General features: G+C 41.0%; 128 protein-coding genes, 1 tRNA gene and 2 pseudogenes (1 of these 131 cut by a window edge). 34 read left to right on the forward strand and 97 right to left on the reverse strand.

Annotated features, from left to right (window positions below):
- Together yddG and ACIH2S_RS10855 are read right to left on the reverse strand one after the other, a co-directional pair.
- Positions 1-325: the 5' portion of an aromatic amino acid DMT transporter YddG gene (gene yddG / locus ACIH2S_RS10850; RefSeq protein ID WP_036953158.1), read on the reverse strand. 560 nt of this gene lie to the left of the window's left edge; only the first 325 of its 885 coding nucleotides appear in the window; the start codon lies at positions 323-325; its stop codon lies off the left edge, out of view.
- 210 nt (positions 326-535) lie between these two features.
- Positions 536-1993: an alanine/glycine:cation symporter family protein gene (locus ACIH2S_RS10855; protein ID WP_108478021.1), complete on the reverse strand. Its 1458-nt coding sequence runs from the start codon at positions 1991-1993 to the stop codon at positions 536-538.
- A gap of 653 nt (positions 1994-2646) precedes the next feature.
- Between ACIH2S_RS10855 and ACIH2S_RS10860 the strand changes: the two genes are divergently transcribed.
- Positions 2647-2895: a DinI-like family protein gene (locus ACIH2S_RS10860; protein ID WP_108478020.1), complete on the forward strand. Its 249-nt coding sequence runs from the start codon at positions 2647-2649 to the stop codon at positions 2893-2895.
- 298 nt (positions 2896-3193) lie between these two features.
- On the opposite strand, the gene ACIH2S_RS10865 is transcribed toward ACIH2S_RS10860, so the two are convergent.
- The gene (locus ACIH2S_RS10865; protein WP_108478019.1) at positions 3194-3565 is read right to left on the reverse strand and encodes a hypothetical protein; all 372 of its coding nucleotides are present in this window, start codon (positions 3563-3565) and stop codon (positions 3194-3196) included.
- Positions 3566-3903: 338 nt separating this feature from the next.
- Here ACIH2S_RS10865 and ACIH2S_RS10870 point away from each other — a divergent pair, with 338 nt between their 5' ends.
- Positions 3904-4251 (forward strand): hypothetical protein, encoded by a 348-nt coding sequence (locus ACIH2S_RS10870; RefSeq protein WP_108478018.1) that lies wholly within the window; start codon positions 3904-3906, stop codon positions 4249-4251.
- Positions 4252-4319: 68 nt separating this feature from the next.
- On the opposite strand, the gene ACIH2S_RS10875 is transcribed toward ACIH2S_RS10870, so the two are convergent.
- Positions 4320-4829 (reverse strand): DUF1543 domain-containing protein, encoded by a 510-nt coding sequence (locus ACIH2S_RS10875; RefSeq protein WP_108478017.1) that lies wholly within the window; start codon positions 4827-4829, stop codon positions 4320-4322.
- A gap of 277 nt (positions 4830-5106) precedes the next feature.
- Between ACIH2S_RS10875 and ACIH2S_RS10880 the strand changes: the two genes are divergently transcribed.
- Positions 5107-6258 carry a pyridoxal phosphate-dependent aminotransferase gene (locus tag ACIH2S_RS10880; RefSeq protein WP_108478016.1) on the forward strand — a complete coding sequence of 384 codons (1152 nt, stop codon included), beginning with the start codon at positions 5107-5109 and terminating at the stop codon, positions 6256-6258.
- A gap of 61 nt (positions 6259-6319) precedes the next feature.
- Here ACIH2S_RS10880 and ACIH2S_RS10885 read toward each other — a convergent pair whose 3' ends face one another.
- Positions 6320-6664, reverse strand: coding sequence for a DMT family protein (locus ACIH2S_RS10885; protein ID WP_036953148.1), 345 nt, complete (start codon positions 6662-6664; stop codon positions 6320-6322).
- A 227-nt stretch (positions 6665-6891) separates the two neighbouring features.
- Between ACIH2S_RS10885 and ACIH2S_RS10890 the strand changes: the two genes are divergently transcribed.
- On the forward strand, positions 6892-7671 hold the full coding sequence (locus ACIH2S_RS10890) for a class I SAM-dependent methyltransferase (protein ID WP_036953147.1): 780 nt from the start codon (positions 6892-6894) through the stop codon (positions 7669-7671).
- Positions 7672-7730: 59 nt separating this feature from the next.
- On the opposite strand, the gene ACIH2S_RS10895 is transcribed toward ACIH2S_RS10890, so the two are convergent.
- Positions 7731-8129: a hypothetical protein gene (locus ACIH2S_RS10895; RefSeq protein WP_036953146.1), complete on the reverse strand. Its 399-nt coding sequence runs from the start codon at positions 8127-8129 to the stop codon at positions 7731-7733.
- Positions 8130-8294: 165 nt separating this feature from the next.
- Entirely contained in the window at positions 8295-8633 is a 339-nt protein-coding gene (locus tag ACIH2S_RS10900) for a GlpM family protein (RefSeq protein ID WP_036953145.1), read from the reverse strand.
- Positions 8634-8841: 208 nt separating this feature from the next.
- On the opposite strand from ACIH2S_RS10900, the gene ACIH2S_RS10905 reads away from it, so the two are divergent.
- The gene (locus tag ACIH2S_RS10905; RefSeq protein WP_036953144.1) at positions 8842-9684 is read left to right on the forward strand and encodes an MBL fold metallo-hydrolase; all 843 of its coding nucleotides are present in this window, start codon (positions 8842-8844) and stop codon (positions 9682-9684) included.
- A gap of 82 nt (positions 9685-9766) precedes the next feature.
- Here ACIH2S_RS10905 and ACIH2S_RS10910 read toward each other — a convergent pair whose 3' ends face one another.
- Positions 9767-10156: a nuclear transport factor 2 family protein gene (locus tag ACIH2S_RS10910; protein WP_036953143.1), complete on the reverse strand. Its 390-nt coding sequence runs from the start codon at positions 10154-10156 to the stop codon at positions 9767-9769.
- A 223-nt stretch (positions 10157-10379) separates the two neighbouring features.
- Between ACIH2S_RS10910 and ACIH2S_RS10915 the strand changes: the two genes are divergently transcribed.
- Positions 10380-10949: a cytochrome b/b6 domain-containing protein gene (locus ACIH2S_RS10915; RefSeq protein WP_108478015.1), complete on the forward strand. Its 570-nt coding sequence runs from the start codon at positions 10380-10382 to the stop codon at positions 10947-10949.
- Positions 10950-10956: 7 nt separating this feature from the next.
- Here the strand turns inward: ACIH2S_RS10915 and ACIH2S_RS10920 are convergent, their stop codons facing one another.
- Complete coding sequence (locus tag ACIH2S_RS10920) at positions 10957-11715, reverse strand: YnfC family lipoprotein (protein WP_430247416.1); 759 nt, start codon at positions 11713-11715, stop codon at positions 10957-10959.
- Between the two features lie 499 nt (positions 11716-12214).
- On the opposite strand from ACIH2S_RS10920, the gene ACIH2S_RS10925 reads away from it, so the two are divergent.
- Positions 12215-12595 (forward strand): DUF805 domain-containing protein, encoded by a 381-nt coding sequence (locus ACIH2S_RS10925; protein WP_430247417.1) that lies wholly within the window; start codon positions 12215-12217, stop codon positions 12593-12595.
- 95 nt (positions 12596-12690) lie between these two features.
- Here the strand turns inward: ACIH2S_RS10925 and ACIH2S_RS10930 are convergent, their stop codons facing one another.
- The 10 genes and pseudogenes from ACIH2S_RS10930 to ACIH2S_RS10975 all read right to left on the reverse strand — a co-directional run bounded on the left by ACIH2S_RS10930 (position 12691) and on the right by ACIH2S_RS10975 (position 17711).
- Positions 12691-13449: a YnfC family lipoprotein gene (locus ACIH2S_RS10930; RefSeq protein WP_349487868.1), complete on the reverse strand. Its 759-nt coding sequence runs from the start codon at positions 13447-13449 to the stop codon at positions 12691-12693.
- A 447-nt stretch (positions 13450-13896) separates the two neighbouring features.
- Positions 13897-14064: pseudogene (locus ACIH2S_RS10935) on the reverse strand (NADP-dependent isocitrate dehydrogenase); the annotation flags it as partial.
- A gap of 341 nt (positions 14065-14405) precedes the next feature.
- The gene (locus ACIH2S_RS10940) at positions 14406-14885 is read right to left on the reverse strand and encodes a GNAT family N-acetyltransferase (protein ID WP_430247418.1); all 480 of its coding nucleotides are present in this window, start codon (positions 14883-14885) and stop codon (positions 14406-14408) included.
- A 491-nt stretch (positions 14886-15376) separates the two neighbouring features.
- Positions 15377-15583, reverse strand: coding sequence for a DUF2767 family protein (locus ACIH2S_RS10945; protein ID WP_154599179.1), 207 nt, complete (start codon positions 15581-15583; stop codon positions 15377-15379).
- A gap of 230 nt (positions 15584-15813) precedes the next feature.
- Complete coding sequence (gene psiE, locus ACIH2S_RS10950) at positions 15814-16224, reverse strand: phosphate-starvation-inducible protein PsiE (protein ID WP_154599178.1); 411 nt, start codon at positions 16222-16224, stop codon at positions 15814-15816.
- Between the two features lie 60 nt (positions 16225-16284).
- A tRNA-Asn gene (locus ACIH2S_RS10955) sits at positions 16285-16362 on the reverse strand.
- Between the two features lie 144 nt (positions 16363-16506).
- Positions 16507-16662 (reverse strand): hypothetical protein, encoded by a 156-nt coding sequence (locus ACIH2S_RS10960; protein WP_154599177.1) that lies wholly within the window; start codon positions 16660-16662, stop codon positions 16507-16509.
- 209 nt (positions 16663-16871) lie between these two features.
- A pseudogene (locus ACIH2S_RS10965) lies at positions 16872-17045 on the reverse strand (hypothetical protein); the annotation flags it as partial.
- Positions 17002-17214 carry a transcription antiterminator/RNA stability regulator CspE gene (gene cspE, locus ACIH2S_RS10970; protein WP_036975560.1) on the reverse strand — a complete coding sequence of 71 codons (213 nt, stop codon included), beginning with the start codon at positions 17212-17214 and terminating at the stop codon, positions 17002-17004. The pseudogene ACIH2S_RS10965 and the gene cspE, both read right to left, overlap by 44 nt.
- Before the next feature lie 263 nt (positions 17215-17477).
- Entirely contained in the window at positions 17478-17711 is a 234-nt protein-coding gene (locus ACIH2S_RS10975; RefSeq protein WP_154599176.1) for a hypothetical protein, read from the reverse strand.
- A 795-nt stretch (positions 17712-18506) separates the two neighbouring features.
- Here ACIH2S_RS10975 and ACIH2S_RS10980 point away from each other — a divergent pair.
- Positions 18507-18788 (forward strand): DinI-like family protein, encoded by a 282-nt coding sequence (locus ACIH2S_RS10980; RefSeq protein WP_154604274.1) that lies wholly within the window; start codon positions 18507-18509, stop codon positions 18786-18788.
- Positions 18789-18831: 43 nt separating this feature from the next.
- On the opposite strand, the gene ACIH2S_RS10985 is transcribed toward ACIH2S_RS10980, so the two are convergent.
- From ACIH2S_RS10985 to ACIH2S_RS11105, 25 genes are all read right to left on the reverse strand, one after another.
- On the reverse strand, positions 18832-20262 hold the full coding sequence (locus tag ACIH2S_RS10985; protein ID WP_430247420.1) for a hypothetical protein: 1431 nt from the start codon (positions 20260-20262) through the stop codon (positions 18832-18834).
- Positions 20263-20408: 146 nt separating this feature from the next.
- A complete protein-coding gene (locus tag ACIH2S_RS10990) occupies positions 20409-21422 on the reverse strand; it encodes a DUF6453 family protein (protein ID WP_430247421.1) in 1014 nt (337 codons plus the stop codon).
- On the reverse strand, positions 21419-24328 hold the full coding sequence (locus ACIH2S_RS10995; RefSeq protein WP_430247423.1) for a phage tail tip protein J-related protein: 2910 nt from the start codon (positions 24326-24328) through the stop codon (positions 21419-21421). The genes ACIH2S_RS10990 and ACIH2S_RS10995 overlap by 4 nt, the downstream gene beginning before the upstream one ends.
- Positions 24329-24727 carry a DUF6950 family protein gene (locus tag ACIH2S_RS11000; RefSeq protein WP_154636884.1) on the reverse strand — a complete coding sequence of 133 codons (399 nt, stop codon included), beginning with the start codon at positions 24725-24727 and terminating at the stop codon, positions 24329-24331.
- A gap of 58 nt (positions 24728-24785) precedes the next feature.
- Positions 24786-25166 carry a hypothetical protein gene (locus tag ACIH2S_RS11005; RefSeq protein ID WP_154599488.1) on the reverse strand — a complete coding sequence of 127 codons (381 nt, stop codon included), beginning with the start codon at positions 25164-25166 and terminating at the stop codon, positions 24786-24788.
- Positions 25167-25212: 46 nt separating this feature from the next.
- A complete protein-coding gene (locus ACIH2S_RS11010) occupies positions 25213-25794 on the reverse strand; it encodes a hypothetical protein (RefSeq protein WP_154599487.1) in 582 nt (193 codons plus the stop codon).
- Entirely contained in the window at positions 25794-26387 is a 594-nt protein-coding gene (locus tag ACIH2S_RS11015) for a hypothetical protein (protein WP_154599486.1), read from the reverse strand. The genes ACIH2S_RS11010 and ACIH2S_RS11015 overlap by 1 nt, the downstream gene beginning before the upstream one ends.
- A gap of 2 nt (positions 26388-26389) precedes the next feature.
- On the reverse strand, positions 26390-29341 hold the full coding sequence (locus ACIH2S_RS11020; protein WP_430247425.1) for a phage tail tape measure protein: 2952 nt from the start codon (positions 29339-29341) through the stop codon (positions 26390-26392).
- Positions 29342-29566: 225 nt separating this feature from the next.
- Complete coding sequence (locus ACIH2S_RS11025; protein ID WP_036975543.1) at positions 29567-29911, reverse strand: hypothetical protein; 345 nt, start codon at positions 29909-29911, stop codon at positions 29567-29569.
- Positions 29911-30375, reverse strand: coding sequence for a phage tail protein (locus tag ACIH2S_RS11030; protein ID WP_265498827.1), 465 nt, complete (start codon positions 30373-30375; stop codon positions 29911-29913). Before ACIH2S_RS11030 ends, ACIH2S_RS11025 begins: the two co-directional genes overlap by 1 nt.
- Positions 30376-30397: 22 nt before the next feature.
- Entirely contained in the window at positions 30398-30811 is a 414-nt protein-coding gene (locus ACIH2S_RS11035) for an HK97-gp10 family putative phage morphogenesis protein (RefSeq protein WP_036975540.1), read from the reverse strand.
- A complete protein-coding gene (locus tag ACIH2S_RS11040) occupies positions 30808-31197 on the reverse strand; it encodes a hypothetical protein (RefSeq protein WP_430247427.1) in 390 nt (129 codons plus the stop codon). The genes ACIH2S_RS11035 and ACIH2S_RS11040 overlap by 4 nt, the downstream gene beginning before the upstream one ends.
- Positions 31184-31510 carry a phage head closure protein gene (locus ACIH2S_RS11045; RefSeq protein WP_430247429.1) on the reverse strand — a complete coding sequence of 109 codons (327 nt, stop codon included), beginning with the start codon at positions 31508-31510 and terminating at the stop codon, positions 31184-31186. Before ACIH2S_RS11045 ends, ACIH2S_RS11040 begins: the two co-directional genes overlap by 14 nt.
- Positions 31511-31518: 8 nt before the next feature.
- The gene (locus tag ACIH2S_RS11050) at positions 31519-31821 is read right to left on the reverse strand and encodes a head-tail connector protein (RefSeq protein ID WP_154636879.1); all 303 of its coding nucleotides are present in this window, start codon (positions 31819-31821) and stop codon (positions 31519-31521) included.
- 88 nt (positions 31822-31909) lie between these two features.
- The gene (locus ACIH2S_RS11055; RefSeq protein ID WP_323084569.1) at positions 31910-33130 is read right to left on the reverse strand and encodes a phage major capsid protein; all 1221 of its coding nucleotides are present in this window, start codon (positions 33128-33130) and stop codon (positions 31910-31912) included.
- Between the two features lie 15 nt (positions 33131-33145).
- A complete protein-coding gene (locus tag ACIH2S_RS11060; RefSeq protein ID WP_132495195.1) occupies positions 33146-33751 on the reverse strand; it encodes an HK97 family phage prohead protease in 606 nt (201 codons plus the stop codon).
- Positions 33741-34973: a phage portal protein gene (locus ACIH2S_RS11065; protein ID WP_430247431.1), complete on the reverse strand. Its 1233-nt coding sequence runs from the start codon at positions 34971-34973 to the stop codon at positions 33741-33743. The genes ACIH2S_RS11060 and ACIH2S_RS11065 overlap by 11 nt, the downstream gene beginning before the upstream one ends.
- Positions 34963-35124 carry a hypothetical protein gene (locus ACIH2S_RS11070; RefSeq protein ID WP_006658957.1) on the reverse strand — a complete coding sequence of 54 codons (162 nt, stop codon included), beginning with the start codon at positions 35122-35124 and terminating at the stop codon, positions 34963-34965. The genes ACIH2S_RS11065 and ACIH2S_RS11070 overlap by 11 nt, the downstream gene beginning before the upstream one ends.
- Positions 35121-36851: a terminase large subunit gene (locus tag ACIH2S_RS11075; RefSeq protein ID WP_430247432.1), complete on the reverse strand. Its 1731-nt coding sequence runs from the start codon at positions 36849-36851 to the stop codon at positions 35121-35123. Before ACIH2S_RS11075 ends, ACIH2S_RS11070 begins: the two co-directional genes overlap by 4 nt.
- A 3-nt stretch (positions 36852-36854) precedes the next feature.
- Positions 36855-37328, reverse strand: coding sequence for a phage terminase small subunit P27 family (locus ACIH2S_RS11080; RefSeq protein WP_006658959.1), 474 nt, complete (start codon positions 37326-37328; stop codon positions 36855-36857).
- A 155-nt stretch (positions 37329-37483) separates the two neighbouring features.
- Positions 37484-37837, reverse strand: a complete 354-nt coding sequence (locus ACIH2S_RS11085; protein WP_430247434.1) for an HNH endonuclease — start codon at positions 37835-37837, stop codon at positions 37484-37486.
- 1078 nt (positions 37838-38915) lie between these two features.
- Positions 38916-39293, reverse strand: coding sequence for a hypothetical protein (locus ACIH2S_RS11090; protein ID WP_430247435.1), 378 nt, complete (start codon positions 39291-39293; stop codon positions 38916-38918).
- A 58-nt stretch (positions 39294-39351) separates the two neighbouring features.
- Positions 39352-39924 (reverse strand): lysozyme, encoded by a 573-nt coding sequence (locus tag ACIH2S_RS11095; RefSeq protein WP_430247437.1) that lies wholly within the window; start codon positions 39922-39924, stop codon positions 39352-39354.
- A complete protein-coding gene (locus ACIH2S_RS11100) occupies positions 39905-40105 on the reverse strand; it encodes a phage holin family protein (RefSeq protein ID WP_006658152.1) in 201 nt (66 codons plus the stop codon). Before ACIH2S_RS11100 ends, ACIH2S_RS11095 begins: the two co-directional genes overlap by 20 nt.
- Positions 40106-40183: 78 nt before the next feature.
- The gene (locus ACIH2S_RS11105) at positions 40184-40378 is read right to left on the reverse strand and encodes a hypothetical protein (protein ID WP_430247438.1); all 195 of its coding nucleotides are present in this window, start codon (positions 40376-40378) and stop codon (positions 40184-40186) included.
- Positions 40379-40431: 53 nt separating this feature from the next.
- On the opposite strand from ACIH2S_RS11105, the gene ACIH2S_RS11110 reads away from it, so the two are divergent.
- On the forward strand, positions 40432-40779 hold the full coding sequence (locus ACIH2S_RS11110; protein ID WP_430247440.1) for a hypothetical protein: 348 nt from the start codon (positions 40432-40434) through the stop codon (positions 40777-40779).
- Positions 40780-40887: 108 nt separating this feature from the next.
- Here ACIH2S_RS11110 and ACIH2S_RS11115 read toward each other — a convergent pair whose 3' ends face one another.
- Entirely contained in the window at positions 40888-42033 is a 1146-nt protein-coding gene (locus tag ACIH2S_RS11115; protein ID WP_430247442.1) for a hypothetical protein, read from the reverse strand.
- Between the two features lie 190 nt (positions 42034-42223).
- Positions 42224-42328, reverse strand: coding sequence for a phage holin (locus ACIH2S_RS11120; RefSeq protein WP_430247443.1), 105 nt, complete (start codon positions 42326-42328; stop codon positions 42224-42226).
- A gap of 166 nt (positions 42329-42494) precedes the next feature.
- Here ACIH2S_RS11120 and ACIH2S_RS11125 point away from each other — a divergent pair, with 166 nt between their 5' ends.
- Complete coding sequence (locus tag ACIH2S_RS11125) at positions 42495-42941, forward strand: ECs1072 family phage-associated protein (protein ID WP_265511491.1); 447 nt, start codon at positions 42495-42497, stop codon at positions 42939-42941.
- Positions 42942-43283: 342 nt separating this feature from the next.
- Here ACIH2S_RS11125 and ACIH2S_RS11130 read toward each other — a convergent pair whose 3' ends face one another.
- From ACIH2S_RS11130 to ACIH2S_RS11185, 12 genes are all read right to left on the reverse strand, one after another.
- Positions 43284-43880 (reverse strand): hypothetical protein, encoded by a 597-nt coding sequence (locus tag ACIH2S_RS11130; RefSeq protein WP_430247445.1) that lies wholly within the window; start codon positions 43878-43880, stop codon positions 43284-43286.
- Positions 43870-44214, reverse strand: a complete 345-nt coding sequence (locus tag ACIH2S_RS11135; protein ID WP_430247447.1) for a hypothetical protein — start codon at positions 44212-44214, stop codon at positions 43870-43872. The genes ACIH2S_RS11130 and ACIH2S_RS11135 overlap by 11 nt, the downstream gene beginning before the upstream one ends.
- Positions 44215-44336: 122 nt before the next feature.
- Complete coding sequence (locus tag ACIH2S_RS11140) at positions 44337-44888, reverse strand: DUF1133 family protein (protein WP_336432884.1); 552 nt, start codon at positions 44886-44888, stop codon at positions 44337-44339.
- Positions 44889-44919: 31 nt separating this feature from the next.
- The gene (locus ACIH2S_RS11145; protein ID WP_430247449.1) at positions 44920-45459 is read right to left on the reverse strand and encodes a DUF968 domain-containing protein; all 540 of its coding nucleotides are present in this window, start codon (positions 45457-45459) and stop codon (positions 44920-44922) included.
- On the reverse strand, positions 45456-45842 hold the full coding sequence (locus ACIH2S_RS11150; RefSeq protein WP_430247451.1) for a RusA family crossover junction endodeoxyribonuclease: 387 nt from the start codon (positions 45840-45842) through the stop codon (positions 45456-45458). Before ACIH2S_RS11150 ends, ACIH2S_RS11145 begins: the two co-directional genes overlap by 4 nt.
- Positions 45835-46020 (reverse strand): Lar family restriction alleviation protein, encoded by a 186-nt coding sequence (locus ACIH2S_RS11155; protein ID WP_006661527.1) that lies wholly within the window; start codon positions 46018-46020, stop codon positions 45835-45837. Before ACIH2S_RS11155 ends, ACIH2S_RS11150 begins: the two co-directional genes overlap by 8 nt.
- Positions 46017-46487 carry a hypothetical protein gene (locus tag ACIH2S_RS11160; RefSeq protein WP_154599471.1) on the reverse strand — a complete coding sequence of 157 codons (471 nt, stop codon included), beginning with the start codon at positions 46485-46487 and terminating at the stop codon, positions 46017-46019. The genes ACIH2S_RS11155 and ACIH2S_RS11160 overlap by 4 nt, the downstream gene beginning before the upstream one ends.
- A complete protein-coding gene (locus ACIH2S_RS11165) occupies positions 46484-47971 on the reverse strand; it encodes a phage N-6-adenine-methyltransferase (RefSeq protein ID WP_430247453.1) in 1488 nt (495 codons plus the stop codon). Before ACIH2S_RS11165 ends, ACIH2S_RS11160 begins: the two co-directional genes overlap by 4 nt.
- Positions 47964-49019 carry a helix-turn-helix domain-containing protein gene (locus ACIH2S_RS11170; RefSeq protein WP_430247455.1) on the reverse strand — a complete coding sequence of 352 codons (1056 nt, stop codon included), beginning with the start codon at positions 49017-49019 and terminating at the stop codon, positions 47964-47966. The genes ACIH2S_RS11165 and ACIH2S_RS11170 overlap by 8 nt, the downstream gene beginning before the upstream one ends.
- Positions 49020-49028: 9 nt before the next feature.
- A complete protein-coding gene (locus ACIH2S_RS11175; RefSeq protein WP_112860221.1) occupies positions 49029-49208 on the reverse strand; it encodes a DUF4222 domain-containing protein in 180 nt (59 codons plus the stop codon).
- A gap of 284 nt (positions 49209-49492) precedes the next feature.
- Positions 49493-49951, reverse strand: coding sequence for a YmfL family putative regulatory protein (locus tag ACIH2S_RS11180; protein WP_430247457.1), 459 nt, complete (start codon positions 49949-49951; stop codon positions 49493-49495).
- Positions 49952-50018: 67 nt separating this feature from the next.
- Positions 50019-50255: a transcriptional regulator gene (locus ACIH2S_RS11185; protein ID WP_112860224.1), complete on the reverse strand. Its 237-nt coding sequence runs from the start codon at positions 50253-50255 to the stop codon at positions 50019-50021.
- Positions 50256-50379: 124 nt separating this feature from the next.
- Here ACIH2S_RS11185 and ACIH2S_RS11190 point away from each other — a divergent pair, with 124 nt between their 5' ends.
- The gene (locus ACIH2S_RS11190) at positions 50380-51066 is read left to right on the forward strand and encodes an XRE family transcriptional regulator (protein WP_224050318.1); all 687 of its coding nucleotides are present in this window, start codon (positions 50380-50382) and stop codon (positions 51064-51066) included.
- Here the strand turns inward: ACIH2S_RS11190 and ACIH2S_RS11195 are convergent.
- Entirely contained in the window at positions 51052-51936 is an 885-nt protein-coding gene (locus tag ACIH2S_RS11195) for a BRCT domain-containing protein (RefSeq protein WP_430247459.1), read from the reverse strand. The genes ACIH2S_RS11190 and ACIH2S_RS11195 overlap by 15 nt on opposite strands.
- A 153-nt stretch (positions 51937-52089) precedes the next feature.
- Between ACIH2S_RS11195 and ACIH2S_RS11200 the strand changes: the two genes are divergently transcribed.
- Positions 52090-52320, forward strand: coding sequence for a hypothetical protein (locus ACIH2S_RS11200; RefSeq protein WP_430247460.1), 231 nt, complete (start codon positions 52090-52092; stop codon positions 52318-52320).
- 193 nt (positions 52321-52513) lie between these two features.
- On the opposite strand, the gene ACIH2S_RS11205 is transcribed toward ACIH2S_RS11200, so the two are convergent.
- Positions 52514-53008, reverse strand: a complete 495-nt coding sequence (locus ACIH2S_RS11205) for a hypothetical protein (RefSeq protein WP_154636870.1) — start codon at positions 53006-53008, stop codon at positions 52514-52516.
- A gap of 268 nt (positions 53009-53276) precedes the next feature.
- Between ACIH2S_RS11205 and ACIH2S_RS11210 the strand changes: the two genes are divergently transcribed.
- Positions 53277-53519 carry an excisionase gene (locus ACIH2S_RS11210; RefSeq protein ID WP_154609795.1) on the forward strand — a complete coding sequence of 81 codons (243 nt, stop codon included), beginning with the start codon at positions 53277-53279 and terminating at the stop codon, positions 53517-53519.
- On the forward strand, positions 53500-54636 hold the full coding sequence (locus ACIH2S_RS11215; RefSeq protein WP_430247462.1) for a phage integrase Arm DNA-binding domain-containing protein: 1137 nt from the start codon (positions 53500-53502) through the stop codon (positions 54634-54636). The genes ACIH2S_RS11210 and ACIH2S_RS11215 overlap by 20 nt, the downstream gene beginning before the upstream one ends.
- Here ACIH2S_RS11215 and ACIH2S_RS11220 read toward each other — a convergent pair.
- Both ACIH2S_RS11220 and icd read right to left on the reverse strand, forming a co-directional pair.
- A complete protein-coding gene (locus ACIH2S_RS11220) occupies positions 54623-55324 on the reverse strand; it encodes a hypothetical protein (RefSeq protein WP_430247463.1) in 702 nt (233 codons plus the stop codon). The two genes, ACIH2S_RS11215 and ACIH2S_RS11220, sit on opposite strands and share 14 nt — an antisense overlap.
- 88 nt (positions 55325-55412) lie before the next feature.
- Positions 55413-56666, reverse strand: a complete 1254-nt coding sequence (gene icd / locus ACIH2S_RS11225) for an NADP-dependent isocitrate dehydrogenase (RefSeq protein ID WP_108477970.1) — start codon at positions 56664-56666, stop codon at positions 55413-55415.
- 545 nt (positions 56667-57211) lie between these two features.
- Here icd and ACIH2S_RS11230 point away from each other — a divergent pair.
- The 9 genes from ACIH2S_RS11230 (at position 57212) to ACIH2S_RS11270 (ending at position 65952) form a co-directional block, all read left to right on the forward strand.
- A complete protein-coding gene (locus ACIH2S_RS11230) occupies positions 57212-57865 on the forward strand; it encodes a hypothetical protein (RefSeq protein ID WP_154634324.1) in 654 nt (217 codons plus the stop codon).
- Between the two features lie 150 nt (positions 57866-58015).
- Positions 58016-58666: a 23S rRNA pseudouridine(2457) synthase RluE gene (gene rluE / locus ACIH2S_RS11235; RefSeq protein ID WP_430247465.1), complete on the forward strand. Its 651-nt coding sequence runs from the start codon at positions 58016-58018 to the stop codon at positions 58664-58666.
- On the forward strand, positions 58659-59108 hold the full coding sequence (locus ACIH2S_RS11240; RefSeq protein ID WP_036953134.1) for an NUDIX domain-containing protein: 450 nt from the start codon (positions 58659-58661) through the stop codon (positions 59106-59108). The genes rluE and ACIH2S_RS11240 overlap by 8 nt, the downstream gene beginning before the upstream one ends.
- Before the next feature lie 83 nt (positions 59109-59191).
- On the forward strand, positions 59192-60313 hold the full coding sequence (mnmA, locus tag ACIH2S_RS11245; RefSeq protein ID WP_036953133.1) for a tRNA 2-thiouridine(34) synthase MnmA: 1122 nt from the start codon (positions 59192-59194) through the stop codon (positions 60311-60313).
- A gap of 2 nt (positions 60314-60315) precedes the next feature.
- On the forward strand, positions 60316-60942 hold the full coding sequence (hflD, locus tag ACIH2S_RS11250; protein WP_108477968.1) for a high frequency lysogenization protein HflD: 627 nt from the start codon (positions 60316-60318) through the stop codon (positions 60940-60942).
- A 17-nt stretch (positions 60943-60959) separates the two neighbouring features.
- Positions 60960-62330 (forward strand): adenylosuccinate lyase, encoded by a 1371-nt coding sequence (gene purB, locus ACIH2S_RS11255; RefSeq protein WP_036953131.1) that lies wholly within the window; start codon positions 60960-60962, stop codon positions 62328-62330.
- A 207-nt stretch (positions 62331-62537) separates the two neighbouring features.
- Positions 62538-63212: a two-component system response regulator PhoP gene (phoP, locus tag ACIH2S_RS11260; RefSeq protein WP_036953130.1), complete on the forward strand. Its 675-nt coding sequence runs from the start codon at positions 62538-62540 to the stop codon at positions 63210-63212.
- A 1-nt stretch (position 63213) separates the two neighbouring features.
- Positions 63214-64671, forward strand: coding sequence for a two-component system sensor histidine kinase PhoQ (gene phoQ / locus ACIH2S_RS11265; RefSeq protein WP_108477967.1), 1458 nt, complete (start codon positions 63214-63216; stop codon positions 64669-64671).
- Between the two features lie 156 nt (positions 64672-64827).
- Complete coding sequence (locus ACIH2S_RS11270) at positions 64828-65952, forward strand: cupin domain-containing protein (RefSeq protein WP_036953128.1); 1125 nt, start codon at positions 64828-64830, stop codon at positions 65950-65952.
- 94 nt (positions 65953-66046) lie between these two features.
- Here the strand turns inward: ACIH2S_RS11270 and pepT are convergent, their stop codons facing one another.
- On the reverse strand, positions 66047-67291 hold the full coding sequence (pepT, locus tag ACIH2S_RS11275; protein ID WP_036953126.1) for a peptidase T: 1245 nt from the start codon (positions 67289-67291) through the stop codon (positions 66047-66049).
- A 230-nt stretch (positions 67292-67521) separates the two neighbouring features.
- On the opposite strand from pepT, the gene ACIH2S_RS11280 reads away from it, so the two are divergent.
- Positions 67522-68232, forward strand: a complete 711-nt coding sequence (locus tag ACIH2S_RS11280) for an SDR family oxidoreductase (RefSeq protein WP_321146948.1) — start codon at positions 67522-67524, stop codon at positions 68230-68232.
- Positions 68233-68285: 53 nt separating this feature from the next.
- Here ACIH2S_RS11280 and cobB read toward each other — a convergent pair whose 3' ends face one another.
- Positions 68286-69110, reverse strand: a complete 825-nt coding sequence (cobB, locus tag ACIH2S_RS11285) for a Sir2 family NAD+-dependent deacetylase (RefSeq protein ID WP_036953415.1) — start codon at positions 69108-69110, stop codon at positions 68286-68288.
- Positions 69111-69399: 289 nt separating this feature from the next.
- Here cobB and ACIH2S_RS11290 point away from each other — a divergent pair, with 289 nt between their 5' ends.
- Positions 69400-69897, forward strand: a complete 498-nt coding sequence (locus ACIH2S_RS11290; protein ID WP_036953122.1) for a TIGR00645 family protein — start codon at positions 69400-69402, stop codon at positions 69895-69897.
- A gap of 72 nt (positions 69898-69969) precedes the next feature.
- Here the strand turns inward: ACIH2S_RS11290 and ACIH2S_RS11295 are convergent, their stop codons facing one another.
- A complete protein-coding gene (locus tag ACIH2S_RS11295; RefSeq protein WP_272533623.1) occupies positions 69970-70947 on the reverse strand; it encodes an alpha/beta fold hydrolase in 978 nt (325 codons plus the stop codon).
- Positions 70948-71156: 209 nt separating this feature from the next.
- Here ACIH2S_RS11295 and ACIH2S_RS11300 point away from each other — a divergent pair, with 209 nt between their 5' ends.
- From ACIH2S_RS11300 to ACIH2S_RS11310, 3 genes are all read left to right on the forward strand, one after another.
- Positions 71157-71765 carry a TetR/AcrR family transcriptional regulator gene (locus ACIH2S_RS11300; RefSeq protein ID WP_108477964.1) on the forward strand — a complete coding sequence of 203 codons (609 nt, stop codon included), beginning with the start codon at positions 71157-71159 and terminating at the stop codon, positions 71763-71765.
- 31 nt (positions 71766-71796) lie between these two features.
- Entirely contained in the window at positions 71797-72978 is a 1182-nt protein-coding gene (locus ACIH2S_RS11305; RefSeq protein ID WP_321146481.1) for an SGNH/GDSL hydrolase family protein, read from the forward strand.
- Positions 72979-73141: 163 nt separating this feature from the next.
- Positions 73142-73693, forward strand: a complete 552-nt coding sequence (locus ACIH2S_RS11310; protein ID WP_108477962.1) for a class IV adenylate cyclase — start codon at positions 73142-73144, stop codon at positions 73691-73693.
- A gap of 54 nt (positions 73694-73747) precedes the next feature.
- Here ACIH2S_RS11310 and lolE read toward each other — a convergent pair whose 3' ends face one another.
- Genes lolE through lolC form a run of 3 tightly spaced genes read right to left on the reverse strand, consistent with a single transcriptional unit; the run spans position 73748 to position 76891 of the window.
- On the reverse strand, positions 73748-74995 hold the full coding sequence (gene lolE / locus ACIH2S_RS11315; RefSeq protein WP_036953114.1) for a lipoprotein-releasing ABC transporter permease subunit LolE: 1248 nt from the start codon (positions 74993-74995) through the stop codon (positions 73748-73750).
- On the reverse strand, positions 74995-75696 hold the full coding sequence (lolD, locus tag ACIH2S_RS11320; RefSeq protein WP_036953112.1) for a lipoprotein-releasing ABC transporter ATP-binding protein LolD: 702 nt from the start codon (positions 75694-75696) through the stop codon (positions 74995-74997). The genes lolE and lolD overlap by 1 nt, the downstream gene beginning before the upstream one ends.
- On the reverse strand, positions 75689-76891 hold the full coding sequence (lolC, locus tag ACIH2S_RS11325) for a lipoprotein-releasing ABC transporter permease subunit LolC (RefSeq protein WP_430247468.1): 1203 nt from the start codon (positions 76889-76891) through the stop codon (positions 75689-75691). Before lolC ends, lolD begins: the two co-directional genes overlap by 8 nt.
- Before the next feature lie 227 nt (positions 76892-77118).
- Here lolC and mfd point away from each other — a divergent pair, with 227 nt between their 5' ends.
- Positions 77119-80565 (forward strand): transcription-repair coupling factor, encoded by a 3447-nt coding sequence (gene mfd, locus ACIH2S_RS11330; protein ID WP_108477961.1) that lies wholly within the window; start codon positions 77119-77121, stop codon positions 80563-80565.
- 81 nt (positions 80566-80646) lie between these two features.
- Here the strand turns inward: mfd and ACIH2S_RS11335 are convergent, their stop codons facing one another.
- The 23 genes from ACIH2S_RS11335 to yceD all read right to left on the reverse strand — a co-directional run bounded on the left by ACIH2S_RS11335 (position 80647) and on the right by yceD (position 101659).
- Complete coding sequence (locus ACIH2S_RS11335; RefSeq protein WP_108477960.1) at positions 80647-81009, reverse strand: tetratricopeptide repeat protein; 363 nt, start codon at positions 81007-81009, stop codon at positions 80647-80649.
- An 11-nt stretch (positions 81010-81020) separates the two neighbouring features.
- Positions 81021-81623: a UmoD family flagellar biogenesis regulator gene (gene umoD, locus ACIH2S_RS11340; protein ID WP_036953106.1), complete on the reverse strand. Its 603-nt coding sequence runs from the start codon at positions 81621-81623 to the stop codon at positions 81021-81023.
- 510 nt (positions 81624-82133) lie between these two features.
- Positions 82134-83438, reverse strand: a complete 1305-nt coding sequence (locus ACIH2S_RS11345; protein WP_108477959.1) for an NAD(P)/FAD-dependent oxidoreductase — start codon at positions 83436-83438, stop codon at positions 82134-82136.
- Positions 83439-83735: 297 nt separating this feature from the next.
- The gene (locus ACIH2S_RS11350) at positions 83736-85355 is read right to left on the reverse strand and encodes a bifunctional metallophosphatase/5'-nucleotidase (RefSeq protein ID WP_108477958.1); all 1620 of its coding nucleotides are present in this window, start codon (positions 85353-85355) and stop codon (positions 83736-83738) included.
- Positions 85356-85372: 17 nt separating this feature from the next.
- Positions 85373-86722, reverse strand: coding sequence for an OprD family outer membrane porin (locus ACIH2S_RS11355; RefSeq protein ID WP_036953100.1), 1350 nt, complete (start codon positions 86720-86722; stop codon positions 85373-85375).
- A gap of 932 nt (positions 86723-87654) precedes the next feature.
- Entirely contained in the window at positions 87655-88680 is a 1026-nt protein-coding gene (nagZ, locus tag ACIH2S_RS11360; RefSeq protein ID WP_036953098.1) for a beta-N-acetylhexosaminidase, read from the reverse strand.
- Between the two features lie 65 nt (positions 88681-88745).
- Positions 88746-89630, reverse strand: a complete 885-nt coding sequence (locus tag ACIH2S_RS11365) for a phosphotransferase (protein WP_430247469.1) — start codon at positions 89628-89630, stop codon at positions 88746-88748.
- Complete coding sequence (lpoB, locus tag ACIH2S_RS11370; RefSeq protein WP_108477955.1) at positions 89623-90216, reverse strand: penicillin-binding protein activator LpoB; 594 nt, start codon at positions 90214-90216, stop codon at positions 89623-89625. Before lpoB ends, ACIH2S_RS11365 begins: the two co-directional genes overlap by 8 nt.
- The gene (locus ACIH2S_RS11375; protein ID WP_036953092.1) at positions 90213-90632 is read right to left on the reverse strand and encodes a YcfL family protein; all 420 of its coding nucleotides are present in this window, start codon (positions 90630-90632) and stop codon (positions 90213-90215) included. The genes lpoB and ACIH2S_RS11375 overlap by 4 nt, the downstream gene beginning before the upstream one ends.
- Positions 90633-90638: 6 nt before the next feature.
- Complete coding sequence (hinT, locus tag ACIH2S_RS11380; RefSeq protein ID WP_036953089.1) at positions 90639-90989, reverse strand: purine nucleoside phosphoramidase; 351 nt, start codon at positions 90987-90989, stop codon at positions 90639-90641.
- Positions 90990-91022: 33 nt separating this feature from the next.
- Positions 91023-91805 carry a metal-dependent hydrolase gene (locus tag ACIH2S_RS11385; RefSeq protein WP_036953086.1) on the reverse strand — a complete coding sequence of 261 codons (783 nt, stop codon included), beginning with the start codon at positions 91803-91805 and terminating at the stop codon, positions 91023-91025.
- Between the two features lie 12 nt (positions 91806-91817).
- Positions 91818-92810, reverse strand: a complete 993-nt coding sequence (gene holB / locus ACIH2S_RS11390; RefSeq protein ID WP_430247471.1) for a DNA polymerase III subunit delta' — start codon at positions 92808-92810, stop codon at positions 91818-91820.
- A 10-nt stretch (positions 92811-92820) separates the two neighbouring features.
- A complete protein-coding gene (tmk, locus tag ACIH2S_RS11395; protein ID WP_036953082.1) occupies positions 92821-93447 on the reverse strand; it encodes a dTMP kinase in 627 nt (208 codons plus the stop codon).
- Positions 93448-93455: 8 nt separating this feature from the next.
- Positions 93456-94478 carry an endolytic transglycosylase MltG gene (gene mltG / locus ACIH2S_RS11400; RefSeq protein ID WP_036953081.1) on the reverse strand — a complete coding sequence of 341 codons (1023 nt, stop codon included), beginning with the start codon at positions 94476-94478 and terminating at the stop codon, positions 93456-93458.
- 78 nt (positions 94479-94556) lie between these two features.
- Positions 94557-95384, reverse strand: a complete 828-nt coding sequence (pabC, locus tag ACIH2S_RS11405; protein ID WP_036953079.1) for an aminodeoxychorismate lyase — start codon at positions 95382-95384, stop codon at positions 94557-94559.
- A 148-nt stretch (positions 95385-95532) separates the two neighbouring features.
- Positions 95533-96783: a beta-ketoacyl-ACP synthase II gene (gene fabF, locus ACIH2S_RS11410; protein ID WP_036953077.1), complete on the reverse strand. Its 1251-nt coding sequence runs from the start codon at positions 96781-96783 to the stop codon at positions 95533-95535.
- Positions 96784-96861: 78 nt separating this feature from the next.
- A complete protein-coding gene (gene acpP, locus ACIH2S_RS11415; RefSeq protein ID WP_006660807.1) occupies positions 96862-97095 on the reverse strand; it encodes an acyl carrier protein in 234 nt (77 codons plus the stop codon).
- A gap of 156 nt (positions 97096-97251) precedes the next feature.
- Positions 97252-97986: a 3-oxoacyl-ACP reductase FabG gene (gene fabG / locus ACIH2S_RS11420; RefSeq protein WP_036953075.1), complete on the reverse strand. Its 735-nt coding sequence runs from the start codon at positions 97984-97986 to the stop codon at positions 97252-97254.
- Between the two features lie 8 nt (positions 97987-97994).
- Positions 97995-98927 carry an ACP S-malonyltransferase gene (fabD, locus tag ACIH2S_RS11425; protein WP_108477953.1) on the reverse strand — a complete coding sequence of 311 codons (933 nt, stop codon included), beginning with the start codon at positions 98925-98927 and terminating at the stop codon, positions 97995-97997.
- Positions 98928-98945: 18 nt separating this feature from the next.
- Entirely contained in the window at positions 98946-99896 is a 951-nt protein-coding gene (locus tag ACIH2S_RS11430; protein ID WP_036953071.1) for a beta-ketoacyl-ACP synthase III, read from the reverse strand.
- Positions 99897-99899: 3 nt separating this feature from the next.
- Positions 99900-100940, reverse strand: a complete 1041-nt coding sequence (gene plsX, locus ACIH2S_RS11435; protein WP_071992158.1) for a phosphate acyltransferase PlsX — start codon at positions 100938-100940, stop codon at positions 99900-99902.
- An 11-nt stretch (positions 100941-100951) separates the two neighbouring features.
- A complete protein-coding gene (gene rpmF, locus ACIH2S_RS11440) occupies positions 100952-101122 on the reverse strand; it encodes a 50S ribosomal protein L32 (RefSeq protein WP_006660802.1) in 171 nt (56 codons plus the stop codon).
- Positions 101123-101134: 12 nt separating this feature from the next.
- Positions 101135-101659, reverse strand: coding sequence for a 23S rRNA accumulation protein YceD (gene yceD, locus ACIH2S_RS11445; RefSeq protein ID WP_036953067.1), 525 nt, complete (start codon positions 101657-101659; stop codon positions 101135-101137).
- A gap of 142 nt (positions 101660-101801) precedes the next feature.
- Between yceD and ACIH2S_RS11450 the strand changes: the two genes are divergently transcribed.
- A complete protein-coding gene (locus ACIH2S_RS11450) occupies positions 101802-102386 on the forward strand; it encodes a Maf family protein (protein WP_108477952.1) in 585 nt (194 codons plus the stop codon).
- Positions 102387-102435: 49 nt separating this feature from the next.
- Here the strand turns inward: ACIH2S_RS11450 and rluC are convergent, their stop codons facing one another.
- Positions 102436-103392 carry a 23S rRNA pseudouridine(955/2504/2580) synthase RluC gene (gene rluC / locus ACIH2S_RS11455; protein ID WP_036953062.1) on the reverse strand — a complete coding sequence of 319 codons (957 nt, stop codon included), beginning with the start codon at positions 103390-103392 and terminating at the stop codon, positions 102436-102438.
- Between the two features lie 618 nt (positions 103393-104010).
- Between rluC and rne the strand changes: the two genes are divergently transcribed.
- Together rne and ACIH2S_RS11465 are read left to right on the forward strand one after the other, a co-directional pair.
- Positions 104011-107190 (forward strand): ribonuclease E, encoded by a 3180-nt coding sequence (rne, locus tag ACIH2S_RS11460; protein WP_270103494.1) that lies wholly within the window; start codon positions 104011-104013, stop codon positions 107188-107190.
- A gap of 206 nt (positions 107191-107396) precedes the next feature.
- Positions 107397-108272, forward strand: coding sequence for a colicin-like pore-forming protein (locus tag ACIH2S_RS11465; protein ID WP_154599454.1), 876 nt, complete (start codon positions 107397-107399; stop codon positions 108270-108272).
- 27 nt (positions 108273-108299) lie between these two features.
- Here ACIH2S_RS11465 and ACIH2S_RS11470 read toward each other — a convergent pair whose 3' ends face one another.
- The 3 genes from ACIH2S_RS11470 to ACIH2S_RS11480 all read right to left on the reverse strand — a co-directional run bounded on the left by ACIH2S_RS11470 (position 108300) and on the right by ACIH2S_RS11480 (position 109784).
- The gene (locus ACIH2S_RS11470) at positions 108300-108629 is read right to left on the reverse strand and encodes a colicin E1 family microcin immunity protein (protein WP_036953056.1); all 330 of its coding nucleotides are present in this window, start codon (positions 108627-108629) and stop codon (positions 108300-108302) included.
- 195 nt (positions 108630-108824) lie between these two features.
- Positions 108825-109157, reverse strand: a complete 333-nt coding sequence (tmaR, locus tag ACIH2S_RS11475; protein ID WP_036953053.1) for a PTS system regulator TmaR — start codon at positions 109155-109157, stop codon at positions 108825-108827.
- A gap of 345 nt (positions 109158-109502) precedes the next feature.
- Positions 109503-109784: a type II toxin-antitoxin system ParD family antitoxin gene (locus tag ACIH2S_RS11480; RefSeq protein ID WP_036953050.1), complete on the reverse strand. Its 282-nt coding sequence runs from the start codon at positions 109782-109784 to the stop codon at positions 109503-109505.
- Between the two features lie 108 nt (positions 109785-109892).
- Here ACIH2S_RS11480 and ACIH2S_RS11485 point away from each other — a divergent pair, with 108 nt between their 5' ends.
- Positions 109893-110024, forward strand: a complete 132-nt coding sequence (locus ACIH2S_RS11485; RefSeq protein WP_255427171.1) for a hypothetical protein — start codon at positions 109893-109895, stop codon at positions 110022-110024.
- A gap of 113 nt (positions 110025-110137) precedes the next feature.
- The gene (gene sbcB, locus ACIH2S_RS11490; RefSeq protein WP_036953047.1) at positions 110138-111577 is read left to right on the forward strand and encodes an exodeoxyribonuclease I; all 1440 of its coding nucleotides are present in this window, start codon (positions 110138-110140) and stop codon (positions 111575-111577) included.
- Between the two features lie 178 nt (positions 111578-111755).
- Here the strand turns inward: sbcB and dld are convergent, their stop codons facing one another.
- Positions 111756-113483 carry a D-lactate dehydrogenase gene (dld, locus tag ACIH2S_RS11495; protein WP_036953044.1) on the reverse strand — a complete coding sequence of 576 codons (1728 nt, stop codon included), beginning with the start codon at positions 113481-113483 and terminating at the stop codon, positions 111756-111758.
- A gap of 332 nt (positions 113484-113815) precedes the next feature.
- On the reverse strand, positions 113816-115198 hold the full coding sequence (locus ACIH2S_RS11500; RefSeq protein ID WP_036953041.1) for an APC family permease: 1383 nt from the start codon (positions 115196-115198) through the stop codon (positions 113816-113818).
- Positions 115199-115343 lie beyond the last annotated feature (145 nt).

Here is a 115343-nt window from a genome sequence, read left to right on the forward strand (position 1 = left end):
TTGTGAAGCTCGGCCATAAATAATTCACCATACCCAACTCAATGGCTTGCTGACGAGTATTGGCAAGCCCTAGAGCTAAAATAAAGCAAATTTCATAGCTAACAAATAAAAATGCCCCCCAGAACAAATAACGTCTAGGGAAAAGATGAATTTTCGGCAATCCCATTACAACAACCAAAACTAGGCTCCCTATCGAATAGATAAGTGCCGCACCACCAATAGGGCCAAAGTTTTCGCTCGTACTGCGAACAAGCCCTACCATCGTGCTCCACAATAATATGGACACGACCCCGTAAAATGTTGCTGCGTATCGTCCGAGTTTCATCTTCCTGATCAACACCTTATTTCATATTTATCTTGGTTATTATTTTCCTCCAAAACCTTACGCTCTAAAGACAATAAAGCAAGTTTTTTATATTTATTAACCAGAGAATGAATAATAAAAAAGGCGCTTAGAAATAAATCCAAGCGCCTTACATTTCTATTAATTTTCAACTGAGGTCAATGCAGTCAACAGCGATCAGCAGCTGCAAAATTAATGGGCTTCGTTGTTAACCCACTGCTCAACCGACTCCTTTTCCCAAATTCCTTCATTGAGCTGCTTTTTCAGCTCTGGATGATCATTAATATCAAATGTTGGAATTTTGCCCGCACCTAACTGTTGGTTGTAATCTTTCGCCAGTTTAAATGCCACACCGGACAACAAGAGGATGGCAATCAAGTTTGTAACTGCCATTAAGCCCATCGAAATATCCGCAAGTTTCCAAATCAGTGGCATTTCACCGAGCGCCCCGAACATCACCATTCCCAATGTCGCTAAGCGGAAAATAAATAGCCCTGCGGTATGATTATTTTCCAAGAATATCATATTGCTTTCTGCATAAGCATAGTTGGCAATGATGGATGTAAAGGCAAAAAAGAAAATTGCAATCGCAACGAAGATACTTCCCCAGCTGCCCACCGCAGAAGATAAAGCTAGCTGAGTCAGCTCAATACCATTGATTTTACCCACCGGACCATCTAACACGCCAGAAGCCAAAATAATAATGGCTGTAGCGCTACAGATCACTATGGTATCCATGAATACTCCCAACATTTGGACATAGCCTTGGGAGGCTGGGTGTGGTGGATAAGGTGACGCAGATGCCGCTGCATTTGGCGCAGACCCCATTCCGGCTTCATTCGAGAATAATCCCCGCTGAATGCCTTGCGTCATCGCTTGAGCGATACCATAACCAATTGCACCGCCTGCGGCTTCCTGTAAACCAAAGGCGCTACGGAAAATCAGCATAAAGACATCAGGTAAGCGCTCAATATTTTGACCGACGACCCAGAAAGCCAGTACTAAATAAGCAATAGCCATGATTGGCACAACAAATTCGGCAACTTTAGCAATTGATCTTAATCCACCAAAAATAATGATGCCACTGAGGATCACTAAGGTAATTCCAACATAGAGTGGGTTAAAATCAAATGCCACAGCAGTTGCTTGTGCAATGGAGTTCGCTTGAACTGCATTAAAAACCAAACCAAATGCAATAATTAAGAAGATGGAGAACAATACACCCATCCAGCGCTGTTTTAAGCCTTTCTCCATGTAATAAGAAGGTCCGCCGCGATAGTTACCTTGGTCATCTTTGGTTTTATAAAGCTGCGCTAATGTGCATTCAACAAATGATGTCGCCATTCCTAATAATGCAACGACCCACATCCAGAATATAGCGCCAGGGCCGCCTGCCGTAATCGCGATAGCAACACCCGTTAGATTTCCAGTACCGACTCGTGCCGCTAGGCTGGTACATAGTGCTTGGAATGAAGAAATACCTGAGCTGTCCGATTGAGTGCTATTTTTCAGTACTCCGAACATGTGACCAAAATGCCTAAACTGAATAAATTTAGATCGTATTGTAAAATATAAGCCGGCTCCCAGTAATAAATAAATTAATAACGAGCCCCAAATAAGATTGCTGATTGAGTTTATAAATTCTATCAAATTATGCTCCTTTTATTATATCCACTAATAGATGTATTAGTTGGTGAGTTATTTAGCTCCATATTATTTAAGTAATTAAACAAATAAAAATATAAACCATGATGGTTTATCATGAATAATCAATGTTATTAAACAAGACCCATGAATTATATTTTTTTTACTTTCTCTGTAAATTTTTTTCTGAACATCAGCCTATTTAATACTTAAGACAGCGAATAATCATGCAAGCCAGAGTAAAAAAGTGAAATAAAATAATTATTAAAACAAAGTGATACAACCAGATTGATTAATTTAAGAACGATCTCAATCAATTGATTAAAAACATGATAATTTTTAACCAGAATTTACTATTATAAGTAAAAAATCATTAAATTTAATTAAGTGAACGCGTATTTGGTTAAATGGTATTTAATTATTTTTTAAATTGAATAACTAATTGCTAAATTTTAATGATTACTCCTTTGAATAATCATTGATGATAAATATTAAATATAGTTTGATACGTCTTCATTGAATTATATTTTAAATCTACCACTCAAACCTATTTCAGAGTAGAATAATCGTTTTGCAATCATCATAATAAGATTATTGCTAATGTTTTATGATACCAATACACTTATCGCTAATTTGCTTTCTACATCAAAGGGTAATATATGGAAATCCACATCAAAGTTTCTGACGATTTAGTCTCAACGCTCTCTGAAAAATCCTACGACGCGTTCACAGCTGAATTGCATGCCAGAGTTTTAGAAGTATACCCAGGTAGCAACCTTTTTATTACACATGACAGTGGTGCAACCACCTTCACTACCAAAGGCTTCCATGATGATAAAGAAGCCCATATCGTTCTCCATGAACTGGTTGAAGATGTTTTCCATCATGGTCACTGGTTAAAAGCATAATACTCTAGCTCTATTTTCCAGCCTCCAGCGATAACCGCTAGGCTGGAACTCATCCCTCTCGCCCTTTCCCCTATTTCAAACCCTGATCAAGATCATAGTTAATAATGATGTTAGTCGACTTTGTATAAAAGTCCTTTTCTTTTAAGCGCTATATGGTAATGTATATAACGAATTTTCATTTACATTGCTTTTGCTAATTTATAGCAGCCAGTATTTATTACTGGCTTTTTTTATGGGAAAAATGTAGGCGAACGCCTGAATTGGATACGCAGCTATACCGTAAATACTCTAAATAGAATTACTGTGATTTTTCACACAATGACACAATAGCAGTGCGTAGTTCTGGTGTATCACTGGTGATCAATTGATGATGTTCAGAGAATTTTCCATCTTGAACACTGACGCTAGCAACAAACGGTAACTTATCACCTTGCTCACTAGTTTGATAAAAACCACAGACTCGGTAGCTTTCACCTTCTTTAAATTCGCTTTTCAGGACAATTTTGACATCCTCAAAAGTCAGAGGACTACCTGAACTTAGCTTATTCTCGATAAGCTTTTCAGCTTGCTTGGTGACATCGCTATCACCGATCGTTGTATAAAACTGATAAGCAAATGCACCTAACGCCAACAATATAACTATCAGTAGCTTGCTTTTTATACGTTTCAATCTCAAATCCTTCTCATACTACACTTATGGGCTTATCGATTATGTTAACACCTTTACCCCATCAATAATAAGTATCTCGATATTCATGCCGCACAAAAAGTTCCATTTAATTGACAAAACAAAAATAAATTTATTTTACACTTAATATTTTATAGCTTATATAATATTGAATTATTGCCATTCGAACACTACCAATATTTATTTAACAATTTTTTATCAGTATGAAGAAATAATGAATAACTGTGTTTTAAATATGAAACTTCCCTATATTTAAGTAAATAAGATTGAAATAAAAAAACACAGTGGCAAGCTGATAATAAATAAAGAGGAGAATCAAAATGAAAAATTTAAAATCACTTATTTTAGTCGGCAGCTTATTAGCGGTGAGTTTCTCTACATTTGCTTATCACGGTAATGGTTATCACCGAAATGGCAATGGAAGTTGGTGTAACGGATCCAATCAATCTCAGTATGACAGACCCTGTGATGGTACTTACCGTGGGCAATATATGGGACGCCATCAAGGAATGATGCAATACTCAACGGCTGTACAAACCACTCAGCCAGAAGAAGCGTTAAAGAAAATTACAGCGGAAGTACCAAAGGGTGAGAATAACAAGAAATATATGGTAAAAGTGGCAGTGATTGAAATTTCACCTAGCTTAGCGACACAAGACGCTCAATAAATTTCACTCTGAATCATAATAGCCAGTAATATCTTTAATAATGCTGGCTATTACGTATTAACTAAAAGTTAGCTATTTATACCTATTGGTAAATACCCTTGCCATAATGGTTGATATTTATCTCCATTCTTATTTTTATTTAGGTGAATATAATATTCACCAATTTTTTGTAGCAATAAACAATCATCAACATCTTTTAAATTATCTTTATGCTGTTGCTGACTGTTCACTAAGAGCTGGCTAATTGCTTTTTGTTTAGCTTCTTGGGCATTTTTTGCCACAAAGAGATCAAACTCATGCAGCTCCGCAAGTGTTGATGAAATATATCCACCTACATTAATAAAATAGAGTTTGTATTCACTTTCTGATGGTTCTTTGCTCAAACTGATGTCGAACCCATCTGCCCAATTGATATCTGCATACCCATCCACATGAATTTTATCTTTATCCCCAAACCAAGCATCGCGCAATAGTGGCCAAGCTTCTTCTGGTGTGTTGACTGCCGCAAACTGAATATCGTGCACCTCAATATTGGATTTTCCGGCATTACCACCAACATAAAACATAAATAGTTTCATTATTCTCTCTCTGTGATTAGTTATCGTTATGTATGATAATATACAACCATATCAATTCAATGTGCAATAATTAACACCACTCCCAAAAATTAAAACTAATCAAAATTACTATTTATAATCAAGCCATTAGAGCAGTTTAAAAATTATCTCCGTTTCAAACCAGCCTTTTGAAATATAACAAAATGAATAAAAAATCACTTTAACTATATATTTATTTACAACTGAATTATTTCTAGTAATCTAATCACACAAGATAAATATATTTCAGGGACTCATTATGGATCGTCGTTCTTTTCTAAAATCAAGCTCACTTATTGCTGGTGGCTTAGCACTAAATTCAGTTTTAAATCAAGCAAGTGCAAATACTAGCGCACTTGTTAAACCAAATGCCCAACATCCTTTATTACTCAATTTCAATGAGAACTCATTGGGAATGTCACCCAGTGCACAAAAAGCGGTTATTGAAGCTTTACCCGGTTCATTCCGTTACCCTGATGACGCACGCTCTGAGCTTATTGGTAATATTGGCACACTGCATAGCCTAGACAGCAAGAATGTGACCCTCGGAAATGGTTCGTCAGAAACCATTCAGGCGGCTGTCGCCATGCTCGCAAATAAAGCAAGAAAAGATGGCATAAAAATTCAACTTGTCACTCCAGATCCAACATTTAACTATGCTGAACTTTATGCTCTCCCACTCGGTGTAGAAATAACTAAAGTTCCCTTAAAATCGGACTTGAGTTTTGACCTGAAAAAAATGGAGCAAATCGCCAATGATTACGATGGTTTATCCATTATCTATATCTGTAATCCAAACAACCCAACGGCGATGATAACTCCGCATAGCCCACTCGATAACTGGATGAAAAAAGTTTCAGATAAACAGTTTTTTATTGTTGATGAAGCTTACGCGGAATTTGTTGAAGATCCACAGTTTGTAAGCGCAATTGAATTAGTCAAAGCAGGACAAAAAAACCTAATAGTGACACGGACTTTCTCGAAAATTTACGCATTAGCAGGCCTGCGAGTGGGGTACGGCATTGCAACCCCTGAAATCATTGAAGCGGTCGATGAGTTTATCTCGATTGATAACACCAATACTGCGGGTGCTGTCGCTGCCATTGCATCATTGAAAGATAAGAAATTCCTGGAATATAGCCTTAAATCTAACAATCTTTCACGTAAAATCGTTGAAACTGCGCTTAATGAATTAGGCTTAGAGTATGCGCCATCACAAGCTAACTTTATTTTCCACAAAGTAAAAGGTGATGTGAAAACTTATAAACAGCGTATGAAAGAGGCCAATATTATGGTTGGCAGAGAATTTCCACCTGTTATGGGTTGGAACCGCTTAACCTTAGGTACCCCGCAAGAAATGGAGCAGTTCGTTGCGGTACTTAAAGAGTTTCGTCAAAAAGGTTGGGTGTAAGTAAAAATCCCATTATTTATTAAGCATCTTCTACTTTCTATAAAGTAGAAGATGCTGTTCACTAAAAAGGACCTTTAAAAATAAAAAATGCGCCTGCAAAAATAAGAATAAAGCCAATGATATGGTTTATTGTAAAACTCTCACCTAGATAAAGCACAGAAAACCCAGCGAATACGCATAACGTAATCACTTCTTGCATCGTCTTCAATTCAGCGGCGCTGTAATATTGGTGTCCTAAGCGATTTGCAGGTACCGCAAAACAGTATTCTACAAATGCAATCAACCAACTAAAGAATATGACTATATATAATGGCTTATTCGTAAATTTTAAATGTCCATACCAAGCGAACATCATAAATACATTGGAAATAACCAATAAGATAACAGGATAGAATTTTGCTAGCATGATAAGCCAATGGCGAGTTCAAATATGCATATATTATGCGAATAACACCCCTTAATTTCAATCATCTTCCCATACTTGTTCATGATTGCTTTCACATATAACCAGCCAAATAGCTTGCATTATTTCCCAACATGGAAATTAAATGTACTTATTGGTACACTTTTTTATTTACTTTAATCTTACAGCGACTACAATGACCTCAATTAATGTATGTATAGGTACACTTTATGACGGATTTTATTACTGCAAACCAAAAGGCATGGGATAAACAAGCGGCATCTCAACAACCTTGGTCTACTCCGGTTGATAGCCAAACAATTGAAGAAGCAAAAAAAGGAAATTGGGAAATTCATCTAACGCCAACCCCATTAAATAAAGCTTGGCTTGGTGACGTAAAAGGGAAAAAAATTCTCTGTTTAGCTTCTGCTGGTGGGCAGCAAGCGCCAATATTGGCTGCTGTGGGCGCTATCGTGACAGTATTTGATTTGTCAGAAAAACAGTTAGCGCAAGATAGTATGGTGGCTAAGCGGGATAATTTAGCACTGACAACAGTTCAAGGTGATATGCGTTATCTCCCTATGTTTGAAGACAATTCATTTGATATTATTTTTCACCCAATTTCAAACTTATACATTCCCGATGTTAATCCTGTATGGCAAGAATGCTTTCGGGTACTTAAACCGCAAGGTCGATTGCTCTCAAGCTTTTTTAACCCTGTCGTATTTGTTGATGATAGAGATAAAAGTCCTACTGAAAATACAATTATTCGACCACGATATACCATGCCGTTTTCAGAATTAGATAACTTATCGCAGGAACAGGTGGCGTCAAAACAAGCAAAGCAAGAAGCGTTTGTCTTTGGTCATTCACTGACGGACTTAATTGGTGGGCAAATACAGGCGGGCTTTAACATTGCAGGTTTTCAAGAAGATTGGCAGCCAAATCCTCGTTTTGTTATCGATAATTTCTTGCCAACATTCCTAGCGACATTGGCAATAAAACCATGAAATCATAAGGCAGAGTTGATAATACAAAGATCAATCTGCCTTTTAATTATTATGATTTATTACTCTCGATTGCAATAACGTTCCCAGATAGGGTCAAATTGTTCAACAGGAACAATATCATCAACTTTTTCCACTAGTGGAATAGAAACCACTGTTTTACCTTCTTTGTTTTTATGTAAACGAACAATAAATCGTTTATATCCGTAAGGTAAACCATCTTCAAACCCAAAAACTTCACCACAATAGTAGCCAGTCTCATCGCCCTCTTCATTCTGATTCAGAACATGATATTTCACATTTTTGTATGTTGCGGCTGATGGATATACCAGAAAATCTTCAACGGCGCTTTTGACTTTACTCTCTGCGTCCATCTCTGTATCTGAAGAAACTTCTGTCATCACACCTGCTATGTAGGAACAGCCCGCGACTAATAATACTACAAGGACTCTTAGTAACATTTTTCTCTATAGAATGGCGAATTAGAACACACTAAGTATTATTATAAATCGTCTAAAAAATAATTCGAGTACAAATCTAACACAGAAATGTTGTATAAAAATTTAAGTGCTGAAAAACGCATATTTCATTCAATTTACACAATAAAGGAGTTAGAACAATAAATTTCACTGAGTAAGCTGCCAGAAATACACTAAAACAGCTGCAGCAACTATCCAAATCAACGTCGCTAAACTTAAACAAATCCACGGTGTTAATTTGGTTGCAAAGACATAAACAGTGATTAAATACATTGCATAAGGGATTAGTGACCATAAACCAAATAATGCTGTTTTTCTTAATGCCTCCGCACCTTGCTCCTGAACCACGATCACATGGGCAATTAATGCAAAAGTAGGAAACAAAGGAACCAATCCCGCAATATAATAAATTTTGCTACGCGAGAGAATCGCAATAACTAAAACAGCGAGTGCACCAAACAGGCATTTTACCAATAACGAAATCATAGCAAACTCAATAGGGTTAAGAGTATTTGTACTGATTATCACTCTAAAGCACCCACATTGACTAGTTCACTTTCATAAACAACCCTTTCCCGATCACATATTTAAACATGTGATTTTTTACACCCTATATGTTTATCGATGGTTGAATATTTTTTGCCATTATTCTGATATAACCTCTTTGTATAATGAAACAACTAAAGAGATAAAAATGACAATAAAAATTTCTGTACTCGTTGATAACAACACCCTGATTGACAGTTATTTTTGTGGCGAACCCGCAGTTTGCTACCACATTGAAGCTGACGGTAAAAAAATCCTATTTGATACTGGCTATTCCGATGTTTTCATTAACAATGCCAATATCCTCAATATCGACCTTGCTCAAATTACTGACCTCGTTTTATCCCATGGTCATAATGACCACACATGGGGAATTAATCACCTTATTCAATATTTAGATCGCCGAAATGTTGAATCCCAGCAATCCAAAAAATTGATTTATCATCCGGATGCTTTGCAACCTAAAAGTTATCACTCAAAAGTTATTGGCGCGAATACCCCTAAGAATGTTTTAACCGCCTACTTTGATACAGTTGAAACTAAAGGTTCTTACTCTGTTTCTGAGAATGTCATTTTCTTAGGTGAGATCCCACGAAATAACACGTTTGAAGGAAAAGAGCCGGTAGGTAAAACTATCGATGAACATAATAACAGTGTTGATGATTATGTACTGGATGACAGCGCCCTTGCGATTAAAACCTCCGAGGGGCTGATTGTTATTACGGGATGCTCACACTCTGGGATCTGTAACATTGTCGAGCATGCTAAGCGAGTCACTAAAATAGACAAAATTGTGACTGTCATCGGCGGATTTCATTTACAAAAAGCGTCCGATGAGCTGTTACACCAAACCAGTGAGTATTTTAAAAAACAGAATTTATTGCAGATCCACCCATGCCATTGCACGGACTTAGCTGCTAAAATTCATTTGGCAAAACACGCCCCTGTACAAGAAGTTGGAACCGGTATGCAACTCACTTACCCTGCATAAAATAACACTTAATCATGTAGCTAATTACAATAACCCCTATATTAGCTACATGGCTTCATGTTGATTGCCTTTATAAATATATTTATGTTCTAGAACCCAAATCATTATCGTGTTTTGAGCCTGATAACATTCTCGTCAGCTCTTCACATCGAATAATTTTTCCATCCATCAAATGAAAGCAAGCAAATACTTCAAATTCACTCACCGTGCCCTCTTTTTTTATTGCTTTCGCAATATGTTGCGTATGAACACAATTTTCACCTTCTGCAATTGACTTAATTTCTATCGTAATGCTCTCGGTGGCTTCTTTTAAAACCTGCATATGCGAGTAGAACTCAGAAAAATTAATCATTTTTCCGTCAACTACTTGCACATAATCCGATGAGAAGAATTGCTTAATTATAGCTAACTCTCCAATTTGTTTACCAAGAACCGCTTTTAATGCCTGCTCCACAAATACCATCTTATTCATGACTATTTCCCAATATAATATTAATTTTACATTTCTTAATGCTATATTCGGTCAAATCACATGACTTTCAATCACTCTGTCTTTTATTGGATAAAAATAATTCTTATTTACATTACGTAAATCTATTCATCTAATTCTTATCATCAAAATAAACTTATTGAATTTCATAAGTAAAAAGACTACAACATAGAGTAATAGAAAAAGAATTCTTTTAAGGAATAACATGAAACTGTTTAAATCTATTTGGCAGTTTTTTGGTGTTTATCAAACGCCCGCGATTCGCTTAACTCATTGCATGATATTTTTATTGGTCATTGGGCAAATTATCATCAGCAATTGGATGTCTGTCAGTAAAAGTGGCGTAATCCCAACAAGTGGTCTTGCGTATTATTTTACTTGGCTACACATTATCATTGGGTTTTGTTTATTATTTTTAGCGGCCATTCTCATTTTTGTCTGTCTCTCAAATCGAGGATTTAGATATTTCTATCCTTATTTATGGGGGGATCTCACTCAGATAAAAAACGATATCACAAGCTTATTTAATTTAAAGCTTCCTGACAGCTCACCTAAAGGGTTAGCAACAAGTGTCCAAGGGCTTGGACTGGGTGCATTGGCGCTAGTTATCCTTTCTGGTGTAACTTGGTTTATTTTATGGTGGCAAAACTCATCATTAGCCCCTGAGGCAAGAAATATTCATAAAACACTCACAGGACTAATCGAAGCTTATATTGTGGGACATGGTCTTATGGGCTTATTGCATTTTATCCTATGGAGAAAAACACCCCATTGACCTACAACTAATAGAATGAAGCATCCGTCGTACTATGTTTCTTCAATGTAATTTGCTTTCCATCCGAAATAAGTGTCAATACAAATTGGCACTTATGCGACACGCCCTGCTGGTTATACTCACATTGAGTATCAACAGTTAGCACAGACTGATCGAGCACTTTAACTTCTAGAATAAGATCATACGGCTTAGTTTCATCACTCGTATACCTTACGGAAATCTCTGAAAACAATTTATTATCATTGTAATAGGAAACATTGTATGAGCGATTGTTTTCATCATAGTGGAACGCACTGAGCTTAGTTTTAGGTTCCGCGACCCATGAGCTATTAATGAAACCATCGGCATTATACTGGTAGGTTAATTTACCATCGGAGTCTTTTTTAGATAAAATTAAACAATTATTTCCAATTTCCATTTCTACTGGTCCATTAGAATCTTGACCAATCAATTTATTTTTCTCACGTTTAACAGAAAGCTCATTATGTACACTATTAATATACTCATTTTTTGTACGAGTCATGCTAAAGCTTTCAATACAGCCATCCTTTGCTATTTTCAAATCTGACTCATAGTTTATAGAACCATCTTCATTATAAACGACAGATTTAACATGCTTAACATTGCCTTTTACTGGATTAAAATCATACAGTTGAGCCATATTAAAAACAACCGGGTTATATTTATCCATAGGGACTGCACCGGCCTGAAATGGTAAAAAAAATGTTGTTATGCTGGAAGCCAGTGATAAGAACTTAATATTCATGCTGTCCTCTAATTTTTATATTTATTCTGATAGTTAAATTACTATTTATTTTAATGAACTTGAAATTTTATACGTAAAAACACTACCAGAAGGATGCGCCTAATTTTACTGTGCTTACGTTTAAAGTTAAAGGTTAAAGGTTAAAGGTTAAAGGTTAGATTACCTCACTGAGCTCAAGAAATTTAGAGCTTAGATGCACTACCATACAAAGACTCTCGGTCATACTATCTTTATCTCTAACATAAAACTATTTTCATTTAAGTCATACATTTTTAAAATAAGAAAAAACCAGCACAATCTTTTAGCAAAGTGAAATAAGCTGCTAGAATTAATGTAAAGTTGCGCAAGCATGCCTGTTTTTAACAGATTATCTCATGGGAGATGGATTAATTTATTGAGAGTTATCTTACTGTTATCTTGAAATATACAGATAATGCTGATTTACACAAATTTAAGTTCTACCTATACTCACCACTCAATTTTTCGTCAAGGAATAAACATGAATTGGTATTTAGAAGTCATCAAAAATAACTATGCTAATTTCGAAGGTCGTGCTAGACGTAAAGAGTATTGGATGTTTACTCTTATTAACATGATCATCATTATGGTTCTATATGCACTGATCATTTCATCTGTTAATTACACAACAGGTGAAATGGGTGGATTAGGAATTATCGCTGGAATTTTATTAGGGATCTATGCGTTAGCCACTATCGTCCCTTCCATTGCTGTATCTGTACGTCGCTTACATGATACTGAAAAATCAGGCTGGTGGTATTTAATCTCATTTATCCCATTTGGTGCGATCGTTTTGCTCGTCTTCATGTGCTTAGAGGGTACTAAAGGCGACAACCGTTTTGGCGCAGATCCAAAAGCATAAAAATAGTGCCCCTTATTATGTAAGGGGCTTATTTAACTACCCTTTTAAATTCTCTTCAAAATATCTTTAATCTATTTGCTTCAATACATTGTCCGCTAGTAAAACACGGTTTCCGTAATACTTCTTTTCGGTAACTTTATTGTTTTTCCATTTGATACGATTGTGAGTATAAAGTTGCATTTGTGTGCAATATTTTGCTCGTCATAATCACATTTAGAGTCGACAACTAAGATTGGCAAACCAAGTGCCTTAATTTCCATTTGAAGATCAAATGGCTTAGTTATGTCTTTGCCGTAACTAATGATACTTTCAGAGAAAACAACATTATCTTTATAATATTTTATCGTCTCAGGAAGGTTATTCTCGTTATATGTGTTTTCACTGTATTGAACTTTAGGTTCTGCACTCATTGAGCCGATAATTATTCCATCATTATTGTACTGATATATTAACTTTCCATTACTATCAGTTCTTGAAATAATCAAACAATTCTCTGCCACTTCCATTTCAACAGGTCCATTTGCATCTGAACCCACTAATTTATTTTTGTCTCGTTTGATTGAAAGCCAGTTATCAATGCTATTTAAATACTCATCTTTTTTTTGTTTCATCGTGAAGCTATCAACACAACCATCACGACCAACCCTTAATGCAGACTGATAATTAATGGTTTCATCCTCATTATAAACAAAGGTATTCAGTTCTTTGATATTGCCTTTAACTGGATTAAAATCATAGAGTTGAGCAAAATTAAAAACGATCGGGTTATACTCATTTTTTTGAAATGCTGCAGATTGAAAAGAGACGGTAAATAATGCCAATTGAACAATTGAAGCTAAGTATTTGTTATTCATATAATTCTATACCTCAGAATTGCTAATTTGCTGTGTTCTAAACTTTATAACGATTCTTTTCTAATTTTTATTTACATCATTAATTTCACTACAAATAATTCCTATCATATTAACATTTATCAAACTAACTTCCAGCGCCATTTCTTTATGCAAAAATACGTACAAACACTTATTCATTAAATGTCTTCACATTGCATTAAGATAATCTTTAGATAATAGGATTCATACCTATTTGATTGTTTAGAATTCATAAAAGACTGCACTAGGCAGCTGTAAATACAAGGCTAAATACTATTAATTAATATATATTTTAACCCTTTTAAGTTTTCCAAATTTTGGTTATGCGACCTATAGTCTAATGAAATTAATTTATGCATTTTTGAGAGAAAAACCCGAAAAAAAACGGGAGTTTTTAGGCTCCCGTTATTATTCACACTACGTAATAAATTACATGTGTTTAATGATTTCGTCGCCGAATTCGCTACATTTCAGCAACTTAGCGCCATCCATTAATCGTTCAAAATCGTAGGTAACGGTCTTAGCCGCGATTGCGCCTTCCATTCCTTTAACGATTAAGTCAGCAGCTTCAATCCATCCCATGTGGCGCAGCAGTATATAGATACATTAATCATAACCATCTGATATTTATCATATTACTATAAATATTTTATCTTTTTCATGATAAAAACAGAGAGTTTTAAGTCATTGATAACATAAATGATTAATTTAGTTTTGATAACTGCTATTTCTCAAACATTGAGTGGAAATTAATCGATTTTAACACAATTAACCCATCACAATAATCGTCTTTTCTAATCGCTTAAATTATCTTTGCTTTAATTAGACAGCTAAACTCGAGTGTCTGGTTTGAACAATAAGCGGACGTTCATAATTATCCCTGTTCAGGAATGCATGGTTAGCGCGACCGCTAATGCATTTTTAGGTAACAACCTACTTTATATAGGCTCTTGCGTTGCTAATAAGCGGAACCGACGAAAACATATGCTATCAAACATCACTTCACCATCAGGTTGAAAACCCAACCGTAAAATAGTTTTAATTTTTACCCTACTCAAGGGCAGTAAAATAGTGATGCTTTCTAGTTTCATCTCACAGAAAGCACGTCTGATAATTTCGTCATAGATTATTTTACCAGCCCCCCAATAATCTGGGTGAAGCACCAGGGCAAGGTCTACATCACCGTCTTCATATTGTAATCCCCCCCACCCAGCAAAATGCTCATTAATCATAATTGCCCACGGGCCATAACCATGTTCTTTCCATTGAGCATCTTTTTGTGCCACCCATTCTATACACTTTTGGTAGTTAAAATCGGGGCTTCCCAATGGCATGTGCCGTAATACATCAGGATGGTTATTGAGCGTAATAATATTGCTAACATTGACCTCTGTTAGTCTTTTAAATTCTAAAATCAAATACAGATCCCTTATGAAAAAATGCATGAATAAAATAATTCTACTGACATTATCATAACGTTATGGTTCTAATGATACTTTCATGACCTATTCAGCAAAGAATTGGGATAGTAGAACTTATCACATCTATCAAGATAAGCTATTAGAACACTTCTGATGATATTTCTTCTAAGAAATAAATCATATTCACTGCTGCGCTCCATTACATCGGACTTTTTTAATTATTTACAGCGTCCGTTTGAATTTCCGCTCATGGCACAAAGCTGATGGAGACCAAAACTTAAAGGTTTACTCTGAATAAGTACCTTATTATAACTTTTTTAGAACAACATTATCTTGTGTTAAGGGGATCAGATATCGCTTCGCATCATTTTCCATGACGCAGCAGTATATAGCTATATTAATCATCTGATATTTATGACATTATCATTAATATTCTATCTTTTACATAGCAAAAATAGAGGTTTTTAAGTTATTGATAATATTATAAATTAATTCGTTCGTCTAGAATCCATTAAATCAATTGCAATGGCATATATGGTAATCATTTGTTTCTCTTGCTCACTTTCTTTTTGCTCTTTTAAGATCGCAGATATGCGCTCTCCAGTAATGTTATGCTTTGACTCATTTAGCAACATAACAGCCCGACCAACTACTTGGCATATTCGCATATAAATTACATCTTTATCCGTATCCATAATCACCTCTGAGTATTCTCTCAACAGTATCACTTAGTTAACGTAATTCCCAGATAAGATTTGTATAGTTTTACTATAATTAATTTTTCTGTAAAAAATTTAATGAATTCATTTAATATTTTTCATATTCAAACATTTTCTGATTTTTAGTTCATTAATTATTTTACTTGTTTAGATCAACTTTCCTACCATAGCTTATCATTAAGCTAATTATTTATTTTATAATAAAATCATTCTTTGGGCTTTAACCTATCAGCATTGGAAACATATAGAGCAAAAATAAGTACTAATATTGATACGGAGTAAATAATAAAGAGTTGTGGATCTTTATGCTCAACCACTATTAACCTAATTACTGCAGTAATTGCAATATAGATAAAATACTGTAATGGAAAATGATAGTTAGATTGAAAATATTTAATAATCAATGCAATGAACTCAAAGTATAAAAAATAAACAATAAGGCCATCTACTAATAAATAAATTGATATGGAATCATTAGCTGTAAATAATAACCCTGCTAATACAACAGTTTCTTTTATTAAAAAGGCTATTAATATAACAGCAAGTAAAAGTAATGCGGCACTACTAATCCACTGCAATATTCTACAAATCAATTTGGATTGACTTAGTCCTGACATGATACACCCACAGGATATTAATCCTTTGATATTAAATAGTAATATCATTAATTAAGGAAATGGACCACCATCGAGGCATCGAACCTCGACTCTTAGACTTAATAAGGCTAAATACTCTTCCAGTTGAGTTAATGGTGGGAAAAAATCATTTAAATAAATTAACTACATATGAAGTAATCAAAATTAATATCCCTACTAATATAATTACTACAAATATATTTCCTGAATATATAACAATACGTCGATAAAGAGGAAACCAGTTCACAGAATACACCTTATGAGTTAATTGTTAGAAAACACATACCCATTACCAAGCTTATTTAATGATGGCGTATCAAAGAAATAAATTGCACCAAGGATCGCTATAGTTAACACAGCCAAAATGAGTATGTTCTTATAAATAGTTACAACTAAACACTGAACTGTTTGCTTTTTCATTAGTATACCTTGGGTAAATATCCCTTGGATACCACATTTATTTTTAGATAAAAGCTTGCGGATGCAAGATTTGCTATTCATAGCAATGAGGTATAATTACTCCTTAACCTTAACACATCCATTTAAATAAATACGATTTAAATAAAAAAAACCTCGTTGTAACGAGGTTTTAAGTGCTATTGAAATTTTAATCAGCAAACTTTTGCTTTCATTGAGCTTTTGCAAAAAATGCATTTAGCCCCATGTGGATTATTTACTGAAATATCAAACTGTGAGGTTCTATATTGAGATCCACTACAGCAAGGACATTTAAAGTACAGATAGACTTTTATAGTGTCTTTAAAGCGCCACCACTTGTCCTGCAGCAGGACCTTTTGCACCATTTTCAATGATGAATGAAACTTGCTGACCTTCAATTAAAGATTTGAAGTTATCGCTCTGAATTGCAGAGAAATGAACAAATACATCTTTAGAGCCATCAGCTGGAGTAATGAAACCAAAACCTTTATCGTCGTTAAACCATTTTACTGAACCAGTCATTGTATTAGACATAGAATTTCCTTTAATTTTTTAAGTTTGCCATAAGGCATATTAGGTTTGTTTTTTATTTTTACTTATGGGAATTAATTAGAAGGAATTCGCAATGAAGGGTATCTTAGATAACGCTAAATGGTGAACGACTTTAAACTGACTAGCATAAATAGGCCTGTACTTCCAAACCAGTTAAACCATTAGGCCACACAAACACAATAATAGCAAATTTTATATTTCACTCCTTTTTCAGAAAAGCTTACTATTGATAGTATAAATGCAAATTAAAAAGCCATATTTAGCGATTTATTTGAATTCGTTATACCACTATTTATACAGCTAGAGCATATTTTTACAACTTCATAACCTGATTTTTTAGCCATTTTAATTGCTTGCATAGCATTTAAAAAGTTACCCAGATAAAATCTATTTACAGCTATAGGCATATTCTTACATCCAATCTTATGCATTTTATAACTACCCTGTGGTTCCATCATTGTCTGAATGTAATAGTTCATTTTTTCTCCATTAAGCTATACGAGAGGAAGCACACTAACAATCCCCATAATCGATGGTTTTAAACCTCTACACTTAGTTTTCAGAGGCTAAATACCTTTTATTTCCGTGATCTGCAGAATAGTCTTACATCCAGTATACAAGTGAAAATGCAGCTAACAGTAATACAACTATTATTAAAGCATTTCCTGTAAGTGATAAAATGTTTCGGTACAATGTAGATAAATTCATAGGTAGTCCCTTAGGAATTACTTCCCTTGGATACCGCATCTATTTGTTAGATAAAAGCTTGCGAAGGCAAGATTTGCTTTTATAGCAATGAGGCATGATTATTTAATGTACTATAACATACTATCTATACATTAACTTAATTAATAATTTTATAAATGAAAACATTTAGTTAGGAAGCATTTCATGCAAAATACTCTAATAATTAAAATGCTTACTCACTATACATACAATTGATAACAATTTTTTATTAACTTTTTACTTTTAGCTAATTTTATTTTTAGAAAGTAAATTCTATATTTATATTTTATTCATGCGCTTAATAATAACTTAACTTATTGATTCATAATTATTTAAATGGCATTAACCCTTGGTTTTATGCCATTTTCAACTATCATTTAACCTCTTGATTTAACGATATTATTTAAACGGTTTTGGGGAAGTCATTTTCTTAGCCATAAGATAAATTTTACCTTATTTCTTGATCTCCATTAATATTTTACTGTATATAATCACAGTTATTATTTAACTGTTTTTATATACAGCGCTTTATACAAGGAGAATGTACGATGGTTACTATTAAAGTTCGCTTCGCTGCAAGCATGAAAGGTAAATTACCTGTGGGGACTTTCGACGCATTGAGAAATGAGATCACAAAAAGATTGAACCCCAAATACCCTGATTTAAATATCGATATTAGTTGGGGATCTCAAGCTAATGTTTCTATTGATGGCCTTGGTAAGAACGAAAAGAAAACCTACATTGAAGAAACGCTGGAAGAAATTTGGAATGATGGAGATTGGATGCCTGAAATGAAAGAAACTGAGGAAGTAGAGTATTTCGATAAATGATTAGAGTGCGCCAACTACTCAAGCTGGCGCATTTATATTTTAATTATAGCAATGTGTCATTATCACCAAGGTCATATTGTTTACGTTCCGTAGCTTCCTGTTCTGCTCTTTCCGCTTCTTCTGCTGCTCGTTTAGCTTCTTCTTCAGCTAATCGCTCTGCTTCTAGTTTAGCAAGCCTCTCAGCTTCAGCTAGCTTCTGATTGTAGATAGAATCACTCGGCATATTCACACGAACATCAATCCAGTGGCCATTGGGAATATCGCAATAGTCATAGTCTTCACGCTCAATGTTATTCTCATCTAGAAACTCTGGATAAGTCATCAAGCGCTGGGCTTCGAGTCGCTGCGGTAGTACATGCTTTCTATAGCGGGTTTCAATGATGATGTCGCCATCCGGTAACACGTCAAAATCAGCCCATACCAATGGTAAATTGTTAATCCCATTCGGTACGACTAAACCACCGTGAATACCGCCCCAGCTAGCATCCGAGTTCATGCCGAGAGTGCCTTTGAGTTTATAGCGCCCGATGCCAAGTTTTTCGAGCTCAATTCCCTCTGATTCGTCATTGAGTTCGATATGGTCTGCGAAGACTTTGATTACTGGAGAGGCAGGTCTTAGATTTCCGTTCGCATCTTTTGTCGTGTTTGCCGTTCCGTATAAATAGGATGTTTTCCAGTTTGCTGGTACCGCACCAGATATACCTGATGTTATCTGGACTGTGCCTGATGCATGACTAACGCACATATTAAAAAATGTATCTGCTGCTTTAACCAGTAAATTTGGAGCATACTGATAAGAATACTTCATTGTCGAACCGTTTGATGTTTGGTTTCTCCAAACCGAGGTAGGTTCATCTTTGAATAATATTTCTTGTTGAGCATCAGTTAAATTTCTTGATGAGACAACACCACCAAAACCAAAATCACCGACCAGCATCATAATTTTATCTGTATTTTTTGGCAGCCTAGGAATGTTGATTTTTCCAAACCAGTCTTGACCATCACGGTATTGTAAAAATGCATCAGAGTCTTTTCCCGCAGGTGGATAAATATTAATACTATTATCATTAGTTGATACAATTCCAAGGCTAGTAGTATCTAACTTACCAGTCATTTTCCCACCGGATGTGCTCAACTTCCCATCGATCAGCTTTTTCAATGCAATGATGCTTTCAAGTCTTACCGTTTCACCCGTTGGGGTTTTTATTTCAACAATGCCGTCCTGCGTCATCCATGTATCCATGTTGCGGAGGAAATACTGGATATACTGTTGATTCGCTAGCATCTTGCGAACACCATCGCTCATGCTGTCTAGAACGAATGTGGCAATCTGATATTTCGCTGCTGCGGCTGCTACTGGCACAGGATAGGTAAGATTAATCTCAGTGTCTGAATTCACAGATAACACATTGTTAAAGTACACAACGTTATTGATAAAAATAGAGATTGGACAACCTTCGGAGATACCAGCCAAGTTATCTTTCCAGCGCGTTCCAGTACCTTTTATTTTTGTTTGTCCTGCTGTAGTTGCGATTGTGCCTGTTTGATAAATCATATTTTAACTCCAAAATTTGGACGCAAAAAAACCGCAGTTAAGCGGCTTATCGTTGAATTGAGTATTTAGAAGTAGTCGTTTAGGTCTATGGCGTAGCTGCCGCCAAAGATGATCTCCTGATCATAAACATCCATTGATGACCCGGTATATTTTGGATAGCTGCCAATGGTCCATAGACGCGCGCCAATAAGCTTGTTTCCAGAAACTTTATAACCACCAGCAAAAACGTTGTATGAATTACTTTCCTCAACGACCCAAGCGCTTGGTGTGTCAAACGTGAACATGGGTACCGCAAATGAGCTCGTCGCTGAGTTTTTATTGAGTGTGAGTTGATGTCCGTTTTTAACGAATGGGACGTAATCAGAGCTGTACGTCACTTTACCAGCAGTGTTCCATATAGTTAGCCCATCTGCAGGCTGTAAATTGAGCCCGTATGAAAAAATCACAACGTAAACATCCCCTGCGCCAGAAGACCACACCTGCTTATTTGCCCTGTCATATCGTAAAACATGGCTTGATGATGCTGGGCGCATAAAGACACAGACTGAATCACGATTTGGGATGGTTGCAGGAATTGACCATTTTTGCCGATCCGTTAAGCGAATTTTTTCTCTAAATACACAGTACGACAAATCACTTTCTTGCGTTATTCCCCTAAAATTGTCGATTGCTCCATCAAGGCCATTAATAAACAGACCATAGGTATTTTTAGGCACATCTTTCAGGGTGCCAAATAACATAAAGTGAGTCTCACCGTCATTACCCGGCAACCACCCTCCTTCCCATGCTATTTGACTGTACTCGCACCTGAACGTATCGCCATCTACCCACCATCGACTAATCAAAGTCTTTGTCACTGCGCCATACGCCCAAAAGTGACACGTAGACATTGGCACAATTACAACGTCGTACTTTGACAGTCCGGGGATATTAAAGCTTTTCACTTTATTGTATTTATCACCAGACCACGGATCGACCATGATTTTTTTAATGAATGAAAGAGGGAATGTTCTATTAGTGATTTCAATCGGTTTACCGCCATCCTTGGGATTTACAAATAATCCGTAATCATCACTCATGCTGGACGCCTCCCCACTTTCACGGCCCATCTTCCATTTTCGTCATAGACTGTCATTCCGGTACCATCAACTAACACCCGACCTGCATCCCCAACAATTTTAAAATCCCCGCTGATGAGCAGTTTGTTAAACTCCGCATCGCCAGTTTTAGCATCGATATTAAAACCCACTTTGCCGGGAACGTAATTTGCTGACGTCATTTTGTCAGTTACAACCACGCTATTGAGCCACGCTTTATCTATGAACGTTTCTTTCATGAAAATCTGACCGTTCTTCATATACATAAACGTTTCGAACTCACCGTTTGAAGGATTAATAAACGCAAAGTTATTGGCCATAAATCCGATGTAAGTGCTGACTTTTCCTGCCTTCACTTCGGCACTAATAACCATCCCTGCTTTATAGAATGTTTTGTTGTACCAAACCCCAGCATTCACATCCCACGTTGCATAGCCTTCACCTTTTGCAGTAAATTCGGTTGTCGCTTTGGTGTTAACAATCGCCATCTGTTCATCAAGCTTTGACTGAACCTGCGTTTGTGATTCCGCAAACGACTTGTTTAATGACGCGATGGCCTGATCATTTTTAACAACGCCGGATTTCACTTCACCAATTGAGCTTTCTAATTCAGTGACAGATTTAGAAAATGCTTTGTCTAAATCAGCAATGGCTTGGTCATTCTTGATAACGCCTGCTTTAACGCCATTTATTGATGCATTAACTTCAACAATAGATTGAGCCCATGCCAAATTTGCATCCGCAAACACCCGGTCTAAGCGCTTAATTTGCGCCATTGACTGACCATGCTTAGTGAATAAATCTTGCTGGACTTCAAACGTTGCAGCGCCGTTGATTAGGTTGGACTCAGAAAGCCAATAAAGCTGATCTTCCAGCTTCTTACCAGCTTCGGTCGTCATAAACTGCCCGCCCATTTCTTCGATGATATCCGTAGGCAATGCATTGGCTTGCCCAACGGATTCAACAAATGGTGACTTTCCGTAACTATTGACCCTTCGAACATAAAACCAATAATCGGTACCCGCTTTTAAATTTTCTTTCGTCCAGAACTGTCCTTGCCCTAATCGATTGGATTTTGTTGTAACTTCCAAATCGTTAGTGTTAGCCAGTTTCTTGTCGCTGAACCAAAACTCAAATGTATAGCCGTGTTGTGCGGATTCACCAGCACGTGGAACGCACGTCAATGAGAACATCCCGCCAGTCACTTCAACACTGACAGGCTTAGGTGGGGCTTGAATATCAAAATCAATAATGGTAGGTGCAGACATGGCGCCAGCGACATTAATTGAACGAACTTCAGCGCGATAGGATCCGCGAACAAGTCCTGACAAATCGACCCTATCTTGCGGCACCTGAATTGATTGAACCACTTTTCCATCTTGTATAATGTTCACTGTATTGTAGCGAACATCTGCAGCAGCTGATTTCCAACTCAGATATCCCTGAACAATCTCGCCGATACTAACTGGCACAAATGCAAGGTTTAACGGTGGCGCCACGCCGCCCGTCGGCAATACAGTAAACGGTGGTCTAACAAATGGCTTGCCGATCACATCCTCATAAATATAAGCACCATCCTCCTCGAGGAGGATATCAACTCCTTCCTGCGGGTGAAATTTCCATTCAGCAATACGAAACTCAAGATTTTGAATGCCAATATGGGGAAGATTTAATAAAATCACTTCTCCTGGTCGGTATGCATAGCCATCCATGTTCATTTTAATTTGAACTCGGCGCCCAGCTCGCTTCTTACGTAAGTAGAGGTTGGCTAATCGGCTGGCTTGGTATGGGCTAGTGACAAAGCGATAATCCATGTTCTCTTTGATTTCTAACCCATCTTCATCAATCCATTCTTCGATAATGACAGGCTCAAAGTCAGTTTTGATATACACCTGTTCAGCATCAACAAACGTCCCGTAAATCGCATTAGTCGCATCACGTAAAGCCAGTTCCGGCGTGATGTTAACGGTATCAATGATTTGATTCGGTTCAATGCGTAATACTGCAGGACCATTGTAAGCCTGCATTAAAATCCCGTGCTTTCCAGCTACATAGGTCGGCTCCGCTGCAATGCATTTGTGCATGTGATCGAGTATCGATGCTGGAGATTCAGAAAGTTCATAGGCCCCATTAATTGTGTAGCGTGGTTCGGCAGCACCTTCAGGGCTAACGACTTGTTCGTCACACAGATCTGCAGCGACCTTGAATGATTCAAAATCAATATCAGCATCAGGCACACCAAGATAACTACGATAAAAATCGAGAACTACCAGTGCACCATTGTTGCTCCAGATTGTTTTATTTGTACGAGGGTCGAATAGCTGCTTACCCCAGACCTCTACTTTGACGTTCGGCACACCGTACGGGAATTTTTCAGCATCGTATCTCAGTGTTAATCGTAGCCATGCCAAGCCATCCCCGATCATGTCCTCTTTCCATGACGGTGCATTCTTTAGCATGTATGGATCACAATCAGTCCGGGAGTTATGAAACTCATAACCCGCTTTATCACCGAAAGTGCCAATCAGGTCATCATTCAACCAAATCCTACCGATGTGATCTAGTTTGTGAGCCGCTAGTGCCAGCGCCATGAATAGACGTTCATTTTCATCTTGCTCACCGCGCTCTTCTTCTGCGAAAAAAAGCAGCCCTGAACATACAGTTTTCCCCACAATTATCGTTTCTGGTGCAGTTGATGAACGCAACATCTGCTTGCGTTCAGACTGATCCCGATAATTCATCGAAGGCATCTTATCTTTGTAAATCATCGCACCTGCAGCTTGAGTAGCTATACCGGCAGCAATTAATGCATAACCAACGGGTCCTCCATAAATAGTACCCACCACCATTAGCGCTGCAGATGCAATATTGGTAACCGTCTTTCCCATTTACTCTACTCTCCACGCTTTGACTGGTTGATGATTAACTGGCATTGCTCCTGACTCGGTAACCGCCCAAACTTTATTTGCCCATATAACGCCAAGCGTCTTCCCATCATCGCCGTTAAACATGACGATATCGCCACGCATTGCTTGATTAACTGGAATTTCAAGAAAGTGATTTAAAAGCGCAGACTCAATATCACCGAACTCCGTTTTTAAAACACGCATTGCGCCGGTGCGAGTTTTATATCTTCCACGCACTTTTTCACAGGGATCAAAATCACAGAGCGCAATCACACAATCCGCAGCAAATAAGCAGCAATCGTGCTCACCCCATGAAAATGGCGTTTGTGTTGCTTTTTGTAAGGTTTCAGGGAGTCTGGTTGTCCAGTTAGGATGTCGCATTGCTGATCTCCGGGCATAAAAAAACCCGCCGAAGCGGGTCTGTTTTAAAGCTATTAGGCTAATAATTGCAGGTATGCTCAACCATACCTTTCGTTAGCAAATCACTTGCTATAGTTGTACTATTCTTGTGAATTTTTATATTTCCATTATCTATATAAACGAAAGTATAAAACCCTTTATTACCAGTGAATCCACCGAATGAATTTTTAGCGTTAACATACCCACAAACTTTCATAGATGACGATTTTCCATCATTTACCCTTTCTACAATCTTTAGCTTACTAAATTGTGCCGACTGAGGATCTAGAAGTACCTCAGAAACAGAAGCTTCTACAGCAGAATAGATTTTTTTATCGGTTACTTTAAAAGACATAACAGCAAAATAAATGATAACTAGGATAGCCAACGCGCCAAGTACATAGGTTATTTCTTTTTTCATAATTAAATCCAACAAGTTATTACTTTCGCATCAGAATAGATGATCCCTACTTATAAATAAATGTTGGCGCATCTTTTTTGCTACCCCAATAGATAGCACGCTCCGCCATTTGTGCAACATAACGAAAAATACGATCACCCGTGTGCCTCTTTGTCCATGATTCATCGGTGAATCTATCAGGCAAACCTTGTGACCATCGCTCAAAGCGGTTTGATACCGTCACGGCAACTTCGTTATTATTACCCGTAGTCACACCAATATTTGATATTTGACCAGCGAACACAATTTCAGCTACAGCGGGTTTCCCATCACCACCTAAAGCCACCAGCATTAAACTGACATTTCTACCACGACTTCGCTCATTCATAACATCGGCAATTAAAAGTGAGTCAAAACCAGAAAGTGACAAGATAAGTTGTTGTGGGCTTGTGGTGTTACTTTCCGAAACTGTTTCTATGCTCCCCAAAGAACCCACGCCTAAATAGACTTCCCCCGCAATAATCAAATTGCCAATCCCTGTATGGGCTCTTGTTACCCCTGACTTCAAATCAAGTTTTGCAGCAATGACTAATTCAGCCCCATCATTAATTGCTTTGACCATGCTGTTAGAAAATGGATGATAAAGCATTAGAATAACGCCTCCTCAAACGTAATTGTTACATTAGAAAAGACGCCCGGTCTGTATTGAAAATTACCCTGATCATTGCTGGTTAATTTAAAAACTCCAAATGGACGCACAGTTTCTAATTTATCATTGGCTGCTGGAGAAACCCTTAACATAGGTGAAATAGGGATAACTGCATTCCCTTCTTTGTCACTAATGACATTATCAGTGACCATTTTCAACTCATTACCAACCGTCAAATAATCGCCTTTACGCAATATAATTGAACTAGCTATCCATCCTTTAGTTTGTAATATTTTACCTGTTTGATTGGCGGTACTTATTCTTGCTTCACCTTTTCCAGTCAATCCTTGACGTAACCAATTGCTAATTTTTACTCGACCACTTTCACCATCAAGCGCCGCCATAAGAACCTCTAGATCGCGTGATAATTGCTCGGTAAGATTATTAAAGGTTAATGTACAGCGCCAACGGCTACCAGGAAAGCGCACTGTTTGCACGCTTCCGGTAAAAACAGACGCAAATGATTTACTATTGCTGATTAATTGCCAGTTCATTGTTGCTGGCACAACGGCTTCTGGCCACTCTAATACCATGATTACCTCTCAAGGGATCCTCGGATTTTTCCTCTCGTCATAAAATCACGCTGTATTTTAGCTAAAGCTTCATCTGAACCTTGCTTTGCCCCCATCTTTGCAGCTTCCTGCATTGCATCATAAAGAGCCTGATCACCATTGCCAGTAACGTGGAATGTTTGATGAATAATGATACTTGGCGCGGCTGATTGTGCATGCTCCAACCCTAGAACCCTAACGCCTAGCGAACCATCCCTTCCGCGAGTTAATGGCATAATTGCCTCTGGTCCAGCCTCCCCCATTAACCCCATCCCAGGAACGCCACCCTTAGCAAAAGGAAATAATGTCGGAGATTTCACAATACTATTACGATGGGCACTTAACCCAGGAGACTCATAAGTATTACCTTTGGCATTTGGTGTGGCTTTTAGTCCCATTGCATCACCAAAAGCGGTACCAGTAAAACCTGCTTTTAGAGCATTGAAAATCATCATCTGGAAGATCATCTTAGTGATTTCAGTCACAACTGATTGGGCAAAATCGGCAAAGTTTAATTTCCCTGTCGCCACGAAGTTAGCCAGCATACCTGACATGTCACTGAGGGCTGAATTACTAATAGATCGCATTTGGTCATAAACGTTTTCAGCTGTATTGCCAAAATCCTGTACGCCTCTAGCCATTCCTTTGTAAGCATCCTTCTGATCTCTAGATTTATCTTTCGACGATTGACGAACAATTTCTAACTGCTTTTGCTCTTCTTGAAGTAAAAATGCCGTTTGGTCAGCATAGAGTTGAGATTTCTTATCTGAAACTTCCTTGTCCAATTGATAGCGTCTTTGCCTGAAGTCATCTTGAATACGCTGCTCTTCAAGCATTAAATCATAAGCATTTTGACTCATCGTCATTTGCAAGATTTGATTTGTTGCATCTTGACTAATTTTTGACGTTTTTTGCATAACCTCAAAATTTTGGTCATCAAATTTCTTTCGCAACTCCTTAAATTTAATTTCTTTTTCTAACTCAGCGTTTTTTAGTAACTGTGTGCGGATCTCAACATGGTGTGATTGGATGCTTTTTTGTCGAGCATTTAAATGCTGCCCTTGCAATCCAATTAATTCTTGTTCAAAGGAAGCAAGCTTACGCTCTGATGCAGTAAGACCTTCAGTTTCTTCCAATTGAGCTCGTAGTGCGGCACCTTGTTGCAAAAGCTGTTCTATACGCTGCTTTCCTTCATCAACAATAGGGTTACCGCCTGTTTTCTTTGGCGCAGCAAATAACTTATCCAGTCCCTTTATGGCTTGCTGATATTCATTTGCGGAAATAGTGCCCTTATCCAGCATATCCTTGAATTGCTTTTGCCTTTCATAGCGTTCCTTTTGTTGATCAACGCCAGCTGAAAATGCAGCATTAAAATTAACCTGTAGCTTCAAGCTTTCTGTTAAATTTTTTTGTTGTTCAATTTGTTGTTTTTGCTGCTCTTCTTGTTCTTGCTTTAGCTTGTCTGTTAATAAATTCTTTGTTGCTACATACATACCAAGAAATGGGTCTTTACCACCCATATCTAGATTGCGGATTGTCATTTGCAATCCAGCATAAGCTTTATCTAGCTCCCTAATTCTAGTTTCGTGATTTTTTGCAAATGCATTAGTTTTTTCATGATATTCACTCTCAGCAGCTATTGCTGCTAATCTTGCTGCATTAGCTGCTTCATATTTTTTACCTTCCCTATCAAGTCTTGCTATTCTTTCTATCACTTGCGCATCAATGATATGCCCTGCATCGATTGCCTTTTGCAATCCCTCGACAGGGCGATCACCTAAAGCAACTAATCTGGATACTAGGTCATCGACACTACCACCTGACTTTTCCATCTGAACGCCAAGCTCTGAAACTTGGTGAAGCAAGTCACCAGAAAAACCCGCACTAGCTGCGGCAGCCACAGATTTATAAGCTTCTGCAGTTCCACCTAGCTCATTCGCTAGATTTCGTAGATCATAGGCGGTTGTTACAAGCCCTAACCCGCCTTTTTGCAAGGCTGCATTGAAAGCTTTTTGGCGATCTTCGGCTTGCTGATATTGAGAGTATAAATAAGTAAAGGCACCCGCTGACGCCATAATGCCAATACCGACAGCACCACCCATCATGCCCCATGCACTTTTAAACAAACTGGCACTATTCGCCGCTGCACGCTGTGAGAAGGTTAGTTCTTTGCTGGCATCGGATAATTGAACTGTAGCAGCTGCTAGATTTTTCTTACCATCAAGCTCGCTTTTATCAGCTAAAATAATGGCATTAGACGCGCTCTGCATTCGCTTCTTGGCATCGGCTTCGGCAATATTTGCCTCACTGATAATGCGTGCGTTTTTAGCATGATCCTCCGCGTAGCTGACTGAAATACCATTCTGCTTGTTCACTTCAACTTGTCGCTCTAAATACTCATCGAGCGCAAAAGCTTGCTCTCTGCGGGCAATGGCTTCGTCACGCATTTTTGCTGCAAGATTGATTTTTTCTTGGGCGCTTTTTCTATCCGCTTGAGCCCCTTCGATTTGAGCACGAGATAAATTAATAGCCTCTCTCGCGGCTTCTTGTGCGACTCGCTGCTGTTCTGCTAAAGAAAATTTAACACTGTTGACGTTCTCTAATGAGCGTTCCAGTGCAGGAATAAAACCACCAATTAAACTACTGGTCGCTACCGATGAACCCGCAGAAACACTGGTAAGTGCATTTCTTAGTTGAGCAAATCCAAGTTGTGAGTGTCTCGCCAATTGGCCAGAAGCAGATAAATCAGCACCCGCCTTTCTGGCACTGGCTGACACTTCTAATAATCTTTCCGCTGTGTTACCCGCATCTTTCGTTGCTGCTTGTGCGAATTTTTGGGATTCTTTTCGCGCAGAGTCATACGCATCAAAGACTTGTGATTTAAAAGAGGCTGCGTTGAGGTGTAACGCAACCGCTAAACTTGCAACGTCAGCCATTTAAGATCCTCATGACATCATTACACTGCTCTTCCACACTAGATGGAAGCGGTGTTTGGGTTATTGGAGAGTGTTCGCCTTGTTCCGGTTCCGGATCAGACTCATGAGAGAAAAAAGCCTGCCAGTGAGTGATAATATCCGCAGGCAATTGCGCTATTTTGCGTGGGTCTGGCTCACCCCATCTGTCAGCCAGTTGGAAAATCAACTTAAGATAGGGTGAGTTGGTTAGTTTTTTTTGGCTTCCTCAACCGAGCCATAACTGTATTTTTGTACGAATGCCATCGCAGAAAGTAGTGTTGGCGTATCGTGTACCGTCACTAATTCATCCGCTGTAGGTAACTCATCTTCAGGGATTGGATTACCTTTTTCATCGCAAATCGCTTTTAAAATCAACTTAGCACCAGCCTTACTAGCGTCTGAACTAAATCCGGTTTTTTGAGCTTCCTGAAGGTCATGCTCATATTCATCAAGCTCAGCAATTGTTAGCCGGCGAAGAAAGACTTTGGTACCTAAAATTGAATGTTCTTCAATGTGGGGTGTAGGTTTAAGAAGAGATGACTTCAGAGACATTATTCTGTACCTCCAGCAGTAGCAACACCCCATGTGATGTTATTTTGCTTACCCTTTACAGTAATTTGGATAACCTCATTCGCGGGCGCTTCAAGGCTATTCATTTCCCAGCCAGATAATGCCAAAATCATGGTTGCTGTACGTTTGTTTGGTAGCTCAAGGTAAAACTGCACGACTTCACGGGCATTCGCCGCGTTCAAAAATGCAGCAAAATCCGCATTCTCTGGATCGTCAATAAACCCAAGTGATTTTTCAGGTCCATCCGGTAAATCAGAGATTGATTGTTTGTTTTTATCCTTAAGCGTTGTGCAATCAACAAACCCACCAGTTAGCCCCGTTGCACCTGTTGTTTTACAGTTTTCCAGTGCTTTCATCTGTTCAACGGTATCACCCGGCTTACCAAATTTAACGATAGTGCCGGCAGGCAACATTGCATATTCAGGGGATGATTTTTTATCAGCCATATTGATAGCTCCAATAGTTTAATTAACGATATTTTTCGATGCTTGCACGTATTTCCGATGCAAGTGTGTTGAGAATAAATTGACGGTTATAATCCAACGCTGGTCGGATGAATGGATTCGGTATCTGTTTGACAGTGCCAAATTCTTGCGCCTTTGCTTTCATATAATGCGCTTTAGTAGGACCCACTCTTACTGTCATGACAGAGAGTGTTTTGTTGTCCTTCATTCGGCTTGTGGTGGTAATTTTGATGCTGTCTCTCATGTGCTCAGCTTCGCTTGTCGCATCATAACCAGCATGCTTTTTCATATCGTCTAACACGGGTGTCATTGCCTCTCGCCCAGCTTGCCTTAACACCTTTGTAGTAATTTCTTCTCCTAGTTTATTAAGTTCATACTCCAGGTCTTTTAATCCCTTCACTTCAACCGTCATTCTCATGTGGCGTCCTCTGGATAAGTAATAACAAAATCACGCATCACTCTGAAAATAACGCGCTTATCTGTCTGCTCCTCTCGTGATTGCATGAAGGCCCCGCGCTGAACGGTTTGTACTGGATATGATCCGATATGACCGTGCGTGATGTTTTCCCAAGCTTTAAGCACCAAGGCCTCTAGCTTCAACGCTTTGGCATAATCATTGGGGATCTGAAAGGTAATTTGAAAACGCGATTGAACAAGGGAGGTTTTAGCGAGCCCAGTAAGCACTTTAGGGTCGCTGATGCGCTGATAAATAACCCCTTCCAACACATCAGATGGCAGCCCTAACGGATATGCCTTTAATCCTGTTAGTCGCTCCAAATCGGCTTTAATGTCAGTTTCTATCATGCTGATTGTCAGCCTCCGTCGTTATGATTAGTCGGTCTGACTTGTTTCTATCAACAGCGCGAACCGTGAAGTTGCGATTTTGATAAGCGATGATCCACCCGATATTAACGTCGCTACGTGGTCGAATAGTGAATTGGTACGTTTCGATAACCTGCTGCTGATCGGCGGTGCGTATTTTCCGGTTAGACATCGCCTCCGCTTTTGCCCAAACATCTTTGACTTTCACCACGCTAGATTTAGGGACGCCGAACTCATCCCTCACTTCCTCGATACGCGATAACCAAATCCGCTTATTGAGTTCGCCCGCTTTCATATCACCCCCTAAATATTGATATAGCGATATGGTTCCAATAGCGCTTTAAATCCGGCAGACATACCCGTTGTTTCTCTATTTTCATAGAAATGACCCACCGCCAGCATAATGGCCAACTCAACATCCTCCGAGATCTGCAAACCATCTGGATCGGATTCAGGAATATCACCGTCATAAAGCGTTCTATTGATGTAGTTTTCTGCCCGCTTCTTAGCCGCAAGCATATACGTGATCAGCAAGTCATCTTCTGTTGCATTGTCATCGTCAATCCGACATTGCGCCTTTAACTTCTCCAATGTGGGTAATGGCATGTTTTCACCTTAATGCCTGCGACCATGACCAGATCGCAGGCACAAAAAAACCGCAATTAAGCGGCACTTGACTGGGGGAGATTAATAATTATTTTGTGGTGCCTTTACCGACCAGCGCCTTAATCGCTGAAGTATCTTCAAGGACACAATCGAAGCGGTGGAACGCCAAGAATGCTGTCTGGTCATATTCAGCATAACGCTCAACTAAACGCTTCAGTACCATGTAAGTAACTCGACGGACAATAAAACGATCAAAGTCACCGCAGAAGATGAATTTTTTACCCGCTTCCATTTTATCAATCGCCTGATCGACAACATACTGCTTTCCTAAGATGGTTTCTGGTGCAACCCCTGCAACGGATGGCAACCATAGCGGGCGCTTTTGCGCATCTTCCATTTCTTTTAGATTTTTCAATGTGTCATCATTGAACGCTAAGCGGAACTTAGGACCATTGCGGTACGCAGGATCAAGCGCATGTTCTAATGCATTAATGTCTTTCCAACCAAATACTGCCGAGGAATCAATTGTACTGGTGACTGACGCATCCAGCCCTTTTGGTTGTTGCGGTGTTCCAGCCCCTGTGCCTTTGACTAAATACTTCGCTTCACCGCGACCAATTCGCTGAGCAATACGGCCGCCTAAATAAGTTTCAATATTTACACCACTATCTTGAAGAAGCTCATTCGAAACACGAATAATTTTAGAAGAAAGCTTTTTCGCCCCTAAAACTGCAGTTCCAAACTCAACATCTTGCTCGCTAGCTGCAGTATTTTCGCCCAGTAACTCCCCCTCTTCTTCCGTACCATTTGATGTCGTCCATGGAATATCTTGGCCATTTGAGGTAGTTAAGATCTGAGCGACACTCGCAATACCACCGTACGCTTTCATCTGATCGATAATTTTATTCAACATTTGGGTTGGTACGGTATACCCACCTTTATCATCTGGCGATGTTCCTTGCGCACGCAACTCTTTTAGCGCCTGACGTTCTTCTGCAGTTAATTCACCAAAACCACTACGCACAAAACGGTCAAAGGCTAAATTTCGACGTTCAATTTTTGCCGCCTCTGGATCATTATCAGGGTTATTGCGATTTTCTTGCTCTTTATCGTCAACAAACTCCTGATCTAATGAGCGGAGTTGCTCTTCACGCTTGATTTGTTCATCCAATTTTTCAAATTCAGTGTGGGCTTTATTCCACTCCGAACGTTGCTCTTCCGTCATAATGCCCTCACCCACTTTTTCGTGGATAGCACGCATTTCTGTCGCGATGGTGTTACGTTTTTGCTTTAAATCATGAAGCTTCATAGTCATAGTATTACCTTATGCATTGAGTAAAGTTAAAATGCGCTCACGCGCTAATTTTTGATTAATCGCTTTTTGCAGATCACCGCCATTTCTGGCTTCCTTCCAAGCTTCCATTGAGCGAACTGCGGCACCTGCGTCTTGATAGGCTGGGTAAGTCACTGGACTCACATCGAATAAGCGTGAGAATTTATGAATTTCACGAATAATCACGCCTTCATCATCTTGATACCAATCTTCACCATCTCGGGCGACACGAAAAGCAAAAGAACTTTGGTTAATATCGCCACGCTGCATCGGTGCTAGCACTAAATCGCGGATAGTTTGGGTATCAGGTGCCGTGATGTCATAGACCAATCCACGCTCATTCACACTTAAAGACAGTGTTCCTGCCGCTGTTCTCCCAAGGATATAGTTAGGATCATGATTGAATAATCCGCGAACATCATCATTAAGCACGTCATCAAATGCCCCCGGCTTAATAATTTCTTTAAATCCATACATCAGCTCAGAACGAGAGTCGAAAACAGAGCCTAACCCGATAATATGGGTTGCTTGATTCTCATCTCTGGGTTCGGCTCTCACCTCTCCCATATAGCAGCGAGTTTCTTGATTACTGCTCATCATTATCTCCTTTGGGTTTTTCTGTTTGGCTTCCCACAGGCTGAGCAGCGTTAACGCTGACTAACATTTCGTCCAGCCCATCAACTGGGTTCATATCTTCAAAAGCACGCACTTCATTTCGGCTCATCCAACCATCCGTAATCGCAAAATGGTAAAATTCAGCGCGTTCTTTCGCCGTACCTCGTAATAAACCCGCCAAATTAAAGCGAACATAAAATCCCGCCTTTCGCTCTTGTCGCGTAAATAAACGTCGGTTTAATTCCTGCTCCCAATTCACCGCCCACGGCATGATTGAGTACCGAACAAATTGAATAGCTTGCTCTGAAATATTAGAGAAAGTGGCTTTTTCGAGGTCATTTATCATGTGTGCAGGAACGTTAAAGATCCCCGCAATCATAGAGCGGTTCAATTTCAGCATGTCAATTAGCTGAGCGTCGACAGGGGAAACTGTTAGTGCCTTGTAATCAAGCTCAGCGGGTAATAGCATTGTTTTATTTTCCTGACTACGTAATGCTGCCGATGCTTTTTGCCACATTTCCTTTAGCCTGTTCCAGCCGTCTGTTTTTAACTCCCCTTTAACAGAAACAATACCAGCAGGTCTTGCATTCCCGCCGAAAAATGAGCTCGTATACTTCTGTCCGCTCATTCCCATACCGATAGTTTCAGCATGCTGAACAATAGGACTAATACCCATGCGCTGGTTATTCCCCAGAGCGCGAATGTGGATCATGTCATCAGGACTGATAGCAAAATTGCCGAGCTCGTTGTAAACACCGTAGGTATAACGACCGCCTGTATTCAGTAGGGTTGTTTCCCACGGCATACACGCCTCAAGATTGGTCACTTCCCCTTTACGGTTTCGCACAACCTGTGTGTAGCCATTTCCCCAACCAAGCACATGCCGATGTTTCGTTTCTCGCCATTTATAACTAGTTTGCCATTCGTTAGGTTCATCATGAACGAGGTGAAATAAAGGATGGTCACGCGCAGTTTCAACTTTATTGCCAGATTTACGCATAACATGTAATGGCATTTGAGCAATAGATGAAGAAAGCACGTAAATACACGCATACACTGCGGCAAGCTTCATCGATGTTTCAGGACTAACATGTACGTCAGCAGTGAAAATTCCATCGGTATCAATAGAGTCTGAGGTAATGGGTACCGATGGGTTTTCAATGCTTGTCAGTCCATCACTACGAAATAACACGTTAAGAAGCACGTTTCCCCCTCATTGCTGCCACTAATGCATAAACCACCAGCACGGAACCGCCGATCATTAATGTATTGGGGAGCCCATAATTTAGATAACAGCCTGCCATCACCGCCCCAAAACCAACTAAGGCAGTGATATCGAGAAATAAATTTTTCATAGGAATAGTAAATCTTCGTCTGGGTTGAGTGAGGAAAGGAAATCACCATCAGAACCACCCCCCACCAATTGACGGCTTTTTGCAGTAAACATGGCAACTGGACCATCAATTTTGTTTTCGGGTGTGGATTTGTTGGGGAAGATATTTTCGTTTCTATCCGGTTTTACGGTGACGTTGGACAACATCCAAGCCATCATTGGATTGTGATCGTGATGAAACTTACCTGCATACACATCAGCTTGAACACTTTTCATGGCTTCAGACATGTTCTTAACTGTTTGAGCAACCTCAACTAATGGAACACCTTCTTCCGCTAGCCGGCGTGAAAACTGAACCGCACTCCATGGGTCAAACCCTAATTCACGTACATCATCACCCTCACACCATTTCAGGATGTCGTCTTTGATAATGTCATGATCAATCACTTCACCGTCAGTTAATTCCAAGTGACCTGCATCAGCCCATTTCCGGTAAAGCTCTGCGATGTGTTTCGGTGCGGTTTCAATACGATCCTCGGGTAACCAGAACTTGCATTTAATGTGCGTTTTACCCTGCCCGTCTTCATACATTTTTATCGCTGCAGCGACGTCAATTTTGCTAGCCAAGTCAACGCCAACCCAAACAGGATAATGCTGTAACTCAGCATCAGTGGCGTTAGCTGGAGCACTTTCCCATTTGCTCATGTCCATCCAGACGGATTCAGCATTCACCCACTTATTAAGGTGCTTAGTGAGAAAGTTAGGTCGAGCAGCAATTTGCTCTTTCGCCTTCTTGGCAAGACGTCGCATATCATCAAAACGCTTGCAGACACCAAGCCCAGGATTAGCTTTTATCCAAACGGATTCATCAAAATCATCGTCGCCCTCATCGAGGGTATAAATAATGGCAAAGAAAGTGTCATCATCAACAATACCCGTTAGAACTTTAATTGCGTAATCCCGTAACTCGTAACAGATTCCCTCTTTGTTAAAACCCGATGTTGTGATGGCAAATAAAAGCGACTGCAATCGCGCACCTGTTGCCGTTTCAAGAACATCCCACACATCGCGAGTTTTATGAGCGTGTAGCTCATCGACTATCCCACAATGAATATTCAAGCCATCGAGGTTATTTGCATCACTGGAAAGTGGTTCAAATTTAGACGCCGTTCGCTCTTGGTAAATAGCTAACTTGTTGTAATCAAATAAGCGACCTAGTGTTGCTTTTGCTTTTTTGACCATATTTTTGGCATCTTCAAACACAATACGTGCCTGATCGCGAGTCGTTGCGGCTGAATAAACCTCAGCACCACCTTCGCCATCAGCCCCGGTCATGTATAAACCGATGCCGCTGGAGAGCGTTGATTTTGCATTCTTACGAGCCACTTCATTAAATGCGGTTCGAAAACGACGAACAAAGATGGCATCACCATCATCATCAAGAACTTGTTCACCGGTTAATTCATCAATTAACGGGATCACGAACCCGAAAATATTAATCAAGATAAAGACATGCCACGGCATTAAATCAATCGGCTTTCCAGCCAATGCCCCTTTGACATGCGGGATAAAATTGTAAAAGTCGAGTATGTGCTGTGCGCGATCTTCAATGAAATAGATGTCACGCTCAGGACCATGCTCTAAATCATTTAAAAAACGCTGGCACGCTAAGCGCACCAATTCGCACGCAACAATTTCTCCAGCCACGACCTGCTCGGCGTACTGAATTCCATCTGCTACGGTTGCCATTCATCATTTGCGCTTTTTCAGAAATGCTTCTAGTGGATCTTCCTGCTCAGGACCTTTGACACTGACTTTTGTTCTTGCTGAAGGTGTCATGCCAAATTCACTGAGCATAGCTCGGATTCGCTTCCAAACATCGGCTTTCATTGCAGCCGCTGGATGTGCTTTCTTGATAATGTCGCCAGTCATTGACGTAGTGTTGTAGGTATAACCTTCAGTATCGAGCACCTCGCAGTGATGCCGGTACTCAACGTATGCCTCAACCAATAATTCCAGAGCTTTTGCATCGAGCGTGCTCATGACACCCAGTGCATCTAACTCTTCTCCCATTTTCTTGAACCAATACTTACCCCGCTTATCAAAATACTTTGGTGTTTGGGGTACCCCTGACGGCGGTTTTGGTTCTTGCTTATTAATGGGACGTTTTGATGGGTTACCCCTCACTAATTGCAGGTGTGACGGGGTTTTAGGTGGTCCAGCCATGATAGAAACCTCCTATTAATTAACGCTGGGGATCCCCATAAAAAAGTTTTCTAACCTGCGGCGATATCACAAAAGGTAAGGCGGCGGTACTTTAGGGCGAGAGTGGTAGGGATTTGACCCGCCCCTCCCCCTTGTGAGTTATCGCAATATAGCGATTATCCTCTGGTTCGTTCACTTGCCGTCTTGCTTCTATGGCACGACCAGCACAGCGATTGCAGATTGCTATCATCATCGGTACCACCATGCGCCTTAGGTTTGATGTGGTCCACTGTCTTTGCTTCAGTTGGTTTACCTGACATCAAACACTCTTGGCATAGATGTTTATCACGATGCAAAACGCGAGCACGTATCTTGTCCCACTTGGAGCCATAACCGCGCTCATGACGGCTCTTGCCTTGCTGGTGGTTTTCCCATCCTGTATTCATGTGCTCTTGACAATAACCACTACGGTCAGTGGTTGTTTTACTGCAGCCATGCTTGCGACAAGATCGAGGTATGCGAGGCGGCATAATTTTCTCCACAAATGAAAAAGCCACCAGTTAATAGCTGATGGCTATAAACCTTTACAAATATAAGGTAGCTATTGTCTAGGTAAGCGCGTACTGTTGCCGCGTTGAAGTATGCTTTAGCTTTGAAACCTAAACATGCATGACCTTTCAACAAAACCTAAAAACAATAAGTTATATTAAAGCCTACGACATTAAGACCCTCTTTAGACACGGGGTCTATTTTTTAAATCTACCCTTCCAGTTGTAAAACTCCATGTTCTTCAGAGCCTTAAGATCTCCATAAATAATTTCGTCACCATCACAGATAGTGATTACTTCATGGTGTATCACAACTGACCATCTTATTGTGTAAATTCATGTAGTGATTAATTTGCGCCTGTATCTTAATGAATCTCAGCACCTTTAATGCCATTAAAACTAATGCCCTCGAAATGAGTCATGCGGTCAAGTACCACTACGACACTTGAATTGTATCCGGGGCCATAAGGCGGAAAGCTGTAGGTTTTCACTATGCTGTTATCTCCGTATTAATTTTCAAATGTTGGAATAATTACACCAATAAAAAAGCCCCGCATTACGAGGCTCCGATTTGTAATATCTGCTTGAGAATACTACTTTTTTATTGTTGTAGCTTTTCGTGTTTAACGTATAGTGAAGCTCTATTCAAAAGCATTTATTCTCATTTATCCCCGATTTCTGGGGCATTTTTATTTATCAAAAACAAAAAGTCATCGGTGATTAGCTGATGGTTATGAACCTTTACAAATATAAGTTGGCTATTATTTAAACAATGGAGTACGTTGAATAGGCTCGCTTACCAAGCTAATACTAGCCGCGAGCATGTATGACACGTCTACTCAGACAAAACATAATAAGACTTAAACTATCCTATACATTCAGACCCTCATTAGACACGTGGGTCTATTTTTTAATTCTCTCAGCTTCAATTTCCTGTATTGCTTTAAGCTGTTCATTCGCTTTTTCTATCGTTCCCAGCAATAATCTGTTCCATAATACAGACGCTTTGAATGATAGGGTTTTACCGTCACTGTCAGGCGGCAATGGCGGTACCACAGAATTAGTCAATGTTGATGGAATTGGAACGCATTGCGCGCGCTCGTAACTCGTTTGTGTACTCGAACAAGCCATCAGTAACAAGCTGAGGCACAAGAGAATCACAAGAAGACTCTGCTTTGAGTATCGTTTTATATTCAATGATTTTCTCCTGCGCTTTCGCATCAGCTTGAATGCCGTTCCGGTATGCTGTTGTTGCTATCTGATTGAAGCGATTGAATTGAAATGACTGACGGGCAATGACTGCACTTTGTTTGATGTTATCTTGCTTTAACTTGTCGTTGTCACTCTTAACTGCAGTGTTGTTATCATAAAGCGTTAATGCCAACCAGCTAACAGCAACTAACATTAAAAAAAGCCAAAACGAGTTATCTATCTTCATAAGTTAACCTGCTTGGCTTTATTGTAATTGACCGCACTTTGACAGCGTTTTTCTAAACTTACCTTGTCAGTACCACCGCAGGTATTGTCTCTGAGTACGTATACGCCAGCTGCCAAACAGACGGGGATCCCGATAATGAAAGCGGATAAGCATAAGCAAACTCGCCAAGACATACAGCTTCTTCCACTTCGCGCCTTGTCATTAACCCTTTCCATTTCACGCCCCCGGCATAAATCCAACGTTTAAGTTCATTGCAAGCACCAATGTGATCACCTGCGTTGAGTTTTTTGAGTAACGTAGAACGCGAGAAAGCACCGGTTCCGACGTTATAAGTAAATGAATAAAGTGCCGCTCTGGTGTAATCAGGAATATTGACTTTAATTAGTGGATTTACCGCTTTAGCGACGATAGCTAAGTCTTTTTCTAATAGCGCTTTACACTCAGCTTTTGTATACGTTTTTGTGGGAATAATGTCAGAGCCTGTATGCCCATAACATACGGTAAGAACGCCAACTACATCGCGGTACGGTTTAGGCTCATACCCTTCAAACTCAGTAACCATTGCAACGGCTAATGTCATCAATCCGCCAGCTGCAGCGGCCATTTTTATTTTATTTGGTATCTTTGCCACTGTTAGCCTCTCTTAATTTGAATTCTTTCCGCTTGTAGTACCAATTCACCAAAAATGTGGCGACTGTACAGATGATCCCAATGAGCACCGCCCACTGGTCTAACGATAAAGCCCCAGCAGCAGTGGTGATAACTCCAAGAGCATAAGAAAAGGGGCTAGAGTATTTTTCGTGCATACGCATATCCACCCCCTGCGGAGTGTTCCGATGTTTAGTTAATAGAAAGCCACCAGCAATGGTAGCTATAGATTTGTTAGTGCTTTAGGTTGGTGATTTAGCTGATTGTTTTTGATTGGACCGTGTATCAACAAAGCTTACATGAGTTGGAATGATGGACCTGTCACCAATACTAGCCTCGAGGTTTCCATCTTTATCATAGCTAGCCATTCCTCCATTAAAGGTTAATGAGACGCCTGTATCTGATATATTGAACATCATAATATTTTTAAGATCCATGCTCCCTCCAAAGGAAACTGATATGAACAAACAGATGTTTATAAATAAGGTTAATGAAATTGGCTCGAAATTTGGGAGTTCCTGATGTTCTGTATAGCGCTCTAAAAATGATTAACTCAATAAAAAATAATTTAGCTCATGGAAGCGGACATAATTTAATTTCTGATGAGTCAATAGATAAACTCGTTAGTTTATTAAAGGGTTTTCAACTAGAAAACCCAGCTGATACATGGAAAATAGATGACCCGCTGCTCGTAAAAAGCAAGGATGGGTCAACGATCACTGAATACTCAATTTATGATGAAAACACGCCAAAGAGGTTAAAGTTATTCATATGCTTTGCGTTCTTAATGTCTAGGCTTGCTTTTTATCTAGGAATAGAAACTCTGATGCTAAACTAAAGCAGCTATAACACTCTTAAATTAAGTAGCCCCTAGGTGGCTTAAGCAAAGCCACCATAAAATGAAAAGACTACGCAATCTTTAACCCATTAAATATTCGACTATAATTTATTTATTACGTTTAGTAACTGATTCTATCAATGATGCTAATTGCTCAAGCCCATCAAATGTTGATGGTATATTATTTTCATTAGGTTGAATATTTGAAAAAATAATATTTTCAAATTTTTCCAATGCTTCTCTATTATCTTTGTTTTTCGAAAAATCGGAGTAATTATCAACAAACATGCACAAATTCATTCTAAGCTTTATCTGCGTCAACTCCGCTTTAATCGAATTATAGTTTTGAAGTGAAACTCTAAAAAAATATAAAATAATAATGGTTAGTGCTGAAAAAGCAAAGTAATGAATCAAATTAACGTCTGTTATTTTCTCAGAGGTTTCAGTGTATAATTTGATTCCTATTGGTAAAGTTGTTCCAATGGCCAGCATGAAAAGAATAGTTAAAGACACCCATCTTTCTCTGTTTTTGGATTTATAAAAATCGCTATAAGCTTTAGTTAACCCCGCAAAATTATAATCAGAAACAATTCCATCCAGATATTTTTTTAGAGCAGTTATGTGCTTTTCTTTTTCCTCAAGATACTCATTAGTTTCCTTTACTTTAATATTGTATAATTCAGTAAATGCTTGTTTTTCACCATTAATAACGTCAACAACCTCATCCATGTCACTTTTGATTTTTAAAACACTATCCATTATTAACTTAATTTCAGTTGTTTTATTAACCCTCTCATTTAACTCCGAAAGAATGACGCGGATATAATAATCATGAGCTTGGTTAAATATAAAGTTTAGCTGTGCTTTAACTGTCCCACCCCAAAAATCAAAAGTTGATTCATATTTTTTAGGGTCTAATATTAGTGTAGACAGCTTGCTGTAATGGTATCCATTTGGAACTCTTACATTATATTCAACTAGGTACCTAATCATTACTGAGTAAGCAAATAAAATATCTTCATCTGATGAGTATTGAATGGCATGCTTAACCTTCCCATTAATAGCACATTCTTCATCTAGACTTAAATATATCTGAGTCACAAACTCAAATGTGTTTTTTATGCATTCAAAAAAAGCACGGGAAAAATTATTTTTGATATCTTTATGAAATAATCTAGTGAATGTATCATCATCACTCAAAATATTAATGATTTTATATATATTAGATATATTAGATTCTAAATGACCACTCATGTTGCCAACCATATCCCTTTATATTACTCAATGAAATGCAAGCGATAATACAAAAAAAACCATAGGATAGCGAGCTTTCATTGTATAAGTTAGGTGACAACGTATTTACTCTTATCACATTGGCTCCTAAATTTCGTAAAAAAGTAAGTAAGCATACCGAACAGCAGACTCCCTAGCATACTAATCGTTGTCAATAGTTACGATAAAAAACATCTAATAACTGCTTTAACCAGTAAAACGTTGAACCTGTCGAAGTAGCATAGGAGGTTTCAGTCGTTAATTTATACATACGCATATACCCCCCCTACGGAGTGCCCGATATTTAGTTAATAGAAAGCCACCAGCAATAGCAGCTAGGTTTAGATTAATGAATTTAATCAGTATTTGAGATAAGTTAGAGGTTCAGCCCTGTGTGACTTACCGAAGGGATGGCTGATTAACTTTCGGACAAAGGTAAATAAATGAGTAGCTACTCTGACCTATTTCAGATGATTAAAATACGAGTGTGTAGAAATAACAAAGAGCCAGATACATTGTTGCAGCAAGCAAACAATTACCGTGCAAATCAAATTTGGCACCGTATTGAGCAAATATTTATTTTAGAGTGCCTGCTGGTTGAGTATAGAAATGAGAATGGCTCTCTCTATTCGCCGCTGGAGAATGAAAAAGCATTACATCACATGATTTTAAATAAGACGCATTGGACTCTTAATGAAATAAGAAATCTGTCTTTTAATGATTGCATGTTGGTGATTTCAGAGTATTTACGAAAAGAAAAAATACATCCAGATGCTCAAAAATTTTTAGATGGTATGAGGTTACCAACTAAAGCTTATCCTCTTGATGATTTTTCAGAAATGGATTGGGCTCCCAAGGAAGATTCAGTTTTCCTTCAAAGGGAAAATTAAATATAGCTGCGAGTTCATTCTCGATGCTTTCAAGCTGCTCAAGTAGAGTGGCTTTTTCTTTTTGAAGCTTATTATATCGGCCAACAAACAAACTCTGCTGTAGCAACCAATCTTCTAGCTCTAAGCTATTTAGATCATCGTTGACAAAGTAAAGCTTTTCATTTTTATCACTCATAACTACCTCTCTTAAATAGAAAAGGCCACGCAATGCGCAGCCTTTAGAATACCTTTATAAAAACTGTCATTATAAAAATAAATCCAGAGTATTTGAGATAAAGTTTTCCAAAAAGAACATACATCTATTTTTGGGTGGTCAAACAGGCCATGACATTCAAAAAAATGTTACTTGTTATCCTCGATGCTTTTATTTAATAGCGCTCCCTCTGCCATTATTTCATCTATTTTTTTATCATTATCTCTAACTAGAAATTCAGATTTTAATCCTGTTATAGCTATATTGTTAATATCATTAACTTGCTGATTTATATTATTCGTGATTTCACGTGCCTTTTGCAGTGACTCTTGGTCAGTGCAAATGCTGCCATTTTTAGCAACAACCCCATCCGGATAAGGTAATTCTTCTCTGGCATGAACTGTTTGGATTAAATTAATTAAGCATTGAGTTGCCTGTTTAGAATTAAGAGACCTAGAATCAGTTGATATCTGCACAGTATCTTTATCTTTAAAAACAGTTGTTGGTATGCTTTTATCCAAATCGATTGACTTTTGCGATACAAACCATCCAGCGATAGAGACAGCGACTAAAATTAGCCCTGCAAAGAAAGGCAAAAGCCCTATTAACTTACTGTGCCAAAGAAAAAATACCCCCAAGGATGTAAGAAAAAAAGATAGTAATAATAGCGATATTAAAAAAATCTGACTCTTCGCAGGGTTCAATAATAACTTAGCTTTTAAATGGCTCTTTAAGTTAGGCTCCATTACTTTTACCTGTAATTGTAATGGTTCCATCAGTATTTTTTATTGGTGCAAAGAATGGGATGTTATCATACATGGCTTGATTTCTTGAATTAAAGAGCTTTATAACCTTTAAAACTTCATCAGAATAATAAGTTAGCGTAGCACCATCAATAAAACAATCAATAAGCTCAAACCTCGTTGTTGTTATCGTGAGGTGGCAAAAATCAAACCTACATCCAATGAATCTGTAGCCATCTAAATGTAGACTTTTTTGGTTATACCACAATCCATTGACATTAATTAGATCGTCTACTGGAACGATACTCCCCAGCGCAGAGTTGTTATTGAATTCCATTCAAGCACCTTTAATTAAAAAGCCCCGCTATTGCGAGGCCTTAAATTCGTTTACTGCCTTGCGTATATAGCTTCGCGCAGCATATACGAAAACTATAACTTTATCGGTAAAATAGTCAAGGCTTATTCACTATAATGATACTTATGGTCGAATTCATCGCACATTGGGTGATAAAGCATAAACTCAGCAACACTTAACCACGCCTTAACTCTGTCCTGATATGTACGAAGACAGTAACGCTCTTCTTTATCACAAAGCTCCAGCGCAATTTCATGCTGAGATTTTTTATAAACATAATGCTCTTTTAGAATATTCAATAAACCAGCATCAGCATTCATGACCTCGCAAATGACTTTATCCATTTTGCCACCTTCAGCATCCGAGCAGAACCACATGCTACTTAGCGTTTTTTTATCCTTAAACTCTTCTAAGAACATCAATAGCGTGTCTTTGGATAACCCTGAAGTGCGCATTCTTTTCATTGCGTCTCTTAACGCTTTTTTGGTGATTGCTGGCTCTTCTAATAACTGATTAAACATTCCTGCTGCACTAGGAACCTTGCTAAATGCTGCCCATCTTCCCCACATTTTTAAACGACCACGGATCCACACGCTTTCCAGTGTACGTAATTTTAAATGTTCTTCGCCTTTACCTGTTGTTAATGGATAAATCACTTAATACCTCTTTAGCAGACCGCACTCTGCATTAACCAAATACGCCTAGACCGATAGAGCGATCTAGAAATTTAAATAACAAAACTAACTGGCTACCATTTTCTTGTTCCCACCCTCTCGGATCCTTGTGTAACTCGCTGTGGTGAACTCGACATAGTGGAATTGTAAACAAATCATGAGCCTTTGTGCCTATGCCACCCTGCCCGTAGCCGATAATGTGATGTGGGTCGTCAGCCGTAGCACCACACACGCAACACGGTTGTGATTTAACCCATTTCAAGTAGTCGTCATTAGTCCAGCGCTGAAGCTTTGGAAACTTCATAAAGCTTGCTGGTGGCTCAGCGTCTATGGTTAAATTTAATACAGGTTTTGATACCCGTTCACCATTCACCTCGTCGCTGAAGTTATGTTGAGAAGAAGAGATTAAACCCGAGGGTTGATGCTTTAATTCATCAGGTAATGTCGTGATCAGCATTCTGCCACTAAACATACCTAGGCTCGCTCCTGGTTTAAACATCACTGCCTTCACTTCTGGAATGATGATGGGAGTTAATATCCACTGATGAATCATGCCGATTTCCCCCCTTCTGTATTAAGAGGGTGTATCTCAATTTCAAACCGACCACCCTTGACTACTTCACACCATTCAATGATTGCACGCCTAACCTGAACATCATCACTCCAAACACCCGCATGTGTTAATGCATCAAAAGGCGCTTTCAAGTAATTATCGATATCCATTCGGCGCTTTGATGGTGGATACATCTTCACAGTGACAGATACATGCTCAGTGATTGCTTTCGGTCTTCTACGTAATTGCTCATAGATGGCTGCAGCTGCATTTGCCCGGAACGCGCGCCCTTTTGCACTGATCAGAGTTTTACCGTTGATATTCCGCCAGCAAGCGTTAACACTTGGAGGAAATGGTAGTGTTAGAGATATTGAGTTACTCACTAATTACCCCCTTATTCCATACAATTACTGCCATTGGTTTATCATTAACATCGGGGCCTTTAGCGCCACAGCTATGACATCTGACATAGAACCATGTTCTATAACTATGACTTTCAACTGTTGTGTCAGAACTGTTGCAATAACGGCAAGGCTGGATTTCTGGCATCTTGTCTTTCATGCTCTAACTCCCGCCAGCAATTTATCTAGTTGTTTAAGCAAAGGGCTTCCCATATCGCCGATGTAAGCTTTTTCAACAACTCTCATTTCACCCAAAGAGTCCGTTTCTTTCTTTTTAGAGGGCTCTACTGGCATTTCAAGCACAGGTTTTACTTCTACCCTTTTCACTCGCCTTGCTGCCTTTCTCGCTTCCAACTTTTCAGCCTTCAGTCTTTCAAACTCTAACTTCACAGCCTTTAATTTCGTTACCGCATAAGGATCTACTCTATAACGATTTTCAGGGGTCACCTTACCGTTATATTTACCAATTAATTTCACGCACCCAAGTTCAACCATTACCTTCAATAATCGACGTGCAGTGGCATTGTGAATAGCGCATCCACTCGTCAATGTTTTGACAGTGAAATTATCGTAGCTACGCATCGCCTTGATCAAATCAATCCCTTGTTGATACATGTAATCTTTCACGCAGCCACCCCCATCTTTTTAGCTAACCACTGCGCTTGCTCTATGAATGCTTTGCCGCGCTGCTCTAGCTCTTCACGATTGATGTAATCAAATGCTTTGCCAGTCCAAGTTTTATCGAAAACAACAATTGCTCCGGCGAAAAATGCCCCGGTAGGTTTTTGTTTTTCATCAGCAGGGTTAAACCACTTAGGAACGTCGAAACCGATACGCCCACGAATAAAGCAGATGTGATCCGCATTTTGTGGCCACCAACTTTCACTTGTTGCTGCTTTCAATAAAAAGACATAACGACCGCCCTTTTCACGCATCGCTGAAGCGTAATTCATAATGTGAATAACACCTGTGATGGCCTGTTTATCGTGATATGAAGGTCTTGAATATGGAGGGTTACCAAATGCCACACCGCCGATTTCTTTTAGCTTTTCCGACCAATCTTGAGTGAGCGCATTGTCTTCTGCTGTGTAAAAATGTGGGGCTTTGTTATTTTCACCATCAGTAAATAAATCCAGCGTGAATGGTCCATAGATTGCGTTAGCGCCGTACACCAGGTTTTCGGGAGATTGCCACTGATCCCCAATCTCATTAAGTTTGTGAGTAGGCTTTGACTTCAATACATTGAGTTTTTTAACATACTCGCTCTGTTCTTCTTCCAGTTCGCATAGCAATGGCTCGCATGATTCACTGCATGAACCAGCATCATAGCCACCAGCACCACGGATAGTTGCCGCTATATCATCACGAGAATGATCCGCAAACATGGCAATAATGCCTTCGAGTGAATTATTACCTCGATACATGATTTTATTTTCTTGTTGGCGGCGTTCTACAACACGAACAGATTTATCGGTAATTACATTAAGGAATTGCTGGGCTAGTTCTGGTTCATCACGAGTTGCTAAAGCAATTTTATTAATGCCTTTTTTAACGCAGAAAACGCAATTACCTAAGTGTTCAGGTAGGTCTAGATCGAAAGGTTGTTCAGCCCACCAGTCAAGAATGTCTTGCTTCTCAACATCACTGATATCCGCCAAATATGAAACGCCTTCACGCTCTTTTAGTCGTTTTGGCTCATCAGCTCTAATGCCTAGCCATGTGTGGTACTCACCGTAAGTTTCTTTACAGTAACGAGTGAAAACCTCTGTTTTCATCGTTCGAGTACAAAATGCACCATGAACGTATGGAGTGCCGTATTTGCTGCAAGCATCTATCCACGGTTGTAAGTCATGCCCAATGTCATCAACTGAAATAACTTTGTAGGTGTTGGCTTTTCCAAGTTCCGGATCAATAACAAGTCGCAGGCAAATAAGGTCAATATTCCAGTTTTTGGCAACATTACGGATAAATTCATAGGTTTTAGGATGTTCCGCACCGGTATCCATAAAGACATGTTTTATTGTTAAATTTTCTTTAGCGGCTTTTCGTTCAAGTAAATGGACCATAAACGCTGAAGTGCGACCACCAGAAAAGCTTGATACATTAATCATCAGATGGCACCCCTCTCGCTGCTTGTTCTGCTGCCTGTTGCCAAATACCTGCCCATGCCTTGCGTCCAACAAAATCACTCATTCGACGTACGCCTGATTTACCTGCTAACTCTGCTGCAATTTCTTCGATGCGATTTCGAGGCTTAGAATGTGAGCCGATGATGCGAGTGAATGCCTCGTCACGCTCAACTTGGTCGATAGAAACCTTTTGTTCACCCGCTAAACGGAGGGTTAAATCATCCCACTGGGTACGCAGTGTTCTTGGACACTGAACGTTTTTCTTCCAGAACTCATCCTGGCTAACGCGTTTGTAGAATTGGCAAATCTCTTTGTGGGTGCGACCGTCTTGGCTCACCATCAGGCGAACATCGTTAGCCCACTCTGTGAAATTTGGCTCTTTCGGCTCTTGTAGCCCAAGCTCTTTGAAAACTTCACACTTGCGGCTAAACAGCCATTCAGCACACTTGAGGTCATCCGCAGCTCCCCATTTCTGGAAGTTAGGGCTGTAAATCACTGCCTCTGGGTAACGATTTAAAAAATCAATTTTAGGCTTGTCGCTGGATTCGTCAGAATTCTGCGACGAAGGATTAGTTCTTGATGGATCTTGTTTTGAAGTTACTGACGGATCGCCCCCAGATTCTGACGGGTCAAAATGGTTATTTTTGCTCGATTCTGACGGGACAGATTTTGATACAACAGATTTTGACGCGTCAGGATTTGACGTATCAGATTCTGCTGGTTGAGGTAATGCGGCTCTCGCTGCTGAAGCTAATTTATTAACATTAAGCTGATAGATATTGCTCGCATTACGGTTGCCTTTGCGACGCTTTTCTCTCGATAACCAACCATCTTTTTCTAAATCTTTGATAGCGGTACGTACAGTGCTTTCACCCGCACCGATTTGACGAGCAATTGTCGGTACCGATGGCCAGCACACGCCCTCATCGTTTGAGAAGTCAGCGAGACGAGCCATGATAGCAACCGAGGTTATCTTCAAACCTGCTGGCGCACAGCCATCCCAAACATAACTTGATAGTTTTACGCTCATAGTTGCTACCTACTCGACTCTTCTGAATTCATCTTTAAATTTGTATAACGGGGCAAAGCATTCATGCTCATAGCCTTCTCGCATGTAAATGACCCACATTTTTTCCCGGTCATAACGAACAACACGGACAGGAATGCCGCGTTTGTCGAGATAAATGCGATTGAGATTATTTGGATCTTCATCAGTCATGTGCCTCGCCTTTGCTATTGAAGTAAAAGTTAGCCCAGTCACTTCTCAACTCAGCGATATCTACCAATTTCTCATTTCTCTGGTAGTTGCCCGACTCATCTGCTGACGTTATGATTTCTACATATTGAAGCGAACCTTGTTTCGAGACTGGTAAGCATCTAAATTGCTTTATTGGTTGAATTTGGCATACACTGTTCATGCTAGTAGTTGCTCCACAAAAGTTGTTATTAGCACCGACGCTCGGGACCGCATATCCTGAGCGTCAACCTTCCTAAAGTTGGTCATTACGCTTTAACCCCATAAACAACAGGTAGTGAATCAATAAAGTGCTTTGCATAAGCAAAAACCTTTTGAGATTTTTTGTTTATCGCGGTGATTTCATCGCCAGTTAAAATGCCATCAGCTATGCTTTCTTGAATTAAAACGGCAAGCGCCCCCTGCATTGCACCTAACTTCATTCGAATATCAAACAGCTCAACCTGATCGAGTTTTTCAGCTTCAATGGGTTCCATCGCTGTCATGCCATGGCGATCTAGGTGATACTCCACCAGCAACTTAGTTTCCGACAGTTCTTCTATTGCCTCTAATTCGTCATGCTCAAAGAATCGACAACCATTCTTTTCATACAGCTTATTGTTGAAAGTGGTTTCAGATATTCCCAAAGCACCCGCTATCGCTGAACGACCACCAGGGAATGCTTTGCACATTTCTTTCACAACTTCTTTTAGTGTTTTTTTGCACATATCTACAATTCCGTTGTTTTGTTTGTAGTTAACTCTGTTAGTTGTTATTTGTAGAATCTACCCGTTGTTATGGATAGAGATCTGGACGTAATGTATTTCGTGAAACCCCTGATGCCCGTTCAACTATTAGCACCTTGTCTGCCGGCACTCGTTTGTTTCTGTTCAGCCAATTCCAGATTTGCTGCTGCTTTACTGGCTTATTTGAAATGTCACTGATACGTTTTGCTAATTGAGTCTGCCCGCCTGTTGCATCAATTGCCTTTTGCAACCCGATAACGCACAACTCGACAATTGAGTTACCCATAACTCCCCCTTAAGTTGTAAAAACAACTTAAGGTTAATTCAAAATAACAACTTTGACAACTTTTAGATGTTGGAACTCTCAACACTTAAAGTTGTAAAATGTCGAATAAATGGGAGGGATCACAATGTCTATAGCTAAACGGTTGTTAGATGCGCGAATAAAAGCCGGAATGAGCCAAGCAGATCTGGCAGAAAAAGTCGGTGTTAGTCAGCAATCCATTCAAAAGATTGAAGCGGGTCAAACAAATTCACCTCGTCGAATTGCTGATATCGCGAAGGCTGTTAATGTATCTGCTCAGTGGCTGCAGTTCGGTACCCATGATGGAAACGGGTTAAAAACAGAGTTTGAAGTAAAGGAATGGGAAGAAATCCCTAGTCATGGCAATGTTGAATTTGTCGATATTCCGGTACTTGATATTGAACTAGCAGCAGGAAGCGGATCTAGCGCAGAACTTATTGAATTAGAAGAATATACCTACCCATTCAGAAGGGATGAATTACGTAAATATGGCGTTTCTGCAAGTAATGCAAGGATAGTTAAAATAGTTGGAAATAGTCTCTACCCTGTTCTTAATGGTGGTGATTTAGTAGCCGTTGATATCACCAAAAGAGATATCAAAGATGGGGATCTTTATGCAATAAGAGATGGTGTTTTATTGCGCGTTAAGATCTTGATATATCGACCTGATGGCGGACTAATAATACGTAGCTTTAATAGGGACGAATACCCTGATGAGCAGCTACCTAGAAGTGAAGCTGTCACCAGAGTTCATGTTATTGGTAGGGTCTTTTGGTCATCAAGAAGCTGGTAAGAATTTCATTAAAATATCTTCTGTAGTTATTTTAATACTAGATTTACCACTATCTCTATCTTCAATAGCCTTCTCAATTTTTCGCCCGTGGCTGGAGTACCTCCAATCGCGGGATGATAGAGCTCCAATTACAAGGTAATCAGCAGATTGTGTCACCCTATCAATAACTTTACCTCCTGCCTTCTCTATAATTTCTGAAACTAAAGATCTCTTTCCTGTCACGAAATTTCCAGTCAAACAAACTGTTGCACCAATTACATTGAAATTATCAATGTCGTCACATGGTAAATGGCATGAGAGTCCGTCAACAATCCCGCTATCTAGATCTGTACCAGAGAAATCAACAATGGCTTTATAAAGCAGCTCACTTTCGCTTTTCTCTATAATTCCATCCTCTTTAATGGATTTAATTAGTTCATATAAGTGCTTGCCAGGATAATTTCTCTTTAGCATTCCATTCTGAGTAAGCCACCAGTCAAGATAATTAATCTCATCAATGCCCAACTGTCTATCCGCAACTATTCCTTTGCACAAGCCATTGAGTAGATTGATATCTGACTCTTTTGAATATAAGTCAATATTTGGCATATCCATTATTGACCGCTGAACCTCTAGTAAAACGCCTTTCAATTCTTCTCTTTCATCTGCTGTAATCACTCCATCATCCAGAACTCTTGCTATTCTTTCCTGTAAAAGCACTACAAATGGGTTGTCTGAAATTTGCTCTGAGTCAGAAAGCCATGTGGTCATGTAAATAATTTCAGAATCTGATAGTTCATTGTCTGATAAAACGCCATCGATAATAGAAATTAGGTTCGCAAATAGCTTGTCTCTATTCTGCTTATAGTTAAAAGCTGGGTTGATATTCATAGTCTCTCCTATTTTCTCTATCCTTTAATTTTCTTTAACTTAAATCAAACAACATAAAGTTGTTGACTTTGGTTTTAAATACAACTAAATTACAACTAAATGGTGTTTTGAGAAGCTATTCTTATATACAACTTTGACAACTTAGGAGCACTTATGCATACCACTCCAATAGAACCAATCGTAACCTTTAGCGTGCCAATGTCGCAGGAAGATGCACAGGCATGGATTCTTCAAAAGGCTGCTGAATTCAATACGCTGGAGTCGCTTAAGGCTAAACAGGCTCTGTTCGAGCAAGAGAAAGAAGATCTGCAACGCAAGATTGAAAAACTCGATGATGAGATTTTCGACCAAGTAGAACGCTGTAAAGTCATTATTAGTGCTTAGTTGATTTAATTTTGTGGGGTAATTGGTATGTGCGGAACTACTAACGAAAAGAAAGTAATAAGGATCTACTCTCTTGTTTTTCATAAGAATGCATTAACACTGTCAACCGACAATCATGAAGACTTTTGGTTAGAGCTTCACTCAACTGTCGGTTGGGTTAAATTTAAAAAGATAAATAATGAAGATGAATTCACTAAGGGTGGAGCACTGTTTGTAGCCACTGAACTGCGTTCGGGATCTGATTCAGTCCCTTGCCCAATATTTCAAGCACGATGTGTTTTGTGGCGTCAGCGGGAAGCTCTTTTAAGCGCTGCAAATACCCTTTCTTTTCTTCTGGGTCGGTAACGTTTTGATTAATGAAGTCACGAAGAACGGCTAAGGTATCATCATGCAATTTTACAGTGACGATTTTTAATGATGCCGAGATACTTCCATCTTCGCTTAATAAATTAATAGCATGTTTTGTCGCTTTAATAAGATCTATGGCTGCATCAGGACCTTCCATATATCTTTCGATACCACCAGTAATTAATCCCTCCTCTTCGAGGTAGGCAATATTTGCACATAGTTTTTTGTTATCTATGTCATACAGTTCTTTGGGAATATTTTCAGGTTCGATTTGATCAGGATAATCATTTACAGCTAGCTCTAAAATTTTAAATTGTAAGTCTCTATCGAAATTAGACATTTCAAATTCTCTTGGTTGTGTAGGGCTTCCAAGAATACCACAGCCGCCTGATGTGGCTAAGTTAGTTCAGGCTCTCATTATCATCTCTATTGGTGTTTTAGTTATTGATAATTTTTGGCGGTGCCATGCCGCCTCTTTTTCTAAATATAAATAAGACCATTGGCATCAGTCCATACGGGTAAATATGTACTTAATTACTGCCAGTGGTCTTATTTATATTGTGGCTAAAATATACTTAATCTGTATGCGGCAGAATGTGGAGGTAATTATGCAAATGCTAACTTTGGAGGAATGGGCGAGCGAACGTTATAGAAGTCGCCCTCCTCGACTGGGGACATTACAACGCTATGCTAGGAGTGGCTTGTTCTATCCACCAGCACAAAAAGAAGGTGGTATTTGGCGCGTGAGAGAAGATGCCGACTTAGTCGGTAATTTGACATCACCGGTTATCAATAAGAGTGATAACCCAAAATTACAAAGGATTTTAAACGATGGCTGCCCGTCCACGTAAAAATAACGTCAACATCCCTAATCTCTATCCACTATTTAGCAGAAAAGCTAACAAGGTTTATTGGCGTTATCGCCACCCTATAACTGGCAAATATCATGCACTCGGTGACAATGAGGCTGAAGCCCGTGAAATTGCTATTGAAGCTAATAACCGATTAGCGGAACAACGCAGCCGTCAAGTCATGGCGATCAGCGATAGAGTAGCAAGAATTAAAGGTAAAGAGATCACCGTAAACACTTGGCTAGATCGCTACTGGGTAATACAAGAAGAGCGCCTTGCTGACGGTGATATAAAACAAAACACATATAAGCAAAAAAGAAAACCTGTGGACCTAATGCGCCACTCTCTCGCAATGAAGTCTTTGCCAGCAGTTGATGCGAGAGATATCGCATCAATACTCGATGAATATAAATCTAATGGCCAACATCGTATGGCTCAAGTTATTCGCTCCGTATTAATCGATGTGTTTAAAGAGGCACAACATGCTGGTGAAGTGCCACCAGGGTATAACCCTGCACTCGCCACTAAGCAGCCAAAACGACGGATCACCCGCCAGCGCTTAAACTTGGAAGAATGGCAAAAAATATTTGATATTGCAGATAAACAGCATAAGTATTTAGGCAATGCGATGCTATTAGCAGTAATTACCGGACAACGACTTGGCGATATTTCAGCAATGAAGTTTAGTGATATTTGGGATGACCATTTACATATCACACAAGAAAAGACTGGGAGTAAATTAGCTATTCCATTAGCGCTAAAATCTGATGCATTGAATATGTCATTGAGAGAAGTTATTTCAAGATGTCGTGACCGCGTTGTCAGTCAGTATCTTATCCATTATTTCCATACAACTTCCCAAGCAAATCGCGGTGAGCAAGTCACAGCAAATACAATAACAACAAATTTTAAAAAGGCGCGAAATAAAACTGATATTGATTGGGGTGAAGGAACGCCAGCTTCATTTCATGAACAGCGCTCTTTATCTGAAAGGCTATATCGCGAGCAAGGGATAAACACTAAAGATTTGCTGGGTCATAAAAACCAACAGCAAACCGATAGGTATAATGATGATAGGGGTAAAGATTGGTTAGTTGTTAATATTAATCATCTTTAATAAGCCAACCATTTTTTTTCGATGCTCCTTCAAATTTTTTCATATGGTTAATAATATTAACCATGCATCTCTCCACTGTGTGTTCATTAGCAATGATAGCATCCATATAAAATATAATTCTAAGCCATGATTTAAAATTTTGATCATCAAGAGTAGCAACTACCGGAGTTAAACATCTAACGGTTGCTATCTCTCTTTCACAGTAATTTTTAATTTTATCTTTAATTACATCCGTTATTTGGTTTTCTTTGAAATATTCAATTAGCATATCAAAGTATGCTTGATTTTTCTCATAATGTTTTCCATACAAAAATTCGTTTTTACCATCTTGGTTTTCAGGGTAATTTACATTTATCTTAATATCATTCGGAAGGTAATCATCAATATGCTTTAAGAAAAAAATAAATATTTCTCTTAATCTTTTTTCTGAGATTATTTTTCTACTCATCTCTTCTTTTTTTTGAAGAAAATCAATAATACACAATATTATAATGAATTCAATACATACGCCGATCAGCTCTGGAAAAATACCATCTGACAAGAATGGCAATAAGGTTCCAGTATGTTCGGGATTGAAATATGTTTTATAATAAACAATTAACAATATTATTAAGATTATAAAAAAAATAAATTTCAGCTTATTTTTAGTAAAAATCTTCACGGATTTACCTATATTTTGATAATTCATTTTGATAACTTTTTGATAACCATTTCAGTAGTAATAATAAAAAACGGGAACTATTAAGTTCCCGTTATTAATTATACCACGTAATAAATTACATGTGTTTAATGATTGCGTCGCCGAACTCGCTACATTTCAGTAATTTAGCGCCTTCTAATTGACGTTCGAAATCGTAAGTTACAGTCTTAGCCGCGATTGCGCCTTCCATACCTTTAACGATTAAGTCTGCCGCTTCAACCCAACCCATGTGACGCAGCATCATCTCTGCGGACAGAATGATAGAACCTGGGTTTACTTTATCTTGGCCTGCATATTTCGGTGCCGTACCGTGAGTCGCTTCGAACAGCGCGCATTCAGAACCAATATTTGCGCCCGGTGCAATACCGATACCACCAACTTGTGCCGCTAATGCGTCAGAAATATAGTCACCGTTCAGGTTCATACACGCGATAACATCATATTCTGCTGGACGCAGCAGGATTTGTTGTAAGAATGCATCCGCGATAACGTCTTTAACGATGATATCTTTGCCAGTTTTTGGATTCTTGATTTTAACCCATGGACCGCCATCGATTAATTCACCACCGAATTCTTCTTGTGCTAATTGGTAACCCCAATCTTTAAATGCACCTTCAGTGAATTTCATAATGTTGCCTTTATGAACTAAAGTCACTGAATCACGGTTATTATCGATAGCATATTCAATCGCTGCACGAACTAAACGTTTTGTACCTTCTTCAGAACATGGCTTGATACCAATACCGCAATCTTGTGGGAAACGAATTTTCGTTACGCCCATTTCGTTTTGCAGGAATTTGATCACTTTATCTGCTTCTGCACTGCCCGCTTTCCACTCAATACCTGCATAGATATCTTCTGAGTTTTCACGGAAGATCACCATATCAGTGAGTTCAGGTTGTTTAACTGGGCTTGGTGTGCCTTTGTAGTAACGAACTGGACGTAGGCAGATGTATAAATCAAGCTGTTGACGAAGTGCAACGTTGAGGGAACGAATGCCGCCGCCAACTGGTGTGGTTAATGGGCCTTTAATAGAAACGCGGTAATCGCGGATTAAATCGAGAGTTTCTTGAGGTAACCAAACATCTTTACCATATAACTGAGTGGATTTTTCGCCAGTATAAATTTCCATCCAAGAAATTTTACGCTCACCGTTATAGGCTTTTTTAACTGCTGCATCGACAACTTTTAACATTGCTGGAGTGACATCAACCCCAATACCGTCACCTTCAATGAAAGGGATAATTGGGTTGTTCGGAACGTGTAATTTGCCTTTTGCATCAATGGTAATTTTAGCGCCTTCTGCCGGAACTACTACTTTGCTATCCATTAACCTCTCCTTCACTTGCGTATTTTGCTTGTTAATTTTTTGTAAGAGACCTGTCAATACTACTGCAATCTGCGTCGAACGCCAATGATTACTAAGCTAAGCTTGTATACAGATCGCATTTAACGCATTATCTCCGTGTCCAAACACTCAATAAAATCAAAACAAATTCAATATAATCATGATATTAAAAAAAATGTTAACACTCTAAAAAGTTAAATACTAAGCTAAATCACAACCTAAATACTGAACGACCTTATTCCATAGCTTATCTAAAATACCTTATCCAAACATTCGTACTGCTCACAGAAATTAATATATTCTCATATTATCTTTATGATTTAATAGATTTAATTAAATTATTCGCACTTAATGGTTTTAATGCACGTAAACCGAAACCGCATTGATTTTAAACAATTTTAGATTATTGCTAATTTGATTGAATTCTATCTAGATAAATAATGAAACACCATAATAGATTAAGAAAGATAAACTTTTATTTATTAAAAATATAATTATTAATTCAAGATAATATGAAAGGTGAATATATGGAAAAGTTATCAGACTTAATCAATCTCAAACAAAAAGCATTTTCACAGCATCCTTTTTTTCACAATCCTATTAACCCATCGTTACCCATCAAGGAGTCACTGGCGTTCTTACCCAAAATAGCTTTCTTTATTTTGACGTTTGGAGACATTAATAAATACATTCTTCCCTTTGAAAATCCTCAAGATGATTTAGAAATTGCGGTGAATAATCATGCGTTAGAAGATTCGGATCATTGGTATTGGTATATCGATGATCTCCGCACATTGCGTATGAATGAGCCACAACTTTTTACGGATACCTTAGTATGGTTATGGTCGCCACAAATGGAAGCTAACCGTAAGCTCACCTATGAATTAATCAGTGCCATCGTCAATCAACCTGCCAAAATTCGCTTAGCTGTCATTGAAAGCATGGAAGCAACGGGGCGCGTATTCTTTACGTACATTAATCAACTCGCTAAATTATCTCCTGCGCCACTTAAATATTGCGGTGATCTTCATTTGGCTCACGAATCTGGTCATGCGATGGGCAGTGATGCAGAATTAATTGATACCATTAATTATACGGATGAAGAACACATTCTTTGTGTGCATTTGATAGAGAAAATATTTATCGCTTTCTCTCGTTTTATCGATGAAATAAATCAGTAAGCCATAAGTCAATATCCGATAAATTAGGGAGAGCTACCTGCTGATTGCTCGTATCCCTCCCTTAAATAACCCACCCAAACAGCCTTACTTTATCGCCAAAATATCGCTATTCTATTGCCCATTACATGAATGACTCTCAATAAAAGTATTATGAACGCACCTAATCGCAAGCATACTAAGAAAACTGCACCACATTCAAAGCAACGTCGTTCATTGGCAACGAATTCATCTTCTCGCGTGGCACGCCCAACCCAGCCGCGCAAAGTGATTATTTTCAATAAACCATTTGATGTACTCCCGCAATTTACGGATGAGCAAGGGCGGGAAACGTTAAAAAACTATATTCCCATCTCTGATGTTTATGCTGCTGGGCGTTTGGATAGAGACAGTGAAGGTCTGTTAGTCCTCACTAATGATGGAAAATTACAAGCTCAGCTCACCCAACCGCATAAAAAAACAGGAAAAATCTACTATGCTCAAGTAGAAGGTATCCCCGATGAAAGCGCCCTCGCAAAATTTCGTCAGGGATTAACCCTAAATGATGGACCTACCCTACCCGCAGGCATCGAGTTAGTCAGTGAGCCAGAATGGTTATGGGTACGAGTTCCACCGATCCGTGAGCGTAAGAACATTCCCACATCTTGGTTAAAGATCACGCTTTATGAAGGAAGAAATCGACAAGTTCGTCGAATGACTGCCAATATTGGTTTTCCCACATTGCGATTAATACGCTACGCCATGGGAAATTTTACGCTCGATAACTTATCTTCCGGCGAATGGAAGGAGGTCACTGTTGTTTAAACCCAATGTTACTGTTGCCACCATTGTCCACGCCAAAGGGCGTTTTTTAGTGGTTGAAGAGTGGATAAATAATAACCCCACATGGAATCAACCCGCAGGACACCTTGAAGCCGATGAAACGTTAGTACAAGCTGCGGCTCGCGAGCTCTATGAAGAGACGGGCATTATTGGTGAGCCTCAGACATTAATTAAAATTCACCAATGGATAGCCCCCGATAAAACCCAATTTATTCGCGTCTTATTCGCCCTTGAACTGGATGCCCCTTGCGAAACCCATCCCCACGATGATGATATCAGCGCTTGTCATTGGGTTAGCGCGGAAGACATCCTGACTAGCCAATGCCTTCGATCCCCTTTAGTTGCCCAAAGTATCCGCTGCTACCAAGAAGGTACTCGCTATCCTTTGAGCGTTTTGGCCGCCTTCGGAGAGCATTACGAATAACATTATTCTCCTAACGCTGGTGCAATAAGGGGGCAACGTGCTAAAGTATGGGGCTTGATTTTTCCGCATTGAGACTATTTCCCATGTCAAATAACAGTACCAAATCAGATAACAGCCAAATTAAGGTCATCGTCGGTATGTCCGGTGGTGTTGATTCATCCGTTTCCGCTTACCTGCTCAAGCAGCAAGGGTATCAGGTGGTCGGTCTGTTTATGAAGAACTGGGAAGAAGACGATAACGAAGAATACTGCACCGCGGCGACTGACCTTGCAGATGCACAAGCGGTATGCGACAAACTCGGTATCGAACTGCGCACCATCAACTTTGCCGCTGAATATTGGGACAATGTATTCGAACACTTTTTAGAAGAATACAAAGCCGGTCGTACCCCAAACCCAGATATTCTGTGTAACAAAGAGATCAAATTTAAAGCGTTCTTAGAGTTTGCTGCCGAAGATCTGGGCGCAGATTATATTGCAACGGGTCACTATGTGCGTCGCCGTGATGTTGACGGCAAAAGCCAGCTATTACGGGGCTTAGACAATAATAAAGACCAAAGCTACTTCCTGTATACCCTCAGCCATGAACAAGTGGCAAAAAGCTTATTCCCAGTGGGTGAATTAGAAAAACCTGAAGTACGTCGCATCGCTGAAGAAATTGGCTTAGTGACTGCGAAGAAAAAAGATTCTACTGGAATCTGCTTTATTGGTGAGCGTAAATTCCGCGATTTCCTCGGACGTTATCTCCCTGCTCAACCAGGTCCAATCGTCACCGTTGACGGTGAAACCATTGGTCAGCACGAAGGGTTGATGTACCACACATTAGGTCAACGTAAAGGGTTAGGCATTGGCGGCACCAAAGACGGTTCTGAAGAGCCATGGTATGTAGTCGATAAAGACGTTGAAAAAAATCAATTGATTGTAGCGCAAGGTCATGAGCATCCACGTTTAATGTCTACAGGCTTAATTGCTCAGCAATTAGATTGGGTTGATAGACAAACATTAACTGAGCCATTGCGCTGCGTGGTGAAAACCCGTTACCGTCAAGCGGATATCCCTTGTACAATCACCCCATTGAGCGCCGAGAAAATCCAAGTCACTTTCGATTATCCGGTTGCAGCTGTTACTCCGGGACAATCTGCGGTATTTTATATCGACGAAGTCTGCCTCGGTGGCGGCGTTATTGAAGCCCGTATTCAGGAGTAAATGTGGCTAAAAACTATTACGATATCACGCTAGCCTTAGCAGGTATCTGCCAAGCAAGTTTGATGGTACAAAAGCTCGCTCATGAAGGCACCTTTAGTGAGCAAGATGGTAAAACCATGGTCAATAGCCTGACCAACATGAATCCATCCACCACACTGGATGTATTCGGTAATGACGAAGCGAATTTAAAAACCGGTTTAACTGCCCTGCTTGGCATGTTAACCGGGGGTAATAGTGGGATCTCTGCAGAGATGACCCGCTATATGCTTAGCATCATGGCGCTAGAACGCCGCTTAAGTAAAGATGACAATGCCATGAACCAACTCGGTCAACGAATTGAGCAATTTGAGCGTCAAGCTAGCTATTTCGAACCGATGTCTGAAGGTGTTTTTAACGCACTCGCCGGAATTTATGTGGATGTAGTCAGCCCAGCAGGTCCTCGAATTCAAGTGACCGGCTCCCCTGATATTCTGAAAAATACCGTTGTTCAAGCCAAAGTTAGAGCCACATTGCTCGCAGGTATTCGCTGTGCAGTTCTCTGGCAGCAAGTTGGTGGAAGTCGCCTCCAACTGATGTTTTCTCGAAGCCGTCTGTCTAATCAGGCGAAACAAATTTTGTCTCACCTATAAATCTGGAGTTGCTACCAATGGAATTATCCTCACTGACCGCTGTATCCCCGATTGACGGCCGTTACGGTGATAAAGTCAGCGCTTTACGCACTATTTTTAGTGAGTTTGGCTTACTGAAATTTCGTGTGCAAGTTGAAGTTCGCTGGCTGCAAAAACTGGCTGCAACCGCTCAAATCAAAGAAGTTCCTTCATTTGATGCTGACGCAATCGCTTACTTAGATGAAATCGTCGCGAACTTCTGCGAAAAAGATGCAATGCGTATCAAAGAAATTGAACGCACAACTAACCACGATGTTAAAGCAGTAGAATATTTCCTAAAAGAAAAAGTGGCGCACATCCCTGCTCTGCATGCGGTCTCTGAATTTATTCACTTTGCTTGTACGTCGGAAGACATCAATAACCTGTCCCATGCCTTAATGCTGAAAACCGCTCGTGAAGAGGTTTTACTACCACAATGGCGTCAAATCATTGATAAAGTTAAAGCGATGGCGCACGAATACCGTACTTTACCTTTACTGTCACGTACTCACGGGCAACCAGCAACACCATCCACTATTGGTAAAGAATTTGCTAACGTTGCGTACCGTTTAGAGCGTCAATACCGCCAGTTAGAGCAAGTGGAAATTTTAGGTAAAATCAATGGTGCCGTTGGTAACTATAACGCCCACATTGCCGCTTATCCTGAGGTTAACTGGCACGAATTCAGTGAAACATTCGTAACCTCACTGGGCATTCAATGGAACCCGTTCACAACCCAAATCGAACCACACGATTATATCGCAGAACTGTTTGACTGTGTGGCGCGTTTCAACACTATCGTGTTGGACTTTGACCGTGATATCTGGGGCTATGTTGCTTTAAACCACTTTAAGCAAAAAACCATTGCCGGTGAAATTGGCTCATCCACCATGCCACACAAAGTTAACCCTATCGACTTTGAAAACTCAGAAGGTAACTTAGGTTTAGCAAACGCGGTATTAGGTCATTTAGCAAGCAAATTGCCAGTTTCTCGCTGGCAGCGTGACCTAACTGACTCAACCGTTCTGCGTAACTTAGGTGTCGGTTTAGGCTATGCCCTGATTGCTTACCAATCCACAATGAAGGGCTTGAACAAATTAGAAGTTAATGAACAGCACTTACTGGATGAATTAGATCAAAACTGGGAAGTGTTAGCGGAGCCAATCCAGACAGTAATGCGTCGTTATGGCATCGAAAAACCGTATGAAAAACTGAAAGAATTAACTCGTGGTAAACGCGTTACCGCTGAAGGCATGAAACAGTTTATCGATGGTTTAGAACTTCCAGAAAGCGAAAAAGAGCGTCTGAAAGCGATGACGCCAGCCAACTACATTGGCTATGCGATTAATTTTATTGATGAAATCAAGTAATCAATAGTTATTCAAGCAGGCGGCATTCATGTCGCCTGTTTTTTCTATTTATTTGTTTAACCCGTTTTCCAAAAAATCTCAGATTCGACTATTTTTCCGATCTGTTTGACTTATATTTAGTTAAGATCTTGTTCCCTATCCCATCTCTTTCTACCATACTCATTATAATATTCTCATTTGCATGCTTTCTTTATGTGAGGTTCTCAGATGCGCATTCTTATCGTCGAAGATAACGCCCTACTTCGTCACCATTTAACCGTTCAACTCAAAGAATTAGGTCATCAGGTAGATTCTGCTGAAGATGCAAAAGAAGCGGATTATTTTCTGAATGAAAGCCATCCCGATATTGCAGTCGTGGACTTAGGTCTTCCAGATGAAGATGGGCTTTCTATGATCAAACGCTGGCGCAGTAACCATGTCAGCATTCCGCTCCTCGTCCTAACTGCACGAGAAAGCTGGCAAGAAAAGGTTCAAGCTCTCAATAGCGGCGCTGATGACTATGTCACCAAACCTTTTCAACTAGAAGAGCTGGTCGCACGGATGCAAGCATTGATGCGCCGTAACAGTGGATTAGCCTCCCAAGTGCTTGAACTTGAAAACTTTGTTATTGACCTTTCCCGTAAAGAATTCACCGTTAATGGTGAGTCGGTCAAACTCACTGCATTTGAATACACCATTATTGAAACCTTGCTGCGCAATAATGGAAAAGTGGTCAGTAAAGACTCCCTCATGCGCCAGCTCTATCCAGATGCAGAGTTACGGGAAAGCCACACTATCGATGTGCTTATGGGACGTTTACGTAAAAAAATCCAACAGTTCCATGCCCAAGAAGTGATTGTGACTGTTCGAGGTCAAGGCTACCGTTTCGATGTGAACAGCTAATATGAAACTGCGTAAATTTAGGTTCAAACCCATCTCTTTACAGGCGCGTTTTATTTGTGCGACGTCAGCCGTCATTCTGGCGCTAACCCTCGCTTATGGGATTGTCGCTGTTGTGGGTTATTTGGTCAGTTTTGACCGAACGACCTACACGTTACTACGTAGCCAAAGTAACCTAATTTACAGCCTTGCTCAGTGGCAAGATAATAAAATTGATATTCGCGTTCCCCCAAACTTTACGTTGAACAACCCCTCGTTGATCATTATTTATGATAAAAATGGGCAAACTGTCTGGCGCCAACGAGAAGTCCCCAGCGTCGAGCGTCTTATTCAACTCGATTGGTTAAAAAAGAATGGGTTATACGAAATTGATACCGATTTCGATGAGACGCGCCAATTGATGAACAATAACCCAGACTACAGCCATCGACTCAATGATATAGATAATATCGATGAGCCATTAACTCACTCCGTTTCAGTTAACCAGTATTTAGAAACTGAAACCATGCCAGCACTGACGATTGTCGTCGTCGATACGTTACCTCAAGACTTACAAAGCACGGGCGTTGTCTGGGACTGGTTTGGTTACGTGTTACTCGCCAACTTTATACTGGTGATCCCGCTGTTATGGCTTGCAGCCTATTGGAGTGTGCGCCCCATTAAGTCATTGATTTCGCAAATTAGTAGCCTTGAAAAAGGGGAGCGAGAAACGCTGGATGAAAACCCGCCAGCAGAACTGCGAGGCTTGGTACGGAATTTGAATATTTTGCTGAGTAACGAACGCAAGCGCTATAGCAAATATCGCACTACATTGTCCGATTTAACCCACAGCCTAAAAACCCCGTTGGCCGTATTACAATCCACATTGCGGCTTCTACGTTCTGGTAAGCAAATGACCATCGAACAAGCAGAACCTATCATGTTGGAACAAATAGGACGCATTTCTCAGCAAGTTGGCTACTATTTGCATCGCGCCTCGAATCAGGGGGATGAAAACCTGATGCTGCGGGAAATCGCTTCAGTACCTTCTATCTTAGATAGCCTCTCTAGCGCACTGCATAAAGTGTACCTCAACAAAGGTGTCTCCATCACCGTCGATATCTCCCCTGAAATCACATGGCTGGGTCAGCCTAATGATTTTATGGAAGTGATGGGCAATATTATGGAAAACGCCTGTAAATATTGCCTTGAATTTGTGGAAGTCACTGCCCTTGTCAATCACGATAGCCTAACCATTTTTGTGGATGATGATGGTCCTGGCGTCCCAGAGAGTAAGCGCAGCATGATATTTATGCGAGGACAACGCGCTGACACCCTAAGACCAGGGCAAGGTTTGGGGCTATCAATAGCGGTGGATATCATCGACCAATATGATGGCGAAATTACCATTTCAGATAGCCCACTTGGCGGTGCTCGTGTCGCCGTCACCTTTAGGCAGCAAGCGGTGATTGAAGATGCTTAGGTCTTGAATTGAGATAGCTAGGGCATAAACGAAGATAATTCACTCATCTGTAGATGAAGATGGCTAATCTGTGAACTGACGCCCTCTAAGCCCTGTTTTACAATCCATTTCCGGTATACTATTTAGGAAGTTTTGTCATAACTAGGGAACAATAAGATGGATTATAAACTGAATCTTGACTGGCAGAGTTTTCTGGACAGTCATTGGCAGAAACGACCTCTGCTTATCAAACAGGGTTTTACGCGTTTTATTGATCCTATCTCGCCTGATGAACTCGCGGGATTAGCGATGGAAGATGAGGTTGATAGCCGTTTAGTCAGCCATCAAAATGGGCTCTGGCAAGTCGCCCACGGTCCATTCGAAAGCTACGACCATTTAGGTGAAGAAAACTGGTCAATCTTGGTTCAAGCCGTTGACCACTGGCACTACCCAAGTGCGCAACTGATGAAACCTTTCCGTGTCCTTTCTGACTGGCGTATGGACGATTTAATGATCTCCTACTCCGTTCCGGGTGGTGGTGTAGGTCCTCATCTCGACCAATACGATGTATTCATTATTCAAGGCGAAGGTCGTCGTCACTGGCGTGTTGGGGAAAAAATCCCAATGAAGCAACACTCCCCACATCCTGATTTACTGCAAGTGCAGCCTTTTGACGCCATTATTGACGAAGAGATGGAACCCGGTGATATCCTGTATATCCCACCTGGATTCCCCCACGAAGGTTATGCCATTGAGCCATCACTGAATTTCTCTGTCGGTTTCCGCGCGCCTAATGCTCGTGAATTAATGAGCAGCTTTGCTGACCATTTAATTTCCAATGATTTAGGCAGCTATCGCTACAGCGACCCTGACCTTTCTTTCCGTGATAATCCGGCTGAAATTTTGCAAGGCGAACAGATTAAGCTGCGCGAAATGATGGAATCACTGATTCATGATCCAGAGCTATTCCGTAAGTGGTTAGGTGAATTTATTTCTCAATCACGTCACGAGCTGGATTTGGCACCACCAGAGCCGCCTTATGAACAAGATGAGATTTATAATTTATTGAAAGACCAGCAAGAAACCCTATATAAACTCAATGGGTTGCGCGCTCTTCGTGTGGGTGATCAATTCTTTGTTAATGGTGAGTCTTTAGAGACTAAATGCTATGAAGCCGCTGATAGCCTGTGCCGTTTCGATTCCGTCAACCATGCAAATCTTGGTGACGCGTTAGATGATGTCAATTTTATTGCCTTAATGACAGCATTGATTAATAGCGGATATTGGTATTTTGACGACTAATTAGTCCTATAATTAACCACCAACAAACAGCAAATACCCCGAATATCATCACATCGGGGCATTTGCTGTTTTTTATATTAAGCACGCATCAAAACTATTTATCAGTATTGCGTTTTGCATGAATAGCCGTTAATTCCGCAATTCTCATAATCACGCTCACCGCCTGCTCCATTCCTTCTTGAGTAATAAACTCATGTTTACTATGGAAGTTATAGCCACCAGTAAAAATATTCGGACATGGTAAGCCCCGGTATGATAGCTGCGCTCCGTCCGTTCCCCCACGGATAGGCTTGATAACAGGCTCAATATCACAGTCCAGCATCGCTTGTTTCGCTAATTCAACAACATGCGGATATTTCATCACTTCTTTATGCATATTGTAGTAGCTATCATCCAATGTCAGCTCGATATAGCAGCTTGGGTGCAGCCCTTCACCCACTTTTTCCGCGATACGAATAATATTTTTCTTTCTCGCTTCAAAATTGGCTAAATCAAAATCACGGATAATGTAGTTCATTTCCGCTTTTTCCACGTTACCTTTAATGGACGTTAAGTGATAAAAGCCTTCGTAACCTTCCGTATTTTCAGGTGTTTCATCCGCCGGTAACATAGAATGGATTCGCGTTGCTAAACCCAACGCATTGACCATCACACCTTTGGCGCTACCAGGATGGGTATTGTTACCCACAATTTTAATAGAGACGTTGGCAGCGTTAAAGTTTTCGAATTCAAGTTCACCGACGCCCCCCCCATCAACGGTATAAGCCCAGCGAGCATCAAATTCTTTAAAATCGATATGTTGTGCACCACGACCAATTTCTTCATCTGGCGTAAAGGCAACACAGATTTTTCCGTGTGGAACATTTTGCCCTTCTAAACGCACAATCGCGGTAATAATTTCTGCGATACCCGCTTTATCATCCGCCCCTAATAAGGTTTTGCCATCAGTCATAATCAGCGTTTTGCCAATCATTTCGTGCAATACAGGGAACATAACGGGGGATAAAACTTCATCACCAATGCCCAGAGCAATATCGCCACCACGATAATTCTCAAGCACTTGTGGGCACACATTTTTGCCCGAATAATCTGGGGCGGTATCCAAATGCGAAATGAAGCCTATCGCAGGCACATCCCAATCGACATTGGATGGCATGATAGCCGTTAAACAGCCATGTTCCGACAGCGTCACTTTTTCAAAGCCAAGGATATTTAATTCTTTGGCTAACGCGCGGGCAAATTTTAGCTGGCCAGTGCTACTAGGTACTGTTTTTGCATTCAGTTTTGATTGTGTATCAAACGCAGTGTATTCAAAAAACCGCTCCAAGAGTTTGTCCATACTTCCTCCCCCTAAATATCAATGGGGATATTATGGGAAAGATCACAGAAACAATTATTGTTTCAAATCAGATTTGCAGCTAAAGAGTGAGGAAGATAACTAATTAATTTAATTTATTGTTCATTTTGAGCTGCACTTTTGGATAACGCAACGCGTTAAGTACCATGTTATATAATGGCTATCTTATATAACGAAATGCGCTATAGAATGATTTTTAAGGTGGGAATACGATGGCAAAAACATTTTTAATTTACGGTGTCAGTAAAGGGTTAGGTAAAGCATTAGTTGAAGGAGTGCCTGACCAAACTGATACTGTGTACGGTGTTTCTCGCACTGAACCGCCTTTTGGTGGTGCGCAATTTCACTGGATATCCGCTGATCTTAGTGATATTCAATCGGCTTCAATTATCAAAAAGCAGCTAGGCGAAAAACCCATTGATACCCTAATTTATAATGTCGGCATTTGGGAAAAACTCGCCTTTACTGAAGAATATGATTTCGAGTCCACCAGCGATATTGAATTACTCACCATGATCCAGACCAATATCGGTGCCTGCCTGTTGAACTTGAAAGCACTTCTTAGCAACTTGCGTTTAGGCACCAATAGTAAAATTATTTTAATTGGCTCTACGTGGGGGTTGGATAATCATAATGGTAAAGAAGTCACCTTTAGCGCAACCAAATATGCCTTACGTGGGATTGTACAATCACTGAGAGAAACCTTGCGCCAAGATAATATTGGCATTTCTATTTTGAATTTAGGTTATCTCGCCACGGAATATCCGTTATCTATGCCAGTGAATGAGGTGATTCAAAAAAGTCAAGGTGCGTTAATTCCGCTGCAAGATGTGGTCAATGCCGTGCGCTTTATTCTTAGCACCAGCAGCGCCACCTGCGTAAAAGAAATTACCATGCCCGCCATGTTAGATGAAAACGTGTGATATCAATCTAATTTGCTCGGTGCATAAAAGGGAGCAAAAGCTCCCTTTTATGTTCATTCTTCGCTGTTTAACTTTGCCAGTAAGTCATCCACATATTCACTAACCACTTTACTCGCCAATCCATAATGGCGCTCTTCAAACTCGCTTTCCACTTGGCTTGGTTCTAAATTCAGTTGTACCGTATGAGCACCTTGTAAACGCGCTTCATGTACAAACCCTGCCGCTGGATAAACATGCCCCGATGTTCCGATGGAAATAAACAGTGTGGCATCTCCAAGTGCTTGGTAGATCCTGTCCATTTCAAACGGCATCTCACCAAACCACACAATATGCGGGCGTAATGGCTGTGGGAACTGGCAGCAATGGCAACGCTCTTCTACGGATAAATCCCCTTTCCATTCGAGGACTTGGTTTGACCAATTACAACGTACTTTTAATAATTCACCGTGCATATGCACCACGCGCTTGCTACCCGCACGCTCATGTAAATTATCAATATTCTGTGTCACTAGCAGGAATCTATCCCCCAGCGCTTGTTCTAATTTTGCTAATGCGTAGTGCGCTGCATTCGGTTGAATATTATCTTGTTGCAACTGGCGACGACGTTCATTGTAAAAGCGCTGAACTAATTGTGGATCACGAGCAAATCCTTCAGGTGTTGCCACATCTTCCACGCGATGCTCTTCCCATAAACCATCTGCCGAACGGAAGGTTTGAATCCCTGACTCTGCAGAAATACCCGCACCGGTTAATACAACCACGTTAATGTTTTGCATACTGAGCAGTCTATTATCAATGTAGTAAGAACGATTGCGAAGTCGCTGACGGCGTTTACATTTATTTTTACTTATTTTTTTCAATCTACGGCGAAATCGCAACATCGGAAATTTCCTTTCATCCTTGCAGTGAATTTGTCGGTATAAAAAGTGGAAATATAAACATGGTAAATTATGTTATTTATACATAATTTAGATAGTAACATACTAAACCCCTTCATCTCCTGCAAAGTAAAACAAATATCTCAATAACCTCGATTTAATAACTTTTTTATCATCAAAAAGACATTTTTTTCACTTTCAGATGACAAAAAACTTTATCCCCATCACACCTAACGGCTAAAATAGCCGCCATCTCACTATTTTGGTTTCTCTTATTTGAAGGATTTCCATGGAAAAGTTTTTTGAAAGAATGATGTACGCTTCACGTTGGATCCTTGCGCCCATTTATTTGGGACTATCACTGACATTGCTGGCGTTAACCATCAAATTTTTCCAAGAAGTATTTCATATTCTGCCAAGCATTTTTAGCATTCCAGAATCTGATTTGATCCTCACGCTGCTATCTCTCATTGATATGGCGCTGGTGGGTGGATTACTGGTGATGGTGATGTTCTCAGGTTACGAAAACTTCGTCTCTCAATTAAATTTGTCTGATCATCATGAAAAGCTGAATTGGATTGGGACTATGGATGCGACGTCACTGAAAAATAAAGTGGCTGCCTCCATTGTCGCCATCTCATCCATCCACTTATTGAAGATTTTCATGAACCTCAAAAACGTCGAAAACGATAAGTTGATGTGGTATGTGATCCTTCATTTAACCTTCGTGCTGTCGGCGTTTGTGATGGGTTATTTGGATAAAATGACCAAGAAAGCTAAGTATTAGTTCTCTCTCAATACACACGATTCGGCATAAAATAAGGGAAGCTCACTGCAGCTTCCCTTATTGTTTCAAATATTATTGTTTCAAGAACGGTAAAATGTGGCTCATTAACTGTTCAGGACACTCCTCCGTCACGAAATGACCACACTCCCCAAGCATCGCCCCTTGTAATTGGGTTGCTCGCCCCTGTAACGTCAATTGCGGCGCATCTCGGGTTGCCTGATCCGCCCCAATCGCCAATACTGGCATGGTGAGCTTTTTCTGCGCTCGCTGTTTATTTTGCTCAATCGTCTGTGGAATAGCACGATAATAGGCAAAGCCAGCTCGCAGTCCCCCCGGAGAAGCATACGCATCAATATACGTCTGTGCGGCAACGCGATCACGACGATAAGCCCAATTATCAAAAATAAAGTTAAGATACTCACGCTCTTTACCTGCCGTCAGCGTTTCCGGTAAATCTCGCACTTGGTTGAACATAAAATGCCAGAGGAAAATATTCTCCTCAGGATCAACGAAAATACTCGGTGCTGGCGCTAATCCTGGAATAACCGCTTCAGTTAAGGCTATCTTTTTCACGTCTGCGGGATAATCACTGGCCAGCGCATACCCTACCCACATCCCAATATCATGCCCTATCACTGAATAGTGAGTATGACCCAGTTGCTTCATCATTTCGTGCAATGTGGTTGCGGCAGCGCCCGTATCATAGCCACTTTCTGGCTTATCAGAATACCCTGTTCCCAATGGATCAACAGCAATAGCGGTATAACCATTAGCAGCGAGATCCGTCATCACATAGCGCCACGTGTACCATGTTTGTGGCCAACCGGGGATCAATAAAACTGGCTCACCTTCCCCAGCGGTAACATAGTGAAGGCGCTGCCCGTTCACTTTCACATAGTGATGTTGAAAGCTGGCTTCATTCGCCTCAATGGCTGGAAGCGTAGCACTTTTGGCTGTTTGAGCTAGGTTTCCTGCTGCTAACGTAGCTGTTGCTTGCAAAGAGAGCGTCATCAGAGAAACGAGTAACACCTTTTTAAATACCGAATTCATATTTGTTCCATACACTTTTATGTGGGTAAAAAAGCCACTCATTCACGAGTTGCATTAATTATTTGTCGATCAACAATGAATAGGTTAAAGGTTTTTTTAATTCTTTGTCAATCGATAAATAATAATTATTTGTCATTCGACAAAGAAGTGATAGTATGAACGCATTCTCATTCAGCGCATCATTATCATGTTTTAAGGGGATCATCGTTATGGCGGGAAGACCAAGAGAGTTCGACCGAGACGCGGCATTAAATAAAGCAAAACTTGTCTTTTGGCAAAGAGGTTATGAAGGTACGTCGATGTCAGATTTAGTCTCTGCTCTAGGCATCGCTTCTGCTCGCATTTATGCGGCATTTGGCTCGAAAGAAAACCTATTTCGCGAAGCTATCGCCCTGTATCTAAGCCAAGAAGGCGCTTTTGCTGATACTGCATTACAAGAGCCTAATACGCGTCTAGCAATAACACAGTTATTAACCCAAGCTGTCGAAACTTACACCCAACAAACGCATCCACAGGGGTGCATGGTAGTTTTATCACTGACCAACTATGCCAGTGAAAATGAAAACATTATGTCTTGGCTAGCGAATTACCGGAAAGACCGTACCACCGCCATCATACAACGTTTAAATGAGGGTGTAACTCAAGGGGATTTACCCAAGGAAACAAACACCCAAGCACTTGGCGATTATATCTCAACACTATTTCACGGCATTTCGATTCAAGCTCGCGACGGGGTGAGTAAAGCGCATTTACTCGCGATGGTTGACGTTGCTATGACTGGGTTTGATTCCTTTATCTCAGCATCAACTGCCCACTGATTATCCACTTCAATTTTAGGAAAAAATTGCTATGTCCTCATTCGGTTCATCTCCCAGTCGTGCATGGGTTTGCACATGGCTTTCAACATCTCAGCCCACCACCGGTGAGGCATTTCCGTTTCCATTGGAGATCCCAACCTTATTGAATAACCAAACCCTACAGCAAACGCTGCGCATCACATTAGGCGGGCAACAATTACGCCTTGTGTTTTCGAATCGTTATGGCTCTCAGCCCCTAGTGTTGGGTGAAAATGTCATTCTTGTAAAATCGCCATCTGGTCAGTCATGGAGCGCCCCTGTTCTGTTTAATGGGCAATCCGGTGTTTCTATCCCCGCAGGGCAAGTGGTGTACAGTGATGAAATCATCCATCCTATTCACGATTTGTCTGAAGTCACCCTACGAACCTATCTACCGGCTCCTACGCTTGTAGAGACCTTTCATTGGGATGCGCGACATTATTCTCAATTAACATCGGGTAACGGTGTTCATTCCAAAATGATGAAAGAAAGCCTACCAATCAGTTCGCGTTTATTATTAGAAGCTGTTGAAATTCAGAATCAGGCGCCAAGCCAAGCGATTGTCGTTATTGGCGATTCCATGGTGGATGGCAATGGTGTCGAAATGGGAACTTATCGCCGTTGGGTAGATTTTTTTGCTGAGCGTACCGTTTCTCAGCACACAGCGGTGATCAATGCGGGCCAATCGGGTTCTCGCTTACTCAAAGATGGTATTGGCATCAGTACATTATCTCGCTTTACTCGGGATGTTATTGAGCAAGCTGGCGTAACCATTTGCATTGTACAAGTGGGTCTCAATGATATTGGGCTTGCACAAACCGCTCTAGCGCCTGCGGATATGACGCCTTCCGCTAGCCAGTTGATTGAAGGTTATCGTCAATTACTTGATATGGCGCATCAGCATCATATTCGCGTTGTCGGCGTCACGCTTGTTCCGCTACGCGGTGCAGACGAATATGGATTAGATAACTTCTATACCTCCGAAAAAGAAGCTATTCGCCAAGAAGTGAACGAATGGATACGCACTAGCGATGAATTTGATGCATTAATTGACACTGAACAACTTGTGCGCGACTCGCAAAATCCTCAACAATTAGCGCTAATCTATGATTCCGGGGATCATCTCCACCTTAACCACGCAGGGCATCTGTTGGTTGCGAATTCAATTTCCTTTGATACTGTTATTGGAGTTTAAAACAGTCATTAGCATTGAAACCATAGGTATGAGAATAACTTTTCGTACCTAATTATTCCGCTATTCTTTGATACAGCTTAACATTACCTTCAGCCACACCATCATTCTCTATGTTACTATCCACCGACCTAATCCATCATTTAAAACAACCTTGGATAATAGAATGAGTGACCATTTTGTCGGGAAATTTGAAGTCGAAATTAAGTTCAAACTACCCAATTCTGACACTTTTCTTAAGCAGCTTATCAATGATAATGCTGAAGCATTTACCGTAAATAATCATGAGGTTGATGACTTTTTTGACTATCAAGATGGGCAGTTAGCCGCGCAAAATATCAGTATGTCCGTGCGGGAGATGACACCCTCAGGGATTAAACTCTGGATAGTCAAAGGACCAAGCAGTGCCGAGTGTAAAGCGATTGATATTGCAGACTGCCAACATGTCAAAAACATGCTGAGCACCTTGGGATATCAATGTTACCTAACGATTGCTAAACAGCGCAGCATCTATTTTCTGGATGATATTCATATCACCATTGATTACTTGGAAGGTATTGGTTGGTTTGCTGAATTTGCGATTATGACAGACGATGAGAGCGAGTTAGACAACTTGTACACCAAATTACTGTCTACCGCGCAACACTATGGTTTTACAGAAGCATTAATTGAAACTCGCAGCTATAAGCAGATGTACCTTGAGAATTTGATGAAATAGCCTTAGATAACATGATGAAATAAGGCGCGACTGTTTCCACTCGCGCCTTATTGATTACTGACCGCTTAGAATGCGGGCTGGGTCTAACTTACTTGCGCGTCTTGCTGGATACCAGCTAGCTAATAAGCTCAGAACAACCGCGGTGGACAGCACATAAATCACATCCATCACATGCAGTTCGGAAGGCAGGAAGTCAATAAAATAGATATCCCCTGATAAGATAGGATGACCGATAATCACTTCAAGTCCCTTAATTATTGTGGTTAAATTCAAGGAGATTAGTACCCCCAGCACCACACCGATAAGTGAACCAACCAGTCCCCCGATTAAGCCATACCACAGGAAGATTGCGCGAATTTGCCTATCTTTTGCCCCCAATGTCCGCAGAACTGCAATATCACTGCTTTTATCTTTGACTGCCATCACTAGCGTGGAGACAATATTAAAACAAGCGACCCCGATGACTAAAATCATCGCCAAGTACATGACACTACGAACCACTTGAATGTCGTTGTACATATAGCCGTAATCGCCTATCCAGCTTTTCACGACCACATGATGCATCGTTTTAAGCCCAGCGTCATACACCACTTTATCGGCTTCGAAAGGATCTTTAGCTTTAATTTCAAAACCGCTAATGCCGTTTCCATAACCGAGATATTCCTGTGCATCCGCTAGCGGAACTAAAGCAAGCTGATGGTCGAGTAATCCACTTAAACGAAAAATTCCCGTCACTTGGACACGAATACGCTTAGGTTGCTGAATTTTCATGCTGTCATCGGTATTCGGAATCATAATTGTTATCCAATCCCCGACTTTTACATTCAGCGAATTCGCCACCCCTTGCCCTAAAATGATTGACTGTTTACCCGCCTCAAAATGTTGCCACGCATCATTTAGGATAAACTCAGGCAATGCACTGACTTGGGATTCCGTCTCGTGAGAAACGCCCATAATCTGGATGGCTTTCAGGTTCGCGCCGCGCTCAAGTAGCCCCGTAAAATTCACATAGGGGCTGACCCCTTGCACACCCGGCGTTTTACGGATCACATTTTGGGCAAATTCCCAATCTTGATAAGGGGCTTCAACCGCGTAGATTTGCCCGTGAGGCACCACCGAGAGCACGCGGTTATTCAGTTCTCGCTCAAAGCCATTCATGGCACTTAAGCCGATAATTAACACCGCCACACCTAAGACAATGCCAAGGGTCGAAACAATCGACACCAAAGACACCATTTCTGTCCGGCGACGTCCTCGGCTAAATCGCAATGCCGCTAATAGCGTCAGAGGCATTTTAATCATTACATTGCCCCCAGCGTAATTTCCTGTTGCAAATGACCATCACGCATTTCTAAACGTCGGGATAGACGACTCGCCAGTTTCATATCATGGGTGACCACTAAAAATGCCGTTTTTTGCTTGCGGTTTAGTTCACCCAATAATTCAAAAATCGCATCCGCATTACGCAAATCGAGGTTACCTGTTGGTTCATCCGCCAGCACTAACGCGGGGTCATTCACCAATGCACGAGCAATAGCAACACGTTGGCGCTCACCACCAGATAATTCAGATGGGCGATGATTGGCTCGGTGCTCTAACCCTACCGCTTTTAACATTTCGGTGGCTTTCGCAAACGCCGTTGCTTTCGCAACACCGCCAATTAACAGTGGCATCGCCACATTTTCTAATGCTGTAAAATCAGGTAATAAATGGTGGAATTGATAAATAAAACCGAGGTCTTTATTACGAATTGCCGCACGAGCGTCGGAAGAAAGCTGATTAATCTGCTGCCCACGGAAAATGACATTACCTTGAGATGGCGTATCTAACCCGCCAAGCAGGTGTAATAAGGTACTTTTACCGGAACCTGAGCTACCCACGATAGCCATAGTTTCGCCTTCATTCATCGTGAAGCTGACATTCTTTAACACTTCTGTGGAGAGTGCGCCTTCTTGATAAATCTTACTTAAATGTTCACAGACCAGAAGTGGTTGGTTATTCATATCGTAAAGCCTCAGCAGGTTGTACCGCTGCCGCACGCCAAGAAGGATAAAGCGTCGCCAGCAAAGAAATCAGCATCGCGCACAGCGCAATAATTAAAATACCCGGATAATCGAGTACAATCGGGAGTGCCACTCCCCGTGGTAATAAGCCAATTAACGGCATAATTACGTTCAATTGGCTCGATAGCAGCGTACCCAACACGGTACCAATCAATGTACCGATAATGCCCGCGCCCGCACCTTGGATCATAAAGATAGTCAGGATTTTGCTACGTTTGAGCCCTAAGGTTTTCAAAATCGCCACTTCGCCTTGTTTTTCCATGACTAATAAGGATAACGACGTAATGATATTAAAGGCCGCTACCGCGATAATCAGGCTCAGCAGCAGACCCATCATGTTTTTTTCCATTCTTACTGCTTGGAAAAATTCGCCTTTACGCTCACGCCAATCTGTCCAAACTAACCCTTCCGGCAGTGTCTGTTTGCTCGCCACATCCACTTGCAGAGGTTCGTCCAGATATAAACGCCAGCCAGTAATGTTTCCGGTTGAGTAACGTAGCATTCGCGCTGCATCAGGCTGAGCAACAATCAATTCGCTCGTATCCGCTTCGCCATTCGTTTGAAAAATACCCGCAACCGTAAATAAACGCTGACTAGGTATACGCCCCATAGGGGTTAATTGACTCACGCCCGGGATAATCAAGCGCACTTGGTCGCCGCGTTTTACGCCGAGGGTTTCCGCCAGTCGATTACCGAGAAAAACATTGTATTCCCCATCGATTAAATCACGGCGATCCCCGCTTATCAGCTTATCGAGTAACAAGGAGGACTCATCGGAACGAATTCCTCCCATCACTCCCACTCCTACGTTAGTTCGACTTTGTAAAACCACTTCCGACTGAACAATCGGCTCAATTTTCTTAACGCCTTTGAGGTTTTTTAAGTCCGTGATGGGATGTTGATTGGGATCGATATTTCCCGTATTTGAGGTCAATATGGCCTGTGGCATATAAGCAAGTATGCTATCTTGTAACGAACGTTCAAAACCATTCATCACAGACGTCACGGCAATCAATGCCGCAACACCAAGGGTTATGCCTATTGCCGACAAGCTGGACACAAAACGTCCAAATTTATCGACTGCGCGCCCACGCATATAGCGCAGACCTATAAAGAGTGAGACAGATTGATGCATGAAAACGTAATGTCCCTGTTGCCAAAGCGAAGTGTTCAGGGATAATAAAGGGTACGATTGATGAATGGAACCACCCAACCGCGCTTTTGTGGTTTTTTTTATTATAAATACTATTTGTTTAGATCACTTTCAGACTACTCAATGAGTTCTGTGGGTCGTTTAATTAATTTTTAATTGCCTAACTAATCATTAATTAACTAGTTAGCTATGAGAAGCTGAATATTTCTATGTCGTCAAATTATCGTTATGAACTGCCCAGTCGTGCTGGAGATGTCCGCCATTTAGGCTGCTTAATTGGTGCTGCGGGTCCCTTAGAATGTGCAGAAATGATTGAACGCCATCAAGGTCCTGTCGTGATTGTTACGCGTGATATGCAAAACGCATTACGCGTTCGTGATGAACTTCAACAGTTTACCCAACATCCTATAGAGACACTGTCGGATTGGGAAACGCTACCCTACGATAATTTTTCGCCGCATCAAGAAATCATTTCTCACCGTTTATCCACTCTATACCGCTTGCCAACACTGCAAAAAGGGGCGCTGATCCTCCCCGTTAATACCTTAATGCAGAAGGTATGCCCTGCTGATTTTCTAACGGGACATGCTTTAGTGATGGCTAAAGGCGATAAGCTCTCACGCGATAGCCTGCGAGACGAACTAGATAAAGCCGGATATCGCCATGTTGAGCAAGTACTTGAGCATGGTGAATATGCGATTCGCGGAGCATTACTCGACTTATTCCCAATGGGTAGCGACCTGCCATTTCGTATCGACTTTTTTGATGATGAAATTGATAGCCTACGCACCTTTGACGTCGATACCCAACGCACTTTAGAAGAAGTCAGCGCAATCAACTTGTTGCCAGCTCACGAGTTTCCGACCGATAAAGACGCTATCGAGCGTTTTCGTAGCCAATGGCGCGAACGTTTTGAAGTTCGTCGTGATCCGGAACATATCTATCAGCAAGTGAGTAAAAACACCCTGCCAAGTGGGATTGAGTATTGGCAGCCACTGTTTTTCGCTGAACCGTTGCCCTCTTTATTTGAATATTTACCCGCTAACACCCTGTTTGTTTCGCAAAATCTGCAAGAACCCGCAGAGCGGTTCCAGCAAGATGCTCAGCAACGCTATGAAAGCCGTGGTGTTGACCCAATGCGCCCATTGCTTCCCCCTGCCGAGTTATGGTTAACCGTCGAACAGCTGAATCAAAACTTAAAAAATTGGCCTCGGGTACAGCTGTCTACGGAAAAATTACCGAAGAAAGCCGCCAATACCAATTTAGACTATCAGCCACTTCCGGATATTAGCACTCAAGGGCAAAGTAAAAACCCATTAGAAAAACTGCGTCAGTTCACCGAACAGTTTGATGGCACGATTGTGTTCTCCGTGGAGAGTGAAGGACGCCGAGAAACGGTGAGTGAATTACTCGCTCGCCTGAAAATCCGCCCTGAAATTATCAGCAATTATTTTGATCAAACCCAAGACCGTTTTGCCATTACGATTGGCGCAGCAGAGCACGGCTTTATTCAGCCAGAAAGCCACCGCGCATTAATTTGCGAAAGCGATTTACTGGGTGAACGAGTTGTTCGCCGCCGCAGTGACCAACGCCGCACCATCAATACCGATACGCTCATTCGTAACCTTGCAGAGCTACGCCCGGGTCAACCCGTGGTTCATATTGAGCATGGTGTCGGACGCTATCAAGGCTTAATCACCTTAGAAGCGGGTGGTGTTCCCGCCGAGTATTTGATCCTCACCTACGCAGGCGAAGATAAACTGTATGTCCCTGTTTCTTCATTACATTTAATTAGCCGCTATGCAGGTGGAGCCGATGAAAATGCACCGCTGCATAAGTTGGGTAGTGACAGTTGGGGACGCGCTCGCCAAAAAGCGGCGGAAAAAGTGCGAGATGTGGCAGCCGAACTTCTGGATATTTATGCTCAGCGAGCCGCAAAAGCCGGATTCGCCTTCAAACATGATAAAGAGCAGTACCAAGAATTTTGCCAAGGTTTCCCATTCGAAACTACCACCGACCAAGAGATGGCGATTAATGCAGTATTGAGTGATATGTGCCAGCCTCTGGCAATGGATCGCTTAGTCTGTGGCGATGTGGGCTTTGGTAAAACAGAAGTCGCCATGCGAGCTGCATTTTTAGCGGTCAACAATAATAAGCAAGTGGCTGTACTGGTTCCTACCACTCTACTAGCCCAGCAACATTATGATAATTTCCGCGACCGCTTTGCAAATTGGCCAGTACGTATCGAAATGCTATCGCGCTTTAAAACGGCCAAAGAGCAGCAACAAATTATTGCGGAGGCCGCAGAAGGCAAAGTGGATATTTTGATTGGTACCCATAAATTGCTACAAAGCGATATTCAATGGAAAGATCTGGGTTTACTGGTAGTGGATGAAGAGCACCGTTTCGGAGTTCGTCATAAAGAGCGCATTAAAGCGATGCGTGCTGATGTGGATATTCTGACCTTAACGGCGACACCTATTCCACGTACCCTGAATATGGCGATGAGTGGTATGCGGGATTTATCAATTATCGCAACCCCACCCGCTCGCCGCTTAGCCGTAAAAACCTTTGTTCGCCAATATGATGATTTAGTGGTGCGCGAAGCGATTCTGCGGGAAACATTACGCGGTGGTCAGGTTTATTATCTCTATAATGATGTGGAAAATATCGAAAAAGCCAAAGCGCGTCTTGAAGCCTTAGTGCCTGAAGCGCGATTTGTTGTGGGTCATGGACAGATGCGAGAACGCGAACTTGAGCGAGTTATGACGGATTTCCACCATCAACGGTTTAATGTCTTGATCTGCACCACGATTATTGAAACGGGTATCGACATCCCAACCGCAAATACCATTATTATTGAACGTGCTGACCACTTTGGTTTAGCGCAGTTGCATCAGCTACGCGGTCGTGTGGGTCGTTCCCATCACCAAGCTTATGCTTACCTGCTGACACCGCATCCAAAAGCCATGACCACCGATGCACAGAAACGCCTTGAAGCAATATCGTCTCTTGAAGATTTAGGGGCTGGGTTTGCGCTAGCGACTCATGACCTTGAAATTCGTGGAGCTGGCGAGCTATTGGGGGAAGACCAAAGTGGGCAGATGACTACCATCGGTTTCACCTTATATATGGAGTTACTCGAAAGTGCGGTCGATGCACTGAAAGAAGGACGCGAGCCATCCCTGGAGGATCTCACCAGTCAGCAAACTGAAGTGGAACTGCGTATGCCAGTACTGCTGCCTGATGAGTATATCCATGATGTGAATATCCGCCTGTCTTTCTATAAACGTATTGCCAGCGCTAAAGATCAGACCGAACTGGATGAGCTGCGTATCGAGCTAATCGACCGCTTTGGTACCTTACCTGATGCAGGTAAATTCTTGCTGTCGACAGCAGGCATTCGTTTACAAGCGCAGAAACTGGGCATGAAGCGGATTGAAGCTCATGAGAAAGGCGGATTTATTGAGTTTAATGAACGCAACAAAGTCGATCCGATGTTCTTAATCAGCTTACTGCAAAATCAGCCGAAAACGTTCCGCATGGAAGGGCCTGTCCGTTTGAAATTCTTCCACGATTTAGCCGACAGAGCGACGCGTTTAGACTTTATCAAGCAGCTAGTCGCTGATTTTGATGAGCATCAGCTGGTATCGTAGGGGCAATCATCCTCAACAAAAAAGCCATCGATTCACTACGATTCGATGGCTTTCTTTTATGTAGCTTTAACCAATAAATGACTACTTTTTATTATCTATCGAATGACCTATCGCTTCTAAGTGTCCCAGAGCATCGCTATTGCCCTGCTCCGCAGATTTCTGAAACCATTCTAAGGATTGGTGAGAGTCATCAGATAAGCGCGCACTGGTTTCATACATCATGCCCATCATATATTGCGCTTGAGCATGCCCTTGGCTAGCCGCTTTCAGATACCACTCAATGGCTTTTTCCTCATTCTCTTCAACGCCTTCCCCTACATCATACAGAGTACCAATCTCATACTGTGCATCGAGGTCACCACTTTTGGCTTTCAACATGAGTTCATTAAATGAGGGGATATTGCGTGACCTGAAACCTAAAAATTCCAGTAATTTTTTCAGCATGGTTTCTCTTTCTACTCAAACATTCCAAAGGTATTTTTACCCGTTTTAACTTCCAGTACGGTAGACGGTTGGTAAGCTTTTGGTAGGTCATCTGGCTTCATACAGTAGAATGGCAAAATGCCTTTTGCCCCTTCACGCAGGGTTTCACATGCCGCTTTACTGGACATGGTTAAATCTAACTGCCCATTTTCATTTAGAGGAATAAACACCGTTGGCTCATACGGCATTCTCACTTTACCAATCGTATCGCCAATACGGTAAATTACATCATAACCCACAATAATCTGCTCTAAACTTTTGGTGATCACACACGTTCTTGGTTCATTGCTGGAGAATGGAGGTAGCGACCTGCCTTGTAAGGATTGGATCATCAAAATGGTTCTGCATTCGCGTTGAGCGGGATGCCAACGAGATAACGACTCTTGCGTGAATGTGCCTAAAATACCCGTGACCGAACAGTTTTCATGTTCCACCATACGCGTTGCCCTAATGGGTTCGGTAGATAAAACAGTGGCAATTTTTACTTCGTCACTGCGCACAAAAGAGAAATAAACGACAGCAATTAGGCAAACAACAACGAATGCGGCTAACAACAACTTAATTTTTAGCTTCATCGCTTGCCCTTTTTTTAAATAGTGAATGTGTTAGCTATTGTAGCTTATCTAGTATCAACTACATTAATTACATACAATAAATATGGTTTTTTAGATTAGTCTGAGTATGAGACATACATCTTATTTACTTACGCGTAATAAGTTTACCGTGAATAGTCGTAAATAATTAACTAAATCCATTTCAATATATTACACCAAATAAAAACCCCATCTATTCCTTTGTTTTATAACAAAAAAATAAATTTCCCCAATAATAGGTATCATGAGTGATTTAAATTAACAATATGCTGCCTTTTTGTATTAAATCACACTTAACCCAAACTCATTAGGGTAATTAGCTGACTTTATGGCGTTTATTTAATGAATAAATATTTAAAATATATGTACCGTTTTAACTGGGTACTATTATTTTAAATACATTTTTATTCTGATTGGAGAATACACACGATTATTCACTGATAACCGTGTATATCCTTGCGATTGCAGAACTGAAAAAACGATAACTACAGATTAATGTAATTTCAGTTTAGGTCGAATAATACGGTTAATGCTGCCAACCAGCATCATTAAGCCCGTTTTTATATAGCCATGTAATGCAATTTGGTGCATGCGATATAGGGAAATGTAGACAAAACGAGCTATACGCCCTTCTACCATCATATCTCCACGCATTAAGTTCCCCATCAAGCTACCTACCGTACTAAAACGAGATAACGAAACTAATGAACCATGATCTTTGTAAATGTAGTTTTTCAGTGGCTTATCTTTCATTAATGCCACGATATTGTCATAGCATAAGCTCGCCATTTGATGAGCGGATTGTGCTCTTGGTGGGACAAAACCACCTTCTGGTTTTGCACAAGACGCACAGTCACCAATAGCGAAAATTCCATCATCCAACGTGGTTTGTAATGTCGGCTTAACCACCAACTGATTGATACGGTTTGTTTCTAAACCTGCAATATCTTTCATAAAGTCAGGTGCTTTGATCCCAGCCGCCCACACCATTAAGTCAGCATAAATTTTGCCGTCTTCTTTGGTATTTAAGCCATCGGCATCCGCGCTGGTTACCATGGTCTTGGTTAATACTTTCACGCCCAATTTATTCAGTTCTTGGTGTGCTGCGCTTGAAATACGCGGTGGTAATGCAGGTAAAATACGCTCGCCCGCTTCCACTAAGGTCACATTTAGCGCATCAGTGTCTAACCCTTTAAAACCATAGCTCGTTAACTGCTCCACCGCATTATACAGTTCAGCAGAAAGCTCAACCCCCGTTGCCCCACCGCCGACAATGGCGATATTCACTTTTTCTTCCGCATTATCACGTACTGAATAACGCAAGAATAAATTCAGCATTTCATCGTGAAAACGGTGAGCTTGTGCAGGACTATCAAGGAAAATGCAGTTCTCTTTTACGCCTGGGGTACCAAAATCATTCGAGGCACTTCCCAACGCCATGACTAAAATATCGTAATCAATTTCACGCAATGGCACTAACAGCTCTCCATCTTTGTCACGCAGTTCACCGAGAACCACTCTTTTATTTTCTCGGTCGATATTCGTGAGGGAGCCTAATTGGAAGTGAAATGCATTGTGACGAGCATGGGCTAAATAGCTAATAGCATCAACACCATCATCCAGTGAACCTGTCGCCACTTCATGAAGTAATGGCTTCCATAAATGGCTTGGGTTACGGTCAATCAGTGTGATATCCGCACGTTTTTTACGCCCTAATTTACGTCCTAAACGTGTTGCCAGTTCTAAACCACCAGCACCACCGCCTACAACAACGATTTTAGGTTGAGTTAAGGTCATACGCCCCTCATATAAAATATATTAATGTTATTTAAGATTTCTAATAACAAAAAACTTAAATAACACTAATTCACCGTCTTTTATTTTGTTTGGGTTTGAAGAATATCATGCTTGGTTATTTGGTCATACCAAATGTTGATGCAAATCAATTTAGTTGATTATTATGACAACGATCACGCTCGTCAAATCATTTTTTGAAAAAAAAGAAACGAGTCAGCTTTATTTAACTTAGAGACAAAAAAGCCCGAGAATGGCGTTATTCTCGGGCTTGGAAACCTAGCATTTTGTGGGGGTATTTTACTTCACTTTCTTAATACGCTCGTCAGTCGGCAACTGAATTGGCGAGTTATCTTTGAAGTATTTCATCAGCGCTTCGTTATCCGGCAGGCTATAGATACGGTCTTTACCTTGTTTAAAGGCAGAGAAACGGCTACCGCCGGTTGCCAGAAATTCATTGGCAGCGACACGATAGTTTTTCTTCATATCGATTGGCTTACCATTTAATTTCATTGAGCTTGCAATCACTTTATCGCCTACCGCACGACTGTCATCCCATTCGTAATAAAAACCGTGGGAAACTGGCATGACTTGCGGGCGTTCACGATCCCACTGTTGCTCTAACGCTTGTTTGATTTGCGCGCCAGTTAATGATTGCGTAACGACCACATTCGAGAATGGCTGCACCGTAAAGATATCACCGTAAGTCAGCTCCCCTGCTTTGAGATCAGCACGAATACCGCCGCTGTTCATAAAGGCAATTTGAGCGCCGCCCGCATCTGGAGTCGCAGCAACATATAACTGAGCATCGGCGATAATTTTACCTAATGTTGAATCCCCACCCGCCGCTAGTTTTTTATCCGCCGGCGCACTCAACGTACCCATCACTTGTTCAGCAATCGGTTTGGAGATGCGTTCATAGTTTTGGATAAAACGGCTTAATTGTGGATCTTTCTCATAACGGCTGGTTTCTACCGGAATATTTTTCGCATTAATGCTAACGATATCCTTGGTTTTTCTATCGATTTCAATATTCAATTGAGACAGTAATGTCCCGTTAGATTGTGCTGAAATGACTTTTTTTCCATTAATATCACAGTTATACGCTTGATGCGTATGGCCGCTCACCACAAAGTCCACATCCGCATCGAGCTGCTTAACGATCTCGACAATAGGTCCTTTGATGTTATCGCAACGGTTAATATCTTTAACCTTGGTATCCACTTGCTGAGTTGCCCCTTCGTGGATCAACACACCAATGCTACGAATACCCTGCGCCTTAAGCAATTTCACTTGCTGGTTAATGGTTTCGGCTTCATTTTTAAACTCTAAGCCCGCAGTACCACTTGGTGTAACGATGGCAGGCGTTCCTTCCAGCGTTAAACCAATAAATGCCATTGGTACGCCATCAAACTTCTTAACGTAATAAGATGGGAATAGCGTCTCACCGGTCTCTTTGACAATCACGTTCGCGGCTAAATAGTTAAAGTCTGCACCAGCAAAAGACTCTTTACCCACACAGCCTGCGGTAGGATGGCATCCACCATTTTGCTTTCTCAGTAACTCGATTTTACCTTTGTCGAACTCATGGTTACCGACTGCACTAGTCTCAAGACCAATTGCGCTAAGCGCTTCAATGGTCGGTTCATCGTAGAACATCGATGACAGTAATGGACTCGCACCCACTAAATCCCCTGCGCCGACAATAATGGTGTTGTCGTTTTCCGCTTTTAATTGCTTAACCAGTGTCGCAATGGATTCGATTCCACCGAGTTTACCATCCCCCGGCGCTTGTAATGCACCGTGGAAATCGTTAATACCAATGACTTGAACTTTTACGGTATCGCTCTGTTTTGTGGCACAGCCTGCTAATAAAGCACCTGATACCAGCAATGTCACTAAACTGATTTTATGATTCATCTATTCATTGCCCTCAATTACATTTTAAAGCGATAAGTGGTTGTCATCGAACCGGATAAAGAATGTGCACGACGCGACTCACCATCATACAGTTTTGGCGTGGAGTTATCAGACTCTTGCTGATGGTGCCAGCCCATACCGCCACTTAATGAAACGGAAAGGTTTTCAGTTGGTTTCCAGTAAGTAAATAAGCCAACCTGACCTTGTTTTAAACGCTCACCGGAGTAAGAGAATTCACTGTAGTTACTGTTAGCCCCGACAGACCAAGTTGGGTTAACTTGATATTCGGCTTTTAACGCCAACATGGTTTCGCCATCACGAACATAGTCAATATCGGCATAGGCTGGTGAATTAAAACGTCCACGAGTGTTACCAATTGGGTTACGTGCAAATTGCCCTACGCCATTGGTTTTATGTGCGGTGGTATGCGTGATGCCCGTCATTAAAGTCCATGGTGTTTCTGGAACGCGCCACTCAATTTCACCCGCATAGTGCCAAGCACGCTTATCAAAGTTTTGTTTGCCACGTTTGGTATCTGTCGATGTACGCTTACCATCGCTACCATATTCATGACCATAAATTTGAGAAGATAAGGTGATATCTGAGTTAAGTTTATATTTGATCTCTAAACCTTGTTGACGGAAAACATCATCAGCCTGACCAATAAAATAAGAAGCTTTCAATGGTTTGGTGTTGTAGTTAATGCCACCTGTAACCACATGGTTGATATCGTGATTAACACCATTTCCGTCACGGAAATACATTCTGTCAATATTTGGACTATCACGACGCATCACTTTGCCATCAAGATAGAGCAAATCTAAGTTCCAATCGCTAATTGCGGTGTTGGTATAATAACCATTATAGGTGTTTAAAGATAAACGCTGAGAGTTGGTAAAAATCCCCGTATTTTTCAACGTGAACCAACCCGCTTTACCTTTGAAATTAACAGGTTCAAAATCTAATTTAAATTTAGCGTAACGCTGACCAATTTTGTTATAGCCTTTCGCTTCGCCATCATCGTTATATAAAATTGCTCGAGAGGCGAAGTCTTTACTTGCTGCCAGTTTGATTGCGCCGTAATAAGAAGCATCAAACCCGATAAAATCAGCAAAATACCCTGATTGGTAGTCTAACTGAATATTCTGACCCCAAGCTTGTGCAACTTGTTTTCTGTAACGTTGCTCGTTGGCATCGTAACGGTTTTCTGACTTCAGGTATTTCCACATATTTCGTGTAGAAAGTTCTAATTCAGAATCTGCAACAAATGAGTTTTCCTTGATGGCATTTTCCCAATCGCCAGCATTAGCCCCAAACGCAACGAAACAAGATGGAAACAATATTAACGCTATTTTTTTGACTTTCATTTAAATTAAACCTAGTCGTGATTATTAGAATATAACTACCCGCACCCAATTTTCATTGGGTGTTATGGCACCTTGCTATCTTTCAATAAGTAACAATTTTATTTAGCTTTAATTACTGCAATAGTCTTTAATGATTATTTAATTTAAGTTGCATCCTCTATTCTTTAAGCACAATTTATTTTCTTGGCGTTAAGAATAAAATTTAATTATTTTATAAGTCGAAATAATTAATCCAAACGTGCAAATTTAATTTAAGTTCACACCATGATTTCAAACTTATTTGGGCAATATTCAACCGCACTCTGATAAGGAGCACTTTGCGTTGATATTCATAATGAAAAGTATGCTAACGTAATTTTATGTCAATTAACACGATCAGCGTCACAACAAACCAGATACATTGCAAATCACACATCATTCGATGTGATATCAATCACTTTATTGGCTATTGCAGCTATTAATTGTATTTCATATTTAAACAATAATTTTGCTATTTTAGTCATCTATATTTTAATGAAATGTTATTTACTAAAGTGAAATAACATTTTTATTTAAATCAATAACATTAACCCATAATTCAGACCTTCTATTTAAATAAATGGCTAAGTCAATCATTCTGTTTTTAAGCGATATACTGGTTTGATTAGTTGAAATGAAGAATATTTATCATCTATAGAGAGATTATTTAACGCCAATTAATCATTCTAACTAGGAATTATTCCTAGTTAATTCCATGTAGCAACTAATATTAACGTGTGATTTTTACACACATATTGAATATAGATACAGTATTACTAATCAATTTAGATAATCTCTATCTTTGCTTCTATTCAATTTATATCAATGAGGTTACCCGTAACTTATTCAGTGAATTTAGGATAAAAAAAACCGATGGGTCATTATCCCATCGGTTCAATTTCAACACAGTTTAATTAGCGGTTACGGTGTTCTTGCCATTTTTCATGTAATTCGACTAATTGACGGTGACTTTGCTTCCAACGATCCACCGATTGTAGCTCATTCAGTGAATACTGGCGGCCACTGTGGTACAGCTTAGAAGCGCGGCTGTCACTTTGTTTCGGTAAATTATCCAGTACGCTCACCGCACCTTCTCGATTATTACAAACAAGGATCATGTCACAGCCCGCATTCAATGAGGCTTTCGCTCTCTCTGGGTAACTTCCCATAATGGCAGCACCTTCCATCGATAAGTCATCAGAGAAGATAACGCCATCGAAACCAAGCTGCTCACGTAATACCGATTTTAGCCAGAATGGTGAACCACTCGCAGGACGGTCGTCCGCTTGAGTATAAACCACGTGAGCAGGCATAATCGCATCAAGCAATTCACGCTGAATAAAGTCTTTAAAAATAGACATATCTTTGCCACGAATTTGCTCGAGTGGGCGATCATCTCGTGGCGTTTCTTTATGGGAATCGGCTTTGACGGCGCCATGCCCAGGGAAGTGTTTACCTGTGGTTTTCATTCCTGCGCTGTGCATACCGCGAATAAAACGCTCTGCCATCATCATCGCAATTTCAGGATCTGCATGGAATGAACGCTCACCAATGGCGATGCTTTCATGCCCTAAATCCAGCACAGGTGCAAAGCTAATGTCGATATCCATAGCAATCATTTCTGCGGCCATTAACCAGCCTGCTTCTTGTGCTAATTTAGCACCATCCATCTGATTGTTCAGTTCAGCAAAAGCTTGTGCAGAAGGTAATGCGGTAAACCCATCACGAAAACGCTGTACACGGCCACCTTCTTGATCCACAGCAATCAATAAACGGTGTCTTGATGCATCACGGATTTGTCGCACTAACTCACGCAACTGTGCCGCATCATGGAAGTTACGAGTAAATAAAATCAACCCGCCTACCAGTGGATGAGCTAAAATTTCACGCTCTTCGTTGTCCAGTTCATAACCCTGAACATCCAGCATTATCGGACCCATAACATGCCTCACTTGATTAATTTTCACAAATTCTCGTGTATTCACGGAGATTTTATATTACCCAATCAAAGACCAAAATAGTCTCGTAATGGGGAGGAATCGTTTAAAAACTGCGCTTCTTGACGCTGGCTCCACTGGACTTCATACCACATTAACGTCATGTATTTGACCCACGGCTCCCATTGCAGGCAGTGCTCTGCCAAACGGAATTTATCTTTATAGGCGCCATAGGTGTAGCAATATTGCGTCAAGAAATAATCTCGCTGTTCTACCGTCAAGCTATTGAATTGAAAATAGGTTTCTAGGGACAAACCAATATCGGTATTTGCCGCATATTCCCAATCCACCAGCATTTTTGGTACCCCTTGCTCACACAGCACATTGCCCGGATGAATATCCATATGAGCGGGTGCGAGCTTTAATACCTTTGGCATTGGCGTGCGTAGAAAGCGACGATGTACCCGCTTCCAGCGTGCAGAGACTCTTTTATTATCAATTAAATAGCCATAATGAGCAATCTCATTACGTAACGGTAATCGGTAATTTAATACGTCATGATTATGGAGCTTAGCAACGATCTCTGCCAAGTTTTTTTGAAATTCAAAGGAAAGAAATTGTTCGCAGCTAGGATGGTCTCCATCAACCCATTCCAATAATAACCAATGGGTATTACGCCCGATGACTTGAGGTGAATAAGGAAAATCTTTCAGTTGCTTAAGAATATGCGCTTCTTTACGGCGATTAATATACAACGCATTTTGCGCTTGCCCATCTGAGCGGGCGATTAATTTGATGGAAGGAACCGTATCTTGAGTTTGAGTAGCGTATCGCTTTTCAACTAAATAGCTGCCACCTGATAACCCTGCTAATGGCGAGACTTCCCAGCATGATGCTAAAACAGCTGGGAAGCATTCAGCAAGTAATGCAAACAGTGATGATTGATTACTCAATACTCTGTTTTCCAGACCACACAATCTCACCGGTTTGCACGTCCATTAACTGCATTTCAATGCTGCGTTCTTTAGAAGAGCCTGACATGACACTGTAAATCACATATTGCGCTTGGACGTAACGTCCTAAACCAATCGCTTTACTGCGAGTTACCAGACTATCATCCTGCGACAGTCCCAATGTTTTACGGGCAGCACTGACGACGCCTTGAGGAACCACTTTAAACTTATTGGTTTTCATGACTTCACTGGTTAATGCAGCCGTGACTGCCTGTGAAGGTAAACTTCCGCTGGTATTATTTTTGACAGAATCGACCAGCAAAACTTTGCCGCTTTCAACACCATTGTCCGCCACCATTTTCTTGACTAACGGCTGTAATGCCCCAGCCCAATCAATGGTTTGCTGCTTTGGTGGCATCGGTACTGTGTCTGTTGGTGGTGGAGGTGTTAATTCCGGCTGCTTTTCAGGCTGTTTCGGTGTTACACTCGGTTCAACTGGAACAATCGGGGGTTTAGGCCCTTGAGGGACTGACGGACAACCTGCCAAAATAAATGCTGCTGCTGCGACCAATAAGATCCGTTTCATTGTGACTCTCCAGCTATTGAAGGTAAGAAAACATAGATACGCGCATTACGTGCAAGCGGGGATGTTGTGACCTCTTTTAGCATCACTGACGAATTAGCAGGGATGACTTGAGATTGACTCTTTGTTGAATCCACTCTCAGTCCTTGCTCGTCATACCAAAAGATACGATACATCACAGTGACCGGTTTCTTTTCAATATTGCTCATATTGATAGTTGCGGTCGCCGTTACACTACCGACCTTGATCACTGGTTTTTCTACAATCACGCCCGCTGCTAGCACGGAAGGCTCCATCACGATGCGCTGCTGATCATTAAATGATAACCCTGTTTTTTTATTCCAAGCACAACCACTGAGAAACAACATGAGTAAGCTCAGTGTGGCGATGTATTTTAAGGTTGATGCAGCACGTTTCATGATGAATTACTTAGCCAACAATGGGCCTAATGGACGTCCACCCACTAAGTGCATATGAATGTGGAAGACTTCTTGCCCTGAATGCTTGTTACAGTTCATAATCAGGCGATAGCCATCTTCAGCAATCCCTTCTTCTTTCGCAATTTTCGCCGCCACGGTAAATAAGCGACCTAATGCCAGCTCATCATCAATCGTCACATCATTCACGGTTGGAATTAATTTGTTCGGAATAATCAAAATATGCGTCGGTGCTTGTGCCGCGATATCACGAAATGCAGTGACCAGTTCGTCTTGATAGACGATCTCAGACGGGATTTCACGTCGAATAATTTTACTGAAAATAGTCTCTTCTGCCATGACAAATTCCTTAATAATTTAATCGTTATCTATTTATTGCCCAACGTGTAAATGGAATAAACGGTTGAAGTTTTCTGTGGTAATTTGTGCCATTTCTTCAACACTCACCCCTTTCAATACAGCCATATACTCCACCACATCACGCACATACGCAGGTTGGTTCTCTTTACCACGATGCGGTACTGGGGCTAAATAAGGTGAATCTGTTTCCACTAAAATTCTATCTAATGGCACAACTCGCGCTGCTTCTCGGATCTGTTCAGCATTACGGAACGTGACAATACCAGAAAAAGAGATATACATCCCTAAATCCAGTAAATCGATGGCCGTTTGTTGGTCTTCCGTAAAGCAATGCAACACACCGCCACACTCGTCAACTTTCTCTTCACGTAAAATAGTCAGTGTATCTTCTCGAGCGGAACGAGTATGCACAATCACGGGCTTATTCACTTGACGACCAATGCGAATATGCTGACGAAATGACTCTTGCTGTAGTGCCGCATTCTCTTGCTGATAATAGTAATCTAAGCCCGTTTCACCGAGCGCGACCACTTCACTGCCCGCCGCTAATTGCGCCAATTTTTCAAAATCATAACCTTCATCCAAGTTCAATGGATGAATACCGCAAGAAAACGCGACATTGTCGCGCTTTCCAATTAACTGTTTCATGCTTTCAAAACCTGGCAAAGTGGTTGCCACGGCTAACATAAAGCCGACATCTCGTGCAGATGCCTTTGCAATAACATCATCGACGTTAGTGTGTAGTTTTTCGTAATCTAAACAATCGAGATGGCAGTGTGAATCAACAACAAACATAGTCTACTCTTTTTATCTTGAAGGCGAAGCGAATAACGCTTCCCAGTGTAATAATTGGTTGGTCAGGATCAATTCCTGATTCAGTGCAGGCACGGTTAATAGCTGGTAACGACACCCTTGCCACTGGCTATACACATCCAATAGCTGCGAGCTGCTCATGGATGTAGCCAACAAAGTAACGCACGCCATTTTATCTTGGTTAACAACATATTGCCCTGCTTTTTGCTGCAATTTTATGCCATCGGCAATTAACCCGAGTAGCCAATTAATGCATTCAGGTCCATTGTCAGTATTTAACGCTGGCAAAAGCTTTAAAAAATCTTTCTGACGTAAGCTCTGCTCTAACTCATTGCACAATAGCTGACGTCGTTGCCACTGCTCCGGCTTAAGCAACTGTAATGCGGCAACAGGAGCACCTTGACATAATGTTAACGCAGTCACAGCATCTTCTGCGGATAAGCCCGCCTGCTGTTTTTGCAGCCAATACAACGCAATTTGCTGATCCGGTGCAGGTAAAAAATGAGTTAAACAGCGACTTCTTAATGTCGCCAGCAAACTATCAATTTTTTCACAACCTAATAAAAAGTAGGTTTGCCCTGCGGGCTCTTCTAAGGTTTTGAGCAGCGCATTAGCCGCGGCATCCGTCAGTGCTTGTGCATCGGGAATGGAAATGACTTTTGCACCACTTTGCTGTGCATGACCACTTAACGTTTCTGTCAGTTTACGAACCGCATCAACACTGATGGTTGTTTTCCCTTTTTCAGGCTCTAGAACATGATAATCAGGATGTGTACCTGCCAACATTAAGCGACAGCTATGGCACTCTCCACAGCTTTTTAAACCGTCTTTATCTTGGCAAATCAACCAACGGCTCACGCCATAGCTTAATGCCTCAGCCCCATTGCCCGCTATTGAGTGAATCAACAACACGTGGTGCCCACGTCCTGCTTGATAGGCGCTAATTAATTGACGATAAGTCTCATTAAGCCACGGATACCAATTCATCATTAGTGCCTTATTTTGCCAGCCACGTCAGTAAAGTACTGCGAATATCGGCTTGCACCTGTTCAATATTTTGGCTCGCATCGATGGTTAAAATCGTGTCGTCTGCCGCTGCCAATTCTAAATAACGCGCTCGGGTACGTTCAAAGAAAGCCAGTGATTCTTTCTCAATACGGTCTAATTCACCGCGAGAGCGGGCGCGTTGTAAACCCAATTCTGGCGGTAAATCTAAATAGAGCGTCAGTGCAGGTTTAAATTCACCAAGGACGAGGTCTCTTAATGAAGCCATTAAATGGCGATCGATTTCACGGCCACCACCTTGATAAGCTTGGGAGGATAAATCGTGTCTGTCACCGATAACCCATTTTCCTGCAGAAAGCGCAGGCTTGATGACGGTATCAACTAACTGAACACGCGCCGCGTACAACATTAATAGCTCAGCTTTGTCGGTGACTCTATCACCTTCAATGCCTTGCTTTATCAATTCACGTAGTTTTTCCGCAAGCGGCGTACCACCCGGTTCACGGGTAAACACCATATCATGGATGCCAGCTTGTTTTAATGTGTCAACAACGGTATTGATTGCCGTCGTTTTACCCGCACCTTCTAATCCTTCAATAACAATAAATTGGTTTTTCATTTCGTTTATCAATTCTTTTGCTCAATTTGTCGGTAAACCTTAACAGCGCGGTTATGGTCGTTAAGATTGCGACTAAAAGTATGTCCGCCTGTACCGTCGGCGACAAAGTATAAATAATCTGTTTTTGCTGGATGAGCTGCCGCTTTTATCGAAGCCAGACCCGGCATGGCAATTGGTGTTGGCGGTAAACCATCGATTTTATACGTGTTATACGCGGTATAGTTATCCAAATCACTACGGTAAATTTTACCACGATAGTTTTCCCCTAACCCGTAGATAACCGTAGGATCTGTTTGTAAGCGCATGTTTTTCTTCAAGCGATTCACAAACACCGAAGCAACCTGCGCACGTTCGTTGTCCACGCCAGTCTCTTTTTCAACAATCGATGCCATGATCAACATTTCATAGGCATTCTTATAGGGTAGATCTTTATCGCGACCTTTCCACTCTTCGTCCACCGCAGCTTGCATGCGTTTATAAGCGCGCTTGAGTATCTCAACGTCGCTGGTTCCCGCAGTGTATAAATAGGTATCGGGGTATAACCAACCTTCGAGGTTATCTCCCTCTTTAAAATCCAGCATGGCATAAAGCTCAGTTGGCGTAGCATCTTGAGTTTTATGTTGCATATAGGGAGCATCACGCAAAATATTGCTCCAATCAGCCAATTTGTTACCTTCAATAAAACGAATACTAAATTGTGCTTCTTTTCCACTGGCGATCAACGCTAATAATTGCTCTACAGTCATATTTGGCTGTAAGCGATAGGTGCCCGCTTTGAATTGAGCTAATTCAGGACGCGCTTTAAGAAGAAGTTGGAAATTATGCCCTTCTTCAATGAATTTTTCTTTGATAAGCAACGCTTCTAAGGCCACTCGCCCTGTTCCAGAAGGCACAGTAAAAATTGTTTCTTGGATAATGTTTATGGGCTTTTTCGCATAATCAAGAATTTGGCGATATTGCAGATACACCACAATCGCGCCAATAACCGCAAGGACAAAGACAATCAGTGTTATTTTTTTCGCTAATTTCATTATGGGTCACTTAAGTGCATTGTTTGTCGATGAATAATTGTTTGTCGATGAATGATATAAGTTAAATAGTTATCAGCTTTAAATTTGTCGCTGTAATAGTAAATACTCAAACAGTTCTCTTGATTGATAACGGATTGTTTTATCTTCTGAAAACCGAATACTTTTCACCGGTAAAACAGGCATTAAAGCATTGCAAATAATCACTTCATCACATTGAGTCAAAATGGCGGGAAAGCGCTCGACTTCTGCCAGATGGTACTGACTATTATTGAGCTGTGCTATGATCTTTTGTCTCATTAATCCATTGACGCCGGAGTGACTAAGAATCGGAGTGTAAACATCACGCCCTATACGCCAAAAAATATTGGCGCTACAGCATTCAACGATGGCGCCATTCGTATCTAACACCACGGCCTCGTCTAATTTTGCATCATCAATTTCTTGGCGGATCAACACTTGCTCTAATCGATTTAAGTGCTTCATGCCAGCTAAGAGTGGATTGCGGCTTAATGGAATTTGACTGAGCAGCAACGACGCCCCTTGGCACTGTAATGCTGCGTAGTGTTTTGGGAAAGGAGAAACCATCACGATAATTGTCGGATGTTCAAATCCTTGAGAGCTATAACCTCGACCGCCCTGACCTCGACTTAACATGACTTTCACCACAAACTCTTCATCCGTTTGCTGCTCACAAACCTCTTCAATATGTCGCGTCAGTTGTGGCCAATCTATCACCGGTAATTTGAGACGAGCAGAATCCTGCTGTAGGCGTAAAATGTGCTTATCTAACATCTTTGCTTGTTGATTCACACCATGGATAGTCGTAAAGCAGCCATCACCAAAGGCAATAGCGCGATCGGTAATATCAATTTGTTGACAAGAAACCCTGTTAACCCAATAAGTCATGACCATTTCTTATAATAAAAGCTGATAAATCAGGCAGTAACATAGTGTGTAATATCATAAACTAAAGCAAAGAGTACTGCAAAAAGAAGGTAAAAATAAAGCCCCAGTATCAAAGACACTGGAGCTTAGAAATGCACGGTATTATTGATTATTCCGCGTGATAACGACGGAAAATTAAGGAACCGTTAGTACCACCAAAGCCGAATGAGTTACACAGAGCATACTCCATGTTTTCAACTTTACGGGCTTCACCCGGAACAAAATCAAGCTTACAACCCTCATCAGGATTATCTAAGTTGATTGTTGGTGGAATGATTTGGTCACACAGAGACAGAATAGTAAAGATAGATTCAATCGCACCCGCAGCACCTAATAAGTGACCTGTCATGGATTTTGTTGAACTGACTAATACATTCGTGTCTTCACCAAATACAGAGATAACCGCTTGCGCTTCCGCTAAGTCACCTGCTGGTGTTGATGTACCGTGAGCATTGATATAGCCAATATCACTTGGCTTAATGCCTGCATCATTTAGCGCATTCACCATCGCTAATGCAGCGCCTTCACCATTTTCTGGTGGTGACGTCATGTGGTAAGCATCACTGCTCATACCAAAGCCTGCGACTTCTGCGTAAATTTTCGCACCACGCGCTTTAGCATGTTCATATTCTTCAAGTACGATAACCCCTGCACCATCACCCAGAACAAAACCGTCACGGTCTTTGTCCCATGGGCGACTAGCCGCTTGTGGGTCATCATTACGGGTTGATAATGCACGTGCTGCACCAAAGCCAGCGACACCTAATGGTGTTGTTGCTTTTTCGGCACCACCTGCCAACATCACATCAGCATCACCATACGCAATCATACGTGCTGCGTGCCCAATATTATGAACACCAGAGGTACATGCAGTAGCGATTGAGATGCTAGGACCACGGAAGCCATACATAATGCTTAAGTGACCAGCAACCATATTGATGATTGTTGAAGGTACGAAGAATGGGCTCACTTTACGAGGACCGCCGTGTAACATAGATTCACAGTTGTCTTGAATGAGACCTAACCCGCCAATACCAGAACCAATCGCCAAACCGATACGAGTAGCATTGGCTTCTGTTACTTCCAATTCAGCATCTTTGATAGCTTGATAGCCCGCAGCAATACCGTATTGAATAAATGGGTCCATCTTCTTCGCATCTTTGCGAGAGATGTCAAAATCTTCGTAGTTGAAATCTTTTACTAAGCCAGCAAATTTAGTTGCGTGGTTAGTAGTATCAAAATGATCGATTAGGCTGATACCACTCTGTCCGTCACAAACAGCTTTCCATGATGACTCAACTGCGTTGCCGACAGGAGATAACATGCCCAGTCCGGTTACGACTACACGACGCTTAGACACGTATGTCCTCCAAGGAGGGAATTAGTTACAAAAGAAACATAGGCGATCGAATGATCGCCTAGATAAGTTTTACCGCTATTACTCAGATGCTTTGACGTAGTCAATTGCAGCCTGTACTGTAGTGATCTTTTCAGCTTCTTCGTCAGGGATTTCGCAATCGAACTCTTCTTCCAGAGCCATAACCAGTTCTACTGTGTCAAGAGAATCAGCGCCCAAGTCATCAACAAATGAAGCTGTATTCACAACTTCTTCCTCTTTAACACCCAGTTGTTCAACGATGATTTTCTTAACGCGTTCTTCGATAGTGCTCATACTATTAAAATTCCTATCAAAACTCGCTTTCGCGATGGTTTTCGTAGTTTATGAAATACAGGAAAAGATACAACCCAATCCCGGCTGTGGAAACCATTATTTTGCATAATTTTGTATTAGATAACACAAAAATATGCAAATGGTTCCCTCATTTCTTTAGATCATGTACATGCCACCATTGACATGCAATGTTTCACCTGTGATGTAAGCAGCTTCGTCAGAAGCTAAAAATGCTACAGCACTGGCAATTTCTTGTGCATCACCCAGTCTATTCGCAGGAACCTGAGATAAAATGCCTGCACGTTGTTCGTCTGTCAATGCCTTAGTCATATCAGTTTCGATAAAACCAGGCGCTACAACGTTAACAGTGATACCACGAGAAGCGACTTCACGAGCTAATGATTTACTAAAACCAATCAGCCCAGCTTTCGCTGCCGCGTAGTTTGTTTGTCCCGCATTTCCCATGACACCCACAACAGATGCGATAGAAATAATACGCCCACAACGCTTTTTCATCATGGCACGCAAAACGGATTTAGACAAACGGTAAACGGATGAAAGATTCGTGTCAATAATATCTTGCCACTCATCATCCTTCATACGCATCAATAAGTTATCACGCGTAATACCAGCATTATTAACTAAAATATCAATTTCGCCAAATTCCGCACGGATCTGGGTCAATGTTTCTTCAATTGATGCTGGATCTGTCACGTTTAACGCTAAGCCTTTACCTTTGCCATCTAAATAGGCAGTAATTGCTTGCGCGCCTTTTTCGCTTGTTGCAGTACCGATAACGGTCGCACCGCGTGCAGTCAAGGTTAAAGCAATCGCTTTACCGATCCCACGGCTAGCACCAGTTACCAGTGCAATTTTTCCTTCAAAGCTCATTGTCGTCCTCAGATAGTTTCTAAAGCCGAGTCTAATGATACAGGATCATTGACTGCAACGGCAGTTAAATTAGAGACAATTCGCTTGGTTAGACCAGTCAGGACTTTACCTGGACCCATCTCAACCAATTGCTCAATGCCTTGTTCTGCCATGAATTCGACTGTTTCAGTCCAGCGCACCGGATTATATAATTGGCGCACTAATGCATCACGGATATTTTTCGCAGACGTTTCCATTTTAACATCAACGTTGTTAATAACTGGATAGGTCGGCTCACAAAATTCAATTTTTTCTAATGCTTCAGCTAATTTATCTGCAGCTGGCTTCATTAATGCGCAGTGAGAAGGCACGCTAACAGACAGTGGCAATGCACGTTTTGCGCCGGCTTCTTTACAAGCAGCACCTGCACGCTCAACCGCAGCTTTCTCACCCGCAATAACAACCTGCCCCGGTGAGTTAAAGTTAACAGGTGAAACCACCTGCCCTTGTGCTGCTTCTTGGCATGCTTTCTCGATAGATTCGTTATCTAAACCGATGATTGCATACATTGCGCCCGTGCCTTCAGGAACCGCTTCTTGCATCAGTTTACCGCGCAGTTCCACTAATTTAATGGCTTGCTTGAAGTCGATAACACCCGCACAAACTAGCGCTGAATATTCGCCAAGGCTGTGACCTGCCATCAATGCAGGCATTTTGCCATTTTTTGCTTGCCAAACACGGAAGATAGCTACAGACGCTGCTAATAATGCGGGTTGAGTCTGCCATGTTTTATTTAACTCTTCTTCGGGTCCATTTTGAACTAGTGCCCAGAGATCGTAACCCAATGCTTCAGACGCTTCAGCGAATGTTTCTTTAACCAGCTGATTTTGTTCTGCTAAATCAGCTAACATCCCTAAAGACTGGGAACCTTGTCCCGGGAATACCATAGCAAATTGTGTCATGTTTGTTTTCTCAGTAAATTAAAAACGAACCAGTGCGGAGCCCCAAGTAAAGCCGCCACCAAATGCTTCTAATAACACTAATTGGCCACGCTGAATGCGACCATCACGCACTGCTTCATCGAGTGCTGTTGGGACTGATGCCGCAGAAGTATTTCCATGACGATCCAACGTAACAACCACTTTATCCATGGTCATATCCAATTTTTTTGCGGTCGCGGAAATAATTCGTAAATTTGCTTGATGTGGTACTAACCAATCAAGTTCTTCTTTTGCAATGTCGTTTTGCGCCAATGTTTCATCAACGATATGGGCTAATTCACGCACAGCAACTTTGAATACTTCGTTACCTGTCATGGACAAGTAAGCTTGGTCATCTGAACAGCGGCTACGGTTTGGTAAGGAGAGTAAATCTCCATAACGCCCATCAGCGTGCAGATGTGTAGAAATGATACCCGGTTCTTCAGAAGCGCCAATTACCACAGCGCCCGCAGCATCACCAAATAGAATAATGGTTCCGCGATCATTCGGGTCTAACGTTTTAGATAACGCATCCGCACCAATCACCAATGCTTTTTTAGTCATGCCCGTTTTAACGAACTGATCAGCGATACTGATAGCATAAGTAAAACCAGCGCAAGCTGCTGCTACATCAAATGCCGCACAGTCATTAATTTCCAGCATTTGCTGAATTTGACATGCAGCGCTTGGGAATGCGTGAGTTGCGGATGTTGTCGCGACAATAATTAAACCAATTTCACTGCTGTCGACCTGTGCCATTTCCAGCGCATTTTTTGCTGCTTGGAAACCCATTGTGGACACGTTCTCATCGTCAGCTGAAATTCGTCTCTCTTTAATACCCGTACGCGTTACAATCCATTCATCAGAAGTATCAACCATTTTTTCCAGATCAGCATTGGTACGAACTTGCGATGGCAAATAGCTGCCTGTTCCTAATATTTTACTGTACATAGGTTATTGATCACTCCTGGGTAAAACAATATTAAGTCGAGCTGTTATTCTTTCGGGAACTTGTCGTTCAACAGCCTGTACCGCACGTTCAATCGCGGCTTTAAACGCATTCTCATTCGCTGCGCCATGACTTTTGATGACAATCCCTTTTAATCCTAACAGAGTCGCGCCGTTATACTGGTCGGGGTTCATATCCCCAAAACGCTTCATTAGCCGTTTTTTCAACCATTTCTTAGCGAGTTGCATAAACCAACTGCTTTTTTTGTTCTCTTCACCGGCTGATTTTAACAATGAAAGAATGACACGAATCACCCCTTCCATTGTTTTTAGTGAGACATTACCTGCGAAGCCGTCACACACTAATACATCTGTTTTACCTGTCAGCAACTCGTTGCCTTCAACATAACCAATGTAATTAATTGACGCCGTTTCTTTTAACATAGCGGCGGCTTCGCGGATATTGTCCAGCCCTTTACTCTCTTCTTCACCAATATTGAGTAAAGCGACTTTAGGTTGATTGATGTTGGCAACTTCTTCCGCCATCACTGAACCCATCACTGCAAATTGCACGAGCATTTCACTGCTGCAATTCACGTTAGCCCCTAAATCGAGGACAACGGTTTTTCCTTTTTTCTGATTTGGCAAAATGGTCATTAACGCTGGGCGTTCAATACCCTCAATTGATTTTAACATCAATTTTGCCAAGCCCATCAATGCACCCGTATTACCCGCACTCACGCAAGCCTGCGCTTGACCTGTCTTCACTAACTCTAATGCCACTCGCATTGATGTCCCTTTGCTTTGGCGAATTGCATGGGATGGCTTAGCATCGTTAGCAATGACGTTTTCAGCAGGGATAATTTCGATACGCGAAATTTGCTCAGCACTTTGTTGTGCAAGCAAGGGATGAATGGCTTCGGGTTGACCGACAAGCAGTAATTTTAATGCTGGATTAGATGCCAGTGCCTGCAATGCAGCAGGCACCGTGACGCGGGGACCAACATCCCCGCCCATGGCATCTAACGCGATGGTTAGACTAGCCAAAGTATCAACAATTACTTGCTGATAACCTTACGGCCACGGTAGTAACCATCTGCAGTCACGTGGTGACGCAGGTGAGTTTCACCGGAAGTTTTATCTACAGAAACTAGGGTAGCAGTCAGTGCATCATGTGAACGACGCATACCGCGTTTTGAACGAGTTGGTTTATTCTGTTGTACGGCCATTGACCTTACTCCTTAAGTACTTTTCTTTAAACTGGCTAATACGGCAAATGGATTTGGTTTCTCTACCTCAGGAGGTAGTTCACCATACACCATGTCCGCTTCGGACACTTCACAGTGTTCAGAATCATGAACCGGAACCACTGGTAGGGATAGAATTATTTCATCTTCTAACATTCCCAGCAAATTTATTTCACCAAATTCATCTACATAAACTGGTTCATACTGTTCCGGTAATGCTTCGGCCTTTTCGTCACTGACGACAGGACTAAAACAATACGATACGTAGACATGATGTTTGAAATCTTTTCTGCAACGTTGGCATTGTAGGGTGACATCCAATTCAGAATGCCCCTCTATGACCGTCAAGCGCTGATTATCAATTTTAAATGATAATTTGCTTTCAACATCACTATCTACACTGACTACTGATTCGGCAATTCGTGTAACTTGCTCAGGTGTGTAACTCCCGACATAGTCGAGGTTTTTCTGAGCTGCACGCTGCGCATCGATAGTCAGGGGTAATTTTACCTTTTGCATAAGGCGCGCATATTAACTTTGTAATGAACTATAGTCAAAGAAAAAGGCGGGATAAACTCGCCTTTTCACCAAAAAATCGCCGGTTAAGCGGATATAGTTTAAAATGAGTTAACCCTTTTGGCTATGAGTTTCGAGAAAAATCATGAAATCGATTATTTTGGCGTCAACCTCTGAATACCGACAAGCCTTACTGAAGAAGTTGGGTATCCCATTTCTCGCCGCCGCGCCCAACATTGATGAAACCCCTGTTTTACAGGAATCGGCTCAAGCTTTAGTGATGCGCTTATCTCACGAAAAAGCCAATGCATTGGCTCAACGGTATCCACAACATTTAATTATTGGCTCTGACCAAGTTTGTGTCATTGACGATAAAATCGTCGGAAAGCCACATAATTTTGATAATGCCTTTAAACAACTCAAGGCAGCGTCAGGTCATCGGGTGACTTTTTATACTGGGCTTTGCTTATTAGATAGTGCGACAGGTAAATTCAATCTCCAGTGCGAACCCTTCGATGTCTATTTTAGACAGCTCACTGATGAAGAAATCACCCAATACCTAAATAAAGACGAACCTTATCAATGTGCGGGTAGTTTTAAATCGGAAGGACTAGGCATTAGCCTGTTTGATAAACTTTCAGGGCGAGATCCAAACACACTGATTGGCTTGCCGACTATTTTATTGCTGGAAATGTTACGCCAGCATGGCGTCAATCCACTTTTAGACTAAATAATAAGGTTAGCTAACCTGCGGGAGTTGCTAACCTTTATTATCATTATTACTGCGCTTTTTTCGCTCTCAAGACTTTCAGGCACTGATTCAAATCGTTATGTAACGGCGCAACGACTCGCATCTCTTCACCTGTTTTAGGATGAGTAAATTTCAGTGAATACGCGTGCAAAAACAAACGTTTTAGCCCTGTATCTGCCAGCTGGCTATCAAATTGCCTATCACCATAACGATCATCAAAAGCAATTGGATGGCCTGCATGCAAAGTATGCACGCGGATCTGGTGAGTGCGCCCGGTTACTGGGCTCGCTTTAACTAACGTTGCATTTTCAAAACGTTCTTCGACTTTAAAGCGTGTTTCAGAAGGCTTGCCTTCACTACTCACTCGAACAATACGCTCACCGCTTTGTAAAATATTTTTCAATAACGGCGCTTGCACAACTTTAGTATGTGACTGCCAATTACCGCGCACTAACGCTAAATAATCTTTTTGCATCTGTTTCAGGCGTAATTGTTCGTGAAGCGCACGTAACGCCGAACGTTTTTTAGCAACCAATAAGATGCCGGAAGTATCTCTGTCTAAACGATGTACCAGCTCTAAAAAGCGGGCTTCTGGACGTAATGCGCGCAGCCCTTCAATCACGCCAAAGCTTAATCCACTGCCACCATGAACCGCGGTACCTGATGGCTTATTAATGACTAGAATGGATTCATCTTCAAATAGAATGCAATCTGTTAATGCTGCCACCTTATCCAATTTCGCTGAAACAGGTGCGGTTTCACGTTCAGCCACACGCACTGGCGGCACGCGAACTTGATCCCCTTCGAGTAGTTTGTATTCAGGCTTAATTCGCCCTTTGTTGACGCGCACTTCACCTTTACGGATGATGCGATAAATCATGCTCTTAGGAACACCTTTTAACTTGCTCAGCAAGAAATTATCAATGCGTTGCCCTGCTTCGTCATCGCTAATATCAATAAATTGGACTTGGTTTTCTGTTTTCATTCGGGAATGCGTTAACTCTGATTGATGAATAAATAGTCTCACTTACATCGTTATATCATACCGACTCCACGAATTTTTTTATGTTTTTTTTTAAATTGGTCAATTTCTGCATGATTGGCTCAATTTCTTAATAAAATTTCCATATAACTTACGTTGCACTTGCTATAATGCACTTGGCAATGGAATAATAAGCGGCGCCAAGATGTTTAAAAACGAAAATTGGCTTTGCTATGTTAGCTTTAGGTGTTTTTGCACTTTCGGCTATAATTATTTTTAGCTAGTAGAATACAAGTTAGACGTAATACTGTAGGAATTTATTATTTGATGGCGTAACGATGCTGCAATGGCGTAAGACATCTAACTAAATCAAATAAATTAGCGAGCAACGAATTTTAGCTTATTGGGTTGGGAGTCTCCGTTTTCTAAGAAATCTACGGCATCCTGATTAAGAACGCTGAATTTTTAATCTAAAAATCAGGTTCACCGAATACTGCGCGTCTCTATACGAACGACTGCCGAGAGGTAGACGGCTTTGTAAAAATCATGAGGCCATCGGTTTACAGTAGCTCCTTCTTTCGCTGCTCTTTATTATTTAAAAAATAATGAGTAAGTAATAACATGAAAAGAATGCTAATCAACGCAACTCAACAGGAAGAGTTGCGTGTTGCCCTTGTTGACGGGCAACGACTCTACGATTTGGATATTGAAAGCCCAGGTCATGAGCAAAAAAAAGCCAACATTTATAAAGGTAAAATCACCCGTATTGAACCAAGCCTCGAAGCTGCTTTTGTTGATTATGGCGCTGAAAGACACGGTTTCCTGCCTATCAAAGAAATCGCTCGCGAATACTTCCCTAGCAATTACCACTCCCAAGGTCGTCCTAACATCAAAGATGTGCTTAAAGAAGGCCAAGAGGTTATTGTTCAAGTTGATAAAGAAGAACGTGGTAATAAAGGTGCAGCCTTAACCACATTCATCAGCTTAGCGGGTAGTTATTTAGTTCTGATGCCAAACAACCCACGTGCTGGTGGTATTTCTCGCCGCATCGAAGGTGAAGATCGTACAGAATTAAAAGAAGCGTTATCTTGCTTAGAAATTCCAGATGGTATGGGACTCATCGTCCGTACTGCGGGTGTGGGTAAATCAGCAGAATCCCTGCAACAAGATTTACTGTATCGTTTACGCCACTGGGAAGCGATTCAAAAAGCCGCTGAAAACCGTCCAGCTCCGTTCTTAATCCACCAAGAAAGTAATGTGATTGTCCGTGCTTTCCGTGATTATTTACGTCCTGACATCGGTGAAATCCTGATCGATAACCCGAAAGTGGTTGAGATGGCACGTAACCATATCGAAGCGATTGGTCGTGGTGATTTTGCTAGCAAAATTAAACATTATAGTGGCGATGTACCTCTGTTTAGTCACTATCAAATCGAATCTCAAATCGAATCGGCGTTCCAGCGAGAAGTGCGTTTACCTTCAGGCGGTGCGTTAGTTATCGATACAACCGAAGCATTAACGGCTATTGATATCAACTCCTCACGCTCAACCCGTGGCGGTGATATCGAAGAAACGGCATTCAATACTAACCTTGAAGCCGCTGACGAAATTGCACGTCAATTACGTTTACGTGACTTAGGTGGGCTGATTGTTATCGACTTTATCGATATGACCCCAGTTCGCCACCAACGTGAAGTTGAAAACCGCCTACGTGAAGCCGTTCGCCAAGACCGTGCGCGTATTCAAATCGCACGTATTTCACGCTTTGGTCTGTTAGAAATGTCTCGTCAGCGCCTTAGCCCATCACTGGGTGAGTCCAGCCATCACGTCTGCCCACGCTGTACAGGTACAGGGACTATCCGTGATAACGAATCGCTGTCACTGTCAGTACTGCGTTTAATCGAAGAAGAAGCACTGAAAGAAAATACCCATGAAGTGCATGCGATTGTCCCTGTGCAAATCGCGTCATACCTGTTAAACGAGAAACGCCAAGCAGTCACGGAAATTGAGCAGCGTCAGCGTAACGTGCGCGTTGTGATTGTACCGAATGACCAGATGCAAACACCTCACTTCCACGTCATCCGTATCCGTAAAGGTGAAGAAGTTCAAACTCTGAGTTACAACTTAGCCCAGTATCATGAAACTGAAACTTTAAACCACGGTGAAGAAGCGACGACTGAGCGTAAAGCACCAGAGCAACCTGCTATTTCAGCATTTGCACTGCAAGAGCCAGTTGAAGTTCCTGCACTGAAACCAAAAGAAGCTCCGGCTAAAGCACCTGTTCGTGCCAAAGTGGATGAACAACCTAAAGTTGGTTTATTTAGCAAAATTGCTGCTTTCTTTAAAGGTCTCTTTGCTGAAGAAGAAAAAGCGGTTGAAAAACCGGCTCAAAAACCACGTCAAAATAACAATGACCGTCGCCGCAATAATGATCGTCGTCGTAATAATAACGACCGCCGTAATAACAATCGTCGCGACCGCGATGATAATTACGAAAATCGAGATAACCGCGACAATCGTGACAACCGCGATAACCGTAATAATCGCAATGCACAATCTGAAGATGCTGCCAACCGCAACAAGGGACGTAATAACAAAAATACGAACCAAGTTGAAGAGCAAACCACTGACAATGCAAACCGCGAAAATCAGCAGCAACGTCGTGATCAGCGTGCAGAACGTCGCCGTCGTCAAGATGAAAAACGTCAACAACAAACTGCAAAAACGCAGCAAGATAACCAGCAAACCGCTGTTGATAATGCAGCTGTAGAAAAAGATGAAGAAGAACAACGTCCTGTTGCTCCTCGTCGTCAACGTCGTCAATTAACACAAAAAATTCGTGTGACTGACAATGACCAAGCAGCAGAAACGTCAATGGTTGCTGATACCGCCGTTGTTGCAGAAAAATCTGCGCCGATTGCGGCATTACCAGCAGCAGTGAATGTTGAGAAAAAACAATCTCATGTTTCGCTGGACGAAGATGACAACTTAGTGACTAACTCAGAACAATTGGATGATGATGAAAAACAAGACACCATCATTCCACGCCGTTCTCGTCGTTCACCACGTCATCTGCGTGTGAGTGGTCAGCGTCGTCGCCGTTACCGTGATGAACGTCATCTGAATAAATCACCAATGCCTTTAGCGGCGGCTGTAGCTTCCCCTGAATTAGCCTCTGGTAAAGTGTTTATTCGTTACCCTGTCGTTCAGCCTCAACAAGAAAGCATGGCTATCATGACCAATGAAGAGATGCTGGAACAACAAAATACCGTTCAGGCCCCTGTGGTAGCTGCTCCAATTGAACATGCTGAAGTAAAAGCCGAGCTCACTGAAGCCCCAGTTGTTACTGAAACTGTTATCGAAGCACCAAAAGTAGAAACTGAAGCCAGCGTTGTTGTTGAAACCGCAGCAATCGAAAGCGATGTGCCTGAAAATGTTGTTGCTGAGAATATTGTTGAGAGTGTCGCAGCCGACGTTATCGAAGAGACAAAATCAGCAGTCGTTGAAGAGGTCAAAACTGTTGTTGAACCTGTCGTTGCTGATGTAGTGATTGAAACCGCAGTTACAGCAATTGTTGAAACCGCCGTAATTGAACCAGCTTCAACAGCAAATGCAGTTAGCTTACACAAACGTCATGCATACTCACCAATGACGAAAGCCCCAGCGCCTGCTGTAGTGGCTTCAGACTTTGAAATTAAAGAGTATCAACGTGAGCCATCAACCTTTGAATCTAAAGGCGCAGGTGGACATGTAGCAGCCAACGTTGCGACATCAGAAATGGCAAAACCTGCTAGTTTCTGATTTTAGCAAGTTACTGACGAAAGCCTTGATAGGAAACTATCAAGGCTTTTTTTTGCCCAATAAAAATTGAGTCTGTTGTAATTTATTAAATACTAAGGAAATTTATCATCTTAAAGCCTTTGACGAAATATCGTAGATAACTGCATTGTACATTTGCATAAAAGACATATGTACCGTGGGAAAACACACTTAATGAGGATATTTCTATGGATTATGATTATACACAAATAGACCATTGGAAAAATGGCCATGCCTATGCAAGCGATGGTGTATTACTACTCCCAACCCTTCATGTAAGTTACAACAGAATTCTTCCTGACCACATTCTGAATGCGATGGCAAAAGGATTATGTGGTGTCTGTGGGATCAGTAATTGCCGTTTCGAAAAGACATCTCCTTATAAAAAAATGTTAAGCGCCTATCAAAGTGGACAACTTGAATTAATGTATACCATTTATTGGCGCTCTTTTGGCGGGTTGTACCCAATGATGAAACCGAAAATAGAGCAGGATTTAAATGAAATAAATAAAATAGAGTCAGAGGAGATTAAGGAGTCAGTTAAATTTACAACTGATTTTTATAAAGAAGTTTTTAATACCTATGGAGAAAAAGCAGAAAAACTGGCTAAAACTATAGCGGAGCAATCCAGAGGAAAAAGGATTCGTAATGTTGAAGATGCATTAAGAGCTTATGATAAATATAAAACTAATATTAATAAAAAGATCGATACTAAAAACCGGAAAATTATTGCATCAGCATTAGAATCACTCAACGTTGATGAGATTGCAAAAAACTTGAAAAAATTCAGTAAAGGCATGGGCTTTGTAAGCTATTCAATTGATGCTAACGACCTAAGAATTGAATTGGTTAAAGCCGTAGAAACTGATAATTGGAGACCATTTTTTGTGAAAGTAGAAACTATATTAATAGGAATTAGTGCTACGGGTATTGCTGGCTTAGGTTTTAGTTTTTTATTAGGTGGACCAGTTGGTATATTAGGCTATGGACTTATACTTGCCGGAATAGGGTCTCTAATTGATGATAGCTTGGTAGAAAAAGCAAATAAGCTAGTTGGTTTATAGTAAGCCACAAGAAGGCAGTTCATTTGGTTACTGCCATCTTTTTATAAAGATAATTATTATAAATATTAACGTTATTGGAATTGCGAAGAAAAAAACAACACCATGATACAAAGCTAATCCTCCAGCCTTACCTGGAGTGTCCATCAACAAGCCTCTACTCCAAAATTCTTTAGTAGTAAAAATTAAAAAAAAGCTTTCCACAGCCCATTTAGCCAGCGGAAAAATTACAATGCCAATAATACTTATCAGTATAATTAATGGTTTATATTTAAGCTCATTATCTAAACAAGAGTATAAAAATAATAAACCCATAAACCATCCCCAGTACATATTTTTAATATAATATCGTTTATTCATTGCGTGCTTTCTTACCAACTAAAGAGTTAATGATAACAAAACACATATGCAAATGAAAACTCATAATAAAATTAAGTTATTAATATATATGCATTTTAAATCCAATCAACTAATCACTAAGTGAACCATCTCATTTTATTACTAAAAAAAAGCTGAGACATAGCTCAGCTTCCTTAAAATTAAATCAGACGACAATTACTTAGTTTCAGGTCGCGCCAGTTCACCCATTTCTTTAAGTTTTTTAGAGATCTCACGACGCTCTTTGGATAACTCAGCATTCTTAATGATGTAATCATCGATACGATCATCATAGTCGCTACGCATGTTTGCGATGATGCCATGGATATCATCAATGGACATACCTGGTTTGATATACTCACTCAGGTTATCTAACAGCAAAACACGTTTTTGGTTATCACGAATTTTCTTTTCGTTATCCGTGATTTCGCGACGAATTTTATTTTTACGACGAAACATACGCACAAATTCCAGTACATTCTGGAAAGTTGGTTTGTTGGCGTTGTCCATGTTTAAAATCCCCTATTCAATAATCAAAATGTATTGTCTATTAACACAATACCTTCTTCTAGGGTCACCTTACAAGATACATTCGCTATTTTATTGATTTAATGTTACTCATAACATCTTGGTATTGATTCAATACACGGATCACTGTTTTGGAGTATTTGGAAGGAATAAAAAAGACAGTATGATTCTCAACGGGTAACGAGAATATATTTCGTCCTAACTCTCGTCGTTGTACAGCAATAGTGAGCTAACAACTCAAAACTGTTAGTGAACCGAATGAGATACTCTTCCGCCTTTTTAGTCCCAAAATGCTTCTGGCTATACCACCAAATAGCTTCTAAATCCTCATTCGCTTTTGGGGTCAGATTTATCGTTTTCATTTTTAACCTTATCTTTCATCCGTTGAAGGAATTTGGTTTGATCCCAAGCGATTGGCGTTCCACTGCTCAATCCTTCAGCAATAAGATCTTTTAATTCTTGCACATGGGATTGCGCTTGCTTTTCTTTAAGTAAACGCAAGGCATCACGTAAAACTTCACTCTGCGTTCTGTAATCACCTGAATTAACTAATGAATCGATGAAATCACGAAGTTCATCACCGAGATCGACTGTCATTGTTCTTGCCATAAGCTTTCTCGTATAAGATATATTCTTACATCTAGTATAGGTTCATCTATTTTTTTGATCCAGATTATTTTCTATACTCAATTTTTCTAGACTACTTTTGAGGTTAATATGGATAAAACACGCCTTCATAGCGATGCCATCGCTGAGCTTCTACGAAATGAACCCCACCTTATTAAATATTATTTAGAGCACGCTTTGCTTGAAGCTAATGAAGATGGCGGCCAAGAGGCTCTTATTTAGTGTCTATCCCATATAATGCAATCGCTATCCCCCACATAAGTTTAGATTTTCTGCCAGATGGTTTACCATAGCATCAAACCGTTATGCGTTTGCATTACTCACCTAAATCGACGATGGATCTCATTTTGAAAAATAAGCATAATCAGCCGACCTTTTTTATCCATGACTATGAAACATTTGGTAAGCATCCGGCTCTGGATCGCCCTGCTCAGTTTGCGGGTGTGCGGACAGACTTAGATTTCAACATCATCGATGAACCTGAAGTATTTTACTGCAAACCTACGGATGATTATCTTCCTCAACCAGAAGCGGTAATGATAACCGGCATTACCCCGCAAATCGCAATGGCCAACGGCATGAATGAAGCGGAATTTGCGAAGCGCATCCATAACGCATTCAGCGTACCTAACACCTGCATTATGGGTTACAACAATATTCGCTTTGATGATGAAGTGACGCGAAATATTTTTTATCGTAACTTTTATGACCCTTACGCCTATAGCTGGCAGCAAGGTAATTCTCGCTGGGATTTATTGGATGCATTACGCGCTTGCTTTGCGCTGCGCCCTGAAGGGATCAATTGGCCAGAAAATGATGACGGGTTACCTAGCTTACGCCTTGAGCACTTAACCAAGGCCAACGGTGTGGCTCATGAAAATGCCCATGATGCTATGTCTGACGTTTTAGCCACCATTAATATGGCTAAGTTACTGAAACAAGCTCAACCTCGTATGTTTGATTATTTCTATCAACTGCGAAATAAAAACAAAGTTAACCAGCTGATCGACATCGTGGATATGACCCCGTTAGTTCATGTATCGGGGATGTTTGGCGCGGTACGCTCTTATGTCAGCTTAGTGGCCCCTCTCGCTTGGCACCCTGAGAATAAAAACGCGGTGATTATGTGTGACCTGTCAGCAGATATGTCGCCACTACTAACGTTAAATGCGGATGAACTTCGTGAGCGCTTATACACACCAAAAGCTGAGTTAGGTGACGAGCTACCCGTCCCAGTTAAACTGGTACATATTAACAAATGCCCAATCCTTGCCCCTGAGAAGACCTTGCGAACAGTAGATGCTGAACGTACAGGCATTGACCGTGACCTGTGCATGCGTAATTTAGAGCTGTTACGTAAGAATCCTGATGTGCGTAATAAACTGATTGAGTTGTTTAGCGTCGCCCAACAATTTGAAGAAAATAATGATGTAGATAGCCAAATCTATAATGGTTTTTTCAGCCCATCTGATCGCTCTACGATGGATATTATTCGCGAAACGCCACCCCAGAATTTACCTGCGTTAGATCTTAGCTTTGAAGATAAGCGAATGAAGGAGCTATTTTTCCGTTATAAGGCACGCAATTTCCCTGCGACACTCTCTTATGATGAGCAACAGCGTTGGTTACAGCATCGCCGCGATTATTTTACTGAGAGCCGTTTAACGGATTATCTACAGCAAATTCAATTACTCATGGAAGTTCATCATGAAGATGAAAAACGCTGTCAGCAATTAAAAGCCTTAGTGAACTATGCCGCAGAATTAGCAAGTTGATTGTCAGTGATAGGGATGAAAATGGCTCTTTTTGAGTTGTAAAATTAACGAGGAAAATCAATTTGTTGATTTTCGCCTGATAACACAAAGAGGGAAAAGCCACGCTTTTATCCCTCTTTGTGATCAATCTCATGGGCAGAAAACCCGCCCATTTTATTATCTTCTATCTTTTAGTGGCCTAGTGGTCACAACCACAATCCCCTTCCCAATGTTTCCGCTTAGTGGTCTTTCCAAGACCTGGATTCATGGTATTTGTTGGGTCGGACTCTTTATAGAACGATTTCAATTGTTCCGGTGCTTTATATAAATGCCCAACGTTGTGCTCTGCTGGGTACTGAGCGCCTCGCGCATCCAGTAATTCCAACATTTTTTGCTTCAGCTCTTTCGGATCTACGCCTTTTTTCAAAACATAATCTTGGTGCATGACGTGGCACATAAAATGTCCGCAATATAATTTATGCACAATCAGATTTTCAATTTCTGGTGGCAATTTTTCAAACCAATCACGGTCATTACGTCTTAGTGCAATATCTAGCGGTAGGACATCTTCCACATCATTATTATGTACGGCATGATAGCGAACGGCAGATCCCGCAGCGGCAAAGCGATGTAAGAATGCTTTTGCACCTTCTTCTGGTGTGCATTCAAAATAGCCGCCATCGGCTGTGGCGAAGAAGGATTTCAACCAAACTTTAGCTTCATCTATACCGTCCCCCGCCATTTTGAGCATTAAATGGTGCTCGTACTGGTCACGGAACTGTTTCATGCGCGGTGGTAGATGAGATGGCCACAGTTTGCTTAGCAGCTGCATGGTGCGGTCAATTAAGTTTGATGGCAGAAATGGTACTTTATTCAGCACCGCATCCATACGCCCTTTAATGGTAAAGAAGGTTGGCATTTTGTCGGTGCCAAATTTATCGATCATTAAGAACGTATCTTTGCCGTAAATTTCGGCAATATCAAAGCAGCCACGGTGCATATATTCACCTGCGACAGGCAAATTTTCAAACTCACTCAAAATATGGCGACGAATGTCTTCTAGGACATCTGGATTGTTTGAACCAATATAGAAAACTTGTGTGGCTTTGTCCGCAGGGAAAGTATCTAAGCGAACAGCGAAAACAGCTAACTTACCCGCACAGCCTGAGGCTTCAAACAAACGACGCTCATCCGCATTAAAGCGCGATGGCGTGTCTGCATCGACATCTCGCACGCGTTCTGCGTAATCATGATCGGATGCCAACTTTTCACTATTTTCGATATCTTCACTGCTATAGCGACGGTTTTGTAGGTTGGTTAAGATCTCTTCTGGAGTTTTCCCCAATTCGATACCTAAATGGTTTACCAGCTCAACCTTGCCATCTTCATTGACGCGTCCATATAGGGCCAACTCCGTATAAGCCGGACCACGACGCACAAGGGAGCCACCAGAACTATTACAGATCCCTCCCACAACGGATGCACCAATACATGAAGAGCCAATTAAGGAGTGCGGTTCACGCCCCAGTGGTTTGAGGATTTTTTCGAGGTCATAGAGCGTACTGCCAGGCATCGCAACCACTTGGTTAAATTCGGGTAGGACTTGAATTTGGTTTAGGCGTAACGTGCTGATAATGACGATATCGCGATCATAATCATAACCGCTTGGGGTTGAGCCTTCAGTGAGCCCCGTGTTTGCCGCTTGCATGATCACAATTTTGTCAGCTTCGACACAGGCTTTAAATACATACCACTGTTCGAGTAACGTGGTTGGGAATACAACGGCAATGGCATCACCCACTCCTGAGCGGAAGCCTTTGCGATAACGTTCTGTTTTATGGGATTCGGTAAGGATATTTTTTTTGCCAACAATGTTCCTGAGTGTGAGTAATAATCGTTGGTTCTCAGGATTTTTTACATCATTCATCTCATGCCTTCCTGTCAGGGTCTTGTCATTAAACCCATCCACAATATCACATAAGATTAATATGTTAAGAAATTATTAATACCCTTTAGAAACAAAAACAGCACCCAAAGGCGCTGTTTTTATTAGTCATCAATTTCAGTTCGCAGTTTAACTATTTTGATGCCAACCTGTATTTGAAGTTATATTTAGGCAGCTATGCTGACATATATTCAAAATAATTCGTGTTGTAGCTAGGCGGCAAGCAAGCTAGACCCTAGGAGCATACATAAGTATGTGACTAGGGCTAGCGCGTGCAGCCAACAACGCTACGACGCGAAGAATGAAGAATATATTTATAGGTCGCTCATCTGCGGCATAGGCCTACGGAACATACGAGTCAGCACCGCCATATACACCAGACCAACCGCCGTCCAAATCAGACCATAAACCATTGAATCTTCTTCGATATTCAGCCACAGCACACAGACTGTTAGCGTACCGATGATCGGTAATATCAAATAGTTCATGATATTTTTGAAGCCTTTAATTCGGCGTTCACGAATAAAGAACTGGCTGATGACTGAAATATTGACGAATGTAAATGCAATCAGCGCACCAAAGTTAATTAATGCTGTTGCAAAATCCATCTCAAACCAGATAGCGCCGAGGGCTAAGAAGCCTACTAATAAGACGTTATACGCCGGAGTACGCCATGTTGGGCTAACATAGCCGAACACTTTTTCTGGGAATACACCATCACGACCCATTACATACATTAAACGCGCACTACCCGCATGAGCTGCCATACCGGATGCTAATACCGTGACACAGGAGAACACAAGGATAATGGCTTGGAAGAATGACCCCGCCACAAATCGCATAATGTCAGGCTGTGTTTCGTTAATATTCGCAAAACGTGAAACGTCTGGGAAAAATTGCTGTAAGAAGAACGAAACGGTAATAAAGATCACACCACCAATCAGTGCAGTTAAGAAAATTGCACGAGGAATGACTTTACCTGCGTTTGGTGTCTCTTCTGACAGTGAACTTAACCCATCAAAACCTAAGAATGAGAAACAGAGTATGGTTGCCCCAGCTATCAGCGGGATCATCTCAGTTTTTTCATTCGCAAATGGATTGAATGTCCAGATCTCCCCTGTCCCTTCACCATTTGAAACGCCGTGGATCACTAAACCTGTGAATACTGCCATTACCCCCATTTGGATAATCGCAATTACAGTACTTAAGTTTGCAATCACGTTGATACCCCGTAAGTTGGCGGCAGTCATTAAAATAACCAAACCAATAACAAAATACGCAGGTTCAACATTCGGGAAAATATCTTGTAAATAAATTTTCGCCAATAAGATGTTGATCATTGGCATGAAAATGTAGGACAGCAAAGATGTCCAACCCACAAGGAAACCAATATGTGGACTCATTGATTTCTGGGCATAAGTATAGGCTGAACCCGCTGATGGGAAGCGTTTAACCAGCTTACCGTAGCTCAGTGCAGTAAACAGTATCGCAGCAAGTGCAATAATGTATGAAGTCGGGACGTGACCACCAGTCTTATCTGATACCATTCCGAAAGTATCAAAGATAGTCATTGGCTGAATATACGCAATACCAATCATAACAACTTGTACAAGCGTTAATGTCTTCGCAAGTTGAACACGGTTATTGGCGCCAGTTTGGTTGTGGCCGATATCTAAAGGTACGGAATTATTTTGCATGATAAAGCCCCCCCATAACTTTCGATTGCGTACTTCGACTCAATCGACAGTTACTGGGAAGACTTTGCATCTGCCTATAAGCAGAGAAGAAAGAAGAGAAGTGGAAAAACGTCTGTGCGAAGCCGGTGTTTGCTCCGTAGTCATC

This window comes from Providencia lanzhouensis, assembly GCF_050469745.1.
Lineage (GTDB): Bacteria > Pseudomonadota > Gammaproteobacteria > Enterobacterales > Enterobacteriaceae > Providencia > Providencia lanzhouensis.

Bases quoted from the DNA above. Each gene is read 5' to 3' on its own strand.
- ACIH2S_RS10860 (WP_108478020.1), top strand. From the start codon at position 2,647: ATGGAAATCCACATCAAAGTTTCTGACGATTTAGTCTCAACGCTCTCT.
- ACIH2S_RS10870 (WP_108478018.1), top strand. From the start codon at position 3,904: ATGAAAAATTTAAAATCACTTATTTTAGTCGGCAGCTTATTAGCGGTG.
- ACIH2S_RS10875 (WP_108478017.1), bottom strand. From the start codon at position 4,829: ATGAAACTATTTATGTTTTATGTTGGTGGTAATGCCGGAAAATCCAAT.
- ACIH2S_RS10880 (WP_108478016.1), top strand. From the start codon at position 5,107: ATGGATCGTCGTTCTTTTCTAAAATCAAGCTCACTTATTGCTGGTGGC.
- ACIH2S_RS10885 (WP_036953148.1), bottom strand. From the start codon at position 6,664: ATGCTAGCAAAATTCTATCCTGTTATCTTATTGGTTATTTCCAATGTA.
- ACIH2S_RS10890 (WP_036953147.1), top strand. From the start codon at position 6,892: ATGACGGATTTTATTACTGCAAACCAAAAGGCATGGGATAAACAAGCG.
- ACIH2S_RS10895 (WP_036953146.1), bottom strand. From the start codon at position 8,129: ATGTTACTAAGAGTCCTTGTAGTATTATTAGTCGCGGGCTGTTCCTAC.
- ACIH2S_RS10900 (WP_036953145.1), bottom strand. From the start codon at position 8,633: ATGATTTCGTTATTGGTAAAATGCCTGTTTGGTGCACTCGCTGTTTTA.
- ACIH2S_RS10905 (WP_036953144.1), top strand. From the start codon at position 8,842: ATGACAATAAAAATTTCTGTACTCGTTGATAACAACACCCTGATTGAC.
- ACIH2S_RS10910 (WP_036953143.1), bottom strand. From the start codon at position 10,156: ATGAATAAGATGGTATTTGTGGAGCAGGCATTAAAAGCGGTTCTTGGT.
- ACIH2S_RS10915 (WP_108478015.1), top strand. From the start codon at position 10,380: ATGAAACTGTTTAAATCTATTTGGCAGTTTTTTGGTGTTTATCAAACG.
- ACIH2S_RS10920 (WP_430247416.1), bottom strand. From the start codon at position 11,715: ATGAATATTAAGTTCTTATCACTGGCTTCCAGCATAACAACATTTTTT.
- ACIH2S_RS10925 (WP_430247417.1), top strand. From the start codon at position 12,215: ATGAATTGGTATTTAGAAGTCATCAAAAATAACTATGCTAATTTCGAA.
- ACIH2S_RS10930 (WP_349487868.1), bottom strand. From the start codon at position 13,449: ATGAATAACAAATACTTAGCTTCAATTGTTCAATTGGCATTATTTACC.
- ACIH2S_RS10945 (WP_154599179.1), bottom strand. From the start codon at position 15,583: ATGGATACGGATAAAGATGTAATTTATATGCGAATATGCCAAGTAGTT.
- psiE (WP_154599178.1), bottom strand. From the start codon at position 16,224: ATGTCAGGACTAAGTCAATCCAAATTGATTTGTAGAATATTGCAGTGG.
- ACIH2S_RS10960 (WP_154599177.1), bottom strand. From the start codon at position 16,662: ATGAAAAAGCAAACAGTTCAGTGTTTAGTTGTAACTATTTATAAGAAC.
- cspE (WP_036975560.1), bottom strand. From the start codon at position 17,214: ATGTCTAATACAATGACTGGTTCAGTAAAATGGTTTAACGACGATAAA.
- ACIH2S_RS10975 (WP_154599176.1), bottom strand. From the start codon at position 17,711: ATGAACTATTACATTCAGACAATGATGGAACCACAGGGTAGTTATAAA.
- ACIH2S_RS10980 (WP_154604274.1), top strand. From the start codon at position 18,507: ATGGTTACTATTAAAGTTCGCTTCGCTGCAAGCATGAAAGGTAAATTA.
- ACIH2S_RS10990 (WP_430247421.1), bottom strand. From the start codon at position 21,422: ATGAGTGATGATTACGGATTATTTGTAAATCCCAAGGATGGCGGTAAA.
- ACIH2S_RS10995 (WP_430247423.1), bottom strand. From the start codon at position 24,328: ATGGGAAAGACGGTTACCAATATTGCATCTGCAGCGCTAATGGTGGTG.
- ACIH2S_RS11000 (WP_154636884.1), bottom strand. From the start codon at position 24,727: ATGCGACATCCTAACTGGACAACCAGACTCCCTGAAACCTTACAAAAA.
- ACIH2S_RS11005 (WP_154599488.1), bottom strand. From the start codon at position 25,166: ATGAAAAAAGAAATAACCTATGTACTTGGCGCGTTGGCTATCCTAGTT.
- ACIH2S_RS11010 (WP_154599487.1), bottom strand. From the start codon at position 25,794: ATGCTTTATCATCCATTTTCTAACAGCATGGTCAAAGCAATTAATGAT.
- ACIH2S_RS11015 (WP_154599486.1), bottom strand. From the start codon at position 26,387: ATGGTATTAGAGTGGCCAGAAGCCGTTGTGCCAGCAACAATGAACTGG.
- ACIH2S_RS11020 (WP_430247425.1), bottom strand. From the start codon at position 29,341: ATGGCTGACGTTGCAAGTTTAGCGGTTGCGTTACACCTCAACGCAGCC.
- ACIH2S_RS11025 (WP_036975543.1), bottom strand. From the start codon at position 29,911: ATGTCTCTGAAGTCATCTCTTCTTAAACCTACACCCCACATTGAAGAA.
- ACIH2S_RS11030 (WP_265498827.1), bottom strand. From the start codon at position 30,375: ATGGCTGATAAAAAATCATCCCCTGAATATGCAATGTTGCCTGCCGGC.
- ACIH2S_RS11035 (WP_036975540.1), bottom strand. From the start codon at position 30,811: ATGAGAATGACGGTTGAAGTGAAGGGATTAAAAGACCTGGAGTATGAA.
- ACIH2S_RS11040 (WP_430247427.1), bottom strand. From the start codon at position 31,197: ATGATAGAAACTGACATTAAAGCCGATTTGGAGCGACTAACAGGATTA.
- ACIH2S_RS11045 (WP_430247429.1), bottom strand. From the start codon at position 31,510: ATGAAAGCGGGCGAACTCAATAAGCGGATTTGGTTATCGCGTATCGAG.
- ACIH2S_RS11050 (WP_154636879.1), bottom strand. From the start codon at position 31,821: ATGCCATTACCCACATTGGAGAAGTTAAAGGCGCAATGTCGGATTGAC.
- ACIH2S_RS11055 (WP_323084569.1), bottom strand. From the start codon at position 33,130: ATGAAGCTTCATGATTTAAAGCAAAAACGTAACACCATCGCGACAGAA.
- ACIH2S_RS11060 (WP_132495195.1), bottom strand. From the start codon at position 33,751: ATGAGCAGTAATCAAGAAACTCGCTGCTATATGGGAGAGGTGAGAGCC.
- ACIH2S_RS11070 (WP_006658957.1), bottom strand. From the start codon at position 35,124: ATGAAAAATTTATTTCTCGATATCACTGCCTTAGTTGGTTTTGGGGCG.
- ACIH2S_RS11075 (WP_430247432.1), bottom strand. From the start codon at position 36,851: ATGGCAACCGTAGCAGATGGAATTCAGTACGCCGAGCAGGTCGTGGCT.
- ACIH2S_RS11080 (WP_006658959.1), bottom strand. From the start codon at position 37,328: ATGGCTGGACCACCTAAAACCCCGTCACACCTGCAATTAGTGAGGGGT.
- ACIH2S_RS11085 (WP_430247434.1), bottom strand. From the start codon at position 37,837: ATGCCGCCTCGCATACCTCGATCTTGTCGCAAGCATGGCTGCAGTAAA.
- ACIH2S_RS11090 (WP_430247435.1), bottom strand. From the start codon at position 39,293: ATGAAGATAGATAACTCGTTTTGGCTTTTTTTAATGTTAGTTGCTGTT.
- ACIH2S_RS11100 (WP_006658152.1), bottom strand. From the start codon at position 40,105: ATGCGTATGCACGAAAAATACTCTAGCCCCTTTTCTTATGCTCTTGGA.
- ACIH2S_RS11105 (WP_430247438.1), bottom strand. From the start codon at position 40,378: ATGGATCTTAAAAATATTATGATGTTCAATATATCAGATACAGGCGTC.
- ACIH2S_RS11110 (WP_430247440.1), top strand. From the start codon at position 40,432: ATGAAATTGGCTCGAAATTTGGGAGTTCCTGATGTTCTGTATAGCGCT.
- ACIH2S_RS11115 (WP_430247442.1), bottom strand. From the start codon at position 42,033: ATGAGTGGTCATTTAGAATCTAATATATCTAATATATATAAAATCATT.
- ACIH2S_RS11120 (WP_430247443.1), bottom strand. From the start codon at position 42,328: ATGCGTATGTATAAATTAACGACTGAAACCTCCTATGCTACTTCGACA.
- ACIH2S_RS11125 (WP_265511491.1), top strand. From the start codon at position 42,495: ATGAGTAGCTACTCTGACCTATTTCAGATGATTAAAATACGAGTGTGT.
- ACIH2S_RS11130 (WP_430247445.1), bottom strand. From the start codon at position 43,880: ATGGAGCCTAACTTAAAGAGCCATTTAAAAGCTAAGTTATTATTGAAC.
- ACIH2S_RS11135 (WP_430247447.1), bottom strand. From the start codon at position 44,214: ATGGAATTCAATAACAACTCTGCGCTGGGGAGTATCGTTCCAGTAGAC.
- ACIH2S_RS11145 (WP_430247449.1), bottom strand. From the start codon at position 45,459: ATGATTCATCAGTGGATATTAACTCCCATCATCATTCCAGAAGTGAAG.
- ACIH2S_RS11155 (WP_006661527.1), bottom strand. From the start codon at position 46,020: ATGAAAGACAAGATGCCAGAAATCCAGCCTTGCCGTTATTGCAACAGT.
- ACIH2S_RS11165 (WP_430247453.1), bottom strand. From the start codon at position 47,971: ATGATTAATGTATCAAGCTTTTCTGGTGGTCGCACTTCAGCGTTTATG.
- ACIH2S_RS11170 (WP_430247455.1), bottom strand. From the start codon at position 49,019: ATGAGCGTAAAACTATCAAGTTATGTTTGGGATGGCTGTGCGCCAGCA.
- ACIH2S_RS11175 (WP_112860221.1), bottom strand. From the start codon at position 49,208: ATGACTGATGAAGATCCAAATAATCTCAATCGCATTTATCTCGACAAA.
- ACIH2S_RS11180 (WP_430247457.1), bottom strand. From the start codon at position 49,951: ATGTGCAAAAAAACACTAAAAGAAGTTGTGAAAGAAATGTGCAAAGCA.
- ACIH2S_RS11185 (WP_112860224.1), bottom strand. From the start codon at position 50,255: ATGGGTAACTCAATTGTCGAGTTGTGCGTTATCGGGTTGCAAAAGGCA.
- ACIH2S_RS11190 (WP_224050318.1), top strand. From the start codon at position 50,380: ATGTCTATAGCTAAACGGTTGTTAGATGCGCGAATAAAAGCCGGAATG.
- ACIH2S_RS11195 (WP_430247459.1), bottom strand. From the start codon at position 51,936: ATGAATATCAACCCAGCTTTTAACTATAAGCAGAATAGAGACAAGCTA.
- ACIH2S_RS11200 (WP_430247460.1), top strand. From the start codon at position 52,090: ATGCATACCACTCCAATAGAACCAATCGTAACCTTTAGCGTGCCAATG.
- ACIH2S_RS11205 (WP_154636870.1), bottom strand. From the start codon at position 53,008: ATGTCTAATTTCGATAGAGACTTACAATTTAAAATTTTAGAGCTAGCT.
- ACIH2S_RS11210 (WP_154609795.1), top strand. From the start codon at position 53,277: ATGCAAATGCTAACTTTGGAGGAATGGGCGAGCGAACGTTATAGAAGT.
- ACIH2S_RS11215 (WP_430247462.1), top strand. From the start codon at position 53,500: ATGGCTGCCCGTCCACGTAAAAATAACGTCAACATCCCTAATCTCTAT.
- ACIH2S_RS11220 (WP_430247463.1), bottom strand. From the start codon at position 55,324: ATGAATTATCAAAATATAGGTAAATCCGTGAAGATTTTTACTAAAAAT.
- icd (WP_108477970.1), bottom strand. From the start codon at position 56,666: ATGGATAGCAAAGTAGTAGTTCCGGCAGAAGGCGCTAAAATTACCATT.
- ACIH2S_RS11230 (WP_154634324.1), top strand. From the start codon at position 57,212: ATGGAAAAGTTATCAGACTTAATCAATCTCAAACAAAAAGCATTTTCA.
- rluE (WP_430247465.1), top strand. From the start codon at position 58,016: ATGAACGCACCTAATCGCAAGCATACTAAGAAAACTGCACCACATTCA.
- mnmA (WP_036953133.1), top strand. From the start codon at position 59,192: ATGTCAAATAACAGTACCAAATCAGATAACAGCCAAATTAAGGTCATC.
- purB (WP_036953131.1), top strand. From the start codon at position 60,960: ATGGAATTATCCTCACTGACCGCTGTATCCCCGATTGACGGCCGTTAC.
- phoP (WP_036953130.1), top strand. From the start codon at position 62,538: ATGCGCATTCTTATCGTCGAAGATAACGCCCTACTTCGTCACCATTTA.
- phoQ (WP_108477967.1), top strand. From the start codon at position 63,214: ATGAAACTGCGTAAATTTAGGTTCAAACCCATCTCTTTACAGGCGCGT.
- ACIH2S_RS11270 (WP_036953128.1), top strand. From the start codon at position 64,828: ATGGATTATAAACTGAATCTTGACTGGCAGAGTTTTCTGGACAGTCAT.
- pepT (WP_036953126.1), bottom strand. From the start codon at position 67,291: ATGGACAAACTCTTGGAGCGGTTTTTTGAATACACTGCGTTTGATACA.
- ACIH2S_RS11280 (WP_321146948.1), top strand. From the start codon at position 67,522: ATGGCAAAAACATTTTTAATTTACGGTGTCAGTAAAGGGTTAGGTAAA.
- ACIH2S_RS11290 (WP_036953122.1), top strand. From the start codon at position 69,400: ATGGAAAAGTTTTTTGAAAGAATGATGTACGCTTCACGTTGGATCCTT.
- ACIH2S_RS11295 (WP_272533623.1), bottom strand. From the start codon at position 70,947: ATGAATTCGGTATTTAAAAAGGTGTTACTCGTTTCTCTGATGACGCTC.
- ACIH2S_RS11300 (WP_108477964.1), top strand. From the start codon at position 71,157: ATGGCGGGAAGACCAAGAGAGTTCGACCGAGACGCGGCATTAAATAAA.
- ACIH2S_RS11305 (WP_321146481.1), top strand. From the start codon at position 71,797: ATGTCCTCATTCGGTTCATCTCCCAGTCGTGCATGGGTTTGCACATGG.
- ACIH2S_RS11310 (WP_108477962.1), top strand. From the start codon at position 73,142: ATGAGTGACCATTTTGTCGGGAAATTTGAAGTCGAAATTAAGTTCAAA.
- lolE (WP_036953114.1), bottom strand. From the start codon at position 74,995: ATGATTAAAATGCCTCTGACGCTATTAGCGGCATTGCGATTTAGCCGA.
- lolD (WP_036953112.1), bottom strand. From the start codon at position 75,696: ATGAATAACCAACCACTTCTGGTCTGTGAACATTTAAGTAAGATTTAT.
- lolC (WP_430247468.1), bottom strand. From the start codon at position 76,891: ATGCATCAATCTGTCTCACTCTTTATAGGTCTGCGCTATATGCGTGGG.
- mfd (WP_108477961.1), top strand. From the start codon at position 77,119: ATGTCGTCAAATTATCGTTATGAACTGCCCAGTCGTGCTGGAGATGTC.
- ACIH2S_RS11335 (WP_108477960.1), bottom strand. From the start codon at position 81,009: ATGCTGAAAAAATTACTGGAATTTTTAGGTTTCAGGTCACGCAATATC.
- umoD (WP_036953106.1), bottom strand. From the start codon at position 81,623: ATGAAGCTAAAAATTAAGTTGTTGTTAGCCGCATTCGTTGTTGTTTGC.
- ACIH2S_RS11345 (WP_108477959.1), bottom strand. From the start codon at position 83,438: ATGACCTTAACTCAACCTAAAATCGTTGTTGTAGGCGGTGGTGCTGGT.
- ACIH2S_RS11350 (WP_108477958.1), bottom strand. From the start codon at position 85,355: ATGAATCATAAAATCAGTTTAGTGACATTGCTGGTATCAGGTGCTTTA.
- ACIH2S_RS11355 (WP_036953100.1), bottom strand. From the start codon at position 86,722: ATGAAAGTCAAAAAAATAGCGTTAATATTGTTTCCATCTTGTTTCGTT.
- nagZ (WP_036953098.1), bottom strand. From the start codon at position 88,680: ATGGGTCCGATAATGCTGGATGTTCAGGGTTATGAACTGGACAACGAA.
- lpoB (WP_108477955.1), bottom strand. From the start codon at position 90,216: ATGAAACGGATCTTATTGGTCGCAGCAGCAGCATTTATTTTGGCAGGT.
- ACIH2S_RS11375 (WP_036953092.1), bottom strand. From the start codon at position 90,632: ATGAAACGTGCTGCATCAACCTTAAAATACATCGCCACACTGAGCTTA.
- hinT (WP_036953089.1), bottom strand. From the start codon at position 90,989: ATGGCAGAAGAGACTATTTTCAGTAAAATTATTCGACGTGAAATCCCG.
- ACIH2S_RS11385 (WP_036953086.1), bottom strand. From the start codon at position 91,805: ATGTTTGTTGTTGATTCACACTGCCATCTCGATTGTTTAGATTACGAA.
- holB (WP_430247471.1), bottom strand. From the start codon at position 92,810: ATGAATTGGTATCCGTGGCTTAATGAGACTTATCGTCAATTAATTAGC.
- tmk (WP_036953082.1), bottom strand. From the start codon at position 93,447: ATGAAAAACCAATTTATTGTTATTGAAGGATTAGAAGGTGCGGGTAAA.
- mltG (WP_036953081.1), bottom strand. From the start codon at position 94,478: ATGAAATTAGCGAAAAAAATAACACTGATTGTCTTTGTCCTTGCGGTT.
- pabC (WP_036953079.1), bottom strand. From the start codon at position 95,384: ATGACTTATTGGGTTAACAGGGTTTCTTGTCAACAAATTGATATTACC.
- acpP (WP_006660807.1), bottom strand. From the start codon at position 97,095: ATGAGCACTATCGAAGAACGCGTTAAGAAAATCATCGTTGAACAACTG.
- fabG (WP_036953075.1), bottom strand. From the start codon at position 97,986: ATGAGCTTTGAAGGAAAAATTGCACTGGTAACTGGTGCTAGCCGTGGG.
- fabD (WP_108477953.1), bottom strand. From the start codon at position 98,927: ATGACACAATTTGCTATGGTATTCCCGGGACAAGGTTCCCAGTCTTTA.
- ACIH2S_RS11430 (WP_036953071.1), bottom strand. From the start codon at position 99,896: ATGTACAGTAAAATATTAGGAACAGGCAGCTATTTGCCATCGCAAGTT.
- rpmF (WP_006660802.1), bottom strand. From the start codon at position 101,122: ATGGCCGTACAACAGAATAAACCAACTCGTTCAAAACGCGGTATGCGT.
- yceD (WP_036953067.1), bottom strand. From the start codon at position 101,659: ATGCAAAAGGTAAAATTACCCCTGACTATCGATGCGCAGCGTGCAGCT.
- ACIH2S_RS11450 (WP_108477952.1), top strand. From the start codon at position 101,802: ATGAAATCGATTATTTTGGCGTCAACCTCTGAATACCGACAAGCCTTA.
- rluC (WP_036953062.1), bottom strand. From the start codon at position 103,392: ATGAAAACAGAAAACCAAGTCCAATTTATTGATATTAGCGATGACGAA.
- rne (WP_270103494.1), top strand. From the start codon at position 104,011: ATGAAAAGAATGCTAATCAACGCAACTCAACAGGAAGAGTTGCGTGTT.
- ACIH2S_RS11465 (WP_154599454.1), top strand. From the start codon at position 107,397: ATGGATTATGATTATACACAAATAGACCATTGGAAAAATGGCCATGCC.
- ACIH2S_RS11470 (WP_036953056.1), bottom strand. From the start codon at position 108,629: ATGAATAAACGATATTATATTAAAAATATGTACTGGGGATGGTTTATG.
- tmaR (WP_036953053.1), bottom strand. From the start codon at position 109,157: ATGGACAACGCCAACAAACCAACTTTCCAGAATGTACTGGAATTTGTG.
- ACIH2S_RS11480 (WP_036953050.1), bottom strand. From the start codon at position 109,784: ATGGCAAGAACAATGACAGTCGATCTCGGTGATGAACTTCGTGATTTC.
- ACIH2S_RS11485 (WP_255427171.1), top strand. From the start codon at position 109,893: ATGGATAAAACACGCCTTCATAGCGATGCCATCGCTGAGCTTCTACGA.
- sbcB (WP_036953047.1), top strand. From the start codon at position 110,138: ATGGATCTCATTTTGAAAAATAAGCATAATCAGCCGACCTTTTTTATC.
- dld (WP_036953044.1), bottom strand. From the start codon at position 113,483: ATGAATGATGTAAAAAATCCTGAGAACCAACGATTATTACTCACACTC.
- ACIH2S_RS11500 (WP_036953041.1), bottom strand. From the start codon at position 115,198: ATGCAAAATAATTCCGTACCTTTAGATATCGGCCACAACCAAACTGGC.